The organism is Oscillibacter valericigenes (assembly GCF_021531915.1).
In the GTDB taxonomy this organism is placed as follows: domain Bacteria; phylum Bacillota; class Clostridia; order Oscillospirales; family Oscillospiraceae; genus Oscillibacter; species Oscillibacter valericigenes_A.
Window position 1 is genome coordinate 1 of the sequence record NZ_JAFBIV010000006.1, and the last position, 113898, is coordinate 113898.

General features: G+C 58.5%; 114 protein-coding genes, 2 tRNA genes, 1 other RNA gene, 1 riboswitch and 1 other annotated feature. Of the genes, 85 read left to right on the forward strand and 32 right to left on the reverse strand.

Translation table 11 applies throughout. From position 1 onward, the window contains the following. From JQM66_RS05820 to JQM66_RS05835, 4 genes are all read left to right on the forward strand, one after another. On the forward strand, positions 1 to 754 hold a 754-nt coding region (locus tag JQM66_RS05820), incomplete at its 5' end, for an amidohydrolase family protein (RefSeq protein ID WP_235228947.1). A 212-nt stretch (positions 755 to 966) separates the two neighbouring features. Further along, positions 967 to 1539, forward strand: a complete 573-nt coding sequence (locus tag JQM66_RS05825; RefSeq protein ID WP_235228948.1) for a TetR/AcrR family transcriptional regulator — start codon at positions 967 to 969, stop codon at positions 1537 to 1539. Further along, entirely contained in the window at positions 1536 to 2570 is a 1035-nt protein-coding gene (rsgA, locus tag JQM66_RS05830) for a ribosome small subunit-dependent GTPase A (protein WP_235228949.1), read from the forward strand. Before JQM66_RS05825 ends, rsgA begins: the two co-directional genes overlap by 4 nt. A gap of 5 nt (positions 2571 to 2575) precedes the next feature. Next, positions 2576 to 3292 carry an SAM-dependent methyltransferase gene (locus JQM66_RS05835; RefSeq protein WP_235228950.1) on the forward strand — a complete coding sequence of 239 codons (717 nt, stop codon included), beginning with the start codon at positions 2576 to 2578 and terminating at the stop codon, positions 3290 to 3292. 438 nt (positions 3293 to 3730) lie between these two features. Here JQM66_RS05835 and ssrA read toward each other — a convergent pair. From ssrA to smpB, 4 genes are all read right to left on the reverse strand, one after another. Beyond that, positions 3731 to 4078: a transfer-messenger RNA gene (gene ssrA / locus JQM66_RS05840) on the reverse strand. A gap of 326 nt (positions 4079 to 4404) precedes the next feature. Next, on the reverse strand, positions 4405 to 5163 hold the full coding sequence (locus tag JQM66_RS05845; RefSeq protein ID WP_235228951.1) for an SDR family NAD(P)-dependent oxidoreductase: 759 nt from the start codon (positions 5161 to 5163) through the stop codon (positions 4405 to 4407). Between the two features lie 34 nt (positions 5164 to 5197). Next, a complete protein-coding gene (locus JQM66_RS05850; protein ID WP_235228952.1) occupies positions 5198 to 5722 on the reverse strand; it encodes a peptidylprolyl isomerase in 525 nt (174 codons plus the stop codon). A gap of 2 nt (positions 5723 to 5724) precedes the next feature. Further along, entirely contained in the window at positions 5725 to 6207 is a 483-nt protein-coding gene (smpB, locus tag JQM66_RS05855) for an SsrA-binding protein SmpB (protein WP_328284118.1), read from the reverse strand. Between the two features lie 143 nt (positions 6208 to 6350). Between smpB and JQM66_RS05860 the strand changes: the two genes are divergently transcribed. From JQM66_RS05860 to JQM66_RS05885, 6 genes are all read left to right on the forward strand, one after another. Next, a complete protein-coding gene (locus JQM66_RS05860; RefSeq protein WP_235228953.1) occupies positions 6351 to 6899 on the forward strand; it encodes an NUDIX domain-containing protein in 549 nt (182 codons plus the stop codon). Positions 6900 to 6910: 11 nt separating this feature from the next. Next, complete coding sequence (locus JQM66_RS05865) at positions 6911 to 7621, forward strand: response regulator (RefSeq protein WP_235228954.1); 711 nt, start codon at positions 6911 to 6913, stop codon at positions 7619 to 7621. 409 nt (positions 7622 to 8030) lie between these two features. Beyond that, positions 8031 to 9839 (forward strand): ATP-binding protein, encoded by a 1809-nt coding sequence (locus JQM66_RS05870; RefSeq protein WP_235228955.1) that lies wholly within the window; start codon positions 8031 to 8033, stop codon positions 9837 to 9839. Between the two features lie 28 nt (positions 9840 to 9867). Then, the gene (locus tag JQM66_RS05875) at positions 9868 to 11133 is read left to right on the forward strand and encodes a hypothetical protein (protein ID WP_235228956.1); all 1266 of its coding nucleotides are present in this window, start codon (positions 9868 to 9870) and stop codon (positions 11131 to 11133) included. Positions 11134 to 11159: 26 nt separating this feature from the next. Further along, entirely contained in the window at positions 11160 to 11969 is an 810-nt protein-coding gene (locus JQM66_RS05880) for a hypothetical protein (RefSeq protein ID WP_235228957.1), read from the forward strand. Positions 11970 to 12036: 67 nt separating this feature from the next. After that, complete coding sequence (locus JQM66_RS05885; RefSeq protein ID WP_235228958.1) at positions 12037 to 13035, forward strand: lipoate--protein ligase; 999 nt, start codon at positions 12037 to 12039, stop codon at positions 13033 to 13035. Between the two features lie 52 nt (positions 13036 to 13087). On the opposite strand, the gene JQM66_RS05890 is transcribed toward JQM66_RS05885, so the two are convergent. Then, complete coding sequence (locus tag JQM66_RS05890; RefSeq protein WP_235228959.1) at positions 13088 to 13996, reverse strand: NAD(P)-dependent oxidoreductase; 909 nt, start codon at positions 13994 to 13996, stop codon at positions 13088 to 13090. A 124-nt stretch (positions 13997 to 14120) separates the two neighbouring features. Further along, a complete protein-coding gene (gene serC / locus JQM66_RS05895) occupies positions 14121 to 15209 on the reverse strand; it encodes a 3-phosphoserine/phosphohydroxythreonine transaminase (protein ID WP_235228960.1) in 1089 nt (362 codons plus the stop codon). Positions 15210 to 15677: 468 nt separating this feature from the next. On the opposite strand from serC, the gene infC reads away from it, so the two are divergent. From infC to JQM66_RS05920, 5 genes are all read left to right on the forward strand, one after another. Beyond that, positions 15678 to 16184 carry a translation initiation factor IF-3 gene (gene infC / locus JQM66_RS05900; protein WP_235228961.1) on the forward strand — a complete coding sequence of 169 codons (507 nt, stop codon included), beginning with the start codon at positions 15678 to 15680 and terminating at the stop codon, positions 16182 to 16184. Positions 16185 to 16234: 50 nt separating this feature from the next. Next, entirely contained in the window at positions 16235 to 16432 is a 198-nt protein-coding gene (rpmI, locus tag JQM66_RS05905; RefSeq protein ID WP_187015059.1) for a 50S ribosomal protein L35, read from the forward strand. A 34-nt stretch (positions 16433 to 16466) separates the two neighbouring features. After that, the gene (gene rplT / locus JQM66_RS05910; RefSeq protein ID WP_235228962.1) at positions 16467 to 16817 is read left to right on the forward strand and encodes a 50S ribosomal protein L20; all 351 of its coding nucleotides are present in this window, start codon (positions 16467 to 16469) and stop codon (positions 16815 to 16817) included. 216 nt (positions 16818 to 17033) lie between these two features. After that, positions 17034 to 17564 carry a hypothetical protein gene (locus JQM66_RS05915; RefSeq protein ID WP_235228963.1) on the forward strand — a complete coding sequence of 177 codons (531 nt, stop codon included), beginning with the start codon at positions 17034 to 17036 and terminating at the stop codon, positions 17562 to 17564. After that, complete coding sequence (locus JQM66_RS05920; RefSeq protein ID WP_235228964.1) at positions 17561 to 17755, forward strand: helix-turn-helix transcriptional regulator; 195 nt, start codon at positions 17561 to 17563, stop codon at positions 17753 to 17755. Before JQM66_RS05915 ends, JQM66_RS05920 begins: the two co-directional genes overlap by 4 nt. Positions 17756 to 17801: 46 nt before the next feature. Here JQM66_RS05920 and JQM66_RS05925 read toward each other — a convergent pair whose 3' ends face one another. From JQM66_RS05925 to JQM66_RS05940, 4 genes are all read right to left on the reverse strand, one after another. Continuing rightward, positions 17802 to 19109 carry a hypothetical protein gene (locus JQM66_RS05925; RefSeq protein WP_235228965.1) on the reverse strand — a complete coding sequence of 436 codons (1308 nt, stop codon included), beginning with the start codon at positions 19107 to 19109 and terminating at the stop codon, positions 17802 to 17804. A 150-nt stretch (positions 19110 to 19259) separates the two neighbouring features. Further along, the gene (locus JQM66_RS05930; protein WP_235228966.1) at positions 19260 to 19463 is read right to left on the reverse strand and encodes a sulfurtransferase TusA family protein; all 204 of its coding nucleotides are present in this window, start codon (positions 19461 to 19463) and stop codon (positions 19260 to 19262) included. Beyond that, positions 19463 to 20566 (reverse strand): YedE family putative selenium transporter, encoded by a 1104-nt coding sequence (gene yedE, locus JQM66_RS05935; protein WP_235228967.1) that lies wholly within the window; start codon positions 20564 to 20566, stop codon positions 19463 to 19465. The genes JQM66_RS05930 and yedE overlap by 1 nt, the downstream gene beginning before the upstream one ends. Positions 20567 to 20630: 64 nt before the next feature. Further along, positions 20631 to 20867 carry a DUF3343 domain-containing protein gene (locus tag JQM66_RS05940; RefSeq protein ID WP_235228968.1) on the reverse strand — a complete coding sequence of 79 codons (237 nt, stop codon included), beginning with the start codon at positions 20865 to 20867 and terminating at the stop codon, positions 20631 to 20633. Between the two features lie 215 nt (positions 20868 to 21082). On the opposite strand from JQM66_RS05940, the gene smc reads away from it, so the two are divergent. From smc to rpsU, 13 genes are all read left to right on the forward strand, one after another. After that, positions 21083 to 24649: a chromosome segregation protein SMC gene (gene smc, locus JQM66_RS05945; protein ID WP_235228969.1), complete on the forward strand. Its 3567-nt coding sequence runs from the start codon at positions 21083 to 21085 to the stop codon at positions 24647 to 24649. 53 nt (positions 24650 to 24702) lie between these two features. Continuing rightward, the gene (locus JQM66_RS05950; protein ID WP_235228970.1) at positions 24703 to 24858 is read left to right on the forward strand and encodes a hypothetical protein; all 156 of its coding nucleotides are present in this window, start codon (positions 24703 to 24705) and stop codon (positions 24856 to 24858) included. Positions 24859 to 24870: 12 nt separating this feature from the next. Then, entirely contained in the window at positions 24871 to 25131 is a 261-nt protein-coding gene (locus tag JQM66_RS05955; protein ID WP_235228971.1) for a hypothetical protein, read from the forward strand. Between the two features lie 9 nt (positions 25132 to 25140). Then, on the forward strand, positions 25141 to 26013 hold the full coding sequence (ftsY, locus tag JQM66_RS05960) for a signal recognition particle-docking protein FtsY (protein ID WP_235228972.1): 873 nt from the start codon (positions 25141 to 25143) through the stop codon (positions 26011 to 26013). Positions 26014 to 26071: 58 nt separating this feature from the next. After that, complete coding sequence (gene rph, locus JQM66_RS05965) at positions 26072 to 26788, forward strand: ribonuclease PH (RefSeq protein WP_235228973.1); 717 nt, start codon at positions 26072 to 26074, stop codon at positions 26786 to 26788. A 6-nt stretch (positions 26789 to 26794) separates the two neighbouring features. Further along, the gene (locus JQM66_RS05970) at positions 26795 to 27082 is read left to right on the forward strand and encodes a hypothetical protein (RefSeq protein ID WP_235228974.1); all 288 of its coding nucleotides are present in this window, start codon (positions 26795 to 26797) and stop codon (positions 27080 to 27082) included. Then, positions 27079 to 27669 (forward strand): XTP/dITP diphosphatase, encoded by a 591-nt coding sequence (locus JQM66_RS05975; protein ID WP_235228975.1) that lies wholly within the window; start codon positions 27079 to 27081, stop codon positions 27667 to 27669. Before JQM66_RS05970 ends, JQM66_RS05975 begins: the two co-directional genes overlap by 4 nt. A gap of 34 nt (positions 27670 to 27703) precedes the next feature. Then, positions 27704 to 28036, forward strand: coding sequence for a ribosome assembly RNA-binding protein YhbY (gene yhbY / locus JQM66_RS05980; protein WP_235228976.1), 333 nt, complete (start codon positions 27704 to 27706; stop codon positions 28034 to 28036). Further along, a complete protein-coding gene (gene nadD / locus JQM66_RS05985; RefSeq protein WP_235228977.1) occupies positions 28033 to 29223 on the forward strand; it encodes a nicotinate (nicotinamide) nucleotide adenylyltransferase in 1191 nt (396 codons plus the stop codon). The genes yhbY and nadD overlap by 4 nt, the downstream gene beginning before the upstream one ends. Before the next feature lie 6 nt (positions 29224 to 29229). Continuing rightward, complete coding sequence (locus tag JQM66_RS05990; protein WP_235228978.1) at positions 29230 to 30714, forward strand: LCP family protein; 1485 nt, start codon at positions 29230 to 29232, stop codon at positions 30712 to 30714. Positions 30715 to 30729: 15 nt separating this feature from the next. After that, positions 30730 to 31092, forward strand: coding sequence for a ribosome silencing factor (gene rsfS, locus JQM66_RS05995; protein WP_235228979.1), 363 nt, complete (start codon positions 30730 to 30732; stop codon positions 31090 to 31092). A gap of 263 nt (positions 31093 to 31355) precedes the next feature. Further along, positions 31356 to 31567: a binding site (T-box leader), on the forward strand. A 55-nt stretch (positions 31568 to 31622) separates the two neighbouring features. Beyond that, entirely contained in the window at positions 31623 to 34049 is a 2427-nt protein-coding gene (leuS, locus tag JQM66_RS06000) for a leucine--tRNA ligase (protein ID WP_235228980.1), read from the forward strand. A 155-nt stretch (positions 34050 to 34204) separates the two neighbouring features. Further along, positions 34205 to 34387: a 30S ribosomal protein S21 gene (gene rpsU, locus JQM66_RS06005; protein WP_091132569.1), complete on the forward strand. Its 183-nt coding sequence runs from the start codon at positions 34205 to 34207 to the stop codon at positions 34385 to 34387. Between the two features lie 44 nt (positions 34388 to 34431). On the opposite strand, the gene JQM66_RS06010 is transcribed toward rpsU, so the two are convergent. Continuing rightward, positions 34432 to 35196, reverse strand: coding sequence for a hypothetical protein (locus JQM66_RS06010; RefSeq protein WP_235228981.1), 765 nt, complete (start codon positions 35194 to 35196; stop codon positions 34432 to 34434). A 76-nt stretch (positions 35197 to 35272) separates the two neighbouring features. Here JQM66_RS06010 and JQM66_RS06015 point away from each other — a divergent pair, with 76 nt between their 5' ends. From JQM66_RS06015 to JQM66_RS06025, 3 genes are all read left to right on the forward strand, one after another. Continuing rightward, positions 35273 to 35785, forward strand: a complete 513-nt coding sequence (locus JQM66_RS06015; protein WP_235228982.1) for a YqeG family HAD IIIA-type phosphatase — start codon at positions 35273 to 35275, stop codon at positions 35783 to 35785. Positions 35786 to 35930: 145 nt separating this feature from the next. After that, a complete protein-coding gene (gene efp, locus JQM66_RS06020) occupies positions 35931 to 36500 on the forward strand; it encodes an elongation factor P (protein WP_235228983.1) in 570 nt (189 codons plus the stop codon). Positions 36501 to 36591: 91 nt separating this feature from the next. Continuing rightward, positions 36592 to 37029, forward strand: a complete 438-nt coding sequence (locus JQM66_RS06025) for a CD1247 N-terminal domain-containing protein (protein WP_235228984.1) — start codon at positions 36592 to 36594, stop codon at positions 37027 to 37029. A 77-nt stretch (positions 37030 to 37106) separates the two neighbouring features. Here the strand turns inward: JQM66_RS06025 and JQM66_RS06030 are convergent, their stop codons facing one another. Then, positions 37107 to 37955, reverse strand: a complete 849-nt coding sequence (locus JQM66_RS06030; RefSeq protein WP_235228985.1) for a BadF/BadG/BcrA/BcrD ATPase family protein — start codon at positions 37953 to 37955, stop codon at positions 37107 to 37109. Positions 37956 to 38143: 188 nt separating this feature from the next. On the opposite strand from JQM66_RS06030, the gene JQM66_RS06035 reads away from it, so the two are divergent. The 8 genes from JQM66_RS06035 to JQM66_RS12660 all read left to right on the forward strand — a co-directional run bounded on the left by JQM66_RS06035 (position 38144) and on the right by JQM66_RS12660 (position 53826). Beyond that, positions 38144 to 39592, forward strand: coding sequence for a nicotinate phosphoribosyltransferase (locus tag JQM66_RS06035; protein ID WP_235228986.1), 1449 nt, complete (start codon positions 38144 to 38146; stop codon positions 39590 to 39592). A 130-nt stretch (positions 39593 to 39722) separates the two neighbouring features. Continuing rightward, positions 39723 to 41279, forward strand: coding sequence for a cardiolipin synthase (cls, locus tag JQM66_RS06040; RefSeq protein WP_235228987.1), 1557 nt, complete (start codon positions 39723 to 39725; stop codon positions 41277 to 41279). A gap of 340 nt (positions 41280 to 41619) precedes the next feature. After that, positions 41620 to 42486, forward strand: coding sequence for a tRNA lysidine(34) synthetase (locus JQM66_RS06045; protein ID WP_235228988.1), 867 nt, complete (start codon positions 41620 to 41622; stop codon positions 42484 to 42486). A gap of 793 nt (positions 42487 to 43279) precedes the next feature. Continuing rightward, the gene (locus tag JQM66_RS06055; RefSeq protein WP_235228989.1) at positions 43280 to 45760 is read left to right on the forward strand and encodes a LuxR C-terminal-related transcriptional regulator; all 2481 of its coding nucleotides are present in this window, start codon (positions 43280 to 43282) and stop codon (positions 45758 to 45760) included. Between the two features lie 93 nt (positions 45761 to 45853). Next, a complete protein-coding gene (locus tag JQM66_RS06060) occupies positions 45854 to 46093 on the forward strand; it encodes a hypothetical protein (protein WP_235228990.1) in 240 nt (79 codons plus the stop codon). A 26-nt stretch (positions 46094 to 46119) separates the two neighbouring features. Continuing rightward, the gene (locus tag JQM66_RS06065) at positions 46120 to 50451 is read left to right on the forward strand and encodes an S-layer homology domain-containing protein (protein ID WP_235228991.1); all 4332 of its coding nucleotides are present in this window, start codon (positions 46120 to 46122) and stop codon (positions 50449 to 50451) included. A gap of 283 nt (positions 50452 to 50734) precedes the next feature. Then, positions 50735 to 50974 carry a hypothetical protein gene (locus JQM66_RS06070; RefSeq protein WP_235228992.1) on the forward strand — a complete coding sequence of 80 codons (240 nt, stop codon included), beginning with the start codon at positions 50735 to 50737 and terminating at the stop codon, positions 50972 to 50974. Between the two features lie 26 nt (positions 50975 to 51000). Continuing rightward, the gene (locus JQM66_RS12660) at positions 51001 to 53826 is read left to right on the forward strand and encodes an S-layer homology domain-containing protein (RefSeq protein WP_328284119.1); all 2826 of its coding nucleotides are present in this window, start codon (positions 51001 to 51003) and stop codon (positions 53824 to 53826) included. 30 nt (positions 53827 to 53856) lie between these two features. Here the strand turns inward: JQM66_RS12660 and JQM66_RS06085 are convergent, their stop codons facing one another. Further along, positions 53857 to 54114 carry an antirestriction protein ArdA gene (locus JQM66_RS06085; protein ID WP_235228993.1) on the reverse strand — a complete coding sequence of 86 codons (258 nt, stop codon included), beginning with the start codon at positions 54112 to 54114 and terminating at the stop codon, positions 53857 to 53859. Between the two features lie 1436 nt (positions 54115 to 55550). Here JQM66_RS06085 and JQM66_RS06090 point away from each other — a divergent pair. From JQM66_RS06090 to JQM66_RS06100, 3 genes are all read left to right on the forward strand, one after another. After that, entirely contained in the window at positions 55551 to 56471 is a 921-nt protein-coding gene (locus tag JQM66_RS06090) for a tyrosine-type recombinase/integrase (protein ID WP_235228994.1), read from the forward strand. Further along, a complete protein-coding gene (locus JQM66_RS06095) occupies positions 56461 to 56652 on the forward strand; it encodes a helix-turn-helix domain-containing protein (RefSeq protein ID WP_235228995.1) in 192 nt (63 codons plus the stop codon). Before JQM66_RS06090 ends, JQM66_RS06095 begins: the two co-directional genes overlap by 11 nt. A 90-nt stretch (positions 56653 to 56742) precedes the next feature. Beyond that, entirely contained in the window at positions 56743 to 57936 is a 1194-nt protein-coding gene (locus JQM66_RS06100) for a tyrosine-type recombinase/integrase (RefSeq protein WP_235228996.1), read from the forward strand. A 328-nt stretch (positions 57937 to 58264) separates the two neighbouring features. Here JQM66_RS06100 and JQM66_RS06105 read toward each other — a convergent pair whose 3' ends face one another. Beyond that, a complete protein-coding gene (locus JQM66_RS06105) occupies positions 58265 to 59545 on the reverse strand; it encodes a tyrosine-type recombinase/integrase (protein ID WP_235228997.1) in 1281 nt (426 codons plus the stop codon). A gap of 1 nt (position 59546) precedes the next feature. Beyond that, positions 59547 to 60230: a hypothetical protein gene (locus JQM66_RS06110; protein ID WP_235228998.1), complete on the reverse strand. Its 684-nt coding sequence runs from the start codon at positions 60228 to 60230 to the stop codon at positions 59547 to 59549. Between the two features lie 162 nt (positions 60231 to 60392). Between JQM66_RS06110 and JQM66_RS06115 the strand changes: the two genes are divergently transcribed. From JQM66_RS06115 to JQM66_RS06140, 7 genes are all read left to right on the forward strand, one after another. Next, positions 60393 to 60569, forward strand: a complete 177-nt coding sequence (locus JQM66_RS06115; RefSeq protein ID WP_235228999.1) for a hypothetical protein — start codon at positions 60393 to 60395, stop codon at positions 60567 to 60569. 2 nt (positions 60570 to 60571) lie between these two features. Then, a complete protein-coding gene (locus tag JQM66_RS12785) occupies positions 60572 to 60754 on the forward strand; it encodes a helix-turn-helix domain-containing protein (RefSeq protein ID WP_407946007.1) in 183 nt (60 codons plus the stop codon). After that, positions 60747 to 61328, forward strand: coding sequence for a CHC2 zinc finger domain-containing protein (locus tag JQM66_RS06120; protein WP_235229000.1), 582 nt, complete (start codon positions 60747 to 60749; stop codon positions 61326 to 61328). The genes JQM66_RS12785 and JQM66_RS06120 overlap by 8 nt, the downstream gene beginning before the upstream one ends. Then, positions 61298 to 62800: a DNA primase family protein gene (locus tag JQM66_RS06125; protein WP_235229001.1), complete on the forward strand. Its 1503-nt coding sequence runs from the start codon at positions 61298 to 61300 to the stop codon at positions 62798 to 62800. Before JQM66_RS06120 ends, JQM66_RS06125 begins: the two co-directional genes overlap by 31 nt. 201 nt (positions 62801 to 63001) lie before the next feature. After that, on the forward strand, positions 63002 to 63625 hold the full coding sequence (locus tag JQM66_RS06130) for a hypothetical protein (protein ID WP_235229002.1): 624 nt from the start codon (positions 63002 to 63004) through the stop codon (positions 63623 to 63625). Between the two features lie 3 nt (positions 63626 to 63628). Next, positions 63629 to 63790, forward strand: a complete 162-nt coding sequence (locus JQM66_RS06135) for a hypothetical protein (RefSeq protein ID WP_235229003.1) — start codon at positions 63629 to 63631, stop codon at positions 63788 to 63790. Positions 63791 to 63895: 105 nt separating this feature from the next. Next, a complete protein-coding gene (locus JQM66_RS06140) occupies positions 63896 to 64624 on the forward strand; it encodes a hypothetical protein (protein WP_235229004.1) in 729 nt (242 codons plus the stop codon). Between the two features lie 526 nt (positions 64625 to 65150). Here the strand turns inward: JQM66_RS06140 and JQM66_RS06145 are convergent. Next, positions 65151 to 65354, reverse strand: coding sequence for a hypothetical protein (locus tag JQM66_RS06145; protein ID WP_235229005.1), 204 nt, complete (start codon positions 65352 to 65354; stop codon positions 65151 to 65153). A 300-nt stretch (positions 65355 to 65654) separates the two neighbouring features. Between JQM66_RS06145 and JQM66_RS06150 the strand changes: the two genes are divergently transcribed. From JQM66_RS06150 to JQM66_RS06170, 5 genes are all read left to right on the forward strand, one after another. Further along, the gene (locus JQM66_RS06150; RefSeq protein WP_235229006.1) at positions 65655 to 65924 is read left to right on the forward strand and encodes a hypothetical protein; all 270 of its coding nucleotides are present in this window, start codon (positions 65655 to 65657) and stop codon (positions 65922 to 65924) included. Between the two features lie 124 nt (positions 65925 to 66048). After that, a complete protein-coding gene (locus JQM66_RS06155) occupies positions 66049 to 66522 on the forward strand; it encodes a hypothetical protein (RefSeq protein ID WP_235229007.1) in 474 nt (157 codons plus the stop codon). Between the two features lie 110 nt (positions 66523 to 66632). Next, positions 66633 to 66881, forward strand: a complete 249-nt coding sequence (locus JQM66_RS06160) for a hypothetical protein (RefSeq protein ID WP_235229008.1) — start codon at positions 66633 to 66635, stop codon at positions 66879 to 66881. Between the two features lie 19 nt (positions 66882 to 66900). Beyond that, positions 66901 to 67116, forward strand: coding sequence for a hypothetical protein (locus JQM66_RS06165; protein ID WP_235229009.1), 216 nt, complete (start codon positions 66901 to 66903; stop codon positions 67114 to 67116). Positions 67117 to 67279: 163 nt separating this feature from the next. Beyond that, on the forward strand, positions 67280 to 67516 hold the full coding sequence (locus tag JQM66_RS06170; protein WP_235229010.1) for a hypothetical protein: 237 nt from the start codon (positions 67280 to 67282) through the stop codon (positions 67514 to 67516). A gap of 165 nt (positions 67517 to 67681) precedes the next feature. Here JQM66_RS06170 and JQM66_RS06175 read toward each other — a convergent pair. Beyond that, a tRNA-Gln gene (locus JQM66_RS06175) sits at positions 67682 to 67755 on the reverse strand. 128 nt (positions 67756 to 67883) lie between these two features. Continuing rightward, positions 67884 to 68738, reverse strand: coding sequence for a rhomboid family intramembrane serine protease (locus JQM66_RS06180; protein WP_235229011.1), 855 nt, complete (start codon positions 68736 to 68738; stop codon positions 67884 to 67886). Between the two features lie 179 nt (positions 68739 to 68917). After that, positions 68918 to 69010: riboswitch (SAM riboswitch) on the forward strand. Positions 69011 to 69096: 86 nt separating this feature from the next. On the opposite strand from JQM66_RS06180, the gene metK reads away from it, so the two are divergent. The 4 genes from metK (at position 69097) to xdh (ending at position 74128) form a co-directional block, all read left to right on the forward strand. Continuing rightward, complete coding sequence (gene metK / locus JQM66_RS06185) at positions 69097 to 70284, forward strand: methionine adenosyltransferase (RefSeq protein WP_235229012.1); 1188 nt, start codon at positions 69097 to 69099, stop codon at positions 70282 to 70284. A 94-nt stretch (positions 70285 to 70378) separates the two neighbouring features. Continuing rightward, positions 70379 to 70552, forward strand: coding sequence for a hypothetical protein (locus tag JQM66_RS06190; RefSeq protein WP_235229013.1), 174 nt, complete (start codon positions 70379 to 70381; stop codon positions 70550 to 70552). 254 nt (positions 70553 to 70806) lie between these two features. After that, complete coding sequence (locus tag JQM66_RS06195; protein ID WP_235229014.1) at positions 70807 to 71439, forward strand: thiamine diphosphokinase; 633 nt, start codon at positions 70807 to 70809, stop codon at positions 71437 to 71439. Between the two features lie 139 nt (positions 71440 to 71578). Then, on the forward strand, positions 71579 to 74128 hold the full coding sequence (gene xdh / locus JQM66_RS06200) for a selenium-dependent xanthine dehydrogenase (protein WP_235229015.1): 2550 nt from the start codon (positions 71579 to 71581) through the stop codon (positions 74126 to 74128). Between the two features lie 49 nt (positions 74129 to 74177). Here the strand turns inward: xdh and JQM66_RS06205 are convergent, their stop codons facing one another. Next, positions 74178 to 74783, reverse strand: a complete 606-nt coding sequence (locus tag JQM66_RS06205) for a nucleotidyltransferase family protein (RefSeq protein ID WP_235229016.1) — start codon at positions 74781 to 74783, stop codon at positions 74178 to 74180. Between the two features lie 301 nt (positions 74784 to 75084). Here JQM66_RS06205 and JQM66_RS06210 point away from each other — a divergent pair, with 301 nt between their 5' ends. The 5 genes from JQM66_RS06210 (at position 75085) to JQM66_RS06230 (ending at position 81029) form a co-directional block, all read left to right on the forward strand. Then, positions 75085 to 76455 carry a uracil-xanthine permease family protein gene (locus JQM66_RS06210; RefSeq protein WP_235229017.1) on the forward strand — a complete coding sequence of 457 codons (1371 nt, stop codon included), beginning with the start codon at positions 75085 to 75087 and terminating at the stop codon, positions 76453 to 76455. A gap of 69 nt (positions 76456 to 76524) precedes the next feature. Next, complete coding sequence (gene xdhA / locus JQM66_RS06215) at positions 76525 to 78819, forward strand: xanthine dehydrogenase subunit XdhA (protein WP_235229018.1); 2295 nt, start codon at positions 76525 to 76527, stop codon at positions 78817 to 78819. A 15-nt stretch (positions 78820 to 78834) separates the two neighbouring features. Then, entirely contained in the window at positions 78835 to 79716 is an 882-nt protein-coding gene (gene xdhB, locus JQM66_RS06220) for a xanthine dehydrogenase subunit XdhB (protein WP_235229019.1), read from the forward strand. Then, the gene (gene xdhC / locus JQM66_RS06225) at positions 79716 to 80225 is read left to right on the forward strand and encodes a xanthine dehydrogenase subunit XdhC (RefSeq protein WP_235229020.1); all 510 of its coding nucleotides are present in this window, start codon (positions 79716 to 79718) and stop codon (positions 80223 to 80225) included. Before xdhB ends, xdhC begins: the two co-directional genes overlap by 1 nt. Before the next feature lie 147 nt (positions 80226 to 80372). Beyond that, positions 80373 to 81029, forward strand: a complete 657-nt coding sequence (locus JQM66_RS06230; RefSeq protein ID WP_235229021.1) for a cytidylate kinase-like family protein — start codon at positions 80373 to 80375, stop codon at positions 81027 to 81029. Between the two features lie 38 nt (positions 81030 to 81067). Here JQM66_RS06230 and JQM66_RS06235 read toward each other — a convergent pair whose 3' ends face one another. Then, positions 81068 to 81436 carry a winged helix-turn-helix domain-containing protein gene (locus tag JQM66_RS06235; RefSeq protein ID WP_235229022.1) on the reverse strand — a complete coding sequence of 123 codons (369 nt, stop codon included), beginning with the start codon at positions 81434 to 81436 and terminating at the stop codon, positions 81068 to 81070. A gap of 207 nt (positions 81437 to 81643) precedes the next feature. Here JQM66_RS06235 and JQM66_RS06240 point away from each other — a divergent pair, with 207 nt between their 5' ends. Together JQM66_RS06240 and JQM66_RS06245 are read left to right on the forward strand one after the other, a co-directional pair. Further along, complete coding sequence (locus tag JQM66_RS06240) at positions 81644 to 82084, forward strand: WapI family immunity protein (RefSeq protein WP_235229023.1); 441 nt, start codon at positions 81644 to 81646, stop codon at positions 82082 to 82084. A 20-nt stretch (positions 82085 to 82104) separates the two neighbouring features. Further along, a complete protein-coding gene (locus JQM66_RS06245) occupies positions 82105 to 82509 on the forward strand; it encodes a hypothetical protein (RefSeq protein ID WP_235229024.1) in 405 nt (134 codons plus the stop codon). 46 nt (positions 82510 to 82555) lie between these two features. Here JQM66_RS06245 and pckA read toward each other — a convergent pair whose 3' ends face one another. Further along, positions 82556 to 84124 carry a phosphoenolpyruvate carboxykinase (ATP) gene (gene pckA / locus JQM66_RS06250; protein WP_235229025.1) on the reverse strand — a complete coding sequence of 523 codons (1569 nt, stop codon included), beginning with the start codon at positions 84122 to 84124 and terminating at the stop codon, positions 82556 to 82558. Between the two features lie 93 nt (positions 84125 to 84217). Beyond that, complete coding sequence (gene rsmA, locus JQM66_RS06255; RefSeq protein ID WP_235229026.1) at positions 84218 to 85072, reverse strand: 16S rRNA (adenine(1518)-N(6)/adenine(1519)-N(6))-dimethyltransferase RsmA; 855 nt, start codon at positions 85070 to 85072, stop codon at positions 84218 to 84220. Positions 85073 to 85175: 103 nt separating this feature from the next. On the opposite strand from rsmA, the gene JQM66_RS06260 reads away from it, so the two are divergent. Then, the gene (locus tag JQM66_RS06260; protein WP_235229027.1) at positions 85176 to 85865 is read left to right on the forward strand and encodes a YjjG family noncanonical pyrimidine nucleotidase; all 690 of its coding nucleotides are present in this window, start codon (positions 85176 to 85178) and stop codon (positions 85863 to 85865) included. 65 nt (positions 85866 to 85930) lie between these two features. Here JQM66_RS06260 and JQM66_RS06265 read toward each other — a convergent pair whose 3' ends face one another. From JQM66_RS06265 to JQM66_RS06280, 4 genes are all read right to left on the reverse strand, one after another. Beyond that, the gene (locus JQM66_RS06265; protein ID WP_235229028.1) at positions 85931 to 86956 is read right to left on the reverse strand and encodes a G5 and 3D domain-containing protein; all 1026 of its coding nucleotides are present in this window, start codon (positions 86954 to 86956) and stop codon (positions 85931 to 85933) included. Positions 86957 to 87272: 316 nt separating this feature from the next. Further along, positions 87273 to 87470, reverse strand: coding sequence for a heavy-metal-associated domain-containing protein (locus JQM66_RS06270; RefSeq protein ID WP_235229029.1), 198 nt, complete (start codon positions 87468 to 87470; stop codon positions 87273 to 87275). 33 nt (positions 87471 to 87503) lie between these two features. Continuing rightward, positions 87504 to 87884, reverse strand: a complete 381-nt coding sequence (locus tag JQM66_RS06275) for a metal-sensing transcriptional repressor (RefSeq protein WP_407946008.1) — start codon at positions 87882 to 87884, stop codon at positions 87504 to 87506. Positions 87885 to 87897: 13 nt separating this feature from the next. Further along, positions 87898 to 90147, reverse strand: a complete 2250-nt coding sequence (locus JQM66_RS06280) for a heavy metal translocating P-type ATPase (protein WP_235229030.1) — start codon at positions 90145 to 90147, stop codon at positions 87898 to 87900. Between the two features lie 217 nt (positions 90148 to 90364). Between JQM66_RS06280 and dpaL the strand changes: the two genes are divergently transcribed. Then, positions 90365 to 91579: a diaminopropionate ammonia-lyase gene (gene dpaL, locus JQM66_RS06285; protein WP_235229031.1), complete on the forward strand. Its 1215-nt coding sequence runs from the start codon at positions 90365 to 90367 to the stop codon at positions 91577 to 91579. Between the two features lie 55 nt (positions 91580 to 91634). Here dpaL and JQM66_RS06290 read toward each other — a convergent pair whose 3' ends face one another. The 4 genes from JQM66_RS06290 to JQM66_RS06305 all read right to left on the reverse strand — a co-directional run bounded on the left by JQM66_RS06290 (position 91635) and on the right by JQM66_RS06305 (position 95054). After that, the gene (locus JQM66_RS06290; RefSeq protein WP_235229032.1) at positions 91635 to 92732 is read right to left on the reverse strand and encodes a DUF4179 domain-containing protein; all 1098 of its coding nucleotides are present in this window, start codon (positions 92730 to 92732) and stop codon (positions 91635 to 91637) included. Continuing rightward, positions 92729 to 93241, reverse strand: a complete 513-nt coding sequence (locus tag JQM66_RS06295; protein WP_235229033.1) for an RNA polymerase sigma factor — start codon at positions 93239 to 93241, stop codon at positions 92729 to 92731. The genes JQM66_RS06290 and JQM66_RS06295 overlap by 4 nt, the downstream gene beginning before the upstream one ends. A 113-nt stretch (positions 93242 to 93354) precedes the next feature. After that, on the reverse strand, positions 93355 to 93858 hold the full coding sequence (locus JQM66_RS06300) for a hypothetical protein (protein ID WP_235229034.1): 504 nt from the start codon (positions 93856 to 93858) through the stop codon (positions 93355 to 93357). A gap of 23 nt (positions 93859 to 93881) precedes the next feature. Further along, positions 93882 to 95054 carry an NAD(P)-dependent malic enzyme gene (locus JQM66_RS06305; RefSeq protein WP_235229035.1) on the reverse strand — a complete coding sequence of 391 codons (1173 nt, stop codon included), beginning with the start codon at positions 95052 to 95054 and terminating at the stop codon, positions 93882 to 93884. A 134-nt stretch (positions 95055 to 95188) separates the two neighbouring features. Between JQM66_RS06305 and JQM66_RS06310 the strand changes: the two genes are divergently transcribed. Next, positions 95189 to 95623, forward strand: coding sequence for an RrF2 family transcriptional regulator (locus tag JQM66_RS06310; protein ID WP_235229036.1), 435 nt, complete (start codon positions 95189 to 95191; stop codon positions 95621 to 95623). 30 nt (positions 95624 to 95653) lie between these two features. On the opposite strand, the gene JQM66_RS06315 is transcribed toward JQM66_RS06310, so the two are convergent. After that, positions 95654 to 95851, reverse strand: a complete 198-nt coding sequence (locus JQM66_RS06315; RefSeq protein WP_235229037.1) for an alpha/beta-type small acid-soluble spore protein — start codon at positions 95849 to 95851, stop codon at positions 95654 to 95656. A 240-nt stretch (positions 95852 to 96091) separates the two neighbouring features. On the opposite strand from JQM66_RS06315, the gene sfsA reads away from it, so the two are divergent. Both sfsA and JQM66_RS06325 read left to right on the forward strand, forming a co-directional pair. After that, positions 96092 to 96772: a DNA/RNA nuclease SfsA gene (gene sfsA / locus JQM66_RS06320; RefSeq protein ID WP_235229038.1), complete on the forward strand. Its 681-nt coding sequence runs from the start codon at positions 96092 to 96094 to the stop codon at positions 96770 to 96772. A 15-nt stretch (positions 96773 to 96787) separates the two neighbouring features. After that, the gene (locus tag JQM66_RS06325; RefSeq protein WP_235229039.1) at positions 96788 to 97363 is read left to right on the forward strand and encodes a manganese efflux pump MntP; all 576 of its coding nucleotides are present in this window, start codon (positions 96788 to 96790) and stop codon (positions 97361 to 97363) included. Between the two features lie 202 nt (positions 97364 to 97565). Here the strand turns inward: JQM66_RS06325 and JQM66_RS06330 are convergent. Next, positions 97566 to 97641 (reverse strand) — tRNA-Ala (locus JQM66_RS06330). Positions 97642 to 97947: 306 nt separating this feature from the next. On the opposite strand from JQM66_RS06330, the gene JQM66_RS06335 reads away from it, so the two are divergent. From JQM66_RS06335 to JQM66_RS06405, 15 genes are all read left to right on the forward strand, one after another. Then, positions 97948 to 99006, forward strand: coding sequence for a D-alanine--D-alanine ligase family protein (locus JQM66_RS06335; protein WP_235229040.1), 1059 nt, complete (start codon positions 97948 to 97950; stop codon positions 99004 to 99006). A gap of 4 nt (positions 99007 to 99010) precedes the next feature. Continuing rightward, positions 99011 to 100384: a UDP-N-acetylmuramoyl-tripeptide--D-alanyl-D-alanine ligase gene (locus tag JQM66_RS06340; RefSeq protein WP_235229041.1), complete on the forward strand. Its 1374-nt coding sequence runs from the start codon at positions 99011 to 99013 to the stop codon at positions 100382 to 100384. Beyond that, positions 100377 to 102278: a ribosomal protection-like ABC-F family protein gene (gene abc-f, locus JQM66_RS06345; RefSeq protein WP_235229042.1), complete on the forward strand. Its 1902-nt coding sequence runs from the start codon at positions 100377 to 100379 to the stop codon at positions 102276 to 102278. The genes JQM66_RS06340 and abc-f overlap by 8 nt, the downstream gene beginning before the upstream one ends. A gap of 22 nt (positions 102279 to 102300) precedes the next feature. Then, positions 102301 to 103068: a YdcF family protein gene (locus JQM66_RS06350; RefSeq protein WP_235229043.1), complete on the forward strand. Its 768-nt coding sequence runs from the start codon at positions 102301 to 102303 to the stop codon at positions 103066 to 103068. A 9-nt stretch (positions 103069 to 103077) separates the two neighbouring features. Continuing rightward, on the forward strand, positions 103078 to 103566 hold the full coding sequence (locus tag JQM66_RS06355; protein WP_235229044.1) for a flavodoxin family protein: 489 nt from the start codon (positions 103078 to 103080) through the stop codon (positions 103564 to 103566). 40 nt (positions 103567 to 103606) lie between these two features. Continuing rightward, complete coding sequence (gene prfA / locus JQM66_RS06360) at positions 103607 to 104680, forward strand: peptide chain release factor 1 (RefSeq protein WP_235229045.1); 1074 nt, start codon at positions 103607 to 103609, stop codon at positions 104678 to 104680. 21 nt (positions 104681 to 104701) lie between these two features. Further along, a complete protein-coding gene (locus tag JQM66_RS06365; protein ID WP_235229046.1) occupies positions 104702 to 106369 on the forward strand; it encodes an L-threonylcarbamoyladenylate synthase in 1668 nt (555 codons plus the stop codon). Then, complete coding sequence (locus tag JQM66_RS06370; RefSeq protein WP_235229047.1) at positions 106362 to 107768, forward strand: aminopeptidase; 1407 nt, start codon at positions 106362 to 106364, stop codon at positions 107766 to 107768. The genes JQM66_RS06365 and JQM66_RS06370 overlap by 8 nt, the downstream gene beginning before the upstream one ends. Positions 107769 to 107881: 113 nt before the next feature. After that, positions 107882 to 108328 (forward strand): MarR family winged helix-turn-helix transcriptional regulator, encoded by a 447-nt coding sequence (locus JQM66_RS06375; RefSeq protein WP_235229048.1) that lies wholly within the window; start codon positions 107882 to 107884, stop codon positions 108326 to 108328. Then, positions 108321 to 108878, forward strand: coding sequence for a flavodoxin domain-containing protein (locus tag JQM66_RS06380; RefSeq protein ID WP_235229049.1), 558 nt, complete (start codon positions 108321 to 108323; stop codon positions 108876 to 108878). Before JQM66_RS06375 ends, JQM66_RS06380 begins: the two co-directional genes overlap by 8 nt. Positions 108879 to 109095: 217 nt before the next feature. Next, positions 109096 to 109536 carry an ACT domain-containing protein gene (locus JQM66_RS06385; protein ID WP_235229050.1) on the forward strand — a complete coding sequence of 147 codons (441 nt, stop codon included), beginning with the start codon at positions 109096 to 109098 and terminating at the stop codon, positions 109534 to 109536. A gap of 14 nt (positions 109537 to 109550) precedes the next feature. Next, on the forward strand, positions 109551 to 110744 hold the full coding sequence (locus JQM66_RS06390; RefSeq protein WP_235229051.1) for a homoserine dehydrogenase: 1194 nt from the start codon (positions 109551 to 109553) through the stop codon (positions 110742 to 110744). 71 nt (positions 110745 to 110815) lie between these two features. Further along, on the forward strand, positions 110816 to 112027 hold the full coding sequence (locus JQM66_RS06395) for an aspartate kinase (protein ID WP_235229052.1): 1212 nt from the start codon (positions 110816 to 110818) through the stop codon (positions 112025 to 112027). A 124-nt stretch (positions 112028 to 112151) separates the two neighbouring features. Continuing rightward, complete coding sequence (locus JQM66_RS06400; protein ID WP_235229053.1) at positions 112152 to 112421, forward strand: ACT domain-containing protein; 270 nt, start codon at positions 112152 to 112154, stop codon at positions 112419 to 112421. 14 nt (positions 112422 to 112435) lie between these two features. Continuing rightward, positions 112436 to 113794: a PFL family protein gene (locus JQM66_RS06405; protein ID WP_235229054.1), complete on the forward strand. Its 1359-nt coding sequence runs from the start codon at positions 112436 to 112438 to the stop codon at positions 113792 to 113794. Positions 113795 to 113898 lie beyond the last annotated feature (104 nt).

Here is a 113898-nt window from a genome sequence, read left to right on the forward strand (position 1 = left end):
GACCCGCCCCCCCTATCTGGAGGCCGAGGCCGTCAGCCGCCTGCTGCGCATCGCCCAGGCAGCCGATGCCCCTGTGGTCATCGTCCATCTGACCAATCAGGAAGCTCTCAAAGAAGTCCAGCACGCCCGTGACCGGGGACAGAAGGTCTATGTGGAGACCTGCCCCCAGTACCTGCTGCTGGATGACAGCGTCTATTTCAATGAGGACTATTCCCAGGCGGCCCGGTACGTCTGCGCGCCTCCCATCCGGGAGAAGGGCCAGCAGGACCTGCTGTGGAAAGCCCTTCGCCGGGGCGACATTCAGACCATCTCCACGGACCACTGCTCCTTCACCCTGGAGCAAAAGGAGGCGGGCCGGGGCGACTTCACCAAGATTCCCGGCGGTCTGCCGGGCGTGGAGACCCGGGGCGAGCTGATTTATTCCTACGGCGTGGCGAAAAAGCGTATCAGCGCCCAGCGGATGTGCCGCCTGCTGAGCGAGAATCCCGCCCGGATGTACGGTCTCTTCCCCCGGAAGGGCCGGCTGGCCCCCGGCAGCGACGCCGACATCGTGGTCTACGACCCCGGCAACAGCCACGTGATCCGGGCCGCCGACTGCGTGGCCAACGTGGACTACAATCCCTACGAGGGCTTTATCACCGCCGGCGGCATCCGGCAGGTATGGCTGAGGGGACATCTGGCCGTGGAGGGCGGCAATGTGCTGGACAGCGAACCCCAGGGCAAGTATATGGCCCGGGGCAAGTGCAGTCTGTAAAAAACGGCGGCAGTCCCTGATTTCGGAACCGCCTCCAAAACAGTCAAAGAAAATACCGAGTAACAGCAGATGCCTGCAGGATCGGTACAGTCCGAACGTGATTGTATCCATCCTGCAGGCATTTTACTTTCCTAAAAATTTGTCTTGACAGCTAATAATTATTAGCCTATTATGTAGCTAATGATTATTAGCCATTGGGGGGAGGGAGTGGTATGATGAAGACTGAAACAACGAAACAGAGGATCCTGACAGAAGCAATCAAGCTGTTTGCGAAAGAGGGGTATGAAGCGGTCAGTGTGGATCAGATCGCAAAGGCTGTGGGCATCAAAGCCCCATCCCTCTATAAGCATTACAAAAACAAACGCGATATCTTTGACAGTATCTTACAGGTCATGGAACAGCGGGACGGAGAAAACGCAGCCGCCTGTTCTTTGCCGGAAGGAACGGCAGAGGCCATGCCGGAAGCCTATGAACGATCGTCCATAGAGGATCTGATCACATTCAGCAAACAGCAATTCCGTTATTGGGCGGAAGATGATTTTGCATCAGCTTTCCGGAAGATGCTGACGGTGGAACAATACCGCAGCGAGGAAATGAACCATCTTTACCACCAGTATCTAGGTGCCGGCCCGCTGAAATATGTTGCAGATTTGTTGAGCTCTCAGGCAGAGGCCCTGGCATTTTATGGCCCCATGTACCTGTTGTACAGCGTCTATGACGACGCAGAGGACAAGGCGTCCGTGTGCGCCTTGCTGGATACCCATTTGGAGAGGTGGCGCAAATGAGTTTTCATATCCCGGACCGTTGGGCGGCACTGGCTTCTCAGTATCCTGAACTGGTGACAGGTCGAATCACTTTACAGGAAAAGGGCATGTATCGGATCCGCACCAGCGCGGGCGAACAGAACGCTCTTGTTTCCGGCAAGTTCCAATTCGATGCACAGTCCGTGTCCGATTACCCCGCCGTAGGGGATTATGTGCTGGTCAGCTGTGCCGATCCGGATACTGCCATCATCCATCAGGTGCTGCCCCGCAAAAGCATGTTCCTGCGCAAGGCGGCAGGTACTTCCAAAACGGAACAGGTGGTCGCTGCCAATATCGACACCGTGTTCCTGTGTATGAGCCTGAACAACGATTTCAACCTGCGCCGGTTGGAACGCTACCTGGCAGTTGCATGGGAAAGCGGAGCCCAGCCGGTGGTGGTGCTGACAAAAGCGGACTTGTGCGAGGATGTTGCCCGGAAACAGGCGGAGGTGGAATCCATTGCCATGGGCGCAGCGGTTCTGACCACCTCTGCCATGGAACTGGACGGATACCGGCAGATCATGCCCCATATCACGGAGGGCAAAACCGTTGCCTTTGTGGGTTCGTCCGGTGTGGGCAAGTCCACGCTGATCAACCGCCTGCTGGGGGAAGAACGCCTGGCAACAAACGGCCTGCGAAATGACGATAAGGGCCACCACACCACCACCCATCGGGAACTGCTGTTTCTGCCAAACGGGGCCATGGTCATTGATACACCGGGTATGCGGGAGCTGGGCATGTGGGATGCTGCCTCCGGCGTGGAGCAGACCTTCGCGGATATTGAAGAACTGGCAGCCCGATGCCGCTTCCGCAACTGTTCCCACACCAGCGAGCCGGGCTGTGCCGTCCGTGACGCCATCCGCCGCGGCGAACTGGACAGCGGCCGCTGGCAGTCCTATCAAAAGCTGAAAAGCGAAAATTCCTATGCTGCCGACAGTGAAAGTTATCTGGCCGCAAAGGAAAAGAAATTCAAAGAGATCTCGAAAATCAACAAATACAACAAAAAGAGGTGATATCCATGAAATATCCATTGAATGAAAAATATTCCTCGCCGGAGCTCATGGCGAAGATCATGGGGCCAAACCCTATGAAACTGGAGGAAGAACTGCTGGCTGGCCATCTGATTCCTGCCGGAAGTGTGGTCTGTGACCTGGGCAGCGGGCAGGGCCTGACCAGCGTGTTCCTGGCAAAGGAATACGGCTTTACGGTCTATGCCGCAGACCTGTGGAGCGATCCCGAGGAAAACCGGCAGTTTTTCCGGGAAATGGGACTGTCTGACGCCGAAATCATCCCGGTCAAAGCGGATGCAACAGACCTGCCGTTTGAAAAAGGATTCTTTGACAGCATCGTCAGCACGGATTCCTATAACTATTTTGGCCGCAACCCGGAGTACCTGGACGAAAAGCTGCTGCCCTTTGTCAAGAAGGGCGGATATGTCTACATTGCGATCCCGGGCATGAAGCAGGATTGCCACGATCATTTGCCTCCGGAATTGCTGCTGTCCTGGACGCCGGAGCAGCTGGACTATATGCATGATGTGGCTTACTGGCGCGACATGGTCGGCCAGAGCCGGGATGCCGAGATCATTGAGGTCAGTGAGATGGAGTCCAACGAAGAAGTCTGGGCGGACTGGCTGCGGCAGGAAAACGAGTACGCGGTGGGTGACCGCAAAGCCATGGAAGCCGGCGGAGGAAGGTATCTGAACTTTGTCAAAATTGTGCTGAGGAAAAAATGAGATCAGGAGTTTTTCTGACTGTGACCTGAAAGAAAAAACGCGGCCCCTTGGATATGTTGAGCTGAATGTCTCACATATCCAAGGGGCCGTTTCTCAGATTGAGAGATGACTTTTGAAAAAAGTCGCCGCAAGCGATATGACGCTTGCCCCCTATCGTTCCCTCCTCAGCCGCGAATCCAGCGAAGCGAATCGTGGCTGAAAGCGAAGAAAAAGCACGTTCGGCGTATTATGAAAATGCCCTAAGGCCTTTTCATCGCCTTAGGGCATTTTCTGAGCTGTAAGGCATGGACGATTTGGATATTTTCGTCTCTTATCCGAACCGGAATCCAGCGAAGCGAATCCGGTTCGGGAGCGAGGAGCAGCAGAATGAGCGCGGGATGAGATTTTGATGCGGAGCATAAAAATCTCGTCGCAAGCGATATGACGCTTGCGACGAGCTGGTGGAGGTGGGGGGAGTTGAACCCCCGTCCGAAAGCACTTTAACGGGACTTTCTCCGGGCGCAGTCAGGTTTCAAAATTCCCGCCCCGCAAAGACACCTGACAGACTTTGCGGCTTAGTAGAGTCATGATGCGTGGGCAGGTCAACTCTTTCCTGCCTCACGGACGCCACATCAACGACGCCTTCCCCGGCCTGTGGCCTCTCCGGTTCAGACGGCCGCCTTTAATTAGGCAGCAATAGCAACAGTGTTGTTGTTATTTAATTTATAAATTGCCCGTTTTATGGCGGTCAGGCGCCGCCGCCCGCTTGTCCCGCCTCCATACCCCCGTCGAAACCGGTACACCCCCTCGTCAATACAAACTGCGCTCCACGCACTCCCGGCTTACGCCGAGAGTTCGCAACGCTCCGTTTGTCTTTCCTCTTCCAATCGAACCCGCTTCGCTGGGCTTCGATTGGGTTCCTGGAGTTGGGGCAAACTTCACTACATTCGCTCCCGGCTTGCGCCGAGAGTTCGCGCCGTTCCGTTGCCCCTCCTCTCCAAATCAGAAACGCTGTGCTGATTTCTAATTTGGTTCAGGGATCCGTTTTGGGTCTTGGAATTGGGATCACTGTCACGTATCGTAACACATTTCAACGTCGAAATGTGTTACGATTTCGTGACATTTTTAATTTTTCAGGTTTTTGCGAATTTGACCATCAGCTTCACCGGAGTGATCTTGGCCAACACCCGGTAGAACTTATAGAACAGCTTGGGTGTATAGATGGTCCGGCCTGCCCGGGCAGCGCGGAGGGCACCGCCTGCTACCCGCACCTGGTCACAGTAGGGCAGGGTGGCAAACATCTTGGAGTTGCCCGTGATGTTGCCCACATCCAGGAACTCGGTCTTCATGGGGCCGGGGCAGACCGCCGTGACGGTAATGCCCTTGGGCTTCAGCTCCTCCGCCAGTCCCACGGTGAAGGAACTGACGTATGCCTTGGTGGAGGAGTAGACCGTCATGCGGGGATTGGGGCAGAAGGAGGCGATGGAGGACACGTTCAGGATGCAGCCGCCGGGAGCCATGAAGGGCACCGTGATGTTGGTGACCGCCGTCAGAGCCCGCAGGTTCAGGTCGATCATCCGGGTCTGGGAGGCGGTATCCACCTCGCCGATGTTTCCCAAGTAGCCGCAGCCGGCGTTATTCACCAGCAGCACCACCTCCGGCTGCTGGGCGCTGAGCTTCTCCTGGAGGGCCATAAAGCTCATGGTGTCGCACAGATCCATGGACAGGCACTCAACCTGCTTGTCCGGAAGGGACGCCGCCAGCTCCTCCAGCCGGTCCGCCCGGCGGGCAATGAGCCAGTAGCACTCCACCTCGGGAAATACATCCGCCAGCTGGCGGACAAATTCCCGTCCAAGTCCGGTGGACGCACCGGTGACGATGGCAGTTTTCATAGGGCCGCCTCCTTTGATTTTATGTGATTTTATGTTAGTGGGTCTCGGGCGCGGGATACTCCACGCCCTGGGTGTCCACCCGGATGGAGCCGATGACCACATCCTTCTTGGGCTTGTCGTTCATCATGTTCCGCTGGACCCGGGAGATATCGATGGCGATCTCCTGACCCTCGGTGATCTGGCCGAAGGCGGCGTACTGGCCATCCAGATGGGGAGCGGGGGCCACCATGATGAAGAACTGGCTGCCGGCGGAGTTGGGAGCCATGGTGCGGGCCATGGACAGCACGCCGGTGGTGTGGACCAGGTCGTTCTGGCGGAAGCCGTTGGCGGCGAACTCGCCGTTGATCTCATAGCCGGGGCCGCCCATGCCGTTGCCGTTGGGGCAGCCGCCCTGGATCATGAAGCCGGGGATGACCCGGTGGAAGATCAGGCCGTCATAGAAGCCCTTGTTGGCCAGAGAGATGAAGTTGTTGACGGTGTTGGGGGCCTTCTCGGGGTACAGCTCGCCGGTCATGACCCGGCCGTCCTCCATGGTGATGGTAACAATAGGATTGGACATGGTTATCGATTCCTCTCTTTCATGGTGCGGTCGATCTCCCGCCTGGCGTCCCGCTTGGCGGTGGCCTCCCGCTTGTCGTAGTTTTTCTTGCCCTTGCACAGGCCCACCTCCACCTTGACCCGGGCGTCCTTGAAGTAGACGCTCAGGGGCACCAGGGTGTAGCCGTCCTGCTTGATGAGGGCGTGGAGCTTGCGGATCTCCCGCTTGTGCATCAGGAGCCGCCGGGTGCGGACAGGGTCCTTGTTGAAAATGTTGCCCTTTTCGTAGGGAGAGATGTGGAGGCTGTGGACAAACAGCTCTCCGTCCTTGACGGTGCAGTAGGAGTCCTTCAGGTTCAGCGTGCCGGCCCGGATGGACTTGACCTCCGTACCGGCCAGCTCAATGCCGGCCTCGTACTTGTCCTCCACGAAGTAGTCGTGGTACGCCTTGCGGTTCTGTGCCGCGATCTTGATGCCCTTTTTCTCCGTGGGGCTCACCTCTTTCACTGGAAAGTTTTTATAGTATAGCACAGCTTATGGAAATCTTCAAGTGGCAGAACGGGGTTGGCAATGTTGCATACCTGTGCTATAATAACTTGATTATATATTGTAAGCTGCTTTTCTGAAAAGCAAACGAGAGGTGTCAATTTATGCTGCAGCCAAAGGACCTGACTGAGAAGACCCTCAGCCGGGAAGATAAATACCAGGGCCGCATCCTCAGCGTCCATGTGGACGAGGTGCTGCTGCCCAACGGGAATACCTCCACCCGGGAAGTGGTGGACCATGTGGACGGCGTGGCCGTGCTGGCTCTGGACGACCGGAACAACGTGCTGACCGTCACCCAGTACCGCTATGTATTCGGCAAAACGCTGCTGGAACTGCCCGCCGGCAAGCTGGACCCGGGCGAGGACCCGGTGACCGGCGCCCTGCGGGAACTGAAGGAGGAGACCGGCGCCGTGCCGGACATCTTCCTGCCCCTGGGGCGCATCATCCCGGCTCCCGGCTGCTACGGCGAGGTGCTGTACCTGTTCCTGGCCCGGGGGCTCCGCATGGAGGACCAGCATCTGGACCCGGACGAATTTTTGAATGTGGAGCGCATCCCCTTTGAAGAGATGGTCCACCGCTGCCTCACCGGCGAGATCGAGGACGCCAAGACCGTGGCCGCCGTGCTGAAGGCCAAGCTCCAGCTGAATCTGTAAGGGAGGACTTTATGGACAATCAGAAGACTGTCCTTATCGTAGAGGACGAGAAAAACATCGTGGATATCGTAAAGTTCAACCTCCAGCGGGAGGGCTACCGGACTCTGGAGGCCTATGACGGGCAGGACGGCCTGGACAAGGCCCGGACGGAAAACCCGGATCTGATCCTGCTGGATGTCATGCTGCCCAGGATGATCGGCTTTGATGTATGCAAGACCCTGCGGGCCGAGGGCAACAACGTGCCGGTCATCATCCTGACCGCCCGGGAGGAGGAAGCGGACAAGGTCCTGGGCCTGGAGATCGGCGCAGATGACTACATTACCAAGCCCTTTTCCATGCGGGAGCTGATCGCCCGGGTGGCCGCCAATATCCGCCGCAGTGCCATGGTTGCCGCAGCGGCCCCGGCCGCCTCTGCCAGTGCCATGCCCGTGGCAGGGGACCTGTCCATCAACACGGACAGCCACCAGGTCTTCCGGGGCGGCAAGCCCGTGGACCTGACTCAGCGGGAATACGAGCTGCTGACCTTCCTGGCCAGCCATCCCAACAAGGTCTATTCCCGTGTGGACCTGATGGAACAGGTGTGGAACTACGGCTACGTGGGCGACGACGTGCGCACGGTGGACGTGACCGTCCGCCGCCTGCGGGAGAAGATCGAAGCCGACCCGGCCAACCCCGCGTACATACTGACACGGCGGGGTGCGGGATACTACTTTTCTGTATAAAGGGGGACGCCGCATCCGTAAAGCAGCAAAGCTGCTAACGGCTGCGCAGTAGATTCCCCCTCACCACCTCGTCAGAACAAGCTGCACTCCGTGCGCTTCCGCTTTTGGCGAAAGCGCACACCACTCCGCTTGTTCTTCCTCTCCCCACCGAACCCGCTCCGCTGGGCTTCGGCGGGGACCCCTTTAGCCGCGTCACTGGTGAGCGTGCCCCAAGGGCACGCGGGCCAAGGTATTTTTGTCAGGTACAGAAGGTGAATTGCCGCAAAGCGGCAAGAGAAGCCGCCCTGGAGCGCGCCCTGACAAAAATAATTGAATTCGTTCATTCGCCGAAGTCGAATGAACTGGGGAAACCATAGGTTCCCCAGCCCCTTCCTTTTTCACTCCTATCCTTTAAAGAAGGTGATTTGATATGTTCCGCAGTCTCCATATGAAGCTGACGCTGATCCTGCTGCTGCTGATCTCGTCCCTGATGGCGGTAGTGGGTGCGTTTCTGACCACCAGTGTGTCCAGCTTCTATATCAACACCTTCTATGAGCAGATCGACAGTGTGTTCGGCCAGGACCAGAAGTCCTTCGTGGCGGACCTCCGCAGCGGCGCGGCCCAGTCAGATGGCGCCGCCCTCATCAAGGAGATGCTGGAGGTTCGGGCCGGTGAGTTGGGCGTCGACTACCGCACCCGGAACTACTTCGTGCTGGACGGTATCACCGGGGACTACCTGGACGGCTCCGCCGGGGAAGATGCCCTTCCCCGGGAGCAGAGCCCCAATCTGCTGACTGCCCGGAACTCCGTGGTCTCCGGTGACGGCACCACCGTGGGGGATGACAGCGACATCACCGCCGATTACATGGATGTGGCCGTGCCTATCCTGGGAGACGGTAACTCCTTTATCATCTATATCCTGGACAATAAGGACACGGTTTCCGAGCTCAACAGCCAGCTGTCCCTGCTGATCATGCAGGCGCTGGTCATCGGCCTTCTGATCTCCGTGCTGCTGAGCTTCCTGCTGTCCAAGACCATGGTAGGCCCCATCGAAAAGCTGACTGCCGGCGCCGAAAAGGTGGCAGCCGGTGACTTTGACAGCGAGCTGCCGGTGGAATCCACCGACGAGATTGGCATCCTGACCGGCACCTTCAACGAAATGGCCGGAGTCCTGCAGACCACCCTGGCCGCCATGGAGAACGAGCGCAACAAGCTGGATACCCTGTTCCTCCACATGACGGACGGCGTGGTGGCCTTTGACCATGAGGGCCGCCTGATCCACTGCAATCCCGCTGCCAACGATTTGCTGCAGCAGACCGTGGAGCCGGACTGCACCTATGAGGAGCTGCTGGGGGACCTGCACCCCTTCCAGCAGGTGATGGCCCTGCATCAGCCCAACTACGTGGCCGACGAGCTGCGGGTGGGGGAGCGGACCCTGGAGGTCTACCTGGCCCCCTTCTCCTCCAAGGACCAGGGCGGCGTCCTGATCGTGCTGCATGACGTGACGGAGCAGCACCGCAACGAGGAGCGGCGGAAGGAATTCGTGGCCAATGTGTCCCATGAACTGCGGACCCCCCTGACCAATGTCCGCAGCTACGCCGAGACTTTGCGGGATTCGGGCGGCGACATTCCCCAGGAGATGGCCAACAGCTTCCTGGACATCATCATCAACGAGACCGACCGCATGACCCACATCGTGCAGGATCTGCTGACCCTCAGCCGCCTGGATGCCGGCAACGCGGAGCTGGTGCTCTCCCGCTTCCCCTTTGGGGAGGCCATCGAGAGCGTGGCCCGGGCCAACGCCCTGAATGCCAAACAGCGGGGCCACGAGCTGGTCTACGATCCCCCCGAGAGCCTGCCGCTCATCACCGGCGACCGTAGCCGTCTGGAGCAGGTCATGACCAACGTGGTGGGCAACGCCATCAAATACACCCCCGACGGCGGCCACATCCGCATCACCGCCGGGTCCACGGAGGACACCGTCTGGATGGAGGTGTCCGACGACGGCATCGGCATCCCGGAAAAGGACCGGGAGCACATCTTCGACCGCTTCTACCGGGTGGACAAGGCCCGGTCCCGGGAATCCGGCGGTACCGGCCTGGGCCTCTCCATCGCCCGGGAGATCGCCCAGCGCCACAACGGCACCCTGGCCCTGATGCCCCACGAGGGCAAGGGCACCACCATCCGCCTGACGTTGCCCATCACCCAGAAGAAGGGACCTTCCGCGGACGGAGAATAACTGCACGTTTTAAGAGAGGAGGGACGGTATGAACGACAAAAAGCGCAGGCGCAGAGATTTTATCCAGAATCTCTCCATTGCTCTGCTGGCCGTCTCCGCCGTCCTCCTGTTTGCCAAAATGTACAATCTGGGCGGCGCTGTCGGGGACTGGCAGCTGCTGCCCTACTCCGGCACCCAGGCACCGAACAGCGGTACCGGACAGACCGCGCCGCTTTCCGCACCGGTGCAGGCGGCGGTCACCGGTCCCTATGGCCGCTTTGGCAGCGTGACCCTCACCACGGCGGATGAGGACTTTTCCCCTCTGCGTTCCCTGCTGGAGCAGGCCCTTGGATCTGCCGACACCGGGACTCCCTGCGGTACGGAGGAGTTTCTGGAGACACTGAAGGGTACTTCTGTCTACTGTGACTTTTTTTCCCCCTTGCCGCTGACGGTGCTGGCGGAGCTGATGTGGACTTCCGGCGGAGACGAAGCCATTTATGCCCGGCGGCTGGCGGTGGCGGAACGGGAGGGGCGGGTAGTGCTGTACCTGTGGGACGGCGAAGAGACCTGCTTGCGCTGCGATACTGCACTGACGGCCGAGGCTCTGCTGGACACCGTTGGCCGGTATGAGCTTGGCAACGCCCAGTTTGCTCTGAATGTTGCAGCGCAGTATCCCATGCTGGACCCCTGCTCTCTGTTCCTGGAGGAAGAGCCGGAGCTGCCCGTGCTGTCCGCCGCCCTTTCCGTGTCGGACACGGACCGCCTGTTGACGGTCATGGGATTCAATCCAAACACCCAAAACCGCTATCCGGATGCCAGCGGTACCCAGGTCATTATGGAAAATGGCCGCACGCTCCGAATCTATACCGACGGCACGGTCACCTATCTCAGCGGCGGTGATGATGCGCTGTCCATCTCCGCGGATGGGGAGGTCCCCAGCCTGCTGGAGGCTTCTCAAGGATGCGGTTCTCTGCTGAATACGCTGCTGGCTTCCTCGAGCGGAGATGCGGCTATCTGGCTGAAAGATATCCGCCGGAGCGGTACATCTACGACCCTGAGCTTTGGATATCAGGTCAATGGCGTTCCCATCCGCTTTTCTGACGGAGAGCTCGCCGCGGAGATCACCCTCTCCGGCACTGCCATTACCTCCATGACCCTGCGCATGCGGCAATACACTGCTCAGGAGGGAAACGCTTTGCTGCTGCCTTTGCGCCAGGCCCTGGCCGTGGCCGCACGCCATCCCGGCACGGAACTGACCATCGGCTATGTGGATAACAGCTCCGATATTGTCAGTGCCCAGTGGCTGGCTGAGTAATTCGCATTGGGAAGGAGGTCGCCTGGTTGGACCGGTATCTTCTGAAAAACATCATTATCATCATTCTGGTGCTGGTGAACGGCTTTCTGCTGGGCGCCATCACCTTGCGCCAGACCGCCGAGGACCGTTCCCGCCGTCAGGCGGAAGAGCAGCTGGTGGAGCTCTTTGCCGCCGACAGCATCACGCTGGACCCGGATGCCATCTCGGATCAGGTCCCGCCGGCAGCCCTGGCGTTCCTCCGCAGCACGGAGCGGGAGAGGGAAGCGGCTGCATTCTTCCTGGGAGAGACGCTGACACAGGAGGATCGGGGCGGCGGCATCAGTACTTACACCGGTGCTGCAGGGATCGCCACCTTCCGCTCCAATGGCAGCTTTGATATCAAGGGCACTTTGTCTGCGGAGAACGCAGAGACCCTTTGTAAGGACTTCTGCCGGGCATTCTCCTATGGTCAGCCCACCTTCCTGCTGGATCAGGACGGCTCCGGAAGCGGCTCTGCCGTTTACCGCTACAACAAACTGCCGGTGTTTAACTGCACCGTCGCATTCACTCTGGAGAAGGGCGTCCTCACCTCTGTCAGCGGCACGCTGCTGCCGAAAGAGGGGAGCGCTGCCCAGGAGACCAGGGAGCCGCTGACGGCTTCTGCCGCACTGACCACCTTTCAGAAGGTCCACCGGGAGAGCGGCGCCGTAGGCTCCGCCATCACGGAGATGTACGCCTGCTATGAGCTGCAGAGCGCTTCATCCTCCGCACTGTCCCTGGTGCCTGCCTGGTGTGTGGTCACGGACATCGCAAATTATTATGTAAATGCCGTTACCGGATCAGTCACTTCAGGCTGATCCTTTCGACCGGTTTCTGTCAGGAAAAACCGGAAATACAATTATTAGAAAAGACAGGGAAGAACGTATGGCTGACAAAGTACTGTACTTGGAAACGGGGTCTCAGGACCCGGCATTCAATCTGGCCTTTGAGGAATATGTATTGACCCGCCGCAGAGAGGGAGCGTATCTGCTGCTGTGGCAGAACGACAACACCATCGTCATCGGCCAGAACCAGAACGCGGAGGCAGAGATCAACCGAACCTTCGTGGAAGAACACGGCATCCATGTGGTACGCCGGACCACCGGAGGCGGCGCGGTGTATCACGATCTGGGAAATCTGAATTATTCCTTCATCACTGATGTGGGCAACGCGGAGCAGCTGACTATGGAGCGGTTCACCCGCCCTATCGTGGAGGCCCTGAAGGCCCTGGGACTGGACGCGGAGGCCTCCGGCCGCAACGACATTCTGGTGGAAGGACGAAAGATCTCCGGTACGGCCCAGCGGCTGACCCGGGACCGTATCTTGCACCACGGCACCCTGCTGTTCGACGCGGATCCCTCCATGGTGGCCGGTGCTCTGAACGTGGACCCGGAGAAATTCCGCTCCAAGAGTGCCAAGTCCGTCCGCAGCCGCATTGGCAACATCCGGGACTTTTTGAAGGAGGACATGGACCTTCCTGCCTTCTGGGACTATTTGAAGACTGCCCTGGCCGGCAGCGGCTTGGAGCAGACCGCACTGACACCGGAGGAACTGGCAGAGGTGGAGGCGCTGAAAGCAGGGAAGTACGACACTTGGGAGTGGAATTTCGGCCGGTCTCCCCAGTATAACATGACCAACAAGCGCTACTGGCCCGGCGGCTGCCTGGAGGTCCGGGCAGATGTGGCGCAGGGGGTCATCACGGACATTGTTTTCTACGGAGATTTCCTGGCGGTCCGGGGCATGGAGGAAGTGACGGAGGCTCTGCGGGGCTGCCCCTTCCGGGCGGAGGATTTCGGCGCAGTGCTGGACCGCTTCGACCTGTCAAAGTTCTTTGGTGCCATCAGCAAAGAGGAGATCCTGGAAACGGTATTTCATGTCAATTGAAGACAAAAGGCACTCCTGCAAAAGCAGGAGTGCCTTTTTGTCAGAATATGCTTCAGAAATGCTCGATGATGTCCACCAGCTCGGCGCCGATGCGCTTCTGGGCCTCCTTGGTGCCCGCGCCCACATGGGGCATGCAGCTGACTGCCGGGTGGGCGGCCAGCTCCCAGTTGGGGTCTTTCTCGCTGAGCCACACATCCAGGCCCGCGGCCTTCACTTTGCCGCTGTTCAGGGCATCCAGCAGGGCGGCCTCGTCTACGTTGCTGCCCCGGGACACGTTGATGATGACCACGCCGTCCTTCATCTTTGCAAGGCTTTCGGCGTCCACCAGAGGCTTGTCGCCGCCGGGGGCGCAGAGGACGATGATGTCAGACTTCGCCAGCAGTTCATCCATGGAGACGAAGTGCATGGTGTCGCACTCACAGCCCTCGGGCTTGCTGCGGTGGACCACGGACAGCACGTTCATGCCCAGGGCCTGGGCCTTCTCGCCCACCATGCGGCCGATGCGGCCGTAGCCGATGACGCCCATGGTCTTGCCCATGACCTCAAAGCCCTTGGAGTAGGCTTTCTTCTCCCACTTTTTCTCCCGCATGGTGTGCCCGGCGATGGAGATGTTCCGGGCGCAGGAGAACAGCAGGGCAATGGCCAGCTCCGCCACGGCGTTGGAGGAGGCGCGGGGCGTGTTCTTCACGGTGATGCCCGCCGCTTCGGCGTATTTCACGGCGATGTTGTCCACGCCCACACCGGCCCGGACGATCAGCTTCAGGCGGCTGCCCTTGGCAGCGTCGATTTGGGGCTCCTTGATCTTGGTGGCGGAGCGGATGATGACCGCATCGAAGTCCCGCAGGGCCTCGCCCAGCTGGTCAGGCTCATAGAACTGCTCCACGATCTCGTGACCGTCCCGGCGGAGAGTTTCGATGGCGCCGGCGTCCATACCGTCAGTGACCAAAACGCGCATTGACATATTCAATTACCCCTTTTTATCAATTTTCCGGTGTACGCACCCCAGGGGCGTACGTTTATCATTGGAAAATCCCAGCGCCCATTGGGGGACAGGCGCTTGGCAAAAGCCAGGGAGTCAGACGCGGTTACGCGTGCTCTTTTTCGTAAGCCTTCAGGAACTCCACCAGAGCCTCCACGCCTTCCTTAGGCATGGCGTTGTAGATGGAAGCCCGCAGGCCGCCCACGCTCTTGTGGCCCTTCAGGTTGTCGAAACCCGCGGCCTTGGAGGCGGCCACCACGTCGGCGTCCTGCTCCTTGCTGGGAGTGACGAAGGGCACGTTCATCAGGGACCGGTCCTCCTTGCGGACGGCGCCGGTGAACAGCTTGCTCTGGTCCAGGAAGTCGTACAGGATGGCAGCCTTCTCCTCGTTCTTCTTCGCCATGGCTTCCAGACCACCGTTATCCAGCAGGTACTTGAACACCTTGCCGCAGCAGTAGATAGCCCAGCAGTTGGGGGTGTTGTACAGGGAGTCGGCGTCGGCGTGGGTCTTGTAGCTCATGTAAACGGGGGTCTTGGGATCCAGATCCTCCCGGATCAGATCCTCCCGGATGATGACCATGGCCATACCGGCGGGGCCTACGTTCTTCTGGACGCCGGCCCAGATCAGGCCGTACTTGCTGACGTCGCAGGGGCGGGACAGGAACATGGAGGACTGGTCGGACACCAGGATCTTGCCCTTGGTGTTGGGCAGGTTGAAATAAGTAGTGCCGTTGATGGTCTCGTTCTCGCAGATGTAGACGTAATCGGCATCCTCGGGGATGTCCAAGTCAGAGCAGTCGGGGATGTAGGAGAAATTTTCATCCTTGGAGGAGGCCACGATCTTGACCTCGCCGTACTTCTTGGCTTCGGCAATGGCCTTCTTGGACCAGGCGCCGGTCTCCACGTAGCAGGCCACGCCATTCTTCATCAGATTGATGGGGACCATTGCGAACTGGACGGTGCCGCCGCCCTGGACAAACAGGACCTTGTAGTTGTCGGGAATTCCCATCAGCTTCCGGAGGTCGGCTTCGGCCTCGTCACGGATCTGCTGGAACACCTTGGAACGGTGGCTCATCTCCATGACGCACATACCGCTGCCGCGGTAGTTCATCATTTCGGCTGCGATCTCCTCCAGGACGGGCTCGGGCATCATGGCGGGTCCGGCGGAGAAATTATAGGTACGACCGTATTTCATAGCAAAATCCTCCATCTTTTCGTATTTGAACGGGCGTGGGTATCCCCAACGCCAGGGAAAAGGTCGCCCTTTTCCTCGATCTTGCTTTCAGTATACGACAGAGGAACGGGAGAATCAACCGATTCCTGAAATTTTCCGGTGCAAAATAAATAACAGTGGTCCTGACGAAAAAGCAGAGGCCTTCGTAATCGTTTTCCTGAAAAAGGAAAAGAAAGCCCTGGAGGGAATCGGAAAAACACAGGAAAAAACGCAAAATACTGTTGACAAGCAAAAAACAGTCTGGTATACTAACTGAGCAAAACAAAGAGGGCTGATTGCATCCGCCTCACCTCCAGCCAATGGGCAAAGAGGTCAACAACGTTGTTACCAGACTGCCGGTCCCGGCGGTTTGTTGTTGCGCGGATGCCATGTGGTGGTATCCGCGTTTTGTGATTTTTGGATGGAGGTGCTTCGACCATAGCTAAGTTAGTGCATGAACTGAATGAGGACATCCGCGACAAGGAGATCCGCCTGATCGGCTCCCAAGGCGAGCAGCTGGGCATCATGGCTCCCGCTGAGGCATTGAAGATCGCCGACGAACAGGGTCTGGACCTGGTCAAGATCTCACCCCAGGCTGTCCCCCCGGTCTGCAAGCTGATGAATTACGGCAAGTTCCGTTTCGAGCAGAGCAAGCGGGAGAAGGAAGCCAGAAAGAACCAGCATGTGGTGGAGATCAAGGAGATCCGCATGTCTCCCGGTATCGATGTTGGAGACTTCAACACGAAACTGAAGAATGCGCAGAAGTTCATTGCCGACGGCAACCGTGTCAAGGTCTCTGTCCGTTTCCGCGGTCGTGAAATGGCTCATACCGACATCGGCAGGGATCTGTTGGATAAGTTTGCCGAGCAGTGTGCCGAGACCGCCAGCCTGGACAAGGGCGCCAAGCTGGAGGGCCGGATGATGTCCATCTTCCTTTCCCCTAAGGGCGGGAAATAAGCAGTACGCCAGCAATCAGATTTTTCATTATACGGAAGGAGCTAACTACGATGCCTAAGCTGAAAACCCATAGCGGTGCCAAGAAGAGATTCAACCTCACCAAGACCGGCAAGGTCAAGCGCGCCAAGGCCTTCAAGAGCCACATCCTGACCAAGAAGGACACCAAGCGTACCCGTCGCCTGCGTGCCGGCGGCTATGCCGACGTCACCAACATGGACGCCGTCCGCAAGATGATCCCCTACAAGTAAGATACGAGACGTTTAGAATAGGAGGCTTATTAGAATGGCTAGAGTTAAGGGCGCGATGATGACGCGCAAGAGAAGAAATAAAGTGATGAAGATGGCCAAGGGCTATTGGGGCTCCCGCTCCAAGCACTTCCGCGTTGCCAACGAGGCAGTGATGAAGGCCTTGACCCAGGCTTATGCCGGCCGCCGCCTGAAGAAGCGTGACTTCCGCTCCCTGTGGATCACCCGCATCTCCGCTGCCTGCAAGCTGAACGGCATGAACTACTCCACCTTTATGCACGGCCTGAAGGTCGCCGGCATCGAGATCAACCGCAAGATGCTGGCTGAGCTGGCTGTCAACGACGCCGCCGCCTTCACCCAGCTGACTGAGATCGCCAAGAAGGCCTGATTTTGGCACATCCAAACAGCGTCCCGAGAGATCGGGGCGCTGTTTTTTCATAAAGAAAACCACCTGCCGGGCTGGGAAGCATCAGGAGAGATTTTGGGGGCAGTTTGTATTCGTCTTTTTTTTGCGACTATTTGTAAAATATACTTGACAAAATGATCGCTGTAAATTACAATGGCTTTGCAATCAAGAGAAAACAAAACACAGGAGGAACGATATATGAACCATTCTTTGGGATACAATCTTGGCATGCTGGCAGGGGTGCTGGTGGGCGTTCTGGTAGGTGTCGGCATCATAGCGCTGCTGTTCAAGCTGAAGGTTATGGATCTGACCTTTGACGAGCGGCAGGAGCGGGCCCGGGGACAGGCCTATAAATACGGCTTCTGGACACTGGTAGCCTGCCTGCTGCTGTACGGCTTTTCCGACATGGTCCTGGGCCGCTGGTGCGATGTCATCACCGGCGCCATGCTGTGCATCGCCGCGGCACTGATGGTGTTTGCCTCCGTCTGCATCGTGAAGGATGCCTACCTGAGCCTGAAGGAGAAGCCCCGGGCGATCATGACGCTGCTCACGGTGGTTTCCGCTTTAAACCTGGGCATCGGCTTCATGAATTGGAAACATGGCCGGGTAGTGGAGGACGGTATTCTGACCTTCTCTGCAGTAAATGGCATTTGCGGCCTGGTGACGTTGGTCATCCTGGTGGTCTATGTGGTGAACTGCTTGCTGGCAAAGCAGGAGGCTGGGGAATGAAAAACCTACGCTTGAAATCCGCCCGGGCGGCCCTGGACATGAGCCAGCAGCAGCTGGCCGATGCGGTGGGCGTCTCCCGCCAGACCATCAACGCCATCGAAAAGGGCGACTATAACCCCACCATCAAGCTGTGCCTTGCCATCTGCAAGACACTGCACAGGACCCTGGACGAGTTATTCTGGGAGGAATAAACCGAGGGAGACAGGCCGCCGCGCCTGTCTCCCTCGGTTTTTCCGCTCATGCGATCGCTGCCAGCAGTGCCGATTGCTGCTCCGGGTAAAACTCCTCCAGCACCGTCTGGAAGGCCGCAGAGTCCGCTGTCCGCTGAGATTGCAGCAGACCGCCGATGAAGTCCGCGTACCGGCCGTAGGAAGTGAGGTAGAACTTCATCATGCTCCGGTCCCGGTCTACCTGTCCGTCGCCCACGGCGGCGTTCTCCAGGGCTTCCTGCAGGGGCGTCCACCAGTCGGAGCCGTAAAAGCGCCGCCCCATGACGCCCCAGGTGTCATTCCGGAAGGCATCAATGCAGTCCAGCACTTCCTGGTCCGTGACCTCTCCCGGCCGCACCAGCAGGGAGGCGATCACCCGGCTCATGCGCTGGTTGGTCTCCGAATAATCACTGTCAATACCCTCCGTTAGCTCCACGTTCTCGTCGGTGGGCGTATCGCTGTACCAGCCGGAGTTGGCAACAAAGTCTTTTGCCGCGCCCAAAGGCGTCAGCAGCTCCGGGTGTTCTCCCTTATCGCACTCCGCCTGCAAAGCGGCGTAGTATTCAGCGGCGGGCACACCGCTTTCCGGGAAATACAGGTACAGGCTGCCGTATTCGTCATAGAACCGCTCCACGCACCAGAGTCCGCCCTCTCCCTGCTTTGCGGGCTGGGAGAGCAGCAGGGTGTCGAACTGGTCCTTGGACCCATCAAAGCTGTAGTAGGTGTAGTATTTGGCGTAGGCGTGGTCTCCCTCCCAGGTGAAGGGCTGGTTCCGGACCTTCCACTGGCTGTAGGGCGTCAGTCCGTTGCGGTCCACGAAGTCCCGGCAGACCTGGTCCCCTAGGGCGTTCAGGGCCTCCCACTGCTTCCAATCCTCGCTCTGGGTATCAAACATGTCGCCCGAGCGGTAAAACTGTACATCAGTGGGATAGGTTTTGGCGTAGTACCAGGTCTCGTCCCGGGCAAAGACGTCACATCCACTGTAATCGTACTGGAGAAACTGTTCAAATCCCACCTGGTCCATGGCAGAGATACCGAACAGAAACCCGCCTCCCGCGCCGCTGCCGAAGTCCTTCTCCATGGCCTCTGCCGAGGCCTTTTCCTGGACAGACAGCAGGGAGATTCGGTGTTCATCTGCTGTAGGAAAGTCTGTGGTGATGATCAGCAGGTCCCGGTATTCCTCCGGAATCTCAATGTTCAGGGTATGGGGATCAATGGGCTCTGCTGCTTCCTCCGGCGGAGTCTCCGGAGTGGGGGAGACGGGCTCCGTCTGTCCACAGCCCGCAGTTAGCAGCAAGAGCCCCGACAGACACAGAGAGATCAAACGCTTGCGCATTTTCAAAACTCCTTTCAGAATTTTATGCTTTCACCCTCATCATAGGCGGAAAAGACTGCGCCAACAACCACAAATCCCCAACAAAAAGCAACAAACTGATAACAAGGCCGGGAGTTTTCCTTGAAAACTCCCGGCCTGCGGTTTTGTATGTTATTTGGTCAGGGTCAGCTTGAAATCAAGACCGTCTTCGACCACGGACACCTGATAGCCGCTGGTGGTCGCCAGGCGAGTGATGTTTTCCACAGCCACCTTGGCGTCAGCCAGAACCTCCAGCTTGGCGGGAGCGTCCTTCTTGATGGCCTGCTGGACCATCACCACGGGGATGGGGCAGGAAAGACCTCTTGTATCGACCATTACGCATTCTCCTTTCCGGGCAGATGAGTGACGGAAATGACAGCCAGGACCACGAAGCCCAGGATCACAGCTGCCATGCCGACAGTGGAAGTGCCGCCCACCTTGTAGACGCCGTCCACCACGCTGTCGGGATTGCCGGCCATGCCGAAGTTGTGGGCGATAGCGGCACCGACCACCATGCCCAGGACGGTGACGGCGGAGTCGCCGTTGCCCTCACCGGCCAGGATCAACTGGCGCAGGGGGCAGCCGCCCAGCAGGATGGAGCCCCAGCCGGCCAGAGCCATGCCCAGGAAGGACCACAGGTGCTGGGTGTGGGCGATGGGCTGAGACAGCATGCCCAGGTTGTACTTGCCCATGATCAGGTTGCCGATGGTAATGGTGACCCAAATGGCCAGGAAGCCGGACAGCAGGGTGAAGTCCCGCAGCATGAAGGCGTCCCGCAGGCCGCCGGCCATGCACAGGCGGCTGCGCTGGGCCATCAGACCCACGATCAGGCCGGCCACCAGGGAGATGACCCAGAAAGCCCGCATGGAGCCGGGGCCCTCCTCAGAGGACTTCAGCAGCTGGGGAGCGGCCACCAGCAGCACCAGCAGCAGCACCATGACGCCGGGCAGCATAAAGCCCTCGCTCTTGCGGACGGCATAGGCCCGTCCCAGGGAGAAGCCCTTTTTCAGGAACACCACACCCACCAGGATGCCCACCAGGAAGCCCAGCAGGCCGATGACGGCGGTCAGGTCGCCGCCGCCCAGGCGGATGACCATACGCAGGGGGCAGCCCAGGAACACCAGAGCACCGATCATGACGAACAGGCCCAGAATGAAGCGGATGGCGGGGGAGGAACCGGCTCTGGCCCGGAACTCCTTGGCGGCCAGGGCGGCTGCCATGGAGCCCAGCACGATGCCGATGATCTCGGGACGCATGTACTGGACCTTACCCGCACTGTGGAGACCCAGAGCGCCGGCGATATCGCGCTCAAAGCAGGCGATGCAGAAGCCCATGTTCTTGGGGTTGCCGGCGGCGGTCAGCACCAGCGCGGCAATGCCCACCACGATACCGGTCAGAATGATCAGTCCGTAGCTTTTCAGCCATTTCTTTTCTTTCATAGCTCACACTCCTAAAACATTGCTTTGCGATATTTTTTGAAAAGAATATCGATGTACGAAAAAATTAAAGCAGCAGCTCGTGATATCCCGCAGCTTCCACAGCGTGTCGGTTCAGCAGGGTTTCCAGGGTCTCCCGCAGGGAAGCCGGTGCGGACCAGGCCAGACCGCAGTCGGAGGTGATGCTCCGGGGCACGGAGATCAGCTTGCCCTCCAGACCGTTCTGACGGCACAACCGCTCCGTGGCCATGGCCTCTGCTGTGGTGTGGAACGAGATGACAAGACGCGGCTCTTTGCTTCGCACAGAGTGTACTCCTTTCCATATCGCTATTCTTTTAATAGAATAACATGATCTTCCGGAAATGTCGAGATCTGGTTTGAGTATCACGCCTTGCCTCCTGCGGTTCCCATGGAATACCCGAGAAAAGCCCGGCCTTTCATGGATTTTGCCTTGAAATACGGCGCCTTGTCTGTTATAGTATTCTAGTTAAAGTATGTTGATCTGTATGAGGTGACGCTGTGTATCTGAAAGCATTGGAGATCCAGGGATTCAAGGCATTCCCTGACAAAACGGTCCTGAACTTCGCAGAGGACATCACCGCCGTGGTGGGGCCCAACGGCTCCGGAAAGTCCAACATTTCCGACGCCATCCGCTGGGTCATGGGTGAGCAGAGCGCCAAGGCCCTCCGGGGCGCCAAAATGGAGGACGTGATCTTCAGCGGTACTGAAAAGCGGCCCCCGGTGGGGTTTGCCCAGGTGACGCTGGTCATCGACAACACGGAGCACATTTTCCCCACCATGGAGGAGAGCGAGGTCTCCGTCACCCGCCGGTATTATCGCAGCGGGGAGAGCGAATATTACATCAACCGCCAGTCCGTCCGCCTGAAGGACGTGACGGAGCTGTTCATGGACACGGGCCTGGGCCGGGAGGGCTACTCCATCATCGGCCAGGGCAAGATCGATGAGATCCTGTCCGCAAAGAGCGGCGAGCGCCGGGAGATCTTCGAGGAGGCCGCCGGCATCTCCAAGTTCCGCCACCGGAAGGAGGAGGCGGAGCGGAAGCTGGAGCGCACGGAGGAGAATCTGGTCCGCATCAACGACAAGATCGCCGAGCTGGAGCTGCAGGTGGAGCCTTTGCGGCAGCAGTCCGAAACGGCCAAGAAGTATCTGGTCCTCCGGGATGAGCTGCGCCTGCTGGAGATCTCCGTGTGGCTGGAGAATCTGGACAAGCTGAAAATGGATGCCCGGAAACTGGAATCTGATCTGCGGGCCGCCGAGACACAACGGGACGAGGCCCGCACCGCATTGGATGCCCTCTATGCCGAGGGAGAGCAGTTCGGCGAGAAAATGCGGCAGAAGGACATGGAAGCGGAGCGCATCCGCACCGAGGCCGCCCAGCTGGACGGCCAGGTGAAGGAGCAGGAGTCCGCCGTGGCAGTGCTGGAGAGCGCCATCGTCCACAACCGGGAGAACATTGACCGGGCCCGCCGGGAGCTGGATGAGACCGACAGCCGTGCCGGAGGTCTGGAACAGCAGGCATCGGAGCAGGAGACCCGTATTTCCGAGATCGACCGCCAGCTGACGGAGCTGAACGCCGCTCTGGACACCCTGCTGGAGCAGGCCCGTGCCGCCGCCGAGCAGGCAGGCGGCGCCCAGAACGCGGCGGAGTCTCTGCGGGCACAGGAGGCCATCGCCACTGCCGCAGCCGCTGACCGGCGTGCCGAGTTGGCGGCCATCGCCGCCGAAAACGGCCAGATCGCGGAGCGAAAGGAAACGGTGGAGGCCGACAAAGCCGCCGCTGAGGAGCAGCTGGCGGAGACGGAAAAGCAGGCGAAATCCAATCGCCGCGCTCTGGAGGACGCGCAGGATGAGGCCACCGCCGCCGCCAATATCATCGCGGGCCACACCCTCCGCATGGAGGAGCGGGAGAAGAAGGCCGCCGCCGCGTCGGAGCAGCGGGTGAAGCTGACCATGGACGTGGGCGCCCTGGACAACCGCATCCGCCTGCTGACGGAGATGGAGAAGGAGTACGAGGGCTTCTCCAAGGCCGTCAAGGTGGTCATGCAGGCCAGGGGCAGCCTGCGGGGCATCCACGGCCCCGTGGCCAGCCTGATGAAGACCGATCAGAAGTACAGCCTGGCCATTGAGATCGCCCTGGGGGCGGGGCTCCAGAACATCGTGGTGGACCGGGAGGAGGACGCCAAGGCGGCCATCAATTTCTTAAAGCAGCGGGACGGCGGCCGTGCTACCTTTCTGCCCCTGACTGCTATCCGGGGCGACGAGCTGCGGGAGCGCGGTGTGGAGGACGAGTTCGGCTTTGTGGGCCTGGCCTCCCGTTTGGTGGAGTTTGACGGAAAATATCAGAACATTTTCAACTCCCTCCTGGGCCGCACGGTCATCGTGGAGGATATGGACTGCGGCATCGCCATGGCCCGGAAGTACCGCAACGCCTTCCGCATCGTGACCCTGGACGGCCAGGTCATCAACCGGGGCGGCTCCATGACCGGCGGCTCCACCAGCCGCAGTGCCGGTGTGCTGAGCCGCGCCGCCGAGCTGAAGACCCTCAACGGACGGGCAGCTTCCATGCATGAGAAGCTGGCCGCCGCCCAGCGGGACGAGGAGGCAGCGGCCCGGGAGTTGGCCGCCGCCCGCTACGAGTTGGAGACCGCCGAGGCCCAGCGCCGTCAGGCCGAGGACGAGGTCCTGCGCCTGGAGGGTTCCAAAAACCATTTCGATATCCTCCTGCGGTCCCTGCGGGACAATCTGGAAAATCTGGAGGGTGAGCTGGTCAGCCTGACGGGCCGCCTTACCGACAACGCCGCCCGCTCCGCCGAGGAGGAAAAGGCGGTGGCGGAGCAGGAGACTCTGGCTGCCGGCTTCCGTACCAAAGCGGAGGAAGCCCTCTCCGGCCAGTCCGAGCTGCTGGCCCAGTCCGGCGCCCTGACGGAGGAGATCACCGGCAGGAAGGCCGAGTTGGCCGCCCTTACCGCAGAGCGGGAAGCCGCCCTCCGCCGGGCCGCCGATCTGCGGCAGCTGGCGGCGGACCTGACCGGCGACCGGACCCAGAAGGAGGAGACGGTCCGTTCTTACCAGCAGAACATCGATGATGCGGAGGCGGAGATCGCCCGGCGGAAGGAGACGCTGGCGGACCTGGCCCAACAGGGCCAGTCCTGCAAGGACCGCCTGACGGCCCTGAACGGGGAGAAGCTGGCCCTGGAGGCGGAGCGCACCGCCCAGAACAAACGGAGCCAGGACATGAACGAGGACCTGCTGAACCTGGAGCGGGCGGTGAGCCGTCTGGAGCAGAAGAAGGCCACCTCCGCCATGGAGGAAAAGCAGATCCTGGACCGGCTGTGGGAAGACTACGAGCTGAGCCACTCCGATGCCTCGGCCATCCGCATTGAGCTGGAGAGCGTCCCCAAGGCCGCCCGCCGCATCGGCGAGCTGAAGCGGGACATCAAGGGCCTGGGCACCATCAACATCGGCGCCATCGAGGAATTCGACCGGGTCAACGGCCGCTACACCTACCTGACGGAGCAGCGCAACGACGTGGAGAAGGCCAAGGAGGAGTTGGGCGGCATCATCGAGGAGATCACCGGCCAGATGACCGCCATTTTCTCGGAGCAGTTCAAGCTCATCAACGAGAGCTTCCAGACCACCTTCACCGACCTCTTCGGCGGCGGTCAGGCCCGGCTGGAGCTAGAGGACGAGAACGACATTCTGGGCTGCGGCATCGAGATCAAGGCCCAGCCGCCCGGGAAGACCCTCAAGACCATCTCTCTGCTGTCCGGCGGCGAGAAGGCCTTCGTGGCCATCGCCCTGTACTTCGCCATTTTGAAGGTCCATCCCACGCCCTTCTGCGTCATGGACGAGATCGAGGCCGCTCTGGACGAGCCCAACGTCATCCGGGTGGCCCGCTACATGCGGCGGCTTTCGGGGAAGACCCAGTTCATCGTCATCACCCACCGCCGGGGCACCATGGAGGAGGCCGACGTCCTCTACGGCGTCACCATGCAGGAGCAGGGTGTCAGTAAGATCCTGACCATCAATCTGAACGATATGGAGAAGGAGCTGAAGATCAAGTAAGGCATGGTGACGCCCTGACAGGGCTCCCGCCGCAACCCAGCAGAGCGGTTGCGGTGGGAAGAGGAGGAGCAAGGGAACGAGCGCAGTTTTCGCAGTCAGCGGAAACGGAGCTCAGTGGACTTTGCGACGACGATATGCAGGAGCAGGGTGTCAGCAAGATGCTGACCATCAACCTGAATGATATGGAGAAGGAACTGAAGATCAAGTAAGGGGGACTGCTCATGAGCCTGAAAAAATGGCTGACCCTCAGTATCGCGCTGATGGTGCTGGGGGTGTTGCTGGCGGTTGTCGGCTACTTCGGCATAGGAGTGCTGATGGCCATCGGTCTTGTGCCGCTGGTTGTGGGACTGTTGGTTTATTATGGTATGTGCCGCTGCCCGGAGTGCGGTGCCCCGCTGGGACGTTCCCCCGGAAGTCACTGCAAGCGCTGCGGCAGAGCATATGACTGGGATAAGACTCCCCGTTCAAATTCCTTATTTTAGGAGGAAACTATGGGCTTTTTTGATAAACTGAAAAAAATTACCGCAAACCTGTTCTCTGGCTTCACGGAGGCCGACGAGGCCTTCTTCGAGGAACTGGAGGAGACCCTGATCCTGGCGGACCTGGGCATGGACACCGCCCTGGACGCGGTGGAGAAACTGCGGACGAAGGTCCGCAAGGAAAAACTCCACGACCAGGAGGAAGTCCGGGCGGCCCTGCGGGACATCCTGGTGGAGGAGATCTCCGTGGAGAACACGGCTCTGGACCTGTCCACCACCCCCAGTGTGGTGCTGTTCATTGGTGTCAACGGCGTGGGTAAGACCACATCCATCGGCAAGCTGGGCCACCAGCTGAAAGGTGAGGGCAAGCGGGTCCTGTTCTGTGCGGCGGACACCTTCCGGGCTGCTGCCGCCGACCAGCTGGAGATCTGGTCGGAGCGGGCTGGCTGCGAACTGGTGCGCCAGCATGAGGGCGCCGACCCCGGCGCGGTCCTCTTCGATGCCCTTCAGGCTGCCAAGGCCAGAGGTGTGGACGTGGTGCTGTGCGACACTGCCGGCCGGCTCCATAACAAGTCCAACCTGATGGCGGAACTTTCAAAACTCAGCAAGATCATCGACCGGGAGTGCCCTGGCGCCGCCCGGGAGACCCTGCTGGTGCTGGACGCCACCACCGGCCAGAACGGCCTGATCCAGGCCAAGCAGTTCAAGGAGGCCGCCGGTCTCACCGGCATCGTCCTCACCAAGCTGGACGGCACCGCCAAGGGCGGCATCGTCATCGCCATCGCCCGGGAGCTGGGGGTGCCCGTGAAGCTGGCCGGTGTGGGCGAGGGCATCGACGACCTGCGTCCCTTCGACGCCCGCTCTTACGTGGAAGCCATCATCTGATCCCTGGGAGGGAAATTCGATTCCCACCTAATTACCAATGACATAAAGAGGATAACATATGACCAGACAAGACGGACGGGCGCTGGACGAGCTGCGCCCCATCAAGATCACCACCGATTTCGTGAAATTCGCGGAGGGCAGCTGCCTCATTGAGTGCGGCGACACCAAGGTCCTCTGCTGTGCCAGCGTGGAGGACCGTACTCCGCCCCATGTCCCCGAGGGCGAGGGCTGGGTCACCGCCGAGTATTCCATGCTGCCCCGTGCCAACCGGGAGCGCAGCAAGCGGGATGTTTCCAAATTGAAGCTCAGCCCCCGCAGCGCGGAGATCCAGCGGCTGGTGGGCCGGTCCCTGCGGGCCGCCGTGGATATGAGCAAGCTGGGCGAGCACACCATCACCATCGACTGCGACGTGCTCCAGGGAGACGGCGGCACCCGCACCGCCTCCGTTACCGGCGGCTTCATCGCATTGGCCCTGGCCTGCCGCAAGCTGGTGGAGCGAGGTGACCTGGCCTCCAGCCCCATCCGCCACTATGTCACCGGCGTCTCCGCCGGCATCGTGGGTGAGCGGGCCATGCTGGACCTGCAGTACAGCGAGGACAGCCGCGCCCAGGTAGACCTGAACTGCGTGATGAACGAGCTGGGGGAGATCATTGAGCTCCAGGGCACCGGTGAGGGCCGGGCCTTCACCCTGACCGAGCAGCAGGAGCTGGTCCGCCTGTGCGCCAAGGGCAACCGGGAACTGCTGGCGATCCAGAAAGCGGTTTTGGAGGAGTGAGTGCTCATGGCACAGGTGTTTGAGACCATCATGCTGCTGTGCTTCGGCGTGTCCTGGCCTTTTAATATCGCGAAATCGCTCCGGTCCCGCACGGCCAGGGGAAAGAGCATCCTTTTTGAATGCTGTATCATCGTGGGCTATGTCTGCGGCGTGATCGGAAAATTCATCAGCGGGAATATTACCTATGTGATCGCGGTCTATCTGCTGGACATCTGCATGGTCTCCATCGACCTGGTGCTGACCCTGCGGAACCGCCATCTGGACCGCCTGCGCGAATTGGAGGAACAGAGATGAAGTTTGTACTTGCCACCCACAATCCGGGCAAGCTGAAAGAGATGGGCGCTATCCTGGCCCGCTTCGGCGTGGAGGTGGTCAGCCCCAGGGACCTGGGCATCACCGTGGACGTGGAGGAGACCGGCACCACCTTTGCGGAAAACGCCATGCTGAAGGCGAAAGCCATCTGCGCGGCGGCAAAACTGCCTGCCATCGCCGATGACTCCGGCCTCTGCGTGGACGCCCTCAACGGTGGTCCCGGCGTCTATTCCGCCCGGTACGGCGGCGAGGGCCTGGACGACAAGGGCCGTTATATGCTGCTGCTGAACAACATGCGGGGCCAGCCCACCCGGGCGGCACACTTCGCCTGTGCCATCGCCTGCGCCTTCCCCAACGGTGACGAACTGACGGCGGAGGGCCGCTGCGACGGCACCATTGCCTTCGCCCCCATGGGGGAGGACGGCTTCGGCTACGACCCGGTGTTCTTCGTGCCGGAGCTGAAAAAGACCTTCGGCCAGCTGACGGCGGAGGAGAAGAGTGCCATTTCCCATCGCGGCAGGGCGCTGGCAGCTTTTGTTGAAAAACTGGAAACTTATTTAAAAAAGTAAGCGTCTATTATCATAGATCAATAGGAGAGCATTTATGGAACTGACAAGTAAACAGCGCTCCCAGCTGCGGAGCCTGGCAAACAGCATCGACACCATTATCCACATCGGCAAGGACGGCATCAGCGAGAATCTTGTGAAGCAGGCCGACGATGCCCTGGAGGCCCGGGAGCTCATCAAGGGCAAGGTCCTGGACAACAACATCGAATACGACGCCCGTCTGGCGGCGGAGGAACTGGCCAAGGCCACCCGCAGCGAGGTGGTCCAGGTCATCGGCACCAAGTTCGTGCTGTACCGGGAGACCCATTCCAAGCCCAAGGAGAGGCGCATCCAGCTGGTGAGGCCTGCCAAAAAGAAGGCGAATCCATGAAGATCGGTATCTTCGGCGGTACCTTCAATCCGCCCCACCTGGGCCACATCACGGCGGCAAGGGAGGCCTTTGCACTGCTGGGCCTGGACCGGCTGCTGCTGATCCCGGCGGGCCTGCCGCCCCACAAGGAACTGCCCGCCGGCAGCCCCACGGCGGCCCAGCGGCTGGAGATGACCCGTCTGGCGGCGGAGGCCACGGAGCTGGGAGACCGGGTGGAGGTCCTGGACCTGGAGCTGCGCCGGGAGGGGCGGAGCTATACCTCCGACACGCTGGCGGCCCTGAAAGCCCAGTACCCGGAGGACGAGCTGTGGCTGCTGATGGGAACGGATATGTTCCTGAGCCTCCAGACCTGGCACGAGCCGGAGCGGGTACTGTCTCTGGTGAACATTGCCGCCTTCGGCCGCAGAGCCGCGGATACGGAGTCGTCCTTCGCAGTCCAGCGGGAGTACCTGTGCCGGACCTGGCCCCAGGCCAGCATCCGGACCCTGAGCATCCCCGGTGTGGTGGAGGTTTCCTCCACGGAGCTGCGGGAGAAGCTGAAAGCGGGGCAGGGAAGCGACCTCCTGGCCCCGGCGGTATACGGCTATATCCTGCGGGAGGGCCTGTATCACACCGGCGCGGACCTGAAGCACCTGCCACTGGAGCAGCTGCGGCCGGTGGCCCTCAGCTATCTGAAGCACAAGCGCATCCTCCATGTACTGGGCACGGAGCAGGAGGCGGCCCGTCTGGCGGAGCGGTATGGCGCCGATGTGGAAAAGGCCCGTGTGGCGGCATTGCTCCACGACTGCACGAAAAAGCTCAGCATGGAGGAGCAGCTGGCCCTTTGCGCGAAATACGGCATCCGGCTGGACGAGCTGGAACAAAAGGCCCTGAAGCTGCTGCACTCCAAGACCGGTGCGGCCATCGCCAGGGATGTATTCGGAGTGGATGACGAGATTTACAGCGCCATCTGGTACCACACCACCGGCCATGCCGACATGACAAAGCTGGAAAAGATCATCTATCTGGCGGACTATATCGAGCCCTCCCGGGACTTCCCCGGGGTGGACGAACTGCGGAATGTGTGTTATGAGGATCTGGACAAGGGCCTTTTGAAGGGCCTGGAGATGACCATCGAGGAAATGACCGCAATGGGGAACCCCGTGCACCACGCCACCGTTGAGGCGCGGGACGCATTGAAAGGATAGAGAGACGTGGCTAGAGAGACAGGAAAGCGCGTGGCGGCTGCAGCGCCGAAACAGAAAAAACCGAAAAAGCCCAGTCGGCTGACCGGGCAGCAGAAGGTCCTGCTGGTCATCGCCATTTGTCTGGCCATCGTGCTGGCGGTGGTGGCGGCCTGTCAGAGCCTGTTCGTCCGCCCGGATGTGGAGAACAAGAAGAACAACGACAAGAAAGGCGAAAACGCGCAGGAGGAGGCCATTGACTACGGCGACGGCGTCCGTCCCAGGGCCGATGGCGAGCGCAAGAGTGCGGATTACTACACCGTCTTGATTTTGGGCCGGGATACCGGCGGCGGCGGGAATACGGACACCATGCTGCTGGCAAGCTATGATGTGACCAACCAGAAAGCCATGGTCATGTCCATCCCCCGGGACACCATGGTGAATGTCAGCTGGGATGTGAAGAAGATCAACTCCGTCTACAATATGCACAACGGCGGCGACAAGGGCATCCAGGCCCTGTACAAGGAGATCGCCCAGCTGGTGGGCTTTGAGCCGGATTACCAGGTGGTGGTGGAATGGGAGGCCGTGGGCAAGCTGGTGGACGCCATCGGCGGCGTGTACTTTGATGTTCCCTATAATATGGACTACCACGACCCCTACCAGGACCTGGTCATCGAGCAGGCCAAGGGCTACCGTCTGCTGAGCGGTGACGACGCCATGCAGGTCATCCGCTGGCGGAAGAACGACCCCGGCAGCCCCTACGGCAATACCGGCGGCATCGGCGACAGCGGTCGTATGGAGGTCCAGCAGAACTTCCTGAAGGCGGTGATCCAGCAGCTGATGAAGCCCGCCAATGTGATGAACATCGGCAAGATCGCCAAGGTGTTCCAGGAGTGCGTGGAGACGGACCTGAGCTTCCAGGAAATTTTGTGGTTCGGCAAGTCCGCGGTCTCCGGAGGTCTCAGCGTGGAGAATGTGGAATTCCTCACCATGCCCTGGAAGGGCGTTTCCGCCTGGAGCCGGAGCTACAACCAGAACCTGTCCTACGTGGTCCCCATCGCCAATGAGCTGCTGGACATCGTCAACAACAAGCTGAGTCCCTTCGTGGAGACCTTTACCCTCAGCGATCTGGACATCATGTCCGTCAATGCCAACGGCAGCCTCCGTTCCACCACAGGATATGTGGAGGACAGCAAGGCGGCGGTGCCGCCGGTGAAGCCCACCCAGAGCGACCCCGTTGAAGAGCCTATGGTGGACGAAAACGGCAACCCCATTGATCCGGAGACGCCCATCGTAGTGGAGCCCGGTACCGGAGAGCCCGCTGATCCCGGCCCTGCGGACCCCGGGACCACCGACCCCGGCACCACAGACCCCGGAACAACAGACCCGGGCATCACAACAGACCCTGTGACCCCGCCGGAGGGCGGCGGAGAGACGCCCCAGACCACCCCGGAGACCCCGGCGGAGCCGGAGAATCCCGATTTCATCATCATGGAGCCGCAGCCCGCGGCCTGAGGAAAGGAAACTGATATGACACCGAAAGAATTAGCCATCATTGCCGCCAAGGCCCTGGACGAGAAGAAGGGCAAAGAGATCGCCGCCATCGAGGTGACGGAGCAGACCACCCTGGCGGACTACTTTGTCATCGCCACCGGTACCTCCAACACCCAGATCAACGCCCTGTGCGGCGCTGTGGAGAAGGCCATGGATGAACAGGCCGGGGAGAAGCCCCTGCGCCGGGAGGGCTACCGGGACGGCACCTGGGTCCTGCTGGACTACGGCTGCGTGGTGGTCCACGTGTTCTCCGCCGAGGCCCGGGAGTTCTACTCCCTGGAGCGCCTGTGGCACGACGGCAAGCCCTTGGACCTGGGCGGCGTGCTGACCGCTGACTGAGCTGTGGTCTCCGCGCCAGGTGGCGCGTACAAGCATTTTCGCGCAGCGAAAATCTTGAAATGGGCGGGCTCTGCCTGCCCATTTGAGTCAGATCACGGTGGCCCCCGCAAAATCGAAAGATTTTGTGGGGCGGCGCCTGTGGCACGACGGCAAGCCCCTGGACCTGGGCGGCGTCCTGACCGCAGACTGAGTGTTTGCGAAAAAAAGGGGGATTTTTTCCTTTTTCCTTGACAAACATTCAAAACCTTCATAAAATAAATGCGTTAGCGACTTTGAAGGGAAGAAAGCCCGGGTATCCTGCCCAAAGAGAGCCGGCGGCTGGTGTGAGCCGGTGGGGGAGCCTGCGGTATACTGGTCCCGGAGTCTTTCGCCTGAACGCGCAGTAAGGCGGAACGGCTGGCCCCGTTACAGGCCCCCAAGGGCTGTCCATTGGACAGCTGAAGCAGGGTGGTACCGCGTTATCCACGCCCCTGAGCCATTTGGTTCAGGGGCGTTTTGATTTTATAATCACATCCGAAAGGGAGAAAAATATGAAATACGATTTTACCGCCATTGAGAAAAAGTGGCAGCAGAAGTGGCTGGAGGAAAAGCCCTTCACCGCCGTCACCGGGGATACCACCCGGGAGAAGTTCTTCGGCCTGATCGAGTTCCCTTACCCCTCCGGCCAGGGCCTCCATGTGGGCCACGCCCGGCCCTTCACCGCTATGGACATCATCTGCCGCAAGAAGCGGATGCAGGGCTACAACGTCCTGTTCCCCATCGGCTATGACGCCTTTGGCCTGCCCACGGAGAACTTTGCCATCAAGAACCATATCCACCCCGCCAAGGTGACCCACGACAATATTGAGAACTTCCGCAAGCAGCTCCACATGCTGGGCTATTCCTTCGACTGGGACCGTGAGGTCAACACCACCGACCCCGATTACTACAAGTGGACCCAGTGGATCTTCCTGCAGATGTTCAAAAAGGGCCTGGCCTACAAGGCCTCCATGCCCGTCAACTGGTGCACCAGCTGCAAGATCGTCCTGGCCAACGAGGAAGTGGTCGAGGGCGTCTGCGAGCGCTGCGGCGGCGAGGTCATCCGCAAGGAGAAGAGCCAGTGGATGCTGGCCATCACCAAGTACGCCGACCGCCTGATCGACGACCTGGAGGACGTGGACTTCATCAACCGCGTCAAGATCCAGCAGCGAAACTGGATCGGCCGGTCCGAGGGTACCGAGGTGGACTTCACCGCCACCAACGGCGACAAGCTGACGGTCTACACCACCCGCTGCGACACCCTGTTCGGCGTGACCTACATGGTCATCTCCCCTGAGCATCCCTTCCTGGAGCAGTGGAAGGACCAGATCAAGAACTGGGACGAGGTGGCCGCTTACCGGGACGAGGCCGCCCATAAGTCCGACTTCGAGCGCGGCGAGCTGAACAAGGAAAAGACCGGCGTCCGCCTGGAGGGCATCGAGGGCATCAACCCCGCCAGCGGCAAGCAGGTCCCCCTGTTCGTCTCCGACTATGTCCTGATGGGCTACGGCACCGGCATCGTCATGGGCGTGCCCGGCCACGACCAGCGCGACTGGGAGTTCGCCACCAAGTTCGGCCTGCCCATCATCGAGGTGGTCAAGGGCGGCGACATCACCAAAGAAGCATTTACCCTGAAGGACGACACCGGCATCATGGTGAACTCCGGTTTCCTGGACGGCCTGACCGTCAAGGAGGCCATCCCCACCATGAAGAAGTGGGTCACCGAGCAGGGCATTGGCCACCCCAAGACCAACTTCAAGCTGCGCGACTGGGTGTTCTCCCGTCAGCGCTACTGGGGCGAGCCCATCCCCCTGGTGAACTGCCCCAAGTGCGGCTGGGTGCCCCTGCCTGAGGACCAGCTGCCCCTGCTGCTGCCCGAGGTGGACAGCTACGAGGTCACCGATACCGGCGAATCCCCCCTGTCCAAGATGGCCGACTGGGTCAACACCACCTGCCCCCAGTGCGGCGGTCCTGCCCAGCGTGAGACAGACACCATGCCCCAGTGGGCCGGCTCCAGCTGGTACTTCCTGCGGTATATGGACCCCCACAACGACAAGGCCCTGGCCAGCAAGGAGGCCCTGGAATACTGGTCTCCCGTGGACTGGTACAACGGCGGCATGGAGCACACCACCCTGCACCTGCTGTACAGCCGCTTCTGGCATAAGTTCCTGTACGACATCGGCGTGGTGCCTACCAAGGAGCCCTACGCCAAGCGCACCAGCCACGGCATGATCCTGGGCGAGGGCGGCGAGAAGATGTCCAAGTCCCGGGGCAACGTGGTGAACCCCAACGACATCGTGGCCCAGTACGGCGCCGATACCATGCGCCTGTATATCATGTTCGTGGGCGACTTCGAGCAGGCGGCCATCTGGTCCACCGAGGCCGTCAAGGGCTCCAAGCGGTTCCTGGACCGTGTCTGGAACCTGGCCGAGGGCGCTTCTGACAGCTATGACGTGACCCCCGCCAACGAGCCCATCATCCACAAGACCATCAAGAAGGTCACCGACGATATCGATAACCTGAAGATGAACACCGCCATCGCCGCCATGATGACCATGGTCAACGAGCTGAGCGCCAACGGTGTCACCAAGGGCGATGTGAAGTACCTGCTCCTGCTGTTGAATCCCTTCGCTCCCCATATCACCGAGGAGCTGTGGGAGATGCTGGGATTTGCCGCCCAGACCGGCAAGATGTGCTGTCAGGCGGAGTGGCCCACATATGACGAGAGCAAGACCGTGGCTTCCACCGTGGACATGGCCGTCCAGGTCAACGGCAAGCTGAAGGGCACCATCACCATGCCCGCCGACAGCGAGGAGAAGGCCGTGGTGGACGCTGCCCTGGCTGTGGAAAAGGTCCAGAAGGCCACCGAGGGCATGAAGATCGTCAAGACTATCTTGGTGAAGAACAGACTGGTCAACCTGATCGTGAAGCCCCAGTAAGGTGTCTTCCGTGGAAAAACACAGAAATTCGGAAAAATTCCCTTGACAACGGTAGAGAACTTACGTATAATATCGTTGTTAACGCCATAGAATTCAATTATGGCCCTTAAAGTATCCTGGATTGAGCCGGATACCTCGGAGGGAGGGAAATATAGATGTCTGAAATTCATGTGAAGGACGGCGAGTCCATCGACAGCGCACTGAAGCGTTTCAAGCGTTCCTGCGCCAAGGCGGGCGTCATCGCCGAGGTCCGTAAGAGAGAGCATTATGAGAGCCCCAGCGTCAAGCGTCGCAAGAAGTCTGAGGCCGCTCGCAAGAACAAGAAGCGTTTCTATTAATGCTGAAAAAAGATGCTGTACCCAATAGGTACAGCATCTTTCTTTTATCGGAACAAGTCCCCCGCGATGTCCCGGACCTCCGGCCACATGAAAAAGGCCGCTGAAAACCCCAGTGAAGATCCGACTTTCACCTTCTGGGTCAGGGTCCCTGCGTCGTCAAAGAGAACGAAGTGGGCCTCGCCGTTCCGGCAGTAGGTGAAGTATCGGGCGCAAAGGTCCTGAGAGAAAAAGACGGCAGGGGACTCCCGCTCCATGAGCCGGTCCAGGGCCTCCTGGCTCAGGGGTTCCCCCTGGCCGGAGCGGGCGGGCAGGCGGAAGTCCATCCGCAGCCGCTGCACGTCCAGCCCCAGCCGCCCCGCGCCGCCCCGCTGGGCGGCGGCCTCCCGGAGCCGCTCCGTGAAATTCCCCCCAGACATGGCGGTGCAGATCAGCACCACGGCGTTCTGGGCGGCCTCTTCATAGCTCTCCGGCAGATAGAGTGTCCGCTGGCTGGCAGCCAGCACCTGTCCCAGCCGCCGGGCAAAGGCCAGCCGGTCTGACTTTGGCCGCTCCTCAAAATCCAGCACCACGCCGGAATAGTTCCGTCGGCCGCATTCCCGCAGCACCGCACCGCAGAGGGCCTCCGGGTCTCCGATGGGAGGCGCCTCCCGGTCACTGACGGATAGCAGTCCGCCCCGGGTCTGCAGCAGCAGATTCTGCCGCAGCAGGGTGGACCCCGGCCCGATGCGGTATGCCACATGGGCCAGTGTCCGTTTGAATCTGGACGCGGCCTGGGCCTCGTCCGGTGTGACAGCCAGAAACAGGCGCAAAGTGACTCCCCCTTGTGCAAACCGGCGTTGGATGGTATACTATTCCTATAGAATCTATGCAGACAAGGAGCCGCCTATGCCATTTTCACTGATCCCGGACCGGGTGATGGACTGCTACGGGGACCTGACCCCGGCCTATTTGCAGGAGAAGGGAGTTACCCTACTTCTGAGCGATTTGGACTTCACGCTGGCCGCAAAAAGCACCCGCCGCCCGGACCAGCCCCTCCGGGACTGGATCGCGGAATTGAAGGAAGCGGGGATCGACTTTATGATTGTTTCCAACAACCGCTCCGGCAAGCGGGTGACGGAGTTCTGCGCGGACCTTGGCGTGGGCTATCAGGGCCACGCCGGCAAGCCCTCCACCCGTGGCCTGGAGGCCGCCATGGCAAAGGCGGGCCGGGACCGGGCACACACCGCCATGCTGGGGGACAAGCTGCTGACGGATATGCTGGCCGCCAACCGGGCCGGTGTCCTGGCCTTGATGGTGGAACCGGTGGGAGGCGCGGTTACACTCTGGCAGAAGGTGCTCCACGCCCTACAGGCGCCCTTCAAGGCCGTTTGCCGCCGCCGAATGGGGAAAGAAGCGTAAAAAAACCAAGAAGTCCCTGAAAAATACTTGCAATAACGGGCAACATACGGTAAAATATCATCGGTATTTCGCTAGATATAGAAAACTTGAGAAAATGTCCTCCCGCAGGTCGTTTTCTCGTAAGATTTGTGAGGAGGATTTAACTATGCCTATTTCTGCAGGCGATTTCCGTAAGGGTGTTATTTTTGAGATGGACGGCAAGCCCATGCTGGTCGTGGACTTCCAGCACGTCAAGCCCGGTAAGGGCGCCGCTTTTGTGCGTACCAAGTACAAGAACGTGATGACCGGTGCCATCCGTGAGGAGTCCTTCAACCCCAGCGCCAAGTTTGAGAATGGTACTGTGGAGCGCAGAAGCGCCGAGTACAGCTACAACGACGGCGACCTGTACTACTTCATGGATCCCGAGACCTTCGACATGACCCCGCTGAACGCTGATGTTCTGGGCGATGCCTTCCAGTTTATCAAGGAGAACACCGTGTGCACTCTGGTGAGCTATAAGGGCAGCGTCTTCGCCGTGGAGGCCCCCAACTTTGTTGAGCTGACCGTCACCGAGACCGAGCCCGGCGTGAAGGGTGATACCGCCACCAACGTCACCAAGAGCGCCACCCTGGAGACCGGCGCCGTCATCAAGGTGCCCCTGTTCATCAACGAGGGCGAGAAGATCCAGATCGACACCCGTACCGGTGAGTATCTGGGCCGCGTGAAGGAACAATAACGACATAAAAAGGGGGGATTTTATATCCCCCCTTTCTAACAACGTACGTTGATCTCTGTATTTCATTTGAATGACGAAAGGAGTTACTACCATGGAAATCATCGAGAAAGTTGCTTATCTGAAGGGCCTGGCTGAGGGCATGGAGTTGGATACCGGCAAGAAGGAGGGCAAGCTGCTCGCTGCCATTATCGACCTGCTGGAGGACATCGCTCTGGAGATCGAGGACATCGAGGACGAGCAGGCCGAGCTGTCTGACGGCCTGGATGCTGTCAGCGATGACCTGGAGGACGTGGAAGACCTGGTTTTTGAGGACTGGGACGAAGACGACGAGGACGAGTACGAGGAAGACGAGCTGGATGAGGACGAGGACTGCTACGCCACTACCTGCCCCACCTGCGAGGAGACCATCTACTTCGACGAGTCCATTCTGGACGAGGGCGAGGTCATCTGCCCCAACTGCGGTGAGAAGCTGGAATTCGATATGAGCAGTCTGGAGGAGGAATCCGAGGAGGGTTCCGACGAGGAGTGATTTCCTCAGAGCATCAGAGCAAAAAAGCCGCCGCGGAATTACTCTTCCGCGGCGGCTTTTCATTCAGCGATATTGTTTCAGCGGCAGTCCTTTACCGCCTTTTTCCCCAGACTGCACAGGCCCGCGCCGATGGCGGTGGCAAAGGTGGCATTTTCCGGGATCATGTAGTGGATGCCGTACAGATTCTCAAAGTTCTCAAAGTTGGGCTTCACCTGGTCCAGGGTGGTCATGGAGCCGGTCAGCACCACGGTTTTGGTATCGCAGCACTGGCAGGCCAGCACTGTCATGGTGCCGATGGCCTGGAGCACCAGGTTTACAACTCCGGCGGCCAGGTCGGCAGGGGAGGCATCCTCTGCCAGATTGCCGAAGTTGGCGGCGGTGAGGGTAGGGTCCAGCGTGGGCGCGGGATTGCGGGTGATGTCGGCGATGGTGAGATCCACCTGCCCAAGGTCGCCGCTGGCTGCCAGCTTTTTGATCTGGCCGAACCGCTCCATGCCCACCAGCTTGCGGCACAGGCCCCCCAGGGTGCCGCCGCCGATACCGCTGCCGCACAGGTGCCGCACGGAGCCATTCTTCTCCGCCCACATGAAGGCGGTGCCGGTGCCCATGGTCACTACCACGGCGGATTCCTGGCCGGACAGGGCCAGGGCCCCGGCGCCGCTGGCGGAGAACTCGTCCACCCGGCAGGTGGGCAGACCGTAGATATCTCCGTCCACATAGCTGGAGCCAACGCCGGTCAGCACCACCCGGCGCACATCCCCCAGCGTCAGGCCGTTGCTGGTGAGATAGTTGCCCAGGGCGCCGTACAGACTGGTGACCTGATCCTCTGCCCGGACCCGCAGCATGGAGATCACGCTGCCGTCAGTCCGCAAACCCACCACCTTAGTGGTGGAGCCGCCGATATCGATTCCTAAGATCACATCCATGGTGAAACCCTTCCTTTTCAACGGCAGAGCCGTTACTGTGTTCCATAATAGGGGAGGGGGACTTTCTTGTCAATTAAAATTGACAAACTATTGACATGTTTTTTGAAAAACGATTGCTTTTCCGGTGAGATGCGTCTATAATCAAGCCAGGTGACAAGACACCGATGATTTTGTGTTGAGGTACGATCATGGATACAGAAAAGAAACTGAATATGACCATGCTCTGCGACTTTTATGAGCTGACCATGGGCAATGGCTATTTCCAGGCGGGCTATCAGGACCGCGTGACCTATTTTGATGTCTTTTTCCGGGATGTACCGGACAAGGGCGGCTTTGCCGTCTGCGCAGGCCTGGACCAGCTGATCGAGTATATCCAGAACCTCCATTTTGATGAAGAGGACATCGCCTATCTCCGGAGCAAGAAGCTGTTCTCCGAGGAGTTCTTGGACTACCTGCGGAATTTCAAGTTCACCGGAGATGTCTGGGCTATCCCCGAGGGTACGCCCATCTTCCCCCGGGAGCCGGTGGTGACCGTCCGGGCCAAGGCCATTGAGGCCCAGCTCATCGAGACCTTCACCCTGCTGACCGTCAACCACCAGAGCCTGATTGCCACCAAGGCCAACCGCATCGTCCGGGCGGCCCAGGGGCGGACGGTGCTGGAGTTCGGCTCCCGCCGGGCCCAGGGTACTGACGGCGCCATCTCCGGCGCCCGGGCGGCCTATATCGGCGGCTGCAAGGGCACGGCCTGCACCATTTCCGACCAGCTCTTCGGCGTCCCGGCCGGCGGCACCATGGCCCACTCCTGGGTCCAGATGTTCGACAGCCAGTACGAGGCATTTAAAACCTACTGCAAAATTTATCCCACCAACGCCACGCTGTTGGTGGATACGTATAACGTGCTGAAATCCGGCGTGCCGGATGCCATCCGGGCTTTCAACGATGTGCTGAAGCCCCTGGGCATCACCAAGTGCGGCATCCGCCTGGACTCCGGCGACATCGCCTATCTCAGCCGGGAGGCCCGGAAGATGCTGGACGAGGCCGGCTGGACGGAGTGCCAGATCTCCGCCTCCAACTCTCTGGACGAGTATATCATCCGGGACCTGCTGCAGCAGGGGGCGAAGATCGACATGTTCGGTGTGGGCGAGCGGATGATCACCGCCAGCAGCCAGCCGGTGTTCGGCGGTGTGTACAAGCTGTCCGCTGTGGAGGATGACCAGGGCAATATCATTCCCCGGATCAAGGTCAGCGAGAATGTGGACAAGATCACCAACCCCCACTTCAAGAAGGTCTACCGCATCTTCGACAAGGCTACCGGCAAGGCCGAGGCAGACTATATCACTGTCTGGGATGAGACGGTGGACGAGAGCCAGCCCCTGGAGCTGTTTGATCCCCGCGCCACCTGGAAGCGGAAGACCTATACGAACTTTGAGGCCAAGCCCTTGCAGGTGCAGGTGTTCAAGGGCGGTGAGCTGGTGTACCAGCAGCCTACCCTGAAAGAAATTCAGGCCTATTGCGCCCAGCAGGTGGACACCCTCTGGGATGAGGTGAAGCGCTTCGAAAATCCCCACAACTACTACGTGGACCTGAGCCAGAAGCTCTGGGACATTAAGCAGGAACTCCTGCGCAAAAGCAGATGATTGCCGCACAGCCCCGCCGAAAGGCGGGGCTGTGTCCTGCCTGTGGGGAACGTTTACAGGAACAGGCTTGCAGAATGAAAGGCTTTTGTATATAATATACTTTTAATCAGAGAAAGAAAGGGTGGGGCCTGTGCGGAATAATATAACTTCGGAACGGATCGAGCGGAAGATCTCCGCTGTGACCAGCATTTCCATGTGTGCGCTGACGGTTCTGGCGCAGATCGCCACCACGCTGCTGCTGACCCATTTCCTCCAGGAAAAGGCCAGCTATGTATACGGCCTTCTGGAACTGGCAGGTGCCCTGACGGCCATCCGGGTCTACCAGCGGTCGGGCAGTCCCAGCTATAAGCTGGCCTGGATGTGTTTGTTGATGGTGCTGCCGGTGGCCGGCATGATTTTGTTCTGCCTGTGGGGCGGAACCCACCAGGCCAAGCAGCTGAGCCTGCGGAAGGTCCCGCCCATCCCCCAGCGGGAGAGCCAGAAAATGGCCAGCGAGACCAACCTGTCCCGCCTCCGCCGCCAGTCCGTCTCCTGGGGGCGGCTGGCATCCTATCTGCAGAAGAAGGGGTTTCCGGTGTACCGAAACACCACGGCCCGGTATTTTGGGGACGGCGGAGCCTTTTTCGATGATCTGATCGCCCACCTGGCAAAAGCGGAGCACTCCATCTTCATGGAGTATTACATCCTGGCAGAGGGACAGATCTGGGACCGTATCTTCCGCGTGCTGAAGGAACGGGCTGCAGCCGGGGTGGAGGTCTATCTGATTTTTGATGACTTCGGCAACCTGACCCGCCTGACAGACGACACCCTGCAGGACATTCAGAACGCGGGAATCGAGGTGGGAGTATTCAACCCGGTTCACCGGTATGTGAACCGCATCTACTTCAACTACCGGGACCACCGGAAGATCACTGTCATCGACGGTCGGGTGGCTTATACCGGCGGCATCAACATTGGCGACGAATACGCCAATCTCATCGTCCGCTTCGGCCACTGGAAGGACAGTGGCGTCCGGCTCGAGGGCGAGGGCGCCTGGGGCTTTGCCGTCCAGTTCATGCAGATGTGGAAGATGCTGGGGAGGACCTTTGCCAACGAGGACGACTACTACCGCTCCCGCCAGGAGGAGCCGGAGAGTCCCGGATTCTGCCAGCCCTTTGCCGACGGTCCCCTGAATAACCCGGACAATCCCATTGAGGAGACGTATCTCCAGTTGATCGCCTCCGCCAAGCACATGCTCTATCTCACCTCCCCGTATTACGCGGTGGAGGAGTCCATGCAGCAGGCGTTGTGCATTGCTGCTGACGCCGGTGTGGATGTGCGTCTGCTGGTGCCGGCAGTGCCGGATAAAAAGTACGCCTATATGGTGGCAGAGACCTACTGGGGCCAGCTGTTGGAGCATGGGGTGAAGATCTACAAGTACACCCCCGGCTTCCTCCACGCCAAGAGCGTGCTGGTGGACCGGGAGGTGGCATTGGTGGGCAGCACGAACATGGATTACCGGACCTTCCAGCTTCATTATGAGTGCGGCGTGCTGATGTACCACATGCCGGCGGTGGAGGAACTGCTGGAGGATATGGACGATATCATGGTCCAGAGCACCCTCTACACCATGGAGGAATGGCAGAAGCGCCCCTGGCTGCGGCGCATGGTGGCGTCTCTGCTGCGGCTGGGAGCCATATGGCTGTGAGCCTGGGAGGGGAGCGGGCTCCCCTTCCAACCACCCCACCACCAGTGACGCTGCGTCACTGGTGAGCGTGCCCCAAGGGCACGCAGGTCGCGGTATTTTCGCCACGCCGCAGCGTTAAGAAAACATGCCGGTGGCATGTTTTTAGCGTAGGCCACAGCGGCTATGCCGCAAGGAGACGCACTGTGTATCCTGACAAAAATGATTGAAATTTCTTCTTTCGCCTTCGGCGAAAGAACTGGGGAAACCGTAGGTTTCCCCTAGCCCCTTTCCGTCGGGCGACTGCCAGCCGCCCGACGGAAGGAACGTCTCTCCCCAGATTTCTCACATTCCGGAGGTCCCCATGTCCCGTGAATTGTCTTCCCAGGAGATTGCCGAGCGCAGTCTCATCAAAACCTACCGAAAATCCCTTTGGAACCCCTTCATCGCCGCCGTCAAGCGGTATGAGCTGGTGTCTCCGGGGGACCATATCGCCGTGTGCATCTCCGGCGGAAAGGACTCCATGGTGCTGGCCAAGCTCATGCAGGAACTGCAGAAGCACACGGAGCAGCCCTTTGACCTGACCTTCCTGGTGATGGACCCGGGTTACAATCCCGCCAACCGGGCGCTGATCGAGTCCAATGCGAAGCGGCTGGGCATCCCCGTCACCATCTTTGAAAGCGATATTTTCGATGTCACGGTCCAGGTGGACAAAAACCCCTGCTACCTCTGTGCCCGGATGCGCCGGGGCTGCCTGTATGCCAAGGCGAAGGAACTGGGCTGCAACAAGATCGCTCTGGGGCACCATTTCTCGGACGTCATCGAGACCACGCTCCTGGGCCTGTTTTACGGCGCCCAGGTCCAGACCATGCCGCCCAAGCTCCACAGCAAGAATTTCCCCGGCATGGAGCTGATCCGCCCCCTGTACTGCGTCCACGAGGACGCCATCATCGCCTGGCGGAACTACAACAATCTGAAATTCCTGCAGTGTGCCTGCCGCTTCACCGAGGCCCGGGACGCCTCCGGCGACGGGGTAGGGGAGAGCAAGCGCCAGGAGATGAAGTTCCTGCTGCGGGAGCTGAAAAAGACCAACCCAAATATTGAAAAGAGCATCTTTCGGGCCATCCACGGCGTCCAGCTGGATACCTTCCCGGGCTTCAAGTACCGGGGGCAAGCCCACTCCTTCCTGGAGTTTTACGACGGCGCCGCCAGCTTTGACCCTGACGCGTAAAAGCAGTCCTGAGGCAGTTTGCCATTTTAGTTGCCGTTTTCTCGATAAGACTTCAATTTTAACAGTCTGAATTTTCACTTCACGTTCAGTTATTGAACGTGTAAAAATCGGCTCGAAGTATTGAAAACAAAAGAAAAACCGTGTAACCATTGAGGTTACACGGTTTTTCTTATTTGGCAGCGGGTGAAGGATTCGAATCGCCTGTGCGCGGTTTTGAACCGTGTCACCTGATGCCGCCGAGTGCCGCAAAGTGCTGCGGCACAACGGGTTTGAGATTTCATTGTGTTAAGTGCTGTTGAAGCGTGTCGGCCGGGTTTACCGTGGTAAGGGTCAAAATAAGGGTCAGAATAAGGGCCTGGTTGTGATTCGTGTGGGCCAATATTGACTCACAGCCGCAGCCAATGGAGCATCGCTGTCCAATTGTTTCGTTCAGAAAGGCGCCGCGTTAGCTTTGGATACGGACTTTTTTCAAAATATATGTGCATTTTCTACAACTTTTCCATGAACGCCTTTTTGTATGCCTTGTATCTCTTCGGATATTTGTATATACTAAAAATAATGAAATGATATCGGAACGGAGGAACATCATGGACGGGATGAAGGGGGATATCTCTATACGGGAAGCATCCTGCCGATGGGGCGTATCAGAGCGGCGGGTCAACCAATACTGTGCTGAAGGACGTATTCCCGGCGCATCCCGTTTCGGGAGGTCCTGGGCAATTCCGGAGGATGCGGAAAAGCCGTCCGCCCCGTGTAAAACAGATACCAATCAAATGATCCGGGGGTGAAGACCATGTCAAAACAGAAATGGAATCTGAACACCATCTACATATCCGAGCGCTTGCAGGAAAGTCTGCGGCCCATCGCCCGCAGCGCTCTGACTGCGGTGATCGCGCCCATGGGCTACGGTAAGACCACGGCGGTGAACTGGTATCTGGCAGAATACGCCAAGACGGAACCAGTCAAAATCATTCGGATCAGCGTATATTCCGACAACCTCGCCATCTTCTGGAAAAGTGTACAGGACGCCTTTGTCCGTGAGGGCTTTGATTTCCTGCGGGACTATGCCTGTCCCACGGATGCCGCGGGCGGCGGACTACTGGCGGACGATCTGTGCCGCGAGCTGGCGGGAGAAACACCCTGCTATCTGTTCATAGACGATTTTCACCTTCTGACCAACGAAAGCATTGCCCGTTTCCTCTGCACGCTGGCGGGGCGTCTGCCCGAAAATGTGCATCTGATCGTTGCCAGCCGTGACCGCTTTCTTCCGGCTGCGGAGGTCGTCAGGCTGGGGAACAGGGTCTATCAGATCGGTACGGAGCAGCTGCGGCTGAACCACACGGAGCTTTCCGTGTATGCCCGCCGCTGCGGAGCCGGCCTCTCCGACGCGCAGGTGGATTCCCTGCTCTATTCCAGTGAGGGCTGGTTTTCTGCTGTCTATCTGAATCTCCGGACGCTTTCCGAGTGTGGTGCGCTGCCAGACCGCAGCTCCGACATTTACGCCACCTTCACCGCCGCCATGATTGACCCACTGCCGAAAAAGCAGCGGGAGTTTCTGGCGGTCATGGGTCTTGCCGACGAATTCACTGTGGAGATGGCCCGTTTTGTCACCGGGGACGCCGACGCGGAAAAGCTGCTGGCGGTGCTGACCGCCCAGAACGCCTTCGTGACCTGCCTGCCGGACGGCGTGACCTATCGCTTTCACCACATGATGAAGGAGTGTGCCGAGCGCACCTTCCTGGCGCTGCCGAAAGAGAAGCAGGCGCACTGCCGTGAACGTTTCGGCGCATGGTATGAGGCGCATCAGCAGTACATACAAGCCTTGACCGCCTATCGGAAAAGCGGGAATTACGACGCCCTGCTGCGTATCATACAAAAGGACGCGGGCATTCTGCTTTCCTCGCTGAACCCGCAGACGGTGCTTGACGATCTTGCGGCGTGTCCCGTTTCCACCCTGAAAGCGCATCCTCTGGCGCTCCTTGTGCTGATGCGCCGTATGTTCACATGGCGGCAGATCCCGAAGATGCTGGAGCTGAAATCTCTCCTGTTGACTTCCATTGAGGAGCATCCGGAGCTGTCGGCAGAGGAACGCGGCAACCTGCTGGGCGAGTGCGACCTGATCATGAGCTTCCTCTGCTACAACGACATCAGCGCCATGAGCCGTCTGCACCGCAGCGCCAGCAGCCAGATGTCCCGCCTTGCCATCAGCATCCAGAAAAGCGGCGGCTGGACCTTTGACTCGCCGTCCGTCCTGATGATGTTCTATCGCGCGCCCGGCGAGCTGCAGAGCGAGCTTGCGGAGATGGACGAGTGCATGCCCCACTACTATAAGATCACCGATGGCCACGGACAGGGTGCGGAAACCATCATGCGGGCAGAGGCATCGTTCATGCAGGGCCGTTTCACGGACGCGCACATCCAGCTAGAAAGCGCCTATGCCCAGATCGAGGGCAACGGGCAGGAGAACATGGCCCTGTGCTGTGATTTTCTGGCACGACGGCTCTCCCTGCATATGGATATGGAACAGCGCGATTCCTTCGAGGAACGCCGTGAGGCGCTGCTGCGCAACCACAACGCCCAAGGGCTGAACATCTGGAGCGCCACCAGCGCCTATTATCACGCTCTGCTGGGCGAAACGGATAAAATTCCTTCTGCTTTTGCGGAGCATCAGCTCTCCGCCATCCACTTCCTGGCGCCGGGCAAGCCCATGATAGATCTGATCGAAAATCAGGTGTATCTGACACAGGGCGCTTACGCCAAGGTCATCGGCCGCAGCGAGGGCCAGCTGGCCGTGTGCGACGCCATGCACTACGCGTTGGTGGCGCTGCACGTCCGCATCCAGGCGGCCGCGGCATACGAGCTGCTGGGCAAACACCGGGAGGCCCGCGATCTGCTGGCCCGTGCCCTGGCCGACGCAGAGCCGGACGGCTTCGTCATGCCCTTCGTGGAAAATTACCGCTATCTGAGGCCCCTGCTGGCCCAGGAAATACAGGGCGGCCTTGTGGGAAAGATCGTGGAACTGGGCGAAGCGGCAGAGCAGCGCAAAAGCAGCACCGGCCGGCCCAAGGCTTTCGCCGCCCTGACGGAGCGGGAATATGAGATTGTACTTCTGATGGCGGAGTTTTTGACGAACCGGGAGATCGCGGGAAAGCTGTTTCTCTCCGAGGGCAGCGTCAAGCAGTACATCAACCAGATCTACTCCAAGCTGCAGATCGAGGGCGACGCCCGCAGCAAGAGAAAGCGGCTGCTGGCGCTTCTTTCGCAAAAGACCTAACCTTTGGTTAATGTTCTTTTAAAAAAATCCACTGTACACTGGTTGTACAGTGGATTTTTTGTCTTTGGAAAAGCCGGGAAAGGGGGTGCACATTTGGGCCGAAGGTATCTTACCGCCGTCGCGCCGCTGCCGGACCACATTTTGCAGGTGGATTTTGTGTCCGGGGCCCGTCTGCTGCTGGACATGAAGCCGTATCTGGACAAGATCCGGTTTCTCCCGCTGAATGACCCGGCGGTCTGGAACAGCGCCGTGACCAACGGCATCTTTGTCCGCTTCGGCAATGTGGAGATCAGCCACGACGAACTGCTCGCCATGGCGGAGCGGGAACACTGACTACAAGAAGAAATGGAGGAAACCACATGAAACAACATCGAACCCTGCGGCGGGGACTCAGCATCCTGCTTTCCCTGGTACTGTGCCTGAGTCTGCTGCCTGCGGTGACATTGACGGTAGCAGCGGCTGATGATCACACGCACTGCATCTGCGGCAGCAAAGTGACGGACTGCGGCCATGATGGGGAAGACGTCGAATGGACGGCGTGGGTAGAAAGTGACTCTTTGCCCAATACTGTTGGGCACTACTACCTGACGAAGGATGTGACGCTGACAGAAACCTGGAAGCCTAAGAATAATACTTACCTCTGTCTGAACGGCAAAACCATCACGGCCAACTTTGAAGGCTCTGTCATCACGATTTCGAGCTGGACGGACTTTTACCTGACGGACTGCGCAGATGCGGCTAATCCTGGCGTTGTGACCCATGGAGTGAAAGGGGACGGAACCAAGTACGCCGGCCGCGGCGTAGAAATAGAGAGTAACGAGTATGCAGGAACCTTCCATATGTACGGTGGCTCCATCAGCGGCAATATCATCACGGGCGAATCAAACCAGCAGGGCGCCGGTGTGATGGTTGGGTACCAAGGCTCATTCCGGATGTACGGTGGCGTCATCTGTGACAACAAAGCTGTCTGTACCGCCGATTCCGGCTCGGCGCAGGGCGGCGGCGTGTATTCGGCCTACAAATTCTATATGTACGGCGGCAAGATCACCGGCAACGATGTCTCAGCCGATAACCCTCAGGGCGGCGGCGTGTTTGTCAGCGGGCCGGCCTCTATGGGCGGAACACCTGTGATCAAGGGAAATACCGCAACCGTGACGGGCCAACCGAGCAAACCCAATAACTATCTGGTATCTAATTATAGTGGCCAAGATAGCGGACTCAATATCAGATCAAGTTTGAAGGATGGTGCGTATATCGGTATCAACAGGAATTCAGATTCCGAAGAGGACTTCGCAAGAGGCAATGGGTACACCATTAATGATTCTGACGCCGGCAAATTCATTCCCGATGACAGCAATTATGTGATTGTGATGGGGAATTATAACTACGGTTCCCTCAAGCTGCTCGAGCGCAGCGCGGCAAATGTCGCTTCCGTGACCATCGGCAGCGAAACGACCGGGTATATAGATCTGCAGAAGGCCATCCAGGCAGTGATTGACAGCTCCGAAAAGACCGGCACGGTCAAGTTGCTGAAAGATGTGATGCTGGCTAACAGCATCACGCTTGAGCAAGGTGTGGATATCACCCTGGACATGAATGGACATAACCTCATCGCCATGAAAGTGAACGCCGATAGTTTCATCACCATTGACCAAAGCAAGCTGAACATCACGGGCAAAGGTACGATAGAAACGAGCTCAACTTATAACAAGAGAGTTAATAATACGATACATGTGAAGGACGGCTCGGCCTGCACCGTAGGCAAAGATATCTCCATCTCGAACAATCCTGCCAGGGTACTATACATGTCCGGAGATTCGGAATGCACCGTCAGCGGCTCGCTGAAAGCTAGAACCGTTGCCATTGAGATCCGTGCCGGCAAGCTGACCATCGATGATCCGGCAGTACTCGAAGCGTATGGAAATTACAATGCCCCCACGGAAAACGGTGGAGGAGATAATATTAATTTGGGCTGCATTGCCCTGGCCGTCTCCCCGCTTGAGAGCGACCTGCCCATCACCGTGAATATCAAGGGCGGTACATTCATCGCAAAAAATATCTTTATGCAGGACAAAGCCGGAAATTCGCTCTATGAGGTGGATCTCTGTCATTCGGAGAATCCGTCCAAGAACGTGAGCATCAATATCAGCGGCGGCGAGTTCCAACAGCCTGTGCAGTCGCTGAACGACAAGCTGACCCTCTCCGGCGGCAGCTTCGCCAAGCTTACAGCCAGTGAAACTCTTAGTGCGCTGCTGGCAAAGGACTATGGGTTCAAGTCCATTGACGGAAATAATATCACATTGACCGAGGGGCAGAAGGAAGTCGAAAATGTAACAGTGGACAAACTATACACCGTCAGCTTCGACGCCAACGGCGGTAGCGGTAGCATGGATGTTGAGACCGCTGTTTCCGGTAACTACACTTTGCCTGAATGTGGCTTCGATGCACCTCAGGGTCTGCAGTTCGTTGGCTGGGCAACCAGTAAAAGTGGCGAAGTAATTTCAGACACTACCATCACTGTGACCGAGGACACCACCCTGTACGCGATATGGGGCATCAATTACGGTGTCACTGTCAACGGCGTGAAAGTCACCAGTCTCAATAAAGATAATGTGCTTGGCAACGACAAGGTTCAGTATGACCCGGCTACCAAGACCCTCTCTTTGAAAAACTTTGTGGCCGGAGATCTCACCGTCGCCGGCGATGGTGAGACGATTGTCAACATCAGTGATAATTTGGGTGCGCCCGCTGTCGGCGAACTGACGGTCACCGACGCGAAGGATGTTGTGGTTACTTCCAACTCCGGCGCTCCGGCCATCTATGGCGAAGCGGATATCTCCTGCACCGGCAAGGTGACCATCACCAACAGCAAAGGCATGGCTGTTAGTGCCCCGCTGACTGTAACCAATGCACAAAATGTCACCGTTGAAGGGTACGGTGGTCAGGCGATCGCCGGAATAACGGACATCACCTGCACCGGCAATGTAACCATCACCAACAGCAAAGGCATGGCTGTTAGTGCCCCGCTGACTGTGAACAGTGCAAAGGATGTCACGATCACTGCAAACACCAGTACCGCTCCGGCCATTGCCGGCAAAGCGGATATCACCTGCTCCGGTGACGTGAAGATCACCAACAGCACCGGTATAGCTGTGAACAGTGGACTGACCGTCAAGAGCGCAAAGGATGTCACCGTTACCGCGAATACCGCTTCCCCGGCCATTGCCGGCGCTGCGGATATCACCTGCTCCGGCAAGGTGGATATTACCAACAGCACCGGTATGGCTGTGAGCGATGGGCTGACTGTCAAGAGTGCAAAGGATGTTATCGTTACCGCGAATACCGAGAATACCGAGAACACCGATTACCCGGCCATTGGCGGCACTGTGGATATCACCTGCACCGGCAAGGTGGATATCACCAACAAAGCCGGTATGGCTGTGAGCGGTGCGCTGACTGTCAAGAACGCAAAGGATGTCACCGTTACCGCGAATACCGCTTCCCCGGCCATTGCCGGCGCTGCGGATATCACCTGCTCCGGCGATGTGACCATCTCCAACACCGGCGGCGGTAAGGCTGTGCAAGGTACCCTCACATACAAGAACGCCGGCAACGTCCACAGCTGCACCGTGGAAGCCGGCCTCGACCTGGACAACCTGAGTCATATCACGGATGTGGCAGTGGGCGAGACCTTTACCGATACCCTTGCGTATTCTGCGGTGAAGATCACAGTGCCTCATACTGCCGACGAATGGAAGAGCAGCAGCACCCAGCACTGGCAGGTCTGCACCGTTTGCGAAGAGGAGTTTAACCGGGCAGACCACACATTCAGCGGCAGCACCTGCACCGTGTGCGGCTATACCAAGTCTTCCGGCGGCGGCAGCAGTTCCTCCGGCGGCAGCAGCTCCGCGCCCACTTACGCCCCCACGGTGACCCAGCCCGAAAACGGCACCGTGACCGTCAGCCCCAAGGCCCCCAAGAAGGGCGACACCGTCACCATCACGCCCAAGCCCGAGGATGGCTATACGGTGGAGCAGATCCTTGTCACAGACAAGAACGGCGACCCTGTGGAAGTCATCAACAACGGCGACGGTACCTTCAGCTTCACCCAGCCCGCGGGCAAGGTGACGGTCAAGGCCACCTTCATGGAGGATAACTCCATGCTGAACTTCTTCGTGGACGTCCCCGCCGGCGCTTACTACTACGACGCGGTGCTGTGGGCCGCGGAGAACGACATCACCGGCGGCGTGGATGATACCCACTTCGCCCCCAACGCCCCCTGCACCCGGGCCCAGATCGTCACTTTCCTGTGGCGCACGGCCGGTTCCCCGGAGCCCAAGAGCCTGAGCAGCTTCGCGGATGTGTCCGCGGACAGCTACTACGCCAAGGCGGTGGCCTGGGCCGTTGAAAACGGCATCACCACCGGCACCGGCGACGGCACTACCTTCAGCCCCAACGCCCCCTGCACCCGGGCCCAGGCCATGACCTTCCTGTGGCGCAGCCAGAAGTCTCCCGCCGCCGGTACGGCCAATCCCTTCACCGACGTGGCGGCTGACATCTACTGCGCCGACGCGGTCCAGTGGGCCGTGGAGAACGGCATCACCGGCGGCACTACCGCCACCACCTTCAGCCCCAACGCCTCCTGCACCCGCGCCCAGATCGTGACCTTCCTGTACCGCTGCCTGGGCTGACAGAAATACGGCCTGACGGCGCGAAGCCGCGGGACAGACTGAAAACGAATAAACCCATTGGAGCGGGGCGGTTCTTGCCGCCCCGCTCTTTCGGCGAGTTTCCGTCTCCGGCAGAATCGGGACAGCCGGCGGAGGCCCCGCCCGCAGCAAAAGAGCGCGACTGTTGGCACTCCTTTCGCAAAATACCTAACGTTTGGTTAATGTTTTTTTCTTAAAATCCACTGTACACTGGTTGTACAGTGGATTTTTTGTCTTTGGAAAAGCCGGGAAAGGGGGTACACATTTGAGCCGAAGGTATCTTACAGCCGGCGCGCCGCTGCCGAACCACATTTTGCAGGTGGATTTTGTGTCCGGGGCCCGTCTGCTGCTGGACATGAAGCCGTATCTGGATAAGATTCGGTTTCTCCCGCTGAATGACCCGGCGGTCTGGAACAGCGCCGTGACGGGCGGCATCTTTGTCCGCTTCGGCAATGTGGAGATCAGCCACGACGAACTGCTCGCCATGGCGGAGCGGGAACACTGAATTCAAGAAGAAATGGAGGAAACCACATGAAACAACATCGAACCCTGCGGCGGGGACTCAGCATACTGCTGTCCCTGGTGATGTGCCTGAGTCTGCTGCCTGCCGCCGCGCTGGCGGATGACAGTGTCAAAATCGAAATCAATGAGGAAAATTTCCCAGATGACAATTTCCGCGCATTTGTTCGCCGATATGCTCAAAGCACCTTAGACGATTGGCTCAGCGAATATGAAATTAACAATGTAAAAACAATAACTTGCATTAACAGCAACATTGCGGATCTCAAGGGCATTGAGTATTTCACGAATCTGGAGTATCTGCGCTGCCAGGACAACCAACTGACGACGCTGGATGTCAGCAAAAATACTAAACTGAAGGAGCTGTCCTGCTACAACAACCGGCTGACCTCTTTGGTCGTCAGCAATACGGCACTGACCTCGCTGGGCTGCAGCAACAACCAACTGACGACGCTGGATGTCGGCAACAATGAAGAGCTGAATTATCTGTACTGCGAGAACAACCAGCTGACCACTCTGGATGTCAGCGAAAATGCAGCACTGCAAGAGCTGGATTGTTCCGGCAACCAACTGACGGAGCTGGATGTCAGCAAAAATAAAGCACTGCAAAAGCTAGATTGTTCCGGCAACCAACTGACGGAGCTGGATGTCAGCAATACCAAACTGCTGCAAAAGGATCTGGATTGTTCCGGTAACGGCTATGAGATTGAGCTGGATAACGGGACCTTTGCGCTCTCGGCTCTGCCCAAAGGCTTTGACGTAAACAAGGCAAGCAACTGGCAGGGCGGCAAGCTTAACGATGAGAAAACGACCCTGACGATAGACAGCGAAGCTGTGCTGGTCACTTATACCTACCAGTTAGGCCTGGGTTACACCGCTGATTTTGCCCTGCTCGTGAAGGGTGCGGGCACTGAAATCAACATCGATGCGAAGAATTTCCCGGACCCGGGGTTCCGGGCGTACCTCGCCGGCAGAGAGGCGAGCTTTGACCTGAACCGGAACGGCAAGTTCAGCGCCGGAGAAATTGCTTTGATCAAAGAGATAGATTTCTACGATGTGAGAGATGCTTCTGATATTTGCGATCTGACCGGCATTGCGTATTTTACGGAGTTGGAGGTGTTGAACTGTTACCCCTTCGAGGTGACTAAGCTGGATGTCAGCAAGCTTGTTAAACTGAAGGAGTTGCTCTGCCCCGATAGTCCGCTGACCACTCTGGATGTCAGCAACAATGAAGCGCTTATAGCATTGAACTGCGACAATAACCAACTGACGGAGCTGGATATCAGCAACAATAACGCACTGCAGTATCTTTACTGCGGGCACAACCAACTGACGGAGCTGGATGTCAAAGACAAGAACGCGCTGCAGCATCTGGGCTGCGAGTACAACCAACTGACAGAGCTGGATGTCAGCTATAATACAGCACTGGTGACACTGAATTGCAGCGGCAACCAGCTGACGACACTGGATATCAGCAAGAATACAAAACTGGAGTGGCTGTACTGCTACAACAACCAACTGACAGCACTCGATGCCACCTACAATACAGCACTGACGTACTATGGGCTGCATTGTTATGACAATGTCTATGAGATTGAGCTGGATGAAAACAGATCCTTTTCTCTCTCCAACCTGCCCGAGGGCTTTGTCGTAGGCAGGACAAGCGGATGGACAGGCGGCGAGCTTAACGAGGATAAAACGGTCCTGACGGTGTACGAAGGCGTCAACAAGGTCACATACACATACGACTGTGGAAACAACAATATTTATAGAGAAGATATCATCTTTACGTTGGATGCTACCCCAAGATACACCGTTACTTTCGACGCCAACGGCGGCACGGTAACACCGGAAAGTGCAAAAACTAACGCCGACGGCACGCTGAGCACTCCGCCCACCCCCACCCTCAGCGGCTACACCTTTGACGGCTGGTACACCGAAGCCAGCGGCGGCACCGAGATCACGCCCGATTATGCGTTCTCTGCTGACACTACCGTTTATGCCCATTGGACTTACACCGGCGGCAGCGGTTCCGGCGGCAGCTCCTCCGGCGGCGGCTCGCCCAGCTATTCCGTCACCGTGGATAAGACCGTGAACGGAACGGTCACCGTTTCCCCCAAGAGCGCTTCCAAGGGCGCCACTGTCACCCTGACGGTCACGCCCGACAAGGGCTATGCCCTGGAGACCCTGACTGTCACCGACACCAGCGGCAACAAGGTCAAGCTCACCGGGAAGAACGGCAAGTACACCTTCACCATGCCCGCCTCCAAGGTCACGGTCAAGGCCACCTTCATGGAGGATAACTCCATGCTGAACTTCTTCGTGGATGTCCCTGCCGACGCTTACTACTACGACGCAGTCCTGTGGGCCGCTGAGAACGGCATCACCGGCGGTGTGGATGATACCCACTTCGCACCCAACGCTCCCTGCACCCGGGCGCAGATCGTCACCTTCCTGTGGCGTGCCGCCGGATGCCCGGAGCCGGAGACTCTGAGCAGCTTCGCGGATGTGCCCGCGGACAGCTATTACGCCAAGGCGGTGGCCTGGGCCGTTGAAAACGGCATCACCGGCGGCACCGGCAACGGTATGTTCAGTCCCAACGCCCCCTGCACCCGGGCCCAGGCCATGACCTTCCTGTGGCGCAGCCAGAAGTCTGTCGCTCCCGATGGCGTGAATTCCTTCACCGACGTGGCGGCGGACGCCTACTACGCCGACGCGGTCCAGTGGGCCGTGGAGAACGGCATCACCACCGGTTCCGGCGACGGCACCACCTTCAGCCCCAACGCCTCCTGCACCCGCGCGCAGATCGTGACCTTCCTGTTCCGCTGCCTGGGCTGACAGCGGGGGATGCGCGGATAGCGAAAAAATCTATTGTAATCTCCAGTCACCCCAGCAGGTCCGCATGGCTTCACGCCATGCGGACCTTTTTATACCCGGGCCGCTCCGGGCACCGTGTCCGGAGGGCAATCGCTCCTCCCGGTCCGCCTTGGGCGCTGGCCATTGGGCGGGCGGGACCGCCCGGACGGTTTCGGCGTCGGTGGGAAATTGCAGCCGCGCATAGGCAAGCTGGCCCTCATTGTACTTGCCCGGGTTGGCGATATAGGCTTCCAGTAACGCTATATTCATCAAGAACCACCATCGCCATATAGGCAGCTGCAGCTTTTTCGCATCTCTCCCTTGCGGCAACCGCAAGTTTACAGGACTCATGCCAGATGGTAAAATGAAACTGTATTTAGGGTGAAGTATCTTAGGGTGAAGTATCTTAGGGCGGAGCATTTTAGGGAGGATGGAAAGCAACAAGGGGGGTAGTCTGCCCATTGCCGTGTCCGCAGGATGGGCCAGAAGTCAACGTATAACGTAGACGATCAAGAACGCAAGATTGGGAACTTTTACATAAAGGCTACACATAACGTAAACGGATTGATATGTCGGCAAACGGCTACGTTATGCGTAAAAACCGCACTTCCGTGCAGAAACTCGCGTAGATTCAGGTGTCATATACACTTTGCTTCCGGCATGGTAAACTGACACTGTATTTATTATATGAACTTCCCCGGAATGGGCCTTATTAAGTAGTGAGCCACGGATGCGGAGCATCCCGGCAGGTTGAATGAAACATTTTTTGCCAGGAAAGCAGATTTAGGTATAGATGAGTTCCTCTGGCAGATGCAGTATGATGATATTGGATTTATTAGAGATGGGTTTCCCTCCTATGGGACTTGCTAAGTTGTGAGCCGAGTTTTGTGAGCTTTTTCGGTATGCTGAATGTGGACATAGGGACTACTATACCCATTTGTTCCACGCAAAGCTTCTTTAGGCCGAATAACCCGTGAGAATTGAATAACCGAGAATTTTGAAAGACACGAAAAGGATGACTGCACGCAGAAAACGCAGCCTCTTTCCGTGTCTTTTCGCGTCTGAAATCGCTGTGGTGTTTGCCAGCCATGGCCCGGCAGGAATGCCGGTGAGAAAGTGACTTGTCGATCAATTTTATTAAGAAGCATGGAAAGCCGTTGAAGCGGTACGGCAGGGAAACCGCCCAGGGAATATGGCAGCCTCCCGACCTGTGCGCCATGGTGACAGCATGGTTCCGGCAGCGCAGGAACACGCATCCCCGATCCGCAGCCGGGCGGATCAAACGACACTCGCGGCTGGTGGCAGACGTCACTGACCGCAGCCGAGTTCAGCGGTTGTGTCAGCAGTCGTCGTCGGAGCAAGCTTCGCATCGTTCGCTTCCGCATTCATGCGAAAGCTCACTCGCTGCGCTGCTCCTCCTCTCCAAATCGAACCCGCTTCGCTGGGCTTCGATTTGGTTTTGGAACTGGCGACAGGGTTCTACCCCATACTGCATTCGTACTGACCTGGTTCAAAATCAAAAAGAGACAGGCTTCCGTAAGTGGGGCGCTTTGTTCTTTGGAGTGCTTCTGCCGCAAGATGTTCCGGCATTGTAGTTTGTTGGAGCTGTTGCGATTTCTTCGGAAATCAAGCGGAAACGGACGAATGTGCCAATGGGTGAACTGCGTCTATCTGAACTTACTATGATCGACAAGGAGATTTTTGATATGGCAAGAAACATTGAAAACATGGGCATTTATCTGTCCCTGGTGAGTCAGCTGGACAAGCTGGCCCGGCATAACCGGCAAGGCAGTTTCCGAACCAAGGAACGGTATTACGAAGCCATGAAGCGGTTCTGCGCGTATCTGGCGGATGAGTTTCATCTCCAAAAGCTGGAGAATATCAGCGGCAAGCATTTAGTCAGTTATGTGATCTATCTGCAGGACAGTGGTAAATCGGCCAGTACCATCAAAACGGATCTGGCAGCCATCCGGTTTTTCCATGACAAAATGAGCAATCCCAAGTACCGGCTTCCGACCAACGACGAACTGGCTGTGGAGCTGGAGCGGCGCTGCTTCGGCGGAACGGACCGCACATGGAGCATGACGGAGTTCAACAAGATGCTGGGTAAGGCGCTGGCGATTGACCGCTATGACTTCATCCTCGCACTATACTTAGCCCGTTTTGCCGGTCTCCGTATCCATGAGTGCTTCCGCATCGACACCGCCACGGCGGAGCGGGCGCTCCGTGAGAACGCCATCACCATCAAGGGCAAGGGCGGCAAGGTGCGGACTGTCCCCATCAACGAGAAAATTGCCATCGCTATGCGGAAGCAGCTGGAGCGCACGCCACGGGGTCATAAACTGCTGGTGCCCGATGACGTGCCTACAGACCGGGCCATCAACCACCTGCAATTCTTCATTATGAAGCACCGGGAGGAAGTGCGGGATGTGGATTCTGACCGCCCGATGACCTTTCATGGACTCCGCCATACCTACGCGGCGGAGAAATACCAGGAACTGGTCGACAGCGGCAAGAGCCCTCTGGACGCCCATTTTGAGGTCTCCCGCCTGCTGGGCCATGAGCGGCCGGATGTGACCAATATCTACCTGGCCTCTGTGAGAAAGGGTGACAAGCATGAGCAGTAATTACCACTCTTTTGAGGAACTCCCTCTGACCCTCCGGGTAGAGGACCTGATGCCCATTCTCGGCGTTGGGCGAAATACAGCGTATGAGCTGGTTCGCTGCGGAAAGATCCGCAGCATTCGGATCGGGCGTCAGCTGCGTATCCCCAAAGATGCGATACAGGACTACTTAGCTCAGCGTTAAGCGAGAGAAAAATTGACCAGTCCCCGTGTTTGGAGTACAATAGAGGCACCCTAAACACGGTGGACTGGCCCACGCTCGGAAAGGAGTATTATGAAGCGCAATAAGAAAAATGCGCAGGGAGCAGGGACCATCCGCAAGCGTTCTGATGGCCGGTGGGAAGCACGATTTACAATCGGCTTCGATCCCGTCAGCGGAAAGCAGAAGCAAAAATCAATTTATGGAAAGACGCAGAAAGAGGTTCGGGAAAAGCTCGCGCAGGTCACGGTTGAGATCGATGAAGGAACCTATATAGAACCCTGTCAGATGACGCTGGAAGAATGGATGACCATTTGGCTGGCGGAATATATGGGCGATAAAAAATGGTCTACCATCAAGCACTACAAGGCTCAGGTAAAAGCCCACATTCTCCCGGCTCTGGGGCATTATCCACTATCGCAGCTGAATCCACACACCATCCAGGCGTTTGATAATGCATTGTTGCGGGGAACCGGGAAAGAGAAGCCTTTGACGCCGAAAAGTGTTCGCAATGTGCACGGTGTTCTGCGCAAGTGTCTGGCCGTTGCTGTGCAGCTGGAGTATATCCGCCGCAATCCCGCAGAGCCGGTGATCCTGCCTCGGGTAGAGAAGAAGATCATCAAGCCGCTGACAGATGAAGAGGTTCGAAAGATGATCTGCGCCGCAGGTGACGATGGCTTCGGGACACTGTTCAAAGTTGTGGTGTTCACTGGCCTTCGTCTCGGTGAGGCGTTGGGCCTGACCTGGGACTGTGTGGATTTTACCAAGCGGCGACTGACCATTGACAAACAGCTGCAAAAGCGCCCGATCGCTGATGGCGGATTCGTTTTTGCCTCCTTGAAAAACGATAAGGTACGTGTTGTCGCGCCGGCTCCCTATGTGCTGGATCTGCTGAAAGAGTGGGAACAGCGTCAGAAAGAGTGGCGCCTGAAATGCGGCCCGGAATGGCAGGGGTGGAAAAATGAAAAAGAGCGGCGGACCGCTCTTGTATTCACCAATGAGTTCGGCGGACATCTGCATCCCCAGACCGTATACAATCACTTTAAGAAGCTGGCAGCATCTGTCGGCGCTCCCAATGCCAGGGTGCATGATCTTCGTCATACCTACGCCGTTCTGTCGCTCCAAAACGGAGATGATGTCAAAACGGTGCAGGGAAATCTGGGGCACGCGACAGCGGCCTTCACGCTGGATGTCTATGGTCATGTTTCGGAACGTATGAAGGAGGACAGTGCCAACCGGATGCAGCGGTATATTGAGGGACTTCGTTAGCTTTTAGGCTGGCTCCAAAAGATTGTTAAAAAATCTCGTAAGGGTCAAAATAAGGGTCAAAACGCAGAAAAAAGTCCTGAAACCCTTGGGATTTCAGGACTTTTTATGGCAGCGGGTGAAGGATTCGAACTTGTGATACTATAAAAAGCAGAAGAAAACAGCGATAAATGCTATCCGTCGAAACCATTGCAAACAGGGCGTTTCCAAAGAATCGAGATAAATTTAGATAAAACGCCTAAAGGGCAACTTAAAGGGTAAACAGCATGCCTAAAGGGTAACACAAAGGGTAAAAAAATCAGCCCCGGAAATGGATTCCGAGGCTGTCTTTTTATGCCTTTTTCAGACCTGTAATGAACGCCTGCATTCGGTCGGCGCTGTCCTGCTTCATTTGGTCGGTAACGTGTCCGTATACATCCAGTGTGAAAGCCGCGGTAGCGTGTCCAAGGTTTCCTTGTACGGTCTTTATATCGTCCCCGTTCTGGAGAGAGGCAACGGCATAGCTGTGCCGCAAATCGTGAAAACGTGCATCAGGTATTCCCATATCCGCCGCAATCTCTTTGAAGTTCGTGCGGATCGTGTTCTGCGAAAGATTCCCTCCAAGTTCATTTGCAAACACCAAATTGGAAATACCAGCCGGGTTCTCACTTTCCCACGCTTCTCCAGCAAGTAGTCGCTGCTGGGCCTGCTTGGAACGCCGCCGCTTCAAAATATCCATGACAGTTGATGCCGGTTTGATAATACGGCCCTTGTTGCTCTTTGGTGTGGTGAAATGGTAGACTTCGTTATTCTCCGTTCTCCTGGTGAGCTGTTTCGCTACCTTTATGGTGCCGGCCTTGAAGTCGATGCAGTCCCATGTTAGGCCCAATACTTCTGACTGTCTCATACCTGTAAACAGTGCCACCATGAAAACATCCTCATATTTGGTCCCCTGAATCCGCTGGACAAATTCACCGATCTGCTCCGCGTCAAGCGGGACAATCTCTTTCCTGGTTGACCTGGGAAGTTCCACAAGAGAATTGTCCGCAGGGTTGAAAGGAATCTTCTTCAGCGCAACAGCTTTGGCGAGCATTTTATGGAGTACGCCGTGGATATTGCGAACGGTTTTCGCGGACATTGGTACTTCTTCCGTCACTGGCTTGCCGTTCTTCTTGATTATTTTGCCGTCATTATCCCGCTGCGGGACAGTTCGACCATGATCCAGAAGGCCGTTGTAAAATTTCTGAATTGTCTCCGTATTGAGCCTGGAAAGTTCGATGTTCCCCATAGCTGGGCGAATATGGGTATCAATAGTTTTCCTGTACGCATCCAGGGTAGTTTCCTTGACTTTCGCGTTGTATTCCTGGAGCCAGATGGTGGCCCATTCCCCAACGGTTAATTTATTAGGGGCCGTATAGGTGCCTGTATTCAAGGTAACAGATACCGCCTGCAGCTTCTCCCGGACTTCCTTCTGCGTCCGCCCATAGATGGACTTCTGAACCTGTTTCCCAGTGCCTGGGTCTCTACCCTCCGTATACCGGGCTTCCCAATAGGTGTACGGTTTCCCATTCCGGGTAACGGTTTTCTTGCGGATAGTGCCGGTGCCATGGGCGTTACGGCTACTCTTTGCCATTTTACCATCCCTCTTTTTCATCTATTTTATCGTTGATGTCTTGTACTTTTTTCGATAGATCAGCGTATGCAGACGCACCCCGAAGAACTTCCTTGAGTTCTTCGGCTGCTTCAAAATGCGCCATTCTGAAAGTTTTATATCCTTCGTTAATGGATTCTCTGCTGTTGGAAATTGTATATGAATCACACTTGCCAATATTCTTCTCAATACGTTGTATGTCGGATTCTAAATGCTTTTTGATGCCACGCATTTCTATAAGTCGCCACATAATGCGGTCAAGATTTGGACTTAAGAAAGTGTTCCAGGCCTGCATTTTTTCGATATCATTCACGTTTTGAAAAAGGTACTTAACAAACCATTCGCAAAGACCTGTTGAATCACATATTTCTCTTACGTTTTGGTTGCGATCTTTTATATCAGTTACCCCTAATAGGTAGTCATTAGAAACGCCGTAGAAATCTGAGATGCATGCTATATATTGAGTGTTCATTTTTGAACAAGGCAATTGCCCGTCTCTAACCTTGGAGCTATTCAGATCTGAAACCTCATAACTCTGCAAGCTATCCTTACTTATTGAGATTCCGTATTGTTGTTTGAGAGCATCTGCAAGTTTTGCGTTGGATAGTTCCTTATCTTCTCTCAAGGTTTTCAACCTCTTCGCCATTTTAAAAAAGTCTGCGTTCATACTTCCATCCTCCGATTTCGTAATATATTACTATAAAAATAATATTCTTTGTAATATTTTTATTTTCTTCCACTATGAAAAACCTTCAATTCGTAATATAATCATCATCAAGGAAATAATAGCAGAAAATATTACATAAGTCAATTAGAGAGGTTGGTTTAGATGAATGAAAAAGTAAGAACAGCAGCTTCAAATAATGGTATTCCATTGTGGAAGGTTGCTATGTTTGCCGAAATTAGTGAGCCGACAATTATACGGTGGTTAAGAGTTCCACTCACACCAGAGAAGGAAGTACGTTTGCTGAATGCGATTGAACAGGCTAAGAAGGAACAGGAGTAATTATGGACGATAAACTTGCACTTAACAGCAGGGAAGCAGCCTCCGCGCTTGGAATTTCGCTCCCTACCTTCTATGAGCTTTCCAACCGGGCTGACTTTCCATGTATCCGTGTGGGCCGCAGGGTGCTGGTTCCCATTGATGGTCTGCGCGCTTGGCTCCTGAAGGAGGCAGGAAAGCATGATTGATTTCCGCACAATCAGGGAGCGTATCTCAGCACAGGACGCAGCGAAGTTCTACGGAGCAGAATTTGACCGCCGCGGCTGGGCACTTTGTCCCTTTCATGGGGACAGCCACCCATCCGTGAGCTTCAAGAACGGGCGCTTTCGGTGTTGGTCCTGTGGTGCAAGCGGTGACGCACTGGACTACACGGCACGGCTTTTTGACCTGGACAGTGTGCAAGCCGCTCATAAGCTGGACGCTGATTTTGGACTTGGCCTTTCTTCGGGTTGCAACAATTCCGCAGAGGCACAGCAGAAAGAGGATAATAGGAAGGCAATAGCGGCAGCTCATCAGCGATTTGAGACATGGCGCGAACAGGCCATGAACAAACTCAATGAAATTTTTCGCATAGCTCACACAGCATTGAAACGCTTGCCGGAACCACTTTCGGAGCGGGAGTGCCTTGCGCTTAGGTATCAGGCAAGAGCGGAATACTTGTCGGGGGTGCTGGAGGATGGTTCTCCAGAAGAGCAGGCACAGCTATACAGAGAACGGAAGGAGATGGAGAAGTGGACAGAGCAAATTTTGAAAGGCTCATGAACGAGGGTGCCTTTGAATCAAAAACAGAATCGTCCACTGTGCGTCCGCCTGACTTCTCGGATGCCGGTAATGCGGCCGTATTTGTGCGAGAGCACAAGGGCGACTTGATTTTCACGGATGCGCTGGGCTGGCTGTGCTGGAACGGAACAGTCTGGGAACGTGGAGATCACAGGGCTGAACATCTTGCTATTGAATTTACTGGCAGAATGTTTGAGGAGGCGGCGAGTGAATACCGGGATGCTCAAAGCACATTTACATCCGTTCAGATTCAAGTAGCAGAGGGGACAGCAACCAAGCAGGATGTTTCCGTAGCAAAAGAAGCTGTTAAGGATGCAAAGGAATACCTAGACCACGCAAAACAGTCGAGAAGCGCATTTCGGATCAAGGCAATTCTCGCTCTGGCAAAACCGTCCCTTGTTATCAAAGCGGACAAGCTGGACGGCAATTCTGCAGAACTAAATACACCCGCCGGAATCGTTGATCTGAATACAGGAAGCATCCGGAAACATGACAGAACCGCATATTGCACAAAAATTACATCCGCCGCTCCCGGTAGTGCCGGAGCGGCTATGTGGATGGACTTCCTAGAAACCATTACAGGTGGGGACAGCAGCCTCATAGGCTTTTTGCAGTTGGTGGCCGGAATGGCCCTGCATGGCAAAGTGTACCATGAGGGTTTGATCCTCGCTTACGGTTCTGGTCGCAACGGAAAATCTACATATTTCAATGGTTTACTTGCTGTCCTTGGTGACTATGCCGGGACCATTGATGTATCAGTGCTGACTACGGACAGACAGAACAGGGGCGCAGCTCTCGCAACACTTAGAGGTAAGCGTCTGGTTGTAGCTGGTGAGTTGGAAGAAGGAAAGCGGCTTTCTGTATCCACACTTAAGCAAATCACATCGACAGACGCGATCTCAATCGAGGAGAAGTACAAGCAACCTGAGACAGTCACACCAACGCACAGTCTTGTCCTTTTCACAAACCATCTCCCCCGTGTTGGCAGTATGGACAACGGAACGTGGAGACGTTTACAGGTTGTTCCATTCAACGCCAGTATACCGGAAAAGTCTACGATTGCGAACTTTGGAGATGTCCTTGCAAGAGAAGCCGGACCCGCTATTTTGGCTTGGGCCATCCAAGGGGCTGTCAACTTTGCTCGGAATGGGTACAAGCTGGACATTCCAGCCGCCGTTGAGGAAGTGACGGACGAATACAGGCAGCGGGAAAACTGGCTTGACAACTTCATTGAGGAGTGCTGTGTGCGAGAACCAGATGCACGCGCCGGCGCCGCAGATTTGTATGGGACCTATAAAGAGTGGTCTGCTCAGAACGGTGACTATACGCGCAGGTTGAACGACTTCAATACTGCCATGGAATCGGCAGGCTATGAGAAACGCACCCCAAAGGGGAAAAAGGTTTGGATAGGAATCCGGGTGGACAATAGAGCAAGATATTCCCAAGTTTTGTAAAATGGGTTGCGATACTGGGTTGCGGGTTGCGGTTTTTTCCTATTGTTTAAGGTATAACGGAAAAATTAAACCCTATATAGGAAGTTATGTTCCAGCCGCAACCCACCGCAACCCGATTCCTTGAAACCATTGCGACGCAAGGCTTTAATGGTTTTTGATGTCGCAACCCACCGCACCCCTGAAACGGCAAAGGAGGCAGAAATGGGGCTGAAATCACAGAAAAAAGGAGCGGCTGGAGAGCGGGAACTTGCAGACTGCCTCCGCCGCGCCGGATACCCTGTTTCGTGGGGCGGAAATAAGACATACGGGGCTGTTCCTGATGTGTCCGGCCTAACCGGCATTCACGTTGAGGTGAAGCGCCGGGAGAGGCTGAACATCACAGAGGCCATGGAGCAAGCGGAGCGAGATGCTGACCGATTCAGGGACGGTGCCCCCGCCGTGTTCCACCGAAAAAATAAAAGCCCATGGCTTGTTACCATGCGGCTTTCTGACTGGCTCCCCCTATATGCTTCGGCCCTTGCGCAGGATCAAGATCACGACGCGCACGCGCGTTTTTTTACATATAACCCTACAACTGATGAGAAAGGAGACACCATGGAAAACTTTTGGGAAACCGAGAAGCCGATGACCGCTGACACCGGCAAGAATGTCATCGAATTCTTCCCCGATGCGGGGAAACTGAGCATTTCCAAACCAAACTGGACAGACAAGGAGGGCAACGAAAAGCGGGGCAAAACGGTCCTTCTTGACCTGGCTGCTGTCGCAAGCACCCCAGCCGCTGTCACCATTCTGGAAACTGTCCTAAAGACCGTGAAGGGAGCGTAAGAAATGCCCAGGAAGAAAGCAGAACAAGCACCCGTGCCGGAGACCGTCACACTCACCTTAGAGGTGGACAGGACTATCTATGACCAGATTATTGCATCTACGAAAATGTGTGGCTTCGATGACATTAACGAATGGTTGATGGAAGCAATCATGGACAAGGTGTGAAAAGAGCCCTCCCGACTTGTGGAGGGCCTTTGATCCTGGCTTTGTTCCTTGCTGATACACCGGCATTTTTCTGATACCATCATATTACAGGTTAGAAGCCACAAAATGGCACAGTGGAGACCGAAGATGCAGGGTAATTCCATGGGTGTGGCTCGGAATGGCGCACAGGGCGTTTCTGTGCAAAACAATCCCCCTGCGCAGGGAACCGGATATGCGGCCACCGAGTTGGGTCGTCCAAGTTCCCCTCTGGGCGTTTCAGCCACGCAGGAGGATACTTCCAGTGTAGCATCTTCCGCAGGAAATGCAAGCGCGAAAATGGACCCTCTGCTGGAAATGCTGATCGTCACACAGAACACCTCTGACGCAAATAAAGAAAAGATGCAGGTTGATACATCCCAGAATCCTACCGTAAACGGTGGAAACGAAAGTGGATATAAACCCGCATCTATTGGAGCTCCTACTTCGATGGTGAATGCAGTTGAACCAGCCGCCAGCACCTATACGCCCAAAGCGATTGAACCTGAAGCTCCTACTGGTACTGTAACACAATCCGGCGCAAATCACAAGAACAATATGACTGTAAGGAAGCCGCAATCCGAGGGTAATTCCATGGGTGCACAGGAAAACACCGCACAGGGCGTTTCTGGCGCGAACAATTATCGTACACATCAGGTAATAAAAATGGACCTGACCCCTGCGGAGGCCAGCTTGGTAGGTCCAGCACCTACGGCTTCCTCCGAGACGTCAAGTCCGGTTGAGGGTACGCGTCCCCTCAATGCGGAGGACATATCAGCTTCTTTCCAAAGGGGTACAATTCCCCCAGGCGATGGCTGACGATATCCTCGTTAAAAACAGTGTACCACAGGAAGAGACGGAACGCAACAGAGGGCCTATGAAGTATTGATGGCACTTCATAAAATTTTGACCCGGAAAGAGGAAAGGGTGCCCCCTGTTTTTCCGTTACCCCCATAGAAAGGATGTTCCAAGCCGGAGCATCCTTTCTTTTTACGGGTAATGGGCCAATGTTTTGTGGATGGCGTGTGAGAATGTGGTGGGATAATCTCCACCCCGTTCCCTGAACCACCCGCCCGTTTTTCCGCTACCCCCCTTGCTAGTCAGAGATACCATACATCCCCGGATCACCCACTGTCCAGCAGCACCCAGACCCCCGGCGCGGGTTCCTTTATTGCGCGCCGTACTGGACATATCATAAATCGCGAAATAAGCCCCTACAAGCGCTTCCTCACGCTTCCGGGTATTCGGATACCCAACAAGCATAGAAACGCTCACAGAGCAAGCAAAAGGCCGAGGCAACCGCCCCGGCCCTCTCTAATGTATTGTATGTGAGCGTGACCAACCTTTAAAGGTGCCCATCCTCTCCGGCTCCCTTGTCCCGCTCCATCTGGTTTTCTATGGCCCTACTGATAAAACCGTTCACGCTCTCGCCCTGGCTCTCTGCGTGTGCCTTGATAATGTCCTTCTGGCCCTTTGGGAGTACCAGATTAACGCGATCATACGCCTTTGCAATATATTTATTTTGTGCCTTTGTGCTGGCTTTTCCCATAATATCACTCCTTTGCTCAAGTATATCAATTATATAATAGTTACGCAACTATATAATTTACACAAATATAGTTGCACAACTATGTGCAATATCCCGTCTTGATATAGTTGCGCAACGATGTTATGATGTAATCACAGCAAGGGAACAAACGAAAACAGTTCAGACACCGGCAATCGTTGAAGCCTAACACCGAGATCACGGACAAGGGCGGAACGGTATAGGGAATGGGAAGCAGATGAGGCCACAGCCCTAACGACCACCGCCGCCGGAGTTCCCCAAAATAACAAGGAGGATGTACAAATGAGCATCAACGAAATGGAAGCAAAGGCACGGGAGCTGCGCCAGCTCCAAGCCCTGATTGATGAAGCGCAGGCAGAGGCGGAAGCCCTGAAGGACGCCATCAAGGCCGCTATGGGTGATTCCGAGAGCATCCAGGCCGGGGAGTATAAAATCACCTGGAAGGCTGTCACTTCCTCCCGCATCGACACCGCCGCCCTGAAAAAGGCCCTGCCGGATGTGGCAGAGCGGTTCACCAAGGAAACCACCGTGCGCCGCTTCACCGTAGCATGAAAAAGGCCCCTTGCATCACAGCCGACCAAAGCACGATGCAAGAGACCCAACCAAAACCCGAGGGGGACTTGGTACAGATAGTTTATCAAGTCCCCGCCTAAAAATCAAGATGGAGGATTTGATTATGAACAGAAACGAATACATCCAGCAGAGAGCGGCCATTGACGAGGCCGCAAGAGAGATCGCCCTCGATATGATCCGTGAGCAGTTCCCGGGTGTGGAGTGGACGCCCACCGGCAAATGCAAGCTCTGGCAGAATGGCACCCTTGCCAGACTTCACCCGGAGTATGACGAGAACGCCCCTGCTGCTTGTGGCCTTTTCGAGGTTAACTTCCTCACCGGCTCCGTGCTGTATGTTGGCCCTGACTTCTCCAAGATGACCGCCGCCGCGCTGAACAATCCCACCTCCTACACCGTGGAGCAGCGCGGGGAAACCGTGGTGTTTACGATCTGGCGCGGAAGCGAGGCCGCCGTGATGCGGTTCGAGAACGAGGAGCATACCGGGAACATTGCTTTCCGGGCCATCCAGGAGGACGAGCAGGGGGCCTTTATCAAGCTGGGGCAGAAGAAGGTTCGCCGGGAAGCGGAGGGCGCATGAGCGCCCCCGCCCTGGTCCTGGTGGTGATTGGCGCCGCCACCGTGACGGGCTGGCTTTTCCGCATCGTTGAAGCCATCGATAAATAAGGTACCTGAAAGGAGAAAATCGAATTGAATAAAGTTGATATGTTCGAGGTTGAATGCACCCTTAATGGAGCACTGGCCGTCATGCAATTAGCCATTGACCGAATGGCTGGTGACATTGCAGAGTGCAAAACCGCTGACAAAGAGGACAAAGGCGCATGTGCAGATGCAATCGTAGCTGCGGCCGAGAACATCTATTGTCCTGCTCTTGATTCCGTTTTTGCATCGCTGAGGGATCTTCAAGATAAAATCAGCGCAAACGATTCGCACCGATAAAAGGGAGACAGATATGGGAATGACCGAGATATACGAAAATCTTGCGGCATTACGGGAAGGAATGGCCCGTGCAGCCGCCATCCTGGACAGCATCGTAACGACCATGCAGGAGGTTGGGGCAGGTCCTAACTCTGAAACCGCTATTCTGGGCGTAATGGACTACCTGGACCGCATGAGTGATGATATGGACGCTGTCAACTGTGCCCTGAGAAAGCAGAACCAGAAAACAGCGTAATACATTATCATACTGCTGAAATAAGTTCCGATAAATCGCTTTTGCACTAGCTGTTTCCTCGCATTTATGCAATTATCATTTCACAACTTGCAAGCGTCTGCGAGGTTGTGCTTTACTGTGAACGACCATAAAAGCAGAAATGCCGTCATGCACAAGTACGTGTGTGGCGGTGTTTCTGCGTCAGATTGGAGGTGATACAATAGAACACCCAGCATACAGGGACAACCTGGAGCAGATCCTGAAAGCCAGCAATGGCCGCCAGATGCTGACCATCGGTGATGTGAAGGAGATCACCGGCATCCGACATTACCAGACGTTGCACAAGCTGTTCCCCTTCCAGGGTCGCTACATCAGCGCCGCAACGCTGGCACGCTGCATGTGCGGAGGCACACAGAAATGACCTGTTGAAAACTAAAATGGGGTGGTATGATGCCACCCCATTTCGCTTGTTCAAATACTGTCAAAACTCGTTTTTAATTCTGTAAAGGGCAAACTAAAGGGCAAACAGCGCCAAAAAACAAAAGAAAAGAACCCTCAAAGCCTTGCGGCTCTAAGGATTCTTCTATGGCAGCGGGTGAAGGATTCGAACCCTCACATACAGAGTCAGAGTCTGCTGTGCTACCTTTACACAAACCCGCTATTTTCTGTTCGCCGCAGCGAACAGATATTATTATACAGAAAAGCGGAAAATTGTCAATAGTATTTCCGAAATTTTTTAAAAAAGTTTTGAGGGCTGTTTCAACCCCCAAAACCCTTGCAAACAGGGCTCACTGGGTAAAGTGCTCGTGGTTGAAAATGTGATCCTGACAGAAGCAATGGTAGCCGGCGCAGCGGGAGCAGTAGCGGAACTCCAGCTCGGGGTGGTCGGTGTCGGTTCGTCCGCACACAGCGCACTTGTGGCGATAGCCCCGCTCCGCCTCCTTTTTCTTCTGCTGGCGGACGGCGGACTTGAACTGAATGGTCTGGCGGGAATTCTGGTGCCGGATACGGAGACCGAACTCTGCCAGCAGGTCCGCGATGCGGTCCCAGAAAAAGATGGCGTAGACCAGCCAGACGGGCAGCAGATAAAGCAGATACCAAAGCCTGAACTGGAAAATGCTCAGGACCGTCAGCACCACATACAGCACCGCCAGCCATTTGGCCTGGATGGGGAGGATGAGCTGGATGCGGATCATGGCGGTAGGATACAGAGTGGCGAAGGCCAGGAACAGTATTCTGTAAAAGGGACCGGTGCTGATATAAGGGGACTTGTCCCACAGGAGACTGACAAAGGCGAACACCACCGTCAGGGCCGCGGAGCACAGATAAAAGAGCGTAAACTTGGCGGTTCCCCAGTATTCCTCCACAGAGGTGCCGATAGAGTAATAGAAGAACAGCCCCACCAGCACCCAGAAGGGGCTGCCGCCCTCCGGCGTGATCAGCCAGGTCACCAGTCGCCAGATCTCCCCATGCAGTACCAGCTGCATATTAAAGTCCAGCATGGCGGAAGCAGCGCCCTTGGAGAAGAGGTCCAGCAGATAGATGGCTGCGGTGATGAGGACCACATACCGCATCAGATTCGGAACACCGAAATGGGGATGGGTCAGGGCAAACCGATCCACGGCGTTATTCAGTTTTCTCAAAGAGATCCCTCCAATATGATAATCACGGGACCATTATAACCGTTTCCGCTGGAAAAGTCATGAAAAAATTTTGAACGACGGAAAAAACGGGGATTTCCGGCAAAATTCCAGCAAAAAGCAAATCTTTTATATTGACAATTTCAAGGAACATGCTATTATGTTAGATGAAAATTTGATAGTCCTTATCAAGAGTGGCGGAGGGAACGGCCCAGTGAAACCACGGCAACCTGCGATGTAAGGTGCCAAATCCGGCGGATACCGACAGATGAGGAGCGAGAAAAGGTGTTTTCTGCGCGTTTCGTCGTCGAAACGCGCATTTTTTCGTACCTTGATAGGGAAGAATTGAAGGAGGATCATTATGGCAAGACACTATATGTTTACATCTGAATCCGTGACCGAGGGACATCCCGACAAGATCTGTGACCAGATCTCCGATGCCGTTCTGGACGCCATCATGGCGCAGGACCCCCAGGGCCGCGTGGCCTGCGAGACCACCGTCTCCACCGGCCTGGTCCACATCATGGGTGAGATCTCCACCAAGTGCTACGTGGATATCCCCAAGATCGCACGGGAAGTCATCCGGGACATCGGCTATGACCGTGCCAAGTACGGCTTCGACTGCGAAACCTGCGGGATCATCGCCAACATCGACGAGCAGTCCGCCGATATTGCCCTGGGCGTGGATAAGTCTCTGGAGAGCAAGCAGGACGCGGACGCTGAGCTGCAGAACGGCGCCGGCGACCAGGGTATGATGTTTGGCTACGCCTGCGACGAGACCCCCGAGCTGATGCCCCTGCCCATCTCTCTGGCGCAGAAGATGGCCAAGCGTTTGACCGAGGTCCGCAAGGTGGGCCTGGTGAACTACCTGCGTCCCGACGGCAAGACCCAAGTGACCGTGGAATATGACGAGAACGACAAGCCCGTCCGTGTGGACACTGTGGTCCTCTCAACCCAGCACAGCCCCGAGGTCACCCTGGACCAGATTCGCCGGGATATGATCGACATGGTCATCAAGACCTCTGTCCCCGCCGGTCTCATGGACGAGAACACCAAGATCTACGTGAACCCCACCGGCCGCTTTGTCATCGGCGGTCCCCAGGGCGACTCCGGCCTCACCGGCCGTAAGATCATCGTGGATACCTACGGCGGCAGCGCGCCCCACGGCGGCGGCGCTTTCTCCGGCAAGGACCCCACCAAGGTGGACCGCAGCGCGGCCTACGCCGCCCGCTGGGTGGCCAAGAACATTGTGGCCGCAGGCCTGGCCTCCAAGTGCCAGATCGAGCTGGCTTACGCCATCGGCGTGGCCCAGCCCGTCAGCGTCCTGGTGGAGACCTTCGGCACCGGCAAGGTGGACGACGGTAAGCTGGAAGATGCCGTCCGTAAGGTCTTTGATCTGCGCCCCACCGCTATTATCCGGGATCTGGACCTGCGCAAGCCCATCTACCGCCAGTTGGCGGCCTACGGCCACATGGGCCGGGAGGACCTGGGTGTTTCCTGGGAAAAGACCGACCGGGTGGAAGCTCTGAAGGCCGCTGTCGCGGAATAACGTTCAAAAGAAATGGCAAAGCCGCCGCTCCTTTGAGCGGCGGCTTTTTGCATGATTTGTCGTTTTTCGCACATACTGATCCGGGGGTGATCCCATGCCGAAATCCACCAATGACGAGCCCAGCCGGACACCCTGCCTGCGGCTGGAGCCGGAAAAGCGCCTGTGCCCGCTGTTTGACCCGGTGACCATTGCCGAATTTTCGGTGGCGGCACCGGGGGAGATGGGCTTCCGGGTGCTGGACAATTTCTGCGAGGAGCACATCCAATAGGAATAGGGAAGGGGGCCGGCTGTGCCGGCCCCCTCAGTTTGTCGAAAAAGTCTTTTCGACAAGTTGAGCATGTTGATTTTAATGGCGCAGGGCACCCTTCCTGGGTTCCCCGCGCACACCCCTCCTTCCCGTCGCACAAGCTTTTCGGGTTTATTGACAGTCTGGGGTCCGGCTGTGCCGGCCCCCTATTTTTGATTGTCTTGCTGTTCCGGGCGTGCTATACTGAAAAAAAGACCTTCCGGGAGGAACCTTCTATGAAACGCTGCTTTATTTTTGCCGCCGGTACCTTTTTCGGCCTGCGGGAGCGCCCGGCTTCCGGCGACCTGGTCATCGCCGCCGATGCCGGTTACCGGGCCTGCCAGCAGGCTGGCATCGTGCCGGACCTGCTGCTGGGGGACTTTGACTCCATGGACCAGCCGGATTTTCCCAATATCTGCCGCTCCCCGGTGGAGAAGGATGACACCGACACCATGCTGGCTGTCAAGACGGCCCTGGAGGAGGGCTGCGATACGGTGTACATCTACGGCGGCACCGGCGGCAAGCGGCTGGACCATACCCTGGCGAACCTCCAGACCCTGCTGTTTCTCCGCCGTCGGGGTGCCAGGGGATACCTCTACGACGACGACTTCGTCTGGACTGCCATCGAAAACGAATCCCTGACCATCGAAAAAACCGTGGAATGGGGCCTCTTTTCCGCATTCTGCCTGGGAGACCGGGCGGAGGGCATCGACGAGATGGGCTTCCAGTATCCGTTGTCAGACGCCACCCTGACCCCGGAATTTCCCCTGGGGGTCAGCAATCACATCCTGGAGCCCACGGCTACCATCACGGTCCGGAAGGGCGCTCTGGTGGTTGGGTGGGAGTTGCCGACATTGTCCTCTATATAAAATAACGAAGTAAACAAACTATTCTTGCAATCACCTAAAAATTATTGTATAATGTTTTTCGGAAAGGTCGACCTTTCTGGAGAATTTGATGAGACCGTGGGACCAGGGTTGGGCACGGCAGCCAAGGAGGTTATCATTCATGGCAGTGTTTACCGTGAACGGGCAGTCCGTGACCGTCGAAAAGAATCAGAAGCTCCTCCGCTACCTGCGGGATGAGCTGCACCTCACCAGCGTCAAGGACGGCTGCAGTGAGGGTGCCTGCGGCACCTGCACCGTTCTAATCGACGGCAAGCCCACAAAAGCATGTGTTCCCCAGACCGACAAGCTGGAGGGGAAGACCATCGTCACCGTGGAAGGCCTCAGCCATTTCGAAAGAGATGTCTATACATATGCCTTCGGCATGGCGGGCGCCGTCCAGTGTGGCTTCTGCATCCCCGGCATGGTCATGAGCGCCAAGGGACTGCTGGACAAAAATCCGGATCCCACCAGGGAAGAGGCTGCCTTCGCCATCCGCAACAACATCTGCCGCTGCACCGGCTACGTGAAGATCATCGACGCCATTCTGTTGGCGGCGGAGCTGCTCCGTGCCGGAGAGGTCCCCGAGGTCCCCAAGGAGTGGACGTTGGGAGCCCGCGTTCCCCGGGTGGACGTGGAGGAAAAGGTCACCGGCACCGGCATCTATCCCGACGATATCTATCTGGACGGCATGATCTACGGCTCCGCCGTCCGGTCCCAGTATCCCCGGGCCAGGGTCCTGGCCATCCACACCGAGGAGGCGAAAGCCCTGCCCGGTGTGGTGGGCGTGTTCACCGCCGCCGATATCCCCGGCAATAACAAGGTGGGCCACCTGAAAAAGGACTGGGACACCATGATCGCCGTAGGGGATATCACCCATTATCTGGGCGATGCCATCTGTCTGGTGGCCGCAGAGACCCCTGAAATTCTGACCCAGGCCAAGGCGCTGGTGAAGGTGGACTATGAGGAGCTCCCCATGGTCCGCAGTCCCCGGGATGCCATGCTGCCCGATGCGCCTCTGGTCCATAAGGAGGGCAACCTGCTGGCCCACAAGCACATCCAGCGGGGCAATCCTGCCATGGCCATTGCCAAAAGCAAGCATATCCTGACCCAGCGGTTCTCCACCCCCTGGACAGAGCACGCCTTCCTGGAGCCGGAGTGCGCCGTGGCATACCCCGACGGGGACGGCGTCATGGTCCTCTCCACGGACCAGGGCACCTATGACACCCAGCACGAGACCATGGGGATGCTGGGCCTGCCCGCTGAAAAGGTCAAGGTCCGCAATTGCCTGGTGGGCGGCGGCTTCGGCGGCAAGGAGGACGTGACAGTCCAGCACCACGCCGCCCTGATCGCCTATCTCACCAAGCGACCCGTCAAGGTCAAGTTGACCCGGGCTGAGAGCATCCTCATCCACCCCAAGCGTCACCCCATGGAGATGGAGTTTGCCCTGGGCTGCGATGAAAACGGCATCATTCAGGGTGTGGTGGCGGAGGTCATCGCCGATACCGGCGCCTACGCCTCCCTGGGCGGCCCCGTGCTGGAGCGCGCCTGCACCCATGCCGCCGGGCCCTATAACTATCAGAACTTTGAGATCGACGGCTGGGCCTATTACACCAACAATCCCCCCGCCGGCGCCTTCCGGGGCTTCGGCGTCACCCAGACCTGCTTCTGCATCGAGACCCTGCTGAACCAGATGGCGGACCTGGTGGGCATCTCTCCCTGGGAGATCCGTTACCGCAACGCCATCCGCCCCGGCCAGGTGCTGCCCAACGGCCAGATCGTGGACGATTCCACCGGCCTGGTAGAGACCCTGGAGGCCGTGAAGCCCTACTATGACAAGGCCAAATACGTGGGCATCGCCTGTGCCATGAAGAACGCCGGCGTGGGCGTGGGCATTCCCGATACCGGCCGGGTCCGCCTGGTGGTGAAGGAGGGCAAGGTCCACATTCTGGCAGGTGCCTCCTGCATCGGCCAGGGCCTGGGCACCGTCCTGACCCAGATGGTCTGCGACCAGACGGGCCTGAACCGGGACGCTGTGGTCTACGAGCGCTCCAATACCTATGATTCTCCCGACTCCGGCACTACCTCCGGCTCCCGCCAGACCTTGTTTACCGGCGAGGCCTGCCGCCGTGCCTGTGAGGACCTGAGAAAAGCATTAAAGGGTAAATCCTTGACAGAACTTGAAAATCAAGAGTTCTATGGGGAATACCTGGGTAAGACAGACCCCCTGGGCGCCGATGTGCCCAACCCGGTCAGCCACATTGCCTACGGTTATGCCACCCAGGTGTGCATCCTGAACGAGGAAGGAAAAATCGAGCAGATCGTCGCCGCCCACGACGTGGGCAAGGCGGTGAACCCCCTGTCCGTGGAGGGCCAGATCGAAGGCGGCGTGGTCATGTCCATGGGCTATGCCCTGACCGAGCGGTATCCTCTGGAGGACTGCAAGCCAACCGCCAAGTACGGCACCCTGGGCCTGTTCCGGGCCAACCAGATCCCGGAGATCACCCCCATCATCGTGGAAAAGCAGGGCCTCAACGTGGCCTGCGGCGCCATTGGTATCGGTGAGATCACCTCCATTCCCACGGCCCCGGCCATCGCGGACGCCTATTTCCGCTATGACGGCCGTCTCCGCACCAGTCTGCCCTTGGAGAGCACCCCCTACACCAGAAAATAAATCAGAAAGCGGCCTGCGTGAAGTGCATATCACGCAGGCCGCTGTTTTCTTATCGGTTTGTTCCGGCATTTTCGGCTAGAGTGGCCAGAGCCTGGGGGGTGTCCACATCCACCAGCTCCAGGGCGTCCACCTCCAGAAGCACCAGATCCTCCGGATGCTGCCGGATCACGGCGCTGCCGCCCCGGTCGCCCTCCAGTGCCATCAGCTCCGGGAACAGTCGGGCAGGGAAGAGGCAGGGATTGCCCCGCCGTCCGCCGCTGGACATGGCGGCGATCTTCTCCGGCTGCCTGCTCCAGAGGTCCAGCAACTCGGTCACGCTCTCCCGGCGGAGAAAGGGCTGATCCGCCACGGTGAACAGCACACCGTCACAATCACCCAGAGCGGCCAATCCCAGCCGCAGGCTGTGACTGATGCCAAACTCCGGATGTTCGTTTCTGATTACTGTAAAGTCAAATAACTTTGCACATGCTGCAACTTTGTCATATTGTGTCACCACAACGGTCCTGACCAGCCGTTCCGCCGGAATGGCTTCCAGAGCCCGCTGAATCAGGCTCCGTCCCTCCAGGGAAACAGCCAGCTTGTTGGCGCCGTACCGCCGGCCGTAGCCGGAAGCCAGCACAACACAGCCGATTTTGCTCGTTTTATTCGTGTTCATGCGTTTCACCCCGGGTACAGTATATCCACTGCCCGGGAATGCCGTCAAGTGGTTGTCTGATACTGATTTCAAATAATAAGCTGTTGAAGCCTTTTGGCAGCGTTTCGTATAAATCTGCCAAAAATAAAGGTTGACCTTTTTCGTTATTCTTTGAAAAGCATATTGACCCAAAAAGGTCGACCTTTTATAATACTTACAAACGAAAGAGAATTTTTCTGTGCAATCTATGCTATTTTGCTGAATGCGTATTCTTTGGATTGCAAGAATTGCCTTTCGAGTTTAAAGTGAAGGAGTAGGAAAGATGAAAACCGCGAAGCAGTCCCCTTCAACCAGCGTCGAGAATATTTTCCGGCTGGAGGGCCGTGTCCCCGTGGCGAAAGCGATCCCCTTCGGCCTGCAGCACGTGCTGGCCATGTTCGTGTCCAATGTGGCGCCCATTATTCTGGTGTCCTCCGTGGCCCTGTATAATGGTGAGAGCTTCACGGCGGTGGAAGTGGCCCGCCTGATCCAGAACGCCATGATGATCGCCGGTATCGGCACGCTGATCCAGCTGTATCCCATCTGGAAGGTGGGCTCAAGCCTGCCGGTGGTGATGGGCGTCAGTTTCACCTTTGTCTCCGCCATGATGGTGGTCGCTGCCCGGGACTACGGACTGATGATCGGCGCCATCATTGTAGGCGGCTGTATTGAGGGTGTTTTGGGCCTGACTGTCAAATACTGGCGGCGGTTTGTGGCCCCCATTGTCTCCGCCTGCGTGGTGACCACCATTGGCTTCTCCCTGCTGGGCGTGGGAATCAGCTCCTACGGCGCCTCTGACGCCTATGACTTCGGCAGCTGGCAGAATCTGCTGGTGGGTACCATCACCCTGGCCTCCTGTCTGATCTTCCAGGCACTGGCCAAGGGCTTCTGGAAGCAGCTCAACGTGCTTTTCGGTCTGGGCGTGGGCTACATTGCTGCCATTTGCTTCGGTATGGTGGACTTCTCCTCCATTGGCGCCACTGTGGAAGAACTGGGGATCATCTCTCTGCCCATGCTGCTGCACTATACCCCCAAGTTCCAGCTGGGTGCCATCATCTCCGTGACGCTGGTGTTCCTGGTCTCCGCTGCGGAGACCATCGGCGACACCACTGCCGTCTGTACCGGCGGCCTGGGCCGTGACATCACGGAGCGGGAGCTGTCCGGCTCCCTGTGCTGCGACGGCTTCGTTTCCGCCATCTCCGGCGGCCTGTTTGGCTGCACCCCCATCACCTCCTTTAGCCAGAATGTGGGCCTGGTGGCCATGACCAAGGTGGTCAACCGCTTTACCATTATGTTCGGCGCGCTGACTCTGGTGATCGCGGGCCTGTTCCCGCCCATCGGTGCCTTCTTCTCCACGCTGCCCTCCTGCGTGTTGGGCGGCTGCACGGTGATCATGTTCGGCGCTATCATTGTCTCCGGTGTTACCATGCTGGGTCAGTGCGGTCTGGACCAGCGCAACACCCTGATCGCGGCGGCTTCCTTCGCCGTGGGCATCGGCGTGACCCAGGTGGATGGCTTCTTCTCCCACATGCCCCAGGTCATCGGCGACATTTTCTCCGGCAACCCCGTGGCGGGTGTGTTTGTGGTGGCCATGGTGCTGTCCCTGACCCTTCCCAAGAACATTGAGATCCGAAAGGAAAGCCCCCCGGGCTGATCCCATTGCCTTTTGATGATCCCTTGTGATACAGCGGACCCTGATCTTCAAGAATTGGAGGTATGCGATATGAGCAAAAGCGTCGGCAAAAGCATCACCAGAGTGGACGCCTATGACAAGGCCACCGGCCGGGCAAAGTATATGGACGATCTCTGTGGCCGGGAAGCCCTGGTGGTGAAGATCTGTCATTCCACCATTGCCCATGGCTTTGTGAAGTCCATTGACACCGCGGAGGCGGAAGCCATCCCCGGCGTGGTCCGGGTGCTGACCTGCTTTGATGTGCCGGATATCCCGTTCCCCACGGCTGGCCATCCCTGGTCCACGGACCCCGGTCACCAGGATGTGGCGGACCGTCTGCTGCTGAACCGCCATGTCCGTTACTACGGCGATGAAGTGGCCGTGGTCATCGCGGAGGACGAGGTGGCCGCGGCCCAGGGCGTCCGGGCATTGAAGGTGGAGTACGAGGAACTGCCCTTTGTACTGGATGTGCAGAAGGCCATGGAGCCGGATGCTCCCCAGATCCACGAGGAATACCCCGGCAACGTGCTGAAGCATACGGATATCCGCCGGGGCAACTATGAGGAAGCCCGGAAGGAACCAGGACTCATCAGGGTTGAAGGCTGGTACGATACCCCCACGGTCCAGCACTGCCACATTGAGAACCACGGCTGCTACGCCTATGAAGAAGCCGGTCGTGTGGTGGTGGTCTCCTCCACCCAGATCCCCCACATCGTCCGCCGGGTGGTGGGGCAGGCTCTGGGCATTCCCTGGGGCAAGGTCCGCATCATCAAGCCCTACATCGGCGGCGGATTCGGCAATAAGCAGGACGCTCTGTATGAACCCCTGTGCGCATGGTGTTCCACCCAGGTGGGTGGCCGCCTGGTGAAGCTGGAGTGCAGCCGGGAGGAGACCTTCGTCTCCAACCGTGTCCGCCACGCCATCCGCACACATATCATCTCCTATGTCCGCCCTGACGGAACTCTGGTGGCCCGGAAGTTCGAGGCCTTCAGCAACCAGGGTGCCTACGCCTCCCACGGCCATGGAATCGTCGCCAAGGGCATGGGTGCATTCCCCCAGCTGTATCCCTGTGACAATCTGGAGTGCGATTCCTGGACGGTGTTCACCAACCGCCCCTCTGCCGGCGCCATGCGGGGCTACGGTATTCCTCAGGCCATGTGGGCAGGGGAGTGCCACATCGACGATATCTGCAAGGCCATTGGTATGGAGCCTGTGGCTTTCCGGCGGAAGAATCTGATGCCCGTTGGCTATGTGGATGGCTTCTCCAAGAATGAGCTGTACACCGATACCTTCAACCAGTGCATGGATAAGGGTATTGAGGTCCTGGATTACTTCCGCAAGTACGAGGAGTACCGGAACCAGACCGGTCCGGTCCGGAAGGGCGTTGGCCTTGCGGTGTTCTGGTATAACACGGCTGTGTGGCCCATCTCCCTGGAGTCCTCCTCCTGCCGCATGGTGCTGAACCAGGACGGTTCCCTCCAATTCCAGACCGGCGAGACGGAGATCGGCCAGGGCTGCGATACCGCCTATTCCCAGATGGTGGCGGACGCCGTGGGCATCCCTGTGGAAGATGTCCACGTGGTCTCCACCCAGGATACGGACATCACTCCCTTCGGCACCGGCGCCTACGCCTCCCGCCAGACCTACGTGGGCAGCTTCGCCATCCAGCAGACTGCCGCGGCCCTTCGGGAGCGCATCCTGAACATCGCCCATGAGCAGACCCGGATGCCCGTCAGCAACCTGGACCTGGTGGACGGCCAGATCGTCCGCAAGTCCGACGGCCGGGTACTGAAGTCCCTGGGTGATCTGGCTACGGAGTGCCTGTACTCTCTGGAGCACAGCCAGCACATCACCGCCGAAACCACGGCCCAGATCAAGACCAATGCCTACTCCTTCGGCTGCTCCTTCGCCGAGGTGGAAGTGGATATCCCCATGTGCAAGGTGAAGCTGCTGAACATCGTCAATGTCCACGACTGCGGCCGCCTGATCAACCCCGCTCTGGCGGAGGCTCAGGTCCACGGCGGTATGTCCATGGCCATCGGCTACGGCCTCAGTGAACAGCTGCTGTTCGACGAAAAGACCGGCAAGCCTTTGAACAACAACCTGCTGGACTACAAGCTGTCCACATTTATGGACCATCCCACGCTGGAGGCTCGCTTTGTGGAGAATCCGGAGCCCACCTCGCCTTACGGGACCAAATCCCTGGGTGAGCCCCCGGCCTGTTCTCCCGCTCCGGCTATCCGCAACGCCATTCTGAACGCCACCGGAGTTGCCATTGACTGCTGTCCCATTACGCCCCATGTCCTCTACCGGAAGTTCAAAGAGGCCGGGCTGATCGAAGATTAAAGGAGGGAACCGCGTATGTATGATATGAAAGCGCTCTATCAGGCAAAGGATGTAGCCGACGCCGTGGCCCTCCGTCTGGCCCACCCCGAGGCCCACATCATCGCCGGCGGCTCCGACGTGCTGGTGCAGATGCGGGAAGGGAAGCGGGCCGGCGTGGAATTGATCTCCATCCAGGGCCTGAACGAACTCCGAGGAGTATCCTTGGAGGAGGACGGCACCCTGCGCATCGGCTCTCTCACCAGCTTCTCCCATATCACCCGGGACCCGCTCATCCAGAAATACATCAATGTCCTGGGTGAGGCTGTGGACCAGGTGGGCGGCCCCCAGATCCGCAACATCGGCACCATCGGCGGCAACACCTGCAACGGCGTTACCTCTGCCGATTCTGCCTCCACCCTCCACGCCTGGGACGCCATTGTGGAACTGACGGGTCCCAACGGCGTCCGCCGCCAGCCCATCCACGATTTCTATATCAAGGCGGGCAAGGTGGACATCCGGGAGGGCGAAATTCAAACGGCGATCCTGATCCCAAAGGAGAGCTACGAGAACACCTTTGGTCATTACATCAAGTACGCCATGCGCAACGCCATGGATATCGCCACGTTGGGCACTTCCGTCAATGTCCGGCTCTCCGCCGACAAGAAGACGGTGGAGCGGGCCCGGGTAGCCTTCGGTGTGGCGGGCCCCGTGCCCCTGCGGGCCAGGACCGCCGAAGCTGTGGCTGCGGGCCAGCCCGTCAGCCTGGAGCTGGCGGAGGCCTTCTCCCAGGCGGTGAAGGAGGACATCAACCCCCGGGATTCCTGGCGTGCCGCCAAGGATTTCCGGATGCACATCGCGGTGGAGAGCGCCAAGCGCGCCTTCATCGAATCCGTGAGACTGGCGGGAGGTGCGCTGTAATGGAAAAGCACGTCATGCAGTATCAGACCGTCCATTTCAATTTGAACGGGAAGGATGTGGAGCGGACGGTGGACGTCCGGGCCAGCCTGACCGATATGCTCCGCAACGACTTCCGTATGACCTCTGTGAAAAAGGGCTGCGAGGTGGGTGAGTGCGGCGCCTGCAATGTCCTCATCGACGGCGAGGCCTTCAACTCCTGTATTTACCTGGCTGTCTGGGCTGAGGGCAAGAAGATCCGTACCCTGGAGGGCCTCCTGGGCCCCAACGGCGAGCTGAGCGATATCCAGCAGGCCTTCGTGGACGAGGCTGCCATCCAGTGCGGCTTCTGCACGCCGGGCTTTATCCTGACGGCGGTAGAGATTCTGGAGAGCGGCAAGGAGTACACCGACGCGGAACTGCGGAAGCTTCTCTCCGGCCACCTTTGCCGCTGTACCGGATATGAGAACATCCTCCGGGCGGTGAAAAAGACCATGTACAAGCGGCTGGGCAAGCCCATGCAGGAAGCATAAGCAAAGACCGGGACGCGTCTGCGTCCCGGTTTTCATTTGACGATTTCCTCCGGAAGTGATATAATCGTTTTACAAAGACCACCCTGTCCGTCCCTCCGATTAGGGGACAGGGCGGTTGCAGGCATAACATAGAAGGAGGGTTTTATCATGAAAACCATTATCACCATTGGACGGCAGTTCGGCAGCGGCGGCAAGGAGATCGGCATCCGGGTGGCCAAGGAGCTGGGCATCCCGTTCTATGATAAGGAACTTCTCCAGGAGGCTGCCAAGAAGAGCGGCCTGTGCGAGAAGATTTTCGAAAATTTTGACGAGCGGCCCAAGAGCCTGCTGTATTCCATCGCCATGGACTCTTACATGTTCGCCCTGCCCGGCACTGGTGCGGGGGATTCTCTGGAACAGCAGGTATACCTGGCAACCTTTGATACCATTCGCCACATCGCATCTCAGGGCCCCTGTGTGATGATTGGCCGCTGCGCGGATTACGCTCTGGCCGACGATCCCAACCACCTGAGCCTGTTTATCCACGCCCCCATGGACGTGCGCATCCAGCGTGTTGCCAAGCGGCAGAACATCTCCCCGGAGGAGGCCCGCAAGCTCATTATCAAAACCGACAAGCGCCGCGCCTCTTACTATGAGTATTACTCCTCCCAGAAGTGGGGCGCCGTGGACAGCTACGACTTCTGCCTGGACTCCAGCTATCTGGGTCTGGGCGGCACTGTGGAGCTGATCCAGGCCATGGTGGCCCACAAGGAGCATCCCATCCCCAGTCCCACGGAAGAGGACCCCACGCAGCATCAGGCGTAAAAAAGGCCCCCGGACAGTTGTCCGGGGGTTTGCTTTGCTTATTCCTTGTCCAGCTCCCGATAGAAGCTGAAGCTGTCCTCGAATTTTCCGCGGGCATAGGAAGTCACATCTGCCTCGTATGCCCGGTAGGCTGCCAGCAGCCGCTCGGCCTCCGGCGTCAGCACTGCGCCGCCGCCGTGCTGTCCGCCGATGGTGGAGGAGAGCATTTTGCAGCCAAAGACCTCTTCGGCAGTGCGGATAATCCGCCAGGCTTTGGAATAGGCCATCTCCATGGAGGCTGCCGCCGCCCGCAGGGATTTGTGCTTCTGTACGCGCTCCAGCAGCGTGGCGATACCTGGACCAAAACAGCGCTGATCGTCCTCGGTATAAAGCCGGACCGTCAGTTTCAGATGAAGTTCCTTCTCCATGAGATGCCTCCGTTTCCACCGGTGCCGCCGCAGGGACCTGGTGATGATGATAGGGGACCGGGCTTTTGCATGGATATCTGGAAATTGGAGATCCTTACCATTGCCCACACGTATTTTTTCCATTATAACACAGAAACGTGGATTTGCAAACAGGGGAAAGTGTGGTACAATAGCAAAGAATCTTGAAAACACCAAGGAGATGCTGCTATGCTGTTTCAAAATGAAGACGTCAGTCTGAAGCTGGATATTGTGAACTATGAATTTCCTCCGGACGGCGGGGAAGCGGACAGCGATGACCGCAACTGGCTGGTCCTCCGGGCTGCCTGGACCAACGAGGACGGGGAGATCGTGATAGATTCCAACAGTTGCCTGCTGACCTATGAGCTGCGGGAGATGACTGCCGGGCTGAAGGTGCTGAACGCCGGGATCAAGGACCGCTATGAGAGTGCCTTTGTGGAGCCCTATTTTGAGGTGGCCGCCCAGGCGGAGGGAGAGGACGCCATCCGCATGGCCGTGTCCTTCTTCCTGCCCAACACCATGGACGGCGACGACACCGCCGAGGTGGAGTGCGTCATGACCCATGGGGAGATGAAGGCCCTGCTGGACGAACTGGACAAGCTCTGTGAAAAATTCCCGGACCGGACCTGATGGAAGGGGAGTCTGTACCCATGAGACAAGAAGCGCCGCGGAGCATGGAAGAGGTGTTTTCCTGGCTGCCGGAGGAAGGGTTGGAGACTCTGGGTGCCTGCTTTGACCTGACGGAGGAGCGCATCCCGGCGGGGGAGACCCGGAGCAGTGATGGCCGGATCGGCTGCCTGCTGTCCGGCCGGGGCAGGCTCCGTACAGAGCGCGGCGAGACTGCCCTCGCTTCTGTCTGCCTGTTGGGCATCACCGTCACGGACCGCGGAGAGCGCCGCCCTGTGGCCGCTGAATTGACAGCGGAGGAGGAGTGCACGGTCCTCTGGTTCCGCTTTGAAATGGTCCGCATGGTCTGCTATGCCGCCTGCTGGTTCCATGTGCGGTTTCTGAATGAAATTGACCGCCTGCTGGAAGAAAAGGCACCGGAACGATAAAAATGACCGCCCCGAAAGGGACGGTCATTTTTATGGATTCAGTTCTTTATTCCGCCTTGGGGCCGGCAGCGACCACCTCAGCGCTCATGTGGGTGTACTTCTTGAAGTTCTCGTTGAAGCTCTCGGCCAGCTTCTTGCAGCTTGCCTTGTAAGCGGCCTTGTCCTCCCAGGTGTTTTCGGGGATCAGCAGCTCAGAGGGCACGCCCTCGATGGCGGTGGGCACCTGAACGCCGAAGGTGGGATCGGTGACGAACTCGCCCTGCTCAATGGCGCCGGTGAGGGCGGCGGTGACCATGGCGCGGGTGTAGCTCAGCTTCATCCGCTTGCCGGTGCCGTTCCAGCCGGTGTTGACCAGGTAGACGTGGGCGCCGGACTTCTCCACCTTCTCGGCCAGCATGGCAGCGTAGACGGAGGGGTCCAGGGGCAGGAAGGGCTCGCCGAAGCAGGTGGAGAAGGTGGGCACGGGCTCGGTGATGCCGATCTCGGTGCCGGCCACCTTGCTGGTGAAGCCGGAGACGAAGTAGTACATGGCCTGGTTCTTGTCCAGCTTGGAGATGGGAGGCAGCACGCCGTAGGCGTCGGCGGTGAGGAAGATGACGGTCTTGGGTACGCTGGAGCTCATGCCGCTGAGCTCCGCGTTGGGGATGTACTCCACGGGATAGCCCACGCGGGAGTTGACAGCCAGGGAGTCGTCGTCAAAGTCGAATTCCCGGGTCTCATCGTCCATGACCACGTTCTCCACCAGGGAGCCGAACTTGATGGCATTATAAATTTCAGGCTCGCCCTCGGGGCTGAGGTTGATGCACTTGGCATAGCAGCCGCCCTCGAAGTTGAACACGGAGTCGTCGGCCCAGCCATGCTCGTCGTCGCCGATCAGCAGGCGGTTGGGGTCGGCGGACAGGGTGGTCTTGCCGGTGCCGGACAGGCCGAAGAACACGGCGGTGTCGCCGTCCTTGCCCATGTTGGCGGAGCAGTGCATGGGGAACACGCCCATCTTGGGCAGCACGTAGTTCATGACGGAGAACACGGACTTCTTGATCTCACCGGCGTACTGAGTGCCGCAGATGACCACTAGCTTCTCCTCGTAGTCCACCAGAATGGCGGCCTCGGAACGGGTGCCGTCGATCTCGGGGATGCACTTGAAGCCGGGGGCGGCGATAATGGTGTAGTCGATCTTGAAATCCTTCAGCTGCTCAGCGGTGGGACGGCGCAGCAGCTGGTGGATGAACAGGTTCTGGGAGGCCAGCTCATTGACGATGCGGAAGGACTGGGTGTACTTGGGGTCCGCGCCGGCAAAGCCGTCAAAAATGAAGATCTCCTTGTTCTGGAGATAGGCGACCACTTTGCTCTTGATGGCGTCGAACTTGGCCTTTTCGATGGGGCGGTTCACCTTGCCCCAGGCGATCTCGTCATGGACGGCAGGGGTGTCCACGATGAACTTGTCGTTGGCGCTGCGGCCGGTGTACTTGCCGGTCTTGACCACCAGCGCACCGGTATTGCTCAGCTTTCCCTCGCCGCGGCGCAGGGCGTGCTCCGTCAGCTGGGCGGGAGTCAGATTGCGATAGACAGCGGAGGCATTGATGATGCCGAGTGCTTCCAGACCATAGGTTTCCATAATAAGATTCCTCCTTTTTATAGGACCGGAGACCACCTATAGGGGTGGTGTTACATCCGGCCCGAACTTGCGTAAATGAGGCAGTGTCTCGGCTCACCGAGCGCCCAGCGCATCTGCCAGGCGGGCAAAATCCGCCAGAGTCAGACGTTCACCCCGGACCTCGGGGCTGAGGCCGCAGCTGATGATGGCTTCCCGGATGTCCTCCTTGCCGTATCCCGGAAGGGCGGCGGCCAGACTGTTGACCAGTGTTTTCCGCCGCAGCAGGAAGGCGCCCCGAACCACTTTGAAGAAAAAGGCCTCGTCGGTCACCTCCACGGCGGGCTTTTCCCGCCGGACGCACCGCAGCACGGCGGAGGTCACCTTGGGAGCGGGGAGAAACTTCTCCGGCGGCACGTCGAACAGATATTCCGTCTCCATGTGGTACTGCAGGAACAGGGAGAAGGAGCCGCCGTCAGAAGACCCCTGGGGAGCGGACAGCCGCTGCGCCACTTCCTTCTGAATGAGGACCGTGACGGTCTCAAAGCAGGGGGTCTCCACCAGCTTGGTCAGCACCGGCGTGGTGATGTTGTAGGGCAGGTTGGCGCATACGATGGGACGGAGCCCCTGAAACTTTTCCGCTGCCAGAGCAGTCAGGTCCAGCTTCATCACATCTCCCGGAACGATCTCCACGTTGGGATAGGGGGCCATGGTCTCCGCCAGGACAGGCAGCAGGGACTTGTCCAGCTCCACGGATACCACCTTGCCGGCCCGCTGGGCCAGCTCCGCCGTCAGAGGACCGATGCCCGGGCCAATCTCCAGCACGCCGCAGCCCGCATCTGCCTGAGACGAGGCGGCGATATCCGCCGGGACTGCCGGGTCAATGAGAAAATTCTGCCCCATGGACTTGGAAAAATGAAATCCATGCCGCCCCAGCAGCTCCCGAATTGCATTGTAGTCGCAGAGATTCATCCGCACACCCGCCTTTCATAATGCTTATTATACCAAAAACCAGCCGTCTTGCCAACATGGAAAAAAACCGATATACTGGGCCTGAGAACACAAAAAGGAGAGCATGATGCTGAAAACTGTCTTTTTTGACCTGGACGACACCCTGCTGGACTTCACCCGGGCCGAGCGGGAGGCTCTGACCCGCGCCTTCCGAACATTTGACATCGACCCGGCTCCGACAGTCCTGGACCGCTACCATGTGATCAACAGAGAGCAGTGGGAGCTGCTGGAGGCGGGCGTCCTGACCCGCGACCAGGTACTGACCCGCCGCTTTGATCTGCTGTTTGAGGAACTGGGCGTCTGCCGCTCCAGCCGGGAGGTCTGCGACTGCTACGAAGACTTTCTGGCCGAGGGCCATTGGTTCATCCCCGGTGCTATAGAGCTGCTGCGGGAACTGGCGCCCCGGTACGACCTGTATCTTGCCTCCAACGGCGCGGCAGCGGTGCAGCATTCCCGGCTGAAAAGCGCCGGAATCGGCCCGTATTTCAAGAATATCTTTATCTCCGAGGAACTGGGGGCTGATAAGCCCAGCCCCGCCTTTTTCGCAGCCGCCTTCGCCGCCATACCGGCTTTTGACCCGGAGACCGCCCTTATAGTGGGGGACAGCCTGACCTCCGACATCCGGGGCGGCCGGAACGCGGGCATCCGGACCTGCTGGTTCAACCCAGGCGGGAAGCCTGCCCGCCCGGATATCACGCCGGACCACACCATCCGCGCTCTGGCGGAGCTGCCGGATCTCTTGAATACGCTATGAAAAACTCCCCCGGTACCAAGCGTACCGGGGGAGAAAACATTTGCGTGAAACAGCGAAGTCTACGATTATTCCAAAATATACACAGTGCAGCTTCTGCGGCCGAACTCGATGCACTCGCGGTAGGTGTTGTAGTATAGGTCCACCTTGTTGCCCTTGACGCCGGTGTCCCGGGCCACGGACATGCCGTAGACGATGCCGTCGTTGGTGACGATATACATGCGGGTGCCAAGAGGGATGACCTTTTTGTCCACAGCCACGGTGCCCACCTCCACGAAGGTGCCGGTGGCCGTGGTGTAATCAGCGCCGCCGTGACCGGCGGTATAAGCGGTGGCCGTCATGCTCTTGGCCTGAGAGAAGTTCAGCGTGGCGCCGGATTCAAAGACCAGGGTGCCGCTGCCGTCGGCATTTTTCCTGACGTTGGCGATGCGGTCAGTCCGCTCCACAGCCTCGGCAGAGGTGCCGTATTCCACAATCTGATCCACGGCGGTGCTGTCCAGCTCCTCCACGAACTGACGGCTGATGCGCATACCGTTGGACCACACCACCTCGTAGATGGAGGTGCGGACGCCGTCCGCACCTTCCTGAACCACCCGCTCAGTGCCCTTGGGCAGCTCGGGATTGGCAACCCGCACGGTGTTGAAGGCTTCCACCTCGCGGACCTCGTCGTAGTAGGTGATATCCTCTGCCACCGTCAGCACCAGTGCCTGGTCAGACAGGTCCACAGCCACCATTTCCAGCGGGCTGAGGGTGATCCCCATGCGGGTCAGCAGGGCAGAGATGCTCTCCTTTTTGGAGATTGTGGTGAGGGTCTCGCCGTCGTGGCGAATGGTGACATCCAGCTTGGCATCCAGGCGGATATCGTAGCCCTTGCTGCCGGAGGCCACATACATCATGCGGTCGGACAGGTCCGGGATGTCCTGAGAGCCGTCCAGCACAATGGCGGAATCCTCCACACCCGTCAGGATATACAGGGCGCCGGCCCAGTCGGTGGCAGCGGCGCTGGAGCCCAGCACAGCGGCCAGGGCAATGAGGACCAGAGAGGAAGACTTCAGGTGTTCACGCAGTTTTTTTCGCAGGTCATGTGTTCTCAAAACCATACCTCCTGAAAGTGGTTTTTCAGGCTCCCGGCTCCGATCCGAACAGGGAGCGTTGAGCGGCTGTTTCCGCATCGGAAACAACTTGTAACTTTTGTTACCAACTGAAAAACTGGGCATAGTATACACCTAAGTCCCACTTTTGTCAAGTTTTTGGGCTGAATGAGCAGCTTTTGCCCCCACTTTAGACGGGAGCGGACAAAAAGAAACTGGAACAGTCTGCCTGCTTGAAGGAAAAAGTAACAAAAAGTAACAGAAAAAGAAACGAAAATACCCCGGCGTCACGCTGACGCCGGGGGTTCTGTCCGGGGATTCACGCCTGGACTTCGGGGGAGAAGCCCAGGTCTTCCAGTTCGCTGACCGCGGTCTTGACGCAGTTCTGGCAGCCGTCAATGGTGACGGCTTTTTCCTCCAGGCTGACGGTAAAGGCCAGGTCCGCGGCCTTCAGGGCGTTGGTGATGCGCTCCACGCAGTGGGCGCACATCATGTCGGGTACTTTGATGGTGGTCATATGGATGTCCTCCTATAAAAATATTGTATCGCGTTATTTCATCAGCTTTTCCACAGTCCGCACCAGCTCGTCCACCACTTCGGTGTCGCCATTCTGAATGCCCTCCGTGACGCAGGTGCGGATGTGGTTTGCCAGCAGTTCCCGGGAGAAGGCGTTGAGGGCTGACTGAATGGCGGAGACCTGGGTCAGAATGTCGGTGCAGTAGGCCTCCTTCTCCACCATGCCCCGGACGCCCCGGACCTGGCCCTCAATGCGGCTGAGCCGCTTCAGCAGGGCGTCATATTCCTGCGGCTCCCGGTGCTTGTGGCGGCAGCACGCCTGCTCATCCTCCGGGATATACAGCTGGGCGTCAATGCCGAACTGTGTTTTCAAAAACTCCAGATCTCTTTTTGCGTCGTTATCATCGTATGCCATGGGGATTCCTCCTTTACAGCTTGGCGCGGCCCAGCCGCAGGGCGTTGCCCACCACGCACACGGAGCTCAGGGACATGGCCGCTCCCGCGAACATGGGGGACAGCAGCGGACCGCCGAAAAGGTACAGGGCGCCCGCCGCGATGGGGATGCCGATGGTGTTGTAGCAGAAGGCCCAGAACAGGTTCTGTTTAATGTCCCGCAGGGTCAGGGCCGACAGCCGCAGGGCCCGGGACACATCCTGAAGGTCGTCCCGCATCAGCACGATGTCGGCGGACTCGATGGCGATGTCGCTGCCGCTGCCGATGGCGCAGCCCACTTCCGCCTGGGTCAGGGCGGGGGCGTCGTTGATGCCGTCGCCCACCATCATCACCTTGCGGCCCTGCTCCTGAAGCTGCTGGATGACCCCGGCCTTTTCCTCCGGCAGTACCTGGGCGATGACCTCGTCCACGCCCACCAGGGCGCCGATGTGTTCCGCAGCCGCCCGGTTGTCTCCGGTCAGCAGCACGGTCCGGATGCCCTGCCGCTTCATGGCGCGGATGGCGTCGGCACTGGTGTCCTTCACCGGGTCCGCCACGGAGATCAGACCCAGCAGAGCACCGTCCATGGCGAAGAACATGGGGGTCTGCCCCTGGGCGGACAGCTGCTCCGCCTGCTCCAGCAGGGGAGAGACGTCCACCCCCTGCTCCTCCATCAGTCTCCGGTTTCCCGCCAGGGCAGTTTTGCCGTCCAGCACGGCCTTCAGACCCCGGCCGGACAGGTTTTCAAAGTCCGCAGGCTGGGAAATATCTGTGATGGCTTTTTCCTTTACATAGCCTGTGATCGCCTGCGCCAGGGGATGGGCGGATACGGATTCCATGGCCCCTGCCGTTTTCAGCAGGGTGGTTTCGTCACATTGGCAGGGGAGGACCGCTGTCACGGCAGGCTCGCCCTTCGTGACGGTGCCGGTCTTGTCCAGCACCACCGTGTCCACACTGTGGGTGATCTCCAAAATCTCGCCGGACCGGATCAGAATGCCGTGCCGGGCCCCCAGGCCGGTGCCCACCATGATGGCCGTTGGCGTTGCCAGCCCCAGGGCGCAGGGGCAGGCGATCACCAGCACGGAGGTGAAGACCTTCAACACGAAGGCGAAGGGCTGTCCGGCGATGGCCCAGGCCACAGCCGCCAGCAGGGCAATGGCCATGACCACCGGGACGAACACGCCGGCCACCTTGTCGGCGGTCTTGGAGATGGGAGCTTTTTTGCCCTGGGCGTCCTCCACAAAGCGGATGATGCGGGCCAGGGTGGTGTCCTCTCCGGTGCGGGTCACCTTGACGTACAGCACGCCGTTCTGGTTGACGCTGCCGCCGATGACCTCGCTGCCCGGGGACTTTTCCACGGGAAGGCTTTCACCGGTGAGCATGGCCTCGTTGACGCTGCTTTCCCCGCTGGTCACCACGCCGTCCGCCGGTACACGCTGGCCGGGCTTTACCAGCACCAGATCCCCGGTTTTCAGGCTGTCCGTGGGCACTTCCCGGCCGGACTCCGCCAGAATGGCGGTGTCCGGCGCCAGCCGCATGAGGGCTGTGATGGCGCCTTTGGTCTTCTGCATGTTTCGGCTCTCCAGGAACTTGCCCAGGGAGACCAGCGTCAGCACCACGGCGGCGGATTCATAATAGAGATTGTGGACGTAGGCGTGGGGATCGTCAGAGATCAGAAAGGTCATCACCACGCTGTACGCGAAGGAGCAGGCGGAGCCGATGGCCACCAGAGAGTCCATGTTGGGGTTTCCGTGGGCCAGGGCCTTGAAGCCGCTGATGAAGAAGTTCCTGCCGCAGTACAGAACAGGGATGGTCAGCAAAAGCTGTAATATGGCGAAGTTCACCGGATGGGTGTGCATGGAGAACAGGTCCGGCAGGGGCAGGGCGGGCAGCCCGAAGGGCAGCATCTGCCCCATGGAGACATACAGCAGCACCGCGGAAAAGACTGCCGCCGTAATCAACTCGATTTTTTTGCGCTTCAGGGCCGCTGCCTCGTCGTCTTTGGGAACCGCTGCGGCTTTTTCCCGCTTTTCCGGATGGGGAACGGCGCCGAAGCCCGCTTTTTCCACCTTGGCGATGATCTGCTCCGGGCCCAACTGGGAATCGTCGTAGCGGATGGTCATAATGCCGGTGGTCAGGTTGACCTCGCTGCGCTCCACGCCGGGCAGCTTTCGGGTGACCCGCTCCACGGATGCGCTGCAGGCGGCGCAGTGCATCCCGGAGATATCATATTTTTCCTCTCGCATGAGGGACCTCCTGTTTTGAATACCCCCAGGGGGTATGTTGCTTTCATCAATATATACCCCTGGGGGGTATCTGTCAAGGGCCGTATCAAAAGTTTTTGCCATTTGAGAAATTTTTATGAAACCCCCTTGACTTCCCGGGTTTCTATGGTATGATGATATCAGAATCTAACAAAAAATTTGTTTGACTAAAAATTTTTTTAAGTGAGTGGTGAGGATCATGAAAGAGAAGATCAAATGGGTCGCAAACAACATGCCGGCCAGCGATGACCGCCAGCTTTCCATCATGTCCCTGAGCAACGTGGCAAAGGCGCGCTTTTTCCACAACAGCTTCCCCCAGTACACTGTCACCCCCCTGGCCCGCCTGGACGGCATGGCCAAGTACCTGGGCCTGGGCGGCCTGTTCGTGAAGGACGAGTCCTACCGCTTCGGCCTCAATGCCTTCAAGGTGCTGGGCGGCTCCTTCGCCATGGCCCGGTTCATTGCCAAGATGGTGGAGCGGGACGTCAGCGAGATGACCTATGACTATCTGACCAGCGAGGCCTTCAAGGAGGAGTTCGGTCAGGCCACCTTCTTTACCGCCACCGACGGCAACCATGGCCGCGGTGTGGCCTGGGCGGCCAACAAGCTGGGCCAGAAGGCCGTGGTACACATGCCCAAGGGCAGCAGCCAGAGCCGCTATGAAAACATCAAGAAGGAAGGCGCTCAGGTCACCATCGAGGATGTGAACTACGATGACTGCGTCCGCATGGCTGCCGCCGAGGCCGCTGAGACCTGGCACGGCGTGGTGGTCCAGGACACCGCCTGGGAGGGCTACGAGGAGATCCCCTCCTGGATCATGCAGGGCTACGGCACCATGGCTGCCGAGGCCGGTGAGCAACTGCGCCAGATCAACGTGAACCGTCCTACTCACGTGTTCGTGCAGGCGGGCGTGGGTAGCCTGGCCGGCGCTGTGGTGGGCTATTTCACCAACCTGTTCCCCAACGATCCCCCCAAGTTCGTGGTGATGGAGGCCATGGCCGCCGACTGCCTGTACCAGGGAGCTCTGGCCGGTGACGGCAAGCCCCGCATCGTGGAGGGCGATCTGCAGACCATCATGGCGGGCCTTGCCTGCGGCGAGCCCAACATCCTCTCCTGGGATATCCTGCGGAACCATGTCTCCGCCTTTGTGTCCTGCCCCGACTGGGTCAGTGCCCGGGGTATGCGGATGCTGGGCGTGCCTGTCAAGGGCGACCCCACCGTCATCTCCGGCGAGTCCGGCGCCGTGGGCATGGGCCTGCTGGCCGCTCTCATGGAGACCGACGAGTACAAGGACCTGCGGGACCATTTGGGCCTGGACCGGTTCAGCCAGGTGCTGATGTTCTCCACCGAGGGCAACACCGACCCCATGAAGTTCCGCAAGGTGCTGTGGGACGGCGAGTATCCCACGGTGTAATCGCAGACTACATATGAAAAGACAGCAGCGGCATGCCGCTGCTGTCTTTTTGTGCTCAGGTGTTGGGGACCTGTGTGAGAGTATCCAGCTCCAGCCAGACGCCGCCCACCCGGATGGCCTCTACCTGGGCGGGGTCCACGATGCGGTCAAAGGAGCCGGTATAGCCGCTGCCGCGGATATAGCCATCCTCGTCTTGCTCTGTGGTGCTGCCCCGGGAACTCGTGGGGCTGAACTCCTCGCTGTTTACCCGGATGCGGTCCACGGCTACGGCGTAGTGGATGTCTTCGGAATCGTATTGACCCTCTGGGAAGGGGACTGAGAGCTCATAGGTGATCGATGCCCGGAAAGGGGAGACCTCCGCACCGGTGACATAGATGTCATAGTCCTCCCGCTCCGCCAGCAGGGTCCGGCCCGTATAGCGGACGGTGGTGTCTTTTTGACGAGCGGTGAATGTGAACTCGAAGGGACCGGCTATGGTCATATCATGGAACTCCAGATTTTCCAGGTGCAGGACCAGCTCATTGCTCTCATACAGGGAGCGGCGGGCTTCATCCTTTACCAGAAGACAGAAACTGCCGGTTTCGTCATCCCGGGCGCCGGTGATCTCCAGATGGGAAAAGCGGACAGAATTCTTCCATATGAGCTCCATCATTTGATCGATCTCTTCTTCCGTCAGATGGGGAGCCTGCAGCGAAAGAGACTTCCGCATCTCCGCTTCCGACTGGAGCAGCCAGGACTCTTTGGCATCTACCTGCTCCCACAGGCAGCCGGGAATATCCTCTCCGGTCAAGGTCAGGGAAAGAAGCATGGTGTTCCCGTCCCAGATAGCGCCGTGCAGGGTCATGGTCACGCCGTCTGCCGTCTGGCTCTGACCGATGACAGTTCCGATGCTGGCCAGCAGCTCCTCGGAGGCCTCCGGCTCCGCCGGGTCCGCCGCCACCTGACGAAACCACTGGGAGAACTGGCCTGTCACCATGGCGTAGCCGCAGGCAGAGAGCACCAGCACGGCGGCGATGGCCATGACCAGCCAGCGGCGCTTCCTGCGGCGGGGCATGGCAGAGCGGACGCGCTTTTCAATGCGGGTCTGGGATACTTCGTCCAGAGGCATGACGTTGGTGTCCAGAGAATTGGTCAGGTCATACCAGTCGTTCATCGCGGCACCTCCCTTTGCAGCGTTTGGCGGACCCGGTGGAGCCGGGAACGGACGGCGGCTTCCGTCAGTTCGTAGCGCTCTCCAATTTCCGCTGCAGTTTCCAGCAGCAGGTAATGGCGGAGGAAGATCTCTCCGTCCGGCGGGGAGAGAGTGCGGATGTAGTCCGCCAGAGCGGAGGTCAGCACCTCCCGTTCCAGAAAATCCGAGTCGGCGCCGTCCTGGTCGAACAGGGGAATCTCGTTCCGGCGGCGAAGCTGCCGCCAGCGGTCAATGGCCAGGTTCCGGGCGGTGGTGATGACGAAGCCCCGGAGAGTGTCGGGATTTAATGTGTCCCCGTTTTTCCAGACGGCGATGAGGGTGTCCGCCGCTACTTCTTCCATGTCGGCCTGACGGCCCGGCAGCAGGCGGCCCGCAATGGCGGCGGCCAGGGGTGAATAGCGGGCCGACAGGGCGGCCAAAGATTCCTCCGGGGCGGAGGAGAGGCGGGAGAGCAGTTCCCGGTCTGTCACGGCGGCACCTCCTTTGGGTGGATTCCCATAGAGTACGATGGAAACGGGGAAAACGGTGCAAAAGTTTTGGGAAAATTTTCAGCCCCGCCCGGTCCGGGCGGGGCTGCGTGGGTTTATTGCCAGCCCATGGCGGTGAGGAAGTCCGTCAGGGCGTCCTGGGGCATCTGTTCTGCCGGGTCCTCCACGGCGGAGAGATACAGGGTGCAGTCATCCTTTTGCAGGTCAATGACCAGAGCGGAGTAGTTTTTCCGGTAAGCGAAACCGGCGTTTTTATAGCCGTTCCAGTTGTAATTATTGGCACCAAAGCTGCACCAGCCGTAGAACCAGCCGTCCAAGGATTCGTCGATATACATGCCAAGGTCACTTTCATTTTGGAAGGTCTCAGCTTCAATGACGATGTGGCCGTTCAGATCGAATTGATCCCGCGTTAAAGAATAGACATGCTTGCCGGACATGGTAACGGTGACGGTTTCCACCTTCTCCTTGGTGTTCGGGTCATAGATGCCGCCAGTGTAGGTATGCTCGCCAATGTCCACGGGAATGGAGACCATGGGCAGCATAATGGCGAAAAAAGCGAGAAAAATGATGAGAAGAATCAAATTTTTGCGGTCCTTCATAGCAGCTCCTCTCTGATGGAAGTTCAGATGCGGGCTACACCGGAGTCGTAGGCGGCCTGCTTGACGGCGGCGGCCACGGCGTCTGCCACCCGAGGATCAAAGGCGGCGGGGATGATGTAGTCGGCGGACAGGTCATCGCCCACCAGATCGGCCAGAGCATGGGCGGCGGCGATCTTCATGGCGTCGTTGATGTCGCTGGCCCGGGCATCCAAAGCGCCCCGGAAAATGCCGGGGAAGGCCAGAACGTTGTTGATCTGGTTGGGATAGTCGCTGCGGCCGGTGGAGATCACAGCAGCGCCGCCGGCCTTGGCGTCGTCGGGGAAGATCTCCGGGGTGGGGTTGGCGCAGCCGAACACGATGGCGTCCCGGTTCATGGTCTTGACCATCTCCGTGGTCACCAGGTTGGGGGCGGAGAAGCCCAGGAAGATGTCGGTGCCCACCAGGGCATCCGCCAGCGTTCCGGTCTGGTGAGAGCGGTTGGTGCGGGCGGCCATTTCCACCATGTAGGGGTTCATGCCCTCAGTGTGGCCCTCGCAGATGATGCCGGGCTTGTCGCAGAGGGTGATGTTTGCAAAGCCTGCGCTCAGCAGCAGGCGGCAGACGGACATGCCGGCGGCGCCTGCGCCGTTGATGACCACCTTCACATCCTCGGCGCGCTTGCCCACCACCTTCAGGGCGTTGGTCAGGCCTGCCAGGGCGATGACGGCGGTGCCGTGCTGGTCATCGTGGAACACGGGAATGTCGCAGCGCTCTTTCAGCTTCCGCTCAATCTCAAAGCAGCGGGGGGCGGAGATATCCTCCAGGTTGATGCCGCCGAAGGAGCCGGCCAGCAGGGCCACGGTGTTGACGATTTCGTCCACATCCTTGCTGCGGACGCACAGAGGAATGGCGTCCACGCCGCCGAAGGCCTTGAACAGAACGCACTTGCCCTCCATGACCGGCATACCGGCCTCGGGGCCGATGTCGCCTAGGCCCAGGACGGCGGTGCCGTCGGTGATGACTGCCACGGTGTTCCAGCGGCGGGTCAGCTCGTAGCTCTTGTTGATGTCCTTCTGGATCTCCAGGCAGGGCTGGGCCACGCCGGGGGTGTAGGCCAGGGACAGAGCGTCCTTGCTGTCCACCGCCGCACGGGGGGTCATTTCCAGCTTGCCCTTCCATTCATAATGCAGACGCAGGGATTCTTTTGCGTAATCCATGATGAAATCACTCGCTCTCTCAAAAAATCGTACTTATTCTATTTGAAAATTCCAACATTGTCAATTCTTCGGTAGAAATACTTGAAATCCCGGAAATCCTATGGCAAAATAGGAATTGAAAAGGAGGTGCGGCCATGAAGGTTTCCACAAAAGGACGGTACGCGCTGCGGCTGATGACGGACATCGCCGCCCATGACGGGCATGGATATGTATCTCTGAAGGATGTGGCGGAGCGGCAGAACATCTCCATGAAGTATCTGGAGCAGATCGCGGGACTGCTGGCAAAGGCGGGGCTGCTGGCCAGCGGCCGGGGCGCCCAGGGCGGCTATCGGCTGGTGCGGGCGCCGGAGGATTACTCCGTGGGCAGCATCCTGCGGCTGACGGAGGGGACCCTGGCTCCGGTGGCCTGCCTGGCGGGGGAGTCCAACAGCTGCGAGCGGTGCGGCGAGTGTCCGACCCTGGACTTCTGGACGGGGCTGTACGCCGCGGTGAACAACTACATCGACCGCTACACGCTGGCGGACCTGCTGGCGGAACAGACGCGGAAACAAACGGGAGGACCGGCCTGAGCCGGTCCTCCTTTGGATTCCAGCGGGAAGTTACAGGGACTTCTCGTAGGACTCGATCATCTTCTTGACCATCTGGCCGCCGACAGAGCCGGCCTCGCGGCTGGTCAGGTCGCCGTTGTAGCCTTCCTTCAGGTTGACGCCAACCTCGGAAGCGGCTTCCATCTTGAACTTATCCATGGCGGCACGGGCCTCGGGGACATTCAGCTTGTTGGAATTCTTGCTAGACATAACTTCGTTTCTCCTTTTCATCAAATTCTTGGGTCAAACTTGTGGGTTCCTTGGGTATCGCAGCCATAGCTTATGTCGAAACGACAGGGATATACGTTTTTTCTGACGGAAAAAATTGCAAAATGCAGCAACTGTCTCTCCGGCTCGCTGTGACGGTGCCGAAGAGCAAAAGGGTTTTCAAGCCGGTGCGGGTGTGCTATACTGAAGTTCTGCTGATAACCTGCGGGAAGGGGAGAGAGGATGCACTATCAGCATGTGATCCCGGGACGGTTTATCGACCGGCCCAACCGGTTCATCGCCCATGTGGAGACGGAGGACGGCGTCCAGCGTGTCCACGTGAAGAATACCGGCCGCTGTCGGGAACTGCTGTTGCCCGGCGCCACCGTGTACCTGGAACGAGGGACCAGTCCCAACCGAAAAACGCCCTATGACCTGATTGCCGTGGAGAAAGGGGAACGGCTCATCAACATGGACTCCCAGGCCCCCAACAGGGTCTTTGGTGAGTGGGCGGCGGCCGGTGGCTTTTTGCCCGGTGTGACCGCTATCCGGAGCGAATACGTTTGCGGAGATTCCCGGTTGGATTTCTGCATCGAGACGGAAAAGGGACTGCATCTGGTGGAGGTCAAAGGCGTGACACTAGAAGAAAATGGCCGTGCCCGCTTTCCCGATGCACCCACGGAACGGGGCGTCAAGCACATCCGGGAATTGCAGAAAGCCGTAGAAAAAGGGCTTGACGCCACATTGTTTTTTGTGGTACAAATGGAGAACATCGACTGTGTTTCACCCAATGACGACACACATCCCGCCTTTGGCGCAGCCCTGCGGGAAGCAGCGTTTTTTGGCGTGAACGTTTGCGCTTATGACTGCGCGGTAACGCCGGACAGCCTGACCATCCGGCGACCGGTGCCAGTGATTTTATAATAGGAGCGTTTTTGTATGGGAATCTTGGAATTGCTGCTGATCGGTGTGGGTTTGTCCATGGACGCCTTCGCGGTGGCTATCTGTCAGGGGCTTTGCATGAAGAAGCTGAACTGGCGCCACGCCGCTGTGATCGCCCTGTTCTTCGGAGGCTTTCAGGCGCTGATGCCGCTGATCGGCTGGTTCCTGGGCTCTCAGTTTGCCGGGTACATTCAGAACATTGACCACTGGGTTGCCTTTGTGCTGCTGGTCCTCATCGGCGGAAACATGGTGCGGGAGGCTCTGTCCCCGGAAGAGGAGGAAGTGGCCTGCGCGGTGGAGAGCAAGCTGGACTACAAGCAGCTGTTTCTCATGGCCGTGGCTACCAGCATTGATGCCCTGGCGGTGGGCGTGACCTTTGCGTTCCTGGAGGTCCCCATCATTCCGGCTATTTCCATCATTGGCTGCACCACCTTCTGCCTCTCTCTGGTGGGCGTGGCTGTGGGCAACTTCTTCGGCACACGTTATAAGAAGCGGGCGGAACTGTCCGGCGGTATCATTCTGATCCTGTTGGGCGCCAAGATCCTGCTGGAGCATCTTGGAATTTTGGGATAAAGAAAAGCAACCGCGAAAGCGGTTGCTTTTTTTGCATGAGCAGGCATATGAACCAGAAGCGGAAAAATCTGCAAAAGAAATACAAGGGCTGCAGATAAAACCAACAGGCAATCATCGATGCTGTCTGAATTTCCGAGAGTCCACTTTTTTCGATAAAAAGTAAAGGTTTTGCATTGAAAACAATGCAAAACCTTTACTTTCTTGGTGGAGATAAGCGGGATCGAACCGCTGACCTCTTGACTGCCAGTCAAGCGCTCTCCCAGCTGAGCTATACCCCCGAACCGGAGCATTTGAAAGTATAGCAGGTTGGCACCGACTTGTCAACACAAAATTGATGAAAGTATAAAATTTTTTGAGCTGCTTCAAAGCGGATTATATCAAATAAAGAGCTGCTATAGAAAATAGCGCTGCGGCAGCTTTTTTACGCTGCCATTTCAAGGCAGTATATTCTTTCGGGCAGCAACCAGGCAATGCCCCGGAAGTTGGAGTTGTAATCGGCGGAGGCTTGTGATAAAATAATATGAATTATAATAACTATTATAATAGCATTGGTATGCCTATAGCAGGAAGGGAAGCGAAGCTCCATGAAGATCGTTGTATTGGCGGGGGGACTGTCCACGGAACGGGAAGTCTCCCTGGTGACGGGCACCTCCGTGTGCAGGGCCCTGCGGCAGAATGGCCACAAGGCCATTCTGGTGGACCTGTTTTGGGGTTTGGAAGAGGTCCCTGCGGATCTGGAAACGTTGTTTGACGCACCGGACGGCCTGTGTCCCGACGCGAAGATCGCAGTGACCGCACCGGACATTGAGGCGGTGAAAAAGAGCCGGAAGGACCAGAGCGGACGGCTCTTCGGACCCAACGTGCTGGAACTGTGCTCCCTGGCGGACATCGTATTTCTGGGTCTCCACGGCCAGGACGGCGAGGACGGCCGGGTCCAGGCCACCTTTGACCTGCTGGATATCAAATACACCGGCGGCGGCTACTTGGCCTCCGGCCTGGCTATGGATAAATCCATGACCAAGCGGATGATGGACTCTGCCGGCATCCCCACGGCTCCCTGGCGGGATATTCCGTCTTACACCGAAGCCGATATCCCCGCCCTGACGGCGGAGCTGGAGGTCCCCTGCGCGGTGAAGGTGGTCAACGGCGGTTCCTCCATCGGCGTGGCCCTGCCGGATACCAAGGAGGAACTGGAAGCGGCACTCCGCGAGATGCTGCGGTACGGCAGCCACATCATCGTGGAAAAGAAAATTCGCGGCCGGGAACTGACGGTGGCGGTCCTGGGGGACCGTGCCCTGCCTGCTGTGGAGATCGTGCCTGCTGTGAAGGAATTTGACTATACAGCGAAGTACCAGACCGGCGGCGCCCGGGAGATTTGCCCCGCTCCCATTACGGCGGAGCAGCAGGAGAAGATGGGGGCTCTGGCCCTGAAGATCCACCGGACCCTGGGACTGGAGGTCTACTCCCGGACGGACTTTTTGCTGGACGAGGAGGGGCACTTCTGGTGCCTGGAGGTCAACTCCCTGCCGGGTATGACCTCCGCCAGCCTGGTGCCCAAGGAGGCAGCGGCAGCAGGCCTGACCTACAATGAGCTGTGCGAGGAGATCGTGCAGCGGTCCTATCGTTTGAAGAGGAGAGGTTGATTCGATGCAGCCTATGACCATAAAAGAGATCGCGGCCGCTGTGAACGGCGTCTGGTGGAATCCCCGGGAGGACGCGGCTCCTGTGACTGCCGTCTGCACCGACAGCCGGAAGATCACGCCCGGCTGCCTGTTTCTGCCCTGGGTGGGGGAGAAGTTCGACGGCCACGATTTCATCGACATGGCTCTGGACAAGGGCGCCGCGGGTTGCCTGTGTGCCAAGCTGCCCCAGGATATCCGGCGGGACAAATTCTACATCAAGGTGGACGACACCCGTCTGGCCCTGCGGGCCATGGCCTCCGCCTACCGGGACAAATTTGCCATCCCCTTTGTTCAGATCACCGGCAGCGTGGGCAAGACCACCACGAAGGAGATGATCGCCGCCGTCTTGGGCGCCAAATACCGGACCCTCAAGACGCCGGAGAATTTCAACAACGACATCGGCACCCCGCTGACCCTGTTCGGCCTGGGGCCGGAGCATGAGGCTGCCGTCATCGAGACTGGCATGAACCACTTCGGGGAGATCGAGTATCTGGGCGCCCTGGTGCGGCCGGATGTGGCGGTGATCTCCAACATCGGCGATGCCCACATCGAGTTCCTGGGCAGTCGGGAGGGGATTTTAAAGGCCAAGTGCGAGATTTTTGAACATTTGAAAGAGGGCGGACTGGTGGTCCTCAACGGCGATGATGCCCTGCTGAACACCGTCCAGGTGCCCTTCCGGACCATCCGCTGCGGCCAGTCTGAGCACTGCCAGGCCCGCATCACGGAGATCGCGGATCACGGGGTGGACGGCATCACCTGCACGGTGGTGACGGAGAAGGATACCTATGCCCTGACTGTCCCCGCCCCCGGGGCCTACATGGCCTATTCCGCCTCCATCGCCGTGGCGGTGGGCGAGGAGCTGGGCCTCAGCCACGAGGAGATTGTCCGGGGCGTGGCTGCTTATGAGCCCGCCGGCTCCCGGATGCGGGTGGTCCATCTGCCGGAGGGCCGCATCCTGCTGGACGACTGCTATAACGCCAACCCCCAGTCCGTCACGGCGGCGCTGGAGGTGCTGGCCAAGACCGAGTGCGACCGCCGGGTAGCTGTACTGGGAGATATGGGAGAGCTGGGCGCCCTGACGGACCAGGCTCACTACAACATGGGTGCTCTGGCGGCCATGCTGGGCATCGACTTTGTGGCGGCCATCGGCGAAAAGGCCGCCCGGATCGCGGACGGAACCGCCCAGAGCGGCGGCGAGGTCCTGCATTTTTCAACCAAGGAGGAAGCCCTCAAGACGCTGAAGGAGGAACTGAGGCCCGGCACCGCCATGCTGGTGAAGGCCTCTCACGCCATGCACTTCGGCGCCTTGGTGGATGCGCTTCAGGAGGACTATGATTGAGATACAGGTAAACGGCCTGGTGAAATCCTTTGAGGTGGGGAAGAACGTGCTGGACGGCCTCACCTTTCAGATCGACCAGGGCGAGCGGGTGGGCCTGCTGGGAAAAAACGGCGCCGGCAAGACCACCCTGTTCAAAATACTGACGGGAGAGATGGACTACGACGAGGGCCAGGTGACCATCGGTCAGGGCCGCCGGGTGGGCCTGATCTCCCAGATTCCGGTGTACCCTGCCGGGTATACGGTGGAGGATGTGCTGCGCTCCGCCTTCGCCCGCCTGCAAAGATTAGCGGAGGAGATGGAGCAGCTGGCGGACCGCATGGCGGCGGGTGAGACCGACCCCGCCATCCTGCGGCGGTACGGCGCTCTCAGCGAGCGGTTTGAGGTTTTCGGCGGCTACGACACCGACGTGGCGGTCAACAAAATCGCCAACGGCCTGTCCATTTCCCGGGAAATGCGGGAGCAGTTGTTTGACAGTCTCTCAGGCGGCGAAAAGACCCGGGTGAACCTGGGGCGCCTGATCCTGGAGGACACGGACATCCTGCTGCTGGACGAGCCTACCAACCACCTGGACCTCCACGCCACGGAGTGGCTGGAGGAGTATGTCCGGGGCTTCCGGGGCACCGTGGTGACCATTTCCCACGACCGCTACTTCCTGGACCGCATCGTCACCCGGGTCATTGAGATCGCCGACGGCAAGGCGGAGTTTTACAGCGGCAATTACAGCTTCTATGCCGTGGAGAAGGAACGCCGGTTCCAGGAGCGCATGAAGCAGTACGAAAAAGAGCAGGCCAAGATCGAGCAGCTGGAGAAGGCGGCGGAGCAGCTGCGGATGTGGGCCTTCCAGGGCATGGACAAAACCTACCGCCGGGCCATCTCCATGGAAAAACGCATCGAGCGGATGCGGACCACATCCAAGCCCACCAAGGCCAAAAAGATGGACGCCCGGTTCTCCACCGCCGAGTTCCACGGGGACGAGGTGCTGTCCCTGCGGAATCTGGCCAAATCCTATGGGGACAAGCACCTGTTTGAGGGCATCAGTCTGAAAATTGAGGGCGGCGAGCGCATTGCCCTCATTGGCGACAACGGAACGGGCAAGTCCACCCTGATCAAAATGATCATGGGGGAGCTGTATCCCGATGACGGCCGTATCCGCACCGGCCCCCAGGTGAAGGCGGCCTATCTGCCTCAGATCATCCACTTTGACCATCCGGACTGGAATCTGGTGGAGAACATGATGGCCGCCAAGCGGGGCCTTTCTGCCCAGTCGGCCCGGAACCGGCTGGCGGCCTACGATTTCCGGGGCGAGGATGTGATGAAGTCGGTCTCTGTCCTGTCCGGCGGCGAGCAGAGCCGCCTGCGGCTATGCATGCTGATGGACGACGACATCAACTTCCTGATCCTGGACGAGCCCACCAACCACCTGGACATCGACTCCCGGGAGTGGATCGAGGAGGCGGTGGAGGCCTACGACGGCACGCTGCTGTTCGTCAGCCATGACCGCTACTTCATCAACCGCTTCGCTACCCGTGTCTGGGAACTGGCGGACGGCACCATCACCGACTATCCCATGGGCTTTGCCCAGTACCGGCAGATGAAGGCACAGGAGGAAGCGGAAAAGACAGAAACGCCAAAACCTGTGAAGGAGAAAACCGTTACAGAGCGTCCCCGGCCCGCCAACCGTGCCCAGCAGGTGGCCCGGAAGCAGCTGACCATCTGCGAGCGGGACATCGGCAAAACGGAGGAGCGGATGGCGGCGCTGGACGCCGACATGGAGGCCGCTGCCTGCGATTATGAAAAGCTGAACGAACTGTTGAAGGAGAAAGAGAGTGTGCAGGCGGAGTTGGACGCCCTCTATGAAAAGTGGGAAGCCCTCAGCCTGGAGGCGGGGGAGTGATCCCGTGCAGAGGAATCATCCGATGAAGTTATCTGAAAAACTCCAATGCGTCGTGGCAGCCGTGCTGGCCTTGGCGGGCGTCGTGCTGATGACCGTCCGGGCCTGTGGCATGCGGTTTTCCGGCTTTTTGCTGGTGGGGCTAGCGGTCATACTGGCAGCAGCACTGCTGTTGGACCGTTGGGCGGCTGGTTCCAAAACGGGCCGCCTATGCCGGAGAATTTTCCAAATCGCACTGACCTTAGCGCTGGTGCCGCTGATCTGCATAGAGAGCTATGTCATCAACGTTGGACGCTCCGACCTGTCCGCTCTCCCCGCCGACGCGGTGGTGATCCTAGGTGCGGGCGTCAACGGCACGCAGCCGTCCCTGTCCCTCTATACCCGGCTAACTGCGGCGCTGGACTATCTGGAGGAGAATCCGGACATCCCGGCGGTGCTCACCGGCGGAAAGGGCTACGGCGAGGAGATCACTGAGGCCCAATGTATGTACGACTGGCTCACCGCCCACGGTGTGGACGGCGGCCGGCTGATTTTGGAGGAGCAGGCCGGAAATACGGCGGAGAATTTCGCCTTTTCCAAGGAACTGCTGGAGAAACAGGGCATCGACCCGGCGGAGGACAACGTGGCGGTGGTCACCAACGACTTTCACATTGCCCGGTCCCGGCTCATCGCCGCCCGGCAGGACTATGGACACGCCTTCGGCATCCCGGCCAGACTGCCTTGGCGCCATCTGGAAGTAAACTATTATCTGCGGGAAGCCTTTGCCGTGGTGAAAACGTGGATATTTGACTGAGGTATTTACATGAGTGATATTTTGTGCATCTATTACTCCCGGACGGGACATACCAAACAGACCATGGAAGAGATTGCCCGGGAACTGGGGGCGGAGATCGTGGAGCTGCGGGACGGCGTGAATCGAAGCGGCTGGCAGGGCTGGTTTCGATGCGGTCTGGACGCCATGCGCAAGACCACCCGCCCTCTGCGGAAGTTTGAGACCGGCCGGCCCCTCCAGGATTACCGGCTGGTGATCGTGGGCACCCCCGTGTGGGCGGGCCGGTGCAGCTCTGTGGTGCGGAGCTTTTTGAAGGAGCACGGCGGCAGCCTGCAGAACGCCGCCTACGTCATCACCCGGGGCAGCGAGGACAAGAATGAGGAGGTCTACGAGCAGATGGACCAGTATACCCCCTGCGGCCACTGTGCCGCCGTCTCTCTGCGGACCGGCTCCGTGGGCTACGCCTTCTGGGAGGAGGAGTTCCTGCGGCAGGTGCGGGAGATCCTGAATCAGCAGTAGGGAGGGGCCTTTTTCAAAGATTTTGGAAAGGAGCACCCCCATGCTGGATAAACTAAAGCAGCTGGCCCTGCGGTATGAGGACTTGCAGGCCCAACTGGCAGACCCCGCCGTTTACGGCGACATGGACAAGCTGAAAAGCATCAACCGGGATTTGAAGGAGCTGGGCCCGGTGGTGGAGGCCTATCATGCCTACCAGCAGGCCCTGTCGGACCGGCAGGCGGCGGAACAATTGCTCCACGACCCGGATTTCCGGGAGCTGGCCCAGGAGGAACTGGCTGACGCCGGGGAACGGCTGGAGCGGCTGGAGCAGGAGTTAAAGCTCCTGCTGCTGCCCAGGGACCCCAACGACCGCCGCAATGTCATCATGGAGCTGCGGGGCGGCGTGGGCGGGGAGGAGAGCGCCCTGTTTGCCCACTCCCTGCTGCGGATGTACACCATGTACGCCCAGTCCAGGGGCTGGAAAATCGACATTGTGAATATGAACGAGACGGAGCTGGGTGGCGTGAAGGAGTGCAGCGTCGTCATTGAGGGCGAGGGTGCCTGGTCACGGCTGAAATTCGAGAGCGGCGTCCACCGGGTCCAGCGGGTGCCGGAGACGGAGTCCGGCGGCCGCATCCACACCAGCGCCGCCACGGTGGCGGTGCTGCCGGAGGTGGAGGACGTGGACGTGGAGCTGAACCCGGCGGACATCGAGATGCAGGTGTTCCGCGCCTCCGGCGCCGGGGGACAGCATGTCAACAAGACCTCCTCCGCCGTGCGGCTCATCCACAAGCCCACCGGCACGGTGGTGGAGTGCCAGCAGGAGCGGAGCCAGTTCCAGAACCGGGACAAGGCCATGCGCATCCTGGCCTCCAAGCTCTATGAGGAGGAACGGGAAAAACGGGATGCCGCCGAGGCGGCGGAGCGTCGCAGCCAGGTGGGCAGCGGCGACCGCAGCGAGCGCATCCGGACCTATAACTTTCCCCAGGGCCGGGTGACAGACCACCGCATCGGACTGACCCTGTATAAGATCGACGCCATTATGGACGGCGATCTGGACGAACTGATCGACGCCCTGGTCACGGCGGACCAGGCAGAGAGATTGAAAAACGGCGCGGACGCCGACCAACGATAGAAGACAGAAACAGAGGCGAACATGATGCAGACGATATATTACGATTTGCGGGACACCAAGGGACAGCAGAAGGAGATCGAGGAGAAGATCAGTGCCGCCGCCAAGATCCTGCGGGAGGGCGGTCTGGTGGGCATCCCCACGGAGACGGTATACGGTCTGGCTGCCAACGGCCTGGACCCGGTGGCCGTCAAGCGCATTTTTGAGGCCAAGGGCCGTCCCCAGGATAACCCCCTGATCCTGACCATTCCCGGACAGCAGTGGCTGCCCCGGTTCTGTAAGGACATTCCGCCGCTGGCCTACGTGCTGGCCCGGAAGTTCTGGCCCGGTCCCCTTACGATGATCTTAAAGTGCCGGAAGGACGTGGTCCCCGACATCATCACCGCAGGGCTGGACACCGTGGCCATGCGCTGCCCCAACCACCCCGTGACCCTGGCCATCATCCGCGAGGCGGGCATCCCCGTGGCGGCCCCTAGCGCCAACACCTCCGGCCGCCCCAGCTGCACCACGGCCCAGGACGTGCTGGAGGATATGGACGGCAAGATCGAGGGCGTGGTGGACGGAGGCCCCTGCACCGTGGGTGTGGAGTCCACCATTCTGGACCTGACCTGCGATCCGCCCAGGCTGCTGCGTCCCGGCGGACTGCCTCTGGAGGCCCTGGAGCAGCTGATCGGTCCCATCGCCGTGGATAAGGCAGTCACCGGAGCGCTGGCGGAGGGCGAACAGCCTAAGGCCCCCGGCATGAAGTACCGCCATTATGCCCCCAAGGCCCCTGTGACCGTGGTCACCGGCGCCCCGGAGGCCTCCGCCCGGGTAATCCGGCAGCATGTGGGTCCAACCAGCGGCGTCATCTGCTTCGACGAGTATGTGGACCTCTTCAAGGAGCAGAAGGTCCAGCCCCTGGGCCCCAGCGGCGACAAGCTGATCCAGGCCCAGCGGGTGTTTGACGCTCTGCGGGCCTTTGACTCCAGTGATGTGACGGAGATCTATGCCCAGTGTCCCGACAACCGGGGACTGGGACTGGCTGTAAGCAACCGCCTGAAAAAGGCGGCAGGCTTCCATGTCATCGAGGCGGACAGCCTGCGGGTGGTGCTGGGCATCACCGGCGGCACCGGCGCCGGCAAGAGCAGCGCCCTCCAGGCCATCGAAGACCTGGGCGGCGTGGTGGTGGACTGCGACAGGGTGTACCATCAGATGCTGGCGGAGGACCAGGAGATGCGCAACGCCATCAATGCGGTGTTCCCCGGCGTGTTCCGTGCGGACGGCTCCCTGAACCGCCAGAAGCTGGGCCAGGAGGTCTTTGCCAAGAAGGAACGGCTGGACAAGCTCAACAATATCGTCTACCGCTTTCTGATCCCGGAGATCCAGCGGCTGGTAGGGGAGGGTGACGGCCTGTATGCCATTGACGCCATCAACCTGCTGGAGAGCGGTCTGGACGGCCTCTGTGACCGCACTGTGGCGGTGACGGCCCCTATGGAGCTGCGGGTCCGTCGCATTATGGCCCGGGATGATATTACGGAGCAGTACGCCCGTATGCGCATCAGCGCCCAGAAGTCAGACGAATATTACCGCACAAAATGCGACTGCGAACTGAATAATGCCGCCGATACGCCGGAGGCCTTCCGGGAGGAAGCACGGCTGTATTTCAAGCGGCTCATTGACAGCATCAAGGAGGAAAAATCTCATGGATAAGGACGCATATAAGGAGCTGAAGAAGAAGCTGCTGTCCACCAAAAAGAACGGCTATGATCTGGTGAGTGCCGGGGACCTGAAAGCCATGGAGGACTATTGCAAGGGCTACATGGCTTTTCTGGATGTCGGCAAGACGGAGCGCCTCTGCGCCGCTGAGACCATCCGTCTGGCGGAGGAGAAGGGGTACAAGCCCTATGTTCGGGGCATGGAGGTAAAGAGCGGTGACAAGCTGTACCTCTGCAACCGGGGCAAGTCCGTCCTGCTGGCCCACATCGGGAACAAGTCCCTGTCCGATGGCGCCCAGATCGCCGCTGCCCACATCGACTCTCCCCGGCTGGACCTGAAGCCCAATCCCCTGTATGAGGACAGCGAGCTGGCCTTCTTCAAGACTCACTACTACGGCGGCATCCGCAAGTACCAGTGGGTCACCATTCCCCTGGAGTTGCGGGGCGTGGTGGCGCTGAAGGACGGCACCAGCGTGAAGGTGAACATCGGCGGCGACCCCGGCGATCCCACCCTGGTCATCACGGACCTGCTGCCCCACCTGGGACAGGAGCAGGCCAAGAAGCCTCTGGCTTCCGCCATCCCCGGCGAGACCCTGAACCTGCTGCTGGGCAGCCGCCCCATGGGTGACGAGGAGGAGTCCGGCCGGGTGAAGCTGGCGGTCATGCAGATCCTGAACGAGAAGTACGGCATCACCGAGGACGACCTGACCTCCGCGGAACTGGAGGCCGTCCCCGCCGTGAAGGCCTGCGACATCGGCCTGGATCGCTCCATGATCGGCGCCTACGGCCACGACGACCGGGTCTGTGGCTACGCTGCCCTGAAGGCCCTGCTGGACCTGGAGGAGACGCCGGAAAAGACCGCCGTCTGTGTTCTGGCGGACAAGGAGGAGATCGGCTCCGACGGCGTGACCGGCATGCAGTCTGCCGCTTTTGATACCTTCATGGAGGACCTGTGCGCCGCCCAGGACGTCCCCGTCCGGGTGTGCTTTGAAAAGTCCTTCTGCCTCAGCGCCGACGTGACGGCGGCCTATGACCCCGACTATGCCGAGGTTTACGAAAAGAGGAACGCCGCCTTTGTCAACTACGGCATCGGCCTGTGCAAGTACACCGGTGCCCGGGGCAAGTCCGGCGCCAGCGATGCCGACGCGGAAACTGTTGCCTATGTCCGCCGCCTGTTCGATGATGCCGGTGTCGTCTGGCAGATCGCGGAGCTGGGCAAGGTGGATGCCGGCGGCGGCGGCACCGTGGCCATGTATATGGCCAACCGCAACATCACCACCCTGGACGCCGGCGTGCCGGTGCTCTCCATGCACGCCCCCTTCGAGGTAGTCTCCAAGCTGGACTGCTGGGAGACCTACAAGGGCATGAAGGCCGTCTATCAGGCGGAGAAATAAGGCTCACAAAAGCCCCTGTACGATCTGGTACGGGGGCTTTCTGCTTGACAAAATGCAACCTATTGCGTATAATACGCAATAGGTTGCTTATTTAATGGGGAGGAGGCATCACGATGGAAGTTCCGACAAGGGAATACCTGTTTGGCAGCATCTTCCTGCTGGCTAACAGGCTGCAAACGCTGGGGGACGGCTATCTGGAGGAGGTCACCCTGAAGCAGTGGCTGCTGCTCATTATGATCCATGTGATGGACCGGGACCAGCCCTCTGTGACGGAGGTGGCGGACTTTATGGGCGGCACCCGGCAGAACGTGCGGAAGATGCTGGAGGTTCTGGAGGGAAAGAGCTTTGTGACGTTGAGTGCAAACTCACTGGACCGGCGGACCCTGTCGGTGGCTTTGACGCCTAAAACGGAACAGCTTTTTGTGCGGTTCCAGGCTAAGGGTGATGCCTTTCTGGACCGGCTCTTTGATGGAATCCCACCGGAGGATTTGGAAGCTACCCGCCGGACGGTGGAAGCACTGTTTGAAAATATGGAAAGGATGGGGGAGGAGCATGTCTGATAGCGCGGTCATTTATGCGTCTCATTACGGCTTCACGGAGGCCTACGCCCGCTGGCTGGCGGAGGAGCTGGCGGCAGACCTGCTGCAAGTCGGCAAAGTCAGGAGGGAGGACCTGGAAAAGTACGGCACTGTTGTCTACGGCGGCGGGCTGTACGCCGGGGGCGTCAACGGCATTTCTCTGCTGGTGAAAAATGCGGAACGCTTACAGGGAAAGAAGCTGTATCTCTTCACCGTGGGAGCTTCCGACCCAATGGACCCGGAAAATATTGCCAACATCCGAAAGGGCATCGACAAGGTTCTGCCGCCGACCATGCTGGAGAGCATCAAAATTTACCATCTGCGAGGCGGCCTGCGTTATTCCCAAATGATCATGGTCCACCGGACCATGATGGCTATGCTGCGGAAGGTGCTGCTGAAAAAGCCGGAAGCGGAGCTGCGGAGCGAGGACCGGGCCCTGCTGGAGACCTACGGCCAGGATATCAGCTTCCTGGACCGGGCCGCCATTGTCCCACTGGTGAAAGATATCCGGCAGGGGACAGTGTGTGCCTGACATACACCGAAAAAGACTGCCTTCGGGCGGTCTCTTTTTGGGCTGTTTTGAGAGAAAATCCACCAGTCCTGTCATTTTGCCCACGGAGGGCGGACAATTCGACAAAACTTTCCATGATTCCGCCAAAGTTTTTTTGCCTGATTGCGGTTGCGCCGAAGACAAAAATATGGTACTATGAACGACGTGAAAGGACAAATGACCGTAGGAGGCGGACGAAATGGCAAAAACAATCAAATACTACATTGTAGCGGCGGACGCCCTGCCGGAGATCTTCATCAAAGTGGCCGAGGCCAAGCGAATGATGCAGACCGGCGAAGTGGACACCGTGGGCGCGGCCACCCGGCTGGCCGGCATCAGCCGCAGCGCCTTTTACAAGTACAAGGATTCCGTGCAGCCTTTCAATGACATGAAGTCGGAGCACATCATCACCTTCTACGGCATGCTGAAGGATACCGCCGGTGTGCTGAGCCGGGTGCTGTCTGTGTTCGCGTCCTCCGGCGCCAACATCCTCACCATCAACCAGTCCATCCCCACCAACGGCTGCGCCGCCGTCACCATCTCCGCCGAGACCAGCGAGATGGCGGAGTCCCTGGAGCAACTGCTGGCGGACGTATCCGGCCTGGACGGCGTGGTGAAGTTTGAGATCCTGGCAGGCTGAGAAGGAGAGAGAGCATGATACAGATCGCGATCATGGGCCTTGGCACCGTCGGCACCGGCGTGGCCAAAGTCGTGGCGGAAAACGCCAAGCAGATCGAGCGAAAGCTGGGGGAGCCCCTGCAGGTGAAGGCCATTCTGGTCCGACACTTCAAGGATGGGCCTTACCGCCAGTTGATGACCGACGATTTCAAAAAAATCGAAGAGGATGACGACATCCGCGTGGTGGTGGAGACCATCGGCGGCGTGGAGGCGGCCTACGAGTATACCAAGCGGGCGCTGATGGTGGGCAAGCATGTGGTCACCGCCAACAAGCAGCTGGTGGCGGAGCATGGCTGCGAGCTGCTGGAGCTGGCCCGGAAGAAAAATGTCAACTACCTGTTCGAGGCCAGCGTGGGCGGCGGCATTCCCATCCTGCATCCTCTGACCCAGTGCATGGCTGCCAACCGCATCGACGAGGTGTACGGCATTCTGAACGGCACCACCAACTATATTCTGACCCGTATGGTCCGCACCGGCGCCTTCTTCTCCGACGCCCTGCGGGAGGCCCAGGCCAAGGGCTATGCCGAGGCCGACCCCACCGCCGATGTGGAGGGCATAGACGCCGGACGCAAGATCTGCATTCTGGCGGACCTGGCCTTCGGCCATCAGGTGGACCCGGCCAACGTACCCATGGAGGGCATTACCAAGCTGTCCCTCCGGGATGTGAAGATCGCCCAGCGGGCGGGCTACCGCATCAAGCTGCTGGGCAGAGCGGTCCGGCTGCCCGGCGGCGGACGCACCGCCTATGTGGCTCCACATCTGATTTCTGAGGACAATCCCATCTCCGGTGTGGAGGACGTGTTCAACGCCATCATGGTAAAGGGCAACGCCACCGGTGAGGTCATGTTCTACGGTAAGGGCGCCGGTGAGCTGCCCACTGCCTCCGCCTGCGTGGCGGACGTGATGGAATGTCTCCAGGCCAGCCCCAAGCGGGAGGAGATCGGCTGGTCTTCCGAGACAGCCGGCTTTGAGGACCCCCTGGAGCTCCATACCCGGTATTATTTCCGCATTGAGGGCAGCCTGACCGACGCCGCCATGGCCTTCGGCCAGGTGGAGGTCCTCAGCGAGGACGGTGAGACCGCCTTCCTGACAGACCGCATCAGCGGTCAGGATGCCATGCAGCAGTCCAAGTTCCTGAACGTATTGGCCTGTATGCGGGTACTGGCATGATTTCCAAACGCCTTCCGTCCGCGTATAATAGGGCGGAGCCCCCAATCTGAAGCAAAGAAGGAAGCACGACTATGAGTTTGATCGTACAGAAATTCGGCGGCAGTTCCGTAAAGGACGCCCAGCGCATCAAAAACGTCGCCGGTATCATCGCGGAAACCTATTTGCAGGGCAACGACGTGATCGTGGTCCTGTCCGCCCAGGGTGACACCACCGATGACCTGATCGCCAAGGCGGAGGAGATCAACCCCCACGCCTCCAAGCGGGAGATGGATATGCTCCTGTCCACCGGCGAGCAGATCTCCGTGGCCCTGTGTGCCATGGCGCTGGAGTCCATGGGCCTGCCCTGCGTGTCCCTGACCGCCTGGCAGGTGGGTATCCAGTCCACCAACGTCCATTCCGACGCCCGCATCAAGAAAATTGATTCCGAGCGCATCCAGTCCGAGCTGGACCAGCACCGCATCGTCATCGTCACCGGATTCCAGGGCGTGGACCGCAACGGCGATGTGACCACACTGGGCCGCGGCGGCTCCGACACCAGTGCTGTTGCCCTGGCGGCTGCCTTCCGGGCGGACCTGTGCCAGATCTATACCGATGTGGACGGTGTGTACACCACCGATCCACGCCTCGTTCCCAATGCCCGCAAGCTGGAGGAGATTACCTACGACGAGATGCTGGAACTGGCGTCTCAGGGCGCCCAGGTGCTCCATAACCGCAGCGTGGAGCTGGCAAAGAAGTTCAGAGTGAATTTGGAAGTCGTGTCCAGTCTGGAACGCAAGCCTGGCACGAAAGTTAAGGAGGTCACCAAAGTGGAAAAAACCAATATTGCCGGTGTGGCAAAGGACACCAGCATCGCCCGTGTCGCCCTGATCGGCCTGCAGCATAACCCCGGCGTCGCTTTCCAGGTCTTTGACCTGCTGAGCAAGCACAACATCAACGTGGACGTGATCCTGCAGTCCATCGGCCGTGAGGCCACCAAGGATATCACCTTTACCGTACACAAAAAGGACCTGGAGGAAGTGGAGGATATCCTCAACGAACACAAGGAGGCCCTGCGGTTTGACCACATTGAGGCCGACGAGCACATCGGCAAGGTCTCCATCGTGGGCGTGGGCCTCATGAGCAACTGCGGCGTGGCCGCCAAGATGTTCGAGGCCCTGTACGAGGCCGGTGTCAACATCCAGATGATCAATACCTCTGAGATCCGCGTCTCCGTGCTGCTGGACGAGGCCGATGTGAACCGCGCTGTCAAGGCTATCCACGCCAAGTTCTTCGACGAAATTTGATTATACACAAAGGGGCGTACGGTTCCGTGCGCCCCTTTTATACATCCTTTGGATTTACAGAGCCTTGCTTCGTATGTTAAAATAAACTATTCAACAGAGACACCGTCTCGTCAGGAGGAAACTTATGAATGCTATCGTGACTGTTGTCGGCCGGGACCGGGTGGGCATCATTGCCGCCATCTGCAACAAGCTGGCCGGCTTCAACGTGAACATCCTGGATATCTCCCAGACCATTCTGCAGGGCTCCTTCACCATGGTCATGGCCGTGGATGTGGGCGCTGCCACCGCCAGCTTCGGCGATCTGAGTGCCGCATTGTCTGATCTGGGGAGCGAGATGGGTCTTTCCATCCGCATCCAGCGGGAAGAGATCTTCAACGCCATGCACACCATCTGAGGGGGGAGAGGACCATGCTCAATCAGAAAGACATCCTCTCCACCATCGAGATGATCGACCAGCAGCATCTGGACATCCGCACCATCACCATGGGCATCTCCCTGCTGAGCTGCTGCGACCCGGACCCCAAGCGGGCCTGTGAGAAGATTTATGAGAAGATCACCCGCTACGCCGAAAAACTGGTGAAAACCGGCGAGGACATCGAGCGGGAGTTCGGCATCCCCATCGTCAACAAGCGCATCTCTGTCACCCCCATGGCTTTGGTGGCGGGCGCCAGCGACGCGGAGGACTATGTGCCCTTTGCACTGGCCCTGGACCGGGCGGCGGAGACCTGCGGCGTCAACTTCATCGGCGGCTACTCCGCTCTGGTGCAGAAGGGCATGACCATGGCGGACGAAAAGCTGATCCGCTCCATTCCTGAGGCCCTGGCCCGGACGAAGCTGGTTTGCTCCTCTGTCAACGTGGGTTCCACCAAGGCGGGTATCAACATGGATGCCGTGGCCCTCATGGGCCGCATCATCAAGGATACCGCCAAGGCCACTGAGGCCGACGACGGCCTGGGTTGCGCCAAGCTGGTGGTGTTCTGCAACGCCGTGGAGGACAACCCCTTCATGGCCGGCGCCTTCCACGGCGTGGGCGAGGCGGAGAAGGTCATCAACGTGGGCGTCTCCGGCCCCGGTGTGGTGCATCACGCCTTGCAGACCGTCAAGGGCCAGCCCTTCGATGTGGTGGCGGAGACGGTGAAAAAGACCGCTTTCCGGGTGACCCGCATGGGCCAGCTGGTGGCCCAGGAGGCATCCCGCCGACTGGACACCCCCTTCGGCATCGTGGATCTCTCCCTGGCTCCTACTCCCGCCATCGGCGACTCCGTGGCCCGCATCCTGGAGGAGATGGGCCTGGAGACCTGCGGTACCCACGGCACCACGGCGGCCCTGGCCCTGCTGAACGACGCGGTGAAGAAGGGCGGCGTCATGGCGTCCTCCTCTGTGGGCGGCCTCTCCGGCGCTTTCATCCCTGTTTCTGAGGACGAGGGCATGATCGCCGCCGCCCGGGCCGGTACCCTGTGCCTGGACAAGCTGGAGGCCATGACCTGCGTCTGCTCCGTGGGCCTGGATATGATCGCCGTCCCCGGCGACACTCCGGCGGAGACCATTTCCGCCATCATCGCCGACGAGGCGGCCATCGGCATGGTGAACTGCAAGACCACCGCCGTCCGCCTGCTGCCCGCCCCCGGCAAGACCGTGGGAGATACCATCGAGATGGGCGGCCTGCTGGGCAGCGCCCCTGTGATGCCGGTCCACTCCGAGTCCAGCGCGGACTTCATCGCAAGAGGAGGCCGTATCCCTGCCCCCATGCACAGCCTGAAGAACTGAGAAACCGTTAAAAAATCCGTCCGAAAGGAATTGAAGTGACCCCGAAAAGTTAGACAATAATTGCAATCAAAAATTGTTCAAGCAACCGAGAGGGCTTGTTGTCT

Coding starts and splice junctions, on each gene's coding strand:
- JQM66_RS05825 (WP_235228948.1), top strand. CDS start 967: ATGATGAAGACTGAAACAACGAAACAGAGGATCCTGACAGAAGCAATC.
- rsgA (WP_235228949.1), top strand. CDS start 1,536: ATGAGTTTTCATATCCCGGACCGTTGGGCGGCACTGGCTTCTCAGTAT.
- JQM66_RS05835 (WP_235228950.1), top strand. CDS start 2,576: ATGAAATATCCATTGAATGAAAAATATTCCTCGCCGGAGCTCATGGCG.
- JQM66_RS05845 (WP_235228951.1), bottom strand. CDS start 5,163: ATGAAAACTGCCATCGTCACCGGTGCGTCCACCGGACTTGGACGGGAA.
- JQM66_RS05850 (WP_235228952.1), bottom strand. CDS start 5,722: ATGTCCAATCCTATTGTTACCATCACCATGGAGGACGGCCGGGTCATG.
- JQM66_RS05860 (WP_235228953.1), top strand. CDS start 6,351: ATGCTGCAGCCAAAGGACCTGACTGAGAAGACCCTCAGCCGGGAAGAT.
- JQM66_RS05865 (WP_235228954.1), top strand. CDS start 6,911: ATGGACAATCAGAAGACTGTCCTTATCGTAGAGGACGAGAAAAACATC.
- JQM66_RS05870 (WP_235228955.1), top strand. CDS start 8,031: ATGTTCCGCAGTCTCCATATGAAGCTGACGCTGATCCTGCTGCTGCTG.
- JQM66_RS05875 (WP_235228956.1), top strand. CDS start 9,868: ATGAACGACAAAAAGCGCAGGCGCAGAGATTTTATCCAGAATCTCTCC.
- JQM66_RS05885 (WP_235228958.1), top strand. CDS start 12,037: ATGGCTGACAAAGTACTGTACTTGGAAACGGGGTCTCAGGACCCGGCA.
- JQM66_RS05890 (WP_235228959.1), bottom strand. CDS start 13,996: ATGTCAATGCGCGTTTTGGTCACTGACGGTATGGACGCCGGCGCCATC.
- serC (WP_235228960.1), bottom strand. CDS start 15,209: ATGAAATACGGTCGTACCTATAATTTCTCCGCCGGACCCGCCATGATG.
- rpmI (WP_187015059.1), top strand. CDS start 16,235: ATGCCTAAGCTGAAAACCCATAGCGGTGCCAAGAAGAGATTCAACCTC.
- rplT (WP_235228962.1), top strand. CDS start 16,467: ATGGCTAGAGTTAAGGGCGCGATGATGACGCGCAAGAGAAGAAATAAA.
- JQM66_RS05915 (WP_235228963.1), top strand. CDS start 17,034: ATGAACCATTCTTTGGGATACAATCTTGGCATGCTGGCAGGGGTGCTG.
- JQM66_RS05920 (WP_235228964.1), top strand. CDS start 17,561: ATGAAAAACCTACGCTTGAAATCCGCCCGGGCGGCCCTGGACATGAGC.
- JQM66_RS05925 (WP_235228965.1), bottom strand. CDS start 19,109: ATGCGCAAGCGTTTGATCTCTCTGTGTCTGTCGGGGCTCTTGCTGCTA.
- JQM66_RS05930 (WP_235228966.1), bottom strand. CDS start 19,463: ATGGTCGATACAAGAGGTCTTTCCTGCCCCATCCCCGTGGTGATGGTC.
- yedE (WP_235228967.1), bottom strand. CDS start 20,566: ATGAAAGAAAAGAAATGGCTGAAAAGCTACGGACTGATCATTCTGACC.
- JQM66_RS05955 (WP_235228971.1), top strand. CDS start 24,871: ATGAGCCTGAAAAAATGGCTGACCCTCAGTATCGCGCTGATGGTGCTG.
- ftsY (WP_235228972.1), top strand. CDS start 25,141: ATGGGCTTTTTTGATAAACTGAAAAAAATTACCGCAAACCTGTTCTCT.
- rph (WP_235228973.1), top strand. CDS start 26,072: ATGACCAGACAAGACGGACGGGCGCTGGACGAGCTGCGCCCCATCAAG.
- JQM66_RS05970 (WP_235228974.1), top strand. CDS start 26,795: ATGGCACAGGTGTTTGAGACCATCATGCTGCTGTGCTTCGGCGTGTCC.
- JQM66_RS05975 (WP_235228975.1), top strand. CDS start 27,079: ATGAAGTTTGTACTTGCCACCCACAATCCGGGCAAGCTGAAAGAGATG.
- yhbY (WP_235228976.1), top strand. CDS start 27,704: ATGGAACTGACAAGTAAACAGCGCTCCCAGCTGCGGAGCCTGGCAAAC.
- nadD (WP_235228977.1), top strand. CDS start 28,033: ATGAAGATCGGTATCTTCGGCGGTACCTTCAATCCGCCCCACCTGGGC.
- rsfS (WP_235228979.1), top strand. CDS start 30,730: ATGACACCGAAAGAATTAGCCATCATTGCCGCCAAGGCCCTGGACGAG.
- leuS (WP_235228980.1), top strand. CDS start 31,623: ATGAAATACGATTTTACCGCCATTGAGAAAAAGTGGCAGCAGAAGTGG.
- rpsU (WP_091132569.1), top strand. CDS start 34,205: ATGTCTGAAATTCATGTGAAGGACGGCGAGTCCATCGACAGCGCACTG.
- JQM66_RS06015 (WP_235228982.1), top strand. CDS start 35,273: ATGCCATTTTCACTGATCCCGGACCGGGTGATGGACTGCTACGGGGAC.
- efp (WP_235228983.1), top strand. CDS start 35,931: ATGCCTATTTCTGCAGGCGATTTCCGTAAGGGTGTTATTTTTGAGATG.
- JQM66_RS06025 (WP_235228984.1), top strand. CDS start 36,592: ATGGAAATCATCGAGAAAGTTGCTTATCTGAAGGGCCTGGCTGAGGGC.
- JQM66_RS06030 (WP_235228985.1), bottom strand. CDS start 37,955: ATGGATGTGATCTTAGGAATCGATATCGGCGGCTCCACCACTAAGGTG.
- JQM66_RS06035 (WP_235228986.1), top strand. CDS start 38,144: ATGGATACAGAAAAGAAACTGAATATGACCATGCTCTGCGACTTTTAT.
- JQM66_RS06045 (WP_235228988.1), top strand. CDS start 41,620: ATGTCCCGTGAATTGTCTTCCCAGGAGATTGCCGAGCGCAGTCTCATC.
- JQM66_RS06055 (WP_235228989.1), top strand. CDS start 43,280: ATGTCAAAACAGAAATGGAATCTGAACACCATCTACATATCCGAGCGC.
- JQM66_RS06065 (WP_235228991.1), top strand. CDS start 46,120: ATGAAACAACATCGAACCCTGCGGCGGGGACTCAGCATCCTGCTTTCC.
- JQM66_RS12660 (WP_328284119.1), top strand. CDS start 51,001: ATGAAACAACATCGAACCCTGCGGCGGGGACTCAGCATACTGCTGTCC.
- JQM66_RS06085 (WP_235228993.1), bottom strand. CDS start 54,114: ATGAATATAGCGTTACTGGAAGCCTATATCGCCAACCCGGGCAAGTAC.
- JQM66_RS06090 (WP_235228994.1), top strand. CDS start 55,551: ATGGCAAGAAACATTGAAAACATGGGCATTTATCTGTCCCTGGTGAGT.
- JQM66_RS06095 (WP_235228995.1), top strand. CDS start 56,461: ATGAGCAGTAATTACCACTCTTTTGAGGAACTCCCTCTGACCCTCCGG.
- JQM66_RS06100 (WP_235228996.1), top strand. CDS start 56,743: ATGAAGCGCAATAAGAAAAATGCGCAGGGAGCAGGGACCATCCGCAAG.
- JQM66_RS06105 (WP_235228997.1), bottom strand. CDS start 59,545: ATGGCAAAGAGTAGCCGTAACGCCCATGGCACCGGCACTATCCGCAAG.
- JQM66_RS06110 (WP_235228998.1), bottom strand. CDS start 60,230: ATGAACGCAGACTTTTTTAAAATGGCGAAGAGGTTGAAAACCTTGAGA.
- JQM66_RS06115 (WP_235228999.1), top strand. CDS start 60,393: ATGAATGAAAAAGTAAGAACAGCAGCTTCAAATAATGGTATTCCATTG.
- JQM66_RS12785 (WP_407946007.1), top strand. CDS start 60,572: ATGGACGATAAACTTGCACTTAACAGCAGGGAAGCAGCCTCCGCGCTT.
- JQM66_RS06120 (WP_235229000.1), top strand. CDS start 60,747: ATGATTGATTTCCGCACAATCAGGGAGCGTATCTCAGCACAGGACGCA.
- JQM66_RS06130 (WP_235229002.1), top strand. CDS start 63,002: ATGGGGCTGAAATCACAGAAAAAAGGAGCGGCTGGAGAGCGGGAACTT.
- JQM66_RS06135 (WP_235229003.1), top strand. CDS start 63,629: ATGCCCAGGAAGAAAGCAGAACAAGCACCCGTGCCGGAGACCGTCACA.
- JQM66_RS06140 (WP_235229004.1), top strand. CDS start 63,896: ATGGCACAGTGGAGACCGAAGATGCAGGGTAATTCCATGGGTGTGGCT.
- JQM66_RS06145 (WP_235229005.1), bottom strand. CDS start 65,354: ATGGGAAAAGCCAGCACAAAGGCACAAAATAAATATATTGCAAAGGCG.
- JQM66_RS06150 (WP_235229006.1), top strand. CDS start 65,655: ATGAGCATCAACGAAATGGAAGCAAAGGCACGGGAGCTGCGCCAGCTC.
- JQM66_RS06155 (WP_235229007.1), top strand. CDS start 66,049: ATGAACAGAAACGAATACATCCAGCAGAGAGCGGCCATTGACGAGGCC.
- JQM66_RS06165 (WP_235229009.1), top strand. CDS start 66,901: ATGACCGAGATATACGAAAATCTTGCGGCATTACGGGAAGGAATGGCC.
- metK (WP_235229012.1), top strand. CDS start 69,097: ATGGCAAGACACTATATGTTTACATCTGAATCCGTGACCGAGGGACAT.
- JQM66_RS06190 (WP_235229013.1), top strand. CDS start 70,379: ATGCCGAAATCCACCAATGACGAGCCCAGCCGGACACCCTGCCTGCGG.
- JQM66_RS06195 (WP_235229014.1), top strand. CDS start 70,807: ATGAAACGCTGCTTTATTTTTGCCGCCGGTACCTTTTTCGGCCTGCGG.
- xdh (WP_235229015.1), top strand. CDS start 71,579: ATGGCAGTGTTTACCGTGAACGGGCAGTCCGTGACCGTCGAAAAGAAT.
- JQM66_RS06205 (WP_235229016.1), bottom strand. CDS start 74,783: ATGAACACGAATAAAACGAGCAAAATCGGCTGTGTTGTGCTGGCTTCC.
- JQM66_RS06210 (WP_235229017.1), top strand. CDS start 75,085: ATGAAAACCGCGAAGCAGTCCCCTTCAACCAGCGTCGAGAATATTTTC.
- xdhA (WP_235229018.1), top strand. CDS start 76,525: ATGAGCAAAAGCGTCGGCAAAAGCATCACCAGAGTGGACGCCTATGAC.
- xdhB (WP_235229019.1), top strand. CDS start 78,835: ATGTATGATATGAAAGCGCTCTATCAGGCAAAGGATGTAGCCGACGCC.
- xdhC (WP_235229020.1), top strand. CDS start 79,716: ATGGAAAAGCACGTCATGCAGTATCAGACCGTCCATTTCAATTTGAAC.
- JQM66_RS06230 (WP_235229021.1), top strand. CDS start 80,373: ATGAAAACCATTATCACCATTGGACGGCAGTTCGGCAGCGGCGGCAAG.
- JQM66_RS06235 (WP_235229022.1), bottom strand. CDS start 81,436: ATGGAGAAGGAACTTCATCTGAAACTGACGGTCCGGCTTTATACCGAG.
- JQM66_RS06240 (WP_235229023.1), top strand. CDS start 81,644: ATGCTGTTTCAAAATGAAGACGTCAGTCTGAAGCTGGATATTGTGAAC.
- JQM66_RS06245 (WP_235229024.1), top strand. CDS start 82,105: ATGAGACAAGAAGCGCCGCGGAGCATGGAAGAGGTGTTTTCCTGGCTG.
- pckA (WP_235229025.1), bottom strand. CDS start 84,124: ATGGAAACCTATGGTCTGGAAGCACTCGGCATCATCAATGCCTCCGCT.
- rsmA (WP_235229026.1), bottom strand. CDS start 85,072: ATGAATCTCTGCGACTACAATGCAATTCGGGAGCTGCTGGGGCGGCAT.
- JQM66_RS06260 (WP_235229027.1), top strand. CDS start 85,176: ATGATGCTGAAAACTGTCTTTTTTGACCTGGACGACACCCTGCTGGAC.
- JQM66_RS06270 (WP_235229029.1), bottom strand. CDS start 87,470: ATGACCACCATCAAAGTACCCGACATGATGTGCGCCCACTGCGTGGAG.
- JQM66_RS06275 (WP_407946008.1), bottom strand. CDS start 87,884: ATGGCATACGATGATAACGACGCAAAAAGAGATCTGGAGTTTTTGAAA.
- JQM66_RS06280 (WP_235229030.1), bottom strand. CDS start 90,147: ATGCGAGAGGAAAAATATGATATCTCCGGGATGCACTGCGCCGCCTGC.
- dpaL (WP_235229031.1), top strand. CDS start 90,365: ATGAAAGAGAAGATCAAATGGGTCGCAAACAACATGCCGGCCAGCGAT.
- JQM66_RS06290 (WP_235229032.1), bottom strand. CDS start 92,732: ATGAACGACTGGTATGACCTGACCAATTCTCTGGACACCAACGTCATG.
- JQM66_RS06300 (WP_235229034.1), bottom strand. CDS start 93,858: ATGAAGGACCGCAAAAATTTGATTCTTCTCATCATTTTTCTCGCTTTT.
- JQM66_RS06305 (WP_235229035.1), bottom strand. CDS start 95,054: ATGGATTACGCAAAAGAATCCCTGCGTCTGCATTATGAATGGAAGGGC.
- JQM66_RS06310 (WP_235229036.1), top strand. CDS start 95,189: ATGAAGGTTTCCACAAAAGGACGGTACGCGCTGCGGCTGATGACGGAC.
- JQM66_RS06315 (WP_235229037.1), bottom strand. CDS start 95,851: ATGTCTAGCAAGAATTCCAACAAGCTGAATGTCCCCGAGGCCCGTGCC.
- sfsA (WP_235229038.1), top strand. CDS start 96,092: ATGCACTATCAGCATGTGATCCCGGGACGGTTTATCGACCGGCCCAAC.
- JQM66_RS06325 (WP_235229039.1), top strand. CDS start 96,788: ATGGGAATCTTGGAATTGCTGCTGATCGGTGTGGGTTTGTCCATGGAC.
- JQM66_RS06335 (WP_235229040.1), top strand. CDS start 97,948: ATGAAGATCGTTGTATTGGCGGGGGGACTGTCCACGGAACGGGAAGTC.
- JQM66_RS06340 (WP_235229041.1), top strand. CDS start 99,011: ATGCAGCCTATGACCATAAAAGAGATCGCGGCCGCTGTGAACGGCGTC.
- abc-f (WP_235229042.1), top strand. CDS start 100,377: ATGATTGAGATACAGGTAAACGGCCTGGTGAAATCCTTTGAGGTGGGG.
- JQM66_RS06350 (WP_235229043.1), top strand. CDS start 102,301: ATGAAGTTATCTGAAAAACTCCAATGCGTCGTGGCAGCCGTGCTGGCC.
- JQM66_RS06355 (WP_235229044.1), top strand. CDS start 103,078: ATGAGTGATATTTTGTGCATCTATTACTCCCGGACGGGACATACCAAA.
- prfA (WP_235229045.1), top strand. CDS start 103,607: ATGCTGGATAAACTAAAGCAGCTGGCCCTGCGGTATGAGGACTTGCAG.
- JQM66_RS06365 (WP_235229046.1), top strand. CDS start 104,702: ATGATGCAGACGATATATTACGATTTGCGGGACACCAAGGGACAGCAG.
- JQM66_RS06370 (WP_235229047.1), top strand. CDS start 106,362: ATGGATAAGGACGCATATAAGGAGCTGAAGAAGAAGCTGCTGTCCACC.
- JQM66_RS06375 (WP_235229048.1), top strand. CDS start 107,882: ATGGAAGTTCCGACAAGGGAATACCTGTTTGGCAGCATCTTCCTGCTG.
- JQM66_RS06380 (WP_235229049.1), top strand. CDS start 108,321: ATGTCTGATAGCGCGGTCATTTATGCGTCTCATTACGGCTTCACGGAG.
- JQM66_RS06385 (WP_235229050.1), top strand. CDS start 109,096: ATGGCAAAAACAATCAAATACTACATTGTAGCGGCGGACGCCCTGCCG.
- JQM66_RS06390 (WP_235229051.1), top strand. CDS start 109,551: ATGATACAGATCGCGATCATGGGCCTTGGCACCGTCGGCACCGGCGTG.
- JQM66_RS06395 (WP_235229052.1), top strand. CDS start 110,816: ATGAGTTTGATCGTACAGAAATTCGGCGGCAGTTCCGTAAAGGACGCC.
- JQM66_RS06400 (WP_235229053.1), top strand. CDS start 112,152: ATGAATGCTATCGTGACTGTTGTCGGCCGGGACCGGGTGGGCATCATT.
- JQM66_RS06405 (WP_235229054.1), top strand. CDS start 112,436: ATGCTCAATCAGAAAGACATCCTCTCCACCATCGAGATGATCGACCAG.